This is a genomic window from Micromonospora sp. NPDC049107, from assembly GCF_040648595.1.
Lineage (GTDB): Bacteria > Actinomycetota > Actinomycetes > Mycobacteriales > Micromonosporaceae > Micromonospora.
In genome coordinates this window covers 1-115343 of the sequence record NZ_JBEZEC010000001.1, presented here as the reverse complement: position 1 = coordinate 115343, position 115343 = coordinate 1, and the positions used below count along the sequence as shown (strand labels likewise).

At 71.4% G+C, this 115343-nt stretch carries 85 protein-coding genes and 1 pseudogene (1 of these 86 running past the window's edge); 30 read left to right on the top strand and 56 right to left on the bottom strand.

All coding sequences use genetic code 11. From position 1 onward, the window contains the following. The 5 genes from AB0B55_RS00430 to larE all read right to left on the bottom strand — a co-directional run. Positions 1-184: the beginning of a lysophospholipid acyltransferase family protein gene (locus AB0B55_RS00430; RefSeq protein WP_357125290.1), read on the bottom strand. 743 nt of this gene lie to the left of the window's left edge; only the first 184 of its 927 coding nucleotides appear in the window; its start codon is at positions 182-184; the stop codon falls past the left edge of the window. A gap of 13 nt (positions 185-197) precedes the next feature. Then, complete coding sequence (locus AB0B55_RS00425; RefSeq protein WP_357125287.1) at positions 198-1775, bottom strand: lactate racemase domain-containing protein; 1578 nt, start codon at positions 1773-1775, stop codon at positions 198-200. 50 nt (positions 1776-1825) lie between these two features. Further along, positions 1826-3085, bottom strand: coding sequence for a zinc-binding dehydrogenase (locus AB0B55_RS00420; protein ID WP_357125284.1), 1260 nt, complete (start codon positions 3083-3085; stop codon positions 1826-1828). Next, positions 3082-5406, bottom strand: a complete 2325-nt coding sequence (locus tag AB0B55_RS00415; RefSeq protein WP_357125281.1) for an HAD-IB family hydrolase — start codon at positions 5404-5406, stop codon at positions 3082-3084. The genes AB0B55_RS00420 and AB0B55_RS00415 overlap by 4 nt, the downstream gene beginning before the upstream one ends. 67 nt (positions 5407-5473) lie before the next feature. Next, entirely contained in the window at positions 5474-6367 is an 894-nt protein-coding gene (larE, locus tag AB0B55_RS00410; RefSeq protein ID WP_357169071.1) for an ATP-dependent sacrificial sulfur transferase LarE, read from the bottom strand. A 19-nt stretch (positions 6368-6386) separates the two neighbouring features. Here larE and larB point away from each other — a divergent pair, with 19 nt between their 5' ends. From larB to AB0B55_RS00395, 3 genes are read left to right on the top strand one after another with little or no spacing between them, the layout of a single operon-like run. Further along, a complete protein-coding gene (gene larB, locus AB0B55_RS00405; RefSeq protein WP_357125274.1) occupies positions 6387-7043 on the top strand; it encodes a nickel pincer cofactor biosynthesis protein LarB in 657 nt (218 codons plus the stop codon). Then, positions 7036-8400 (top strand): nickel pincer cofactor biosynthesis protein LarC, encoded by a 1365-nt coding sequence (gene larC, locus AB0B55_RS00400; protein ID WP_357169068.1) that lies wholly within the window; start codon positions 7036-7038, stop codon positions 8398-8400. The genes larB and larC overlap by 8 nt, the downstream gene beginning before the upstream one ends. Then, positions 8397-9695, top strand: a complete 1299-nt coding sequence (locus tag AB0B55_RS00395) for a nucleotide disphospho-sugar-binding domain-containing protein (RefSeq protein ID WP_357125266.1) — start codon at positions 8397-8399, stop codon at positions 9693-9695. The genes larC and AB0B55_RS00395 overlap by 4 nt, the downstream gene beginning before the upstream one ends. 17 nt (positions 9696-9712) lie before the next feature. Here the strand turns inward: AB0B55_RS00395 and AB0B55_RS00390 are convergent, their stop codons facing one another. The 7 genes and pseudogenes from AB0B55_RS00390 to AB0B55_RS00360 form a co-directional block, all read right to left on the bottom strand. Beyond that, complete coding sequence (locus AB0B55_RS00390) at positions 9713-11065, bottom strand: cation:proton antiporter (protein WP_357125263.1); 1353 nt, start codon at positions 11063-11065, stop codon at positions 9713-9715. Then, positions 11062-12288: a PLP-dependent aminotransferase family protein gene (locus AB0B55_RS00385; protein ID WP_357125708.1), complete on the bottom strand. Its 1227-nt coding sequence runs from the start codon at positions 12286-12288 to the stop codon at positions 11062-11064. The genes AB0B55_RS00390 and AB0B55_RS00385 overlap by 4 nt, the downstream gene beginning before the upstream one ends. A 185-nt stretch (positions 12289-12473) precedes the next feature. Beyond that, a pseudogene (locus AB0B55_RS00380) lies at positions 12474-13514 on the bottom strand (alpha-hydroxy acid oxidase); the annotation flags it as partial. Positions 13515-13549: 35 nt separating this feature from the next. Continuing rightward, on the bottom strand, positions 13550-14629 hold the full coding sequence (gene hppD, locus AB0B55_RS00375; RefSeq protein ID WP_357125260.1) for a 4-hydroxyphenylpyruvate dioxygenase: 1080 nt from the start codon (positions 14627-14629) through the stop codon (positions 13550-13552). 45 nt (positions 14630-14674) lie between these two features. Then, a complete protein-coding gene (locus tag AB0B55_RS00370; protein ID WP_357125257.1) occupies positions 14675-16030 on the bottom strand; it encodes an NAD(P)/FAD-dependent oxidoreductase in 1356 nt (451 codons plus the stop codon). A 21-nt stretch (positions 16031-16051) separates the two neighbouring features. Next, positions 16052-16330 carry a phosphopantetheine-binding protein gene (locus AB0B55_RS00365; protein WP_355047938.1) on the bottom strand — a complete coding sequence of 93 codons (279 nt, stop codon included), beginning with the start codon at positions 16328-16330 and terminating at the stop codon, positions 16052-16054. A gap of 208 nt (positions 16331-16538) precedes the next feature. Continuing rightward, positions 16539-17093, bottom strand: a complete 555-nt coding sequence (locus AB0B55_RS00360; RefSeq protein ID WP_357125254.1) for a TetR family transcriptional regulator — start codon at positions 17091-17093, stop codon at positions 16539-16541. Between the two features lie 332 nt (positions 17094-17425). Here AB0B55_RS00360 and AB0B55_RS00355 point away from each other — a divergent pair, with 332 nt between their 5' ends. Beyond that, positions 17426-17848: an isoprenylcysteine carboxylmethyltransferase family protein gene (locus AB0B55_RS00355; protein ID WP_357125250.1), complete on the top strand. Its 423-nt coding sequence runs from the start codon at positions 17426-17428 to the stop codon at positions 17846-17848. A 125-nt stretch (positions 17849-17973) separates the two neighbouring features. Here AB0B55_RS00355 and AB0B55_RS00350 read toward each other — a convergent pair whose 3' ends face one another. From AB0B55_RS00350 to AB0B55_RS00330, 5 genes are all read right to left on the bottom strand, one after another. Further along, entirely contained in the window at positions 17974-18177 is a 204-nt protein-coding gene (locus AB0B55_RS00350) for a hypothetical protein (RefSeq protein ID WP_357125247.1), read from the bottom strand. 722 nt (positions 18178-18899) lie between these two features. Beyond that, positions 18900-20336 carry an MFS transporter gene (locus AB0B55_RS00345; protein WP_357125244.1) on the bottom strand — a complete coding sequence of 479 codons (1437 nt, stop codon included), beginning with the start codon at positions 20334-20336 and terminating at the stop codon, positions 18900-18902. A gap of 9 nt (positions 20337-20345) precedes the next feature. Next, entirely contained in the window at positions 20346-20891 is a 546-nt protein-coding gene (locus AB0B55_RS00340) for a flavin reductase family protein (RefSeq protein ID WP_357125241.1), read from the bottom strand. 5 nt (positions 20892-20896) lie between these two features. Next, a complete protein-coding gene (locus AB0B55_RS00335; protein ID WP_357169064.1) occupies positions 20897-22456 on the bottom strand; it encodes an amino acid adenylation domain-containing protein in 1560 nt (519 codons plus the stop codon). Between the two features lie 31 nt (positions 22457-22487). Further along, on the bottom strand, positions 22488-23624 hold the full coding sequence (locus AB0B55_RS00330; protein WP_357125234.1) for an acyl-CoA dehydrogenase family protein: 1137 nt from the start codon (positions 23622-23624) through the stop codon (positions 22488-22490). 151 nt (positions 23625-23775) lie between these two features. Between AB0B55_RS00330 and AB0B55_RS00325 the strand changes: the two genes are divergently transcribed. Beyond that, complete coding sequence (locus AB0B55_RS00325; RefSeq protein ID WP_357125231.1) at positions 23776-24366, top strand: TetR family transcriptional regulator; 591 nt, start codon at positions 23776-23778, stop codon at positions 24364-24366. On the opposite strand, the gene AB0B55_RS00320 is transcribed toward AB0B55_RS00325, so the two are convergent. Genes AB0B55_RS00320 through AB0B55_RS00295 form a run of 6 tightly spaced genes read right to left on the bottom strand, consistent with a single transcriptional unit; the run spans position 24344 to position 45986 of the window. Beyond that, complete coding sequence (locus AB0B55_RS00320) at positions 24344-26092, bottom strand: hypothetical protein (protein WP_357125228.1); 1749 nt, start codon at positions 26090-26092, stop codon at positions 24344-24346. The two genes, AB0B55_RS00325 and AB0B55_RS00320, sit on opposite strands and share 23 nt — an antisense overlap. A gap of 8 nt (positions 26093-26100) precedes the next feature. Further along, positions 26101-27768, bottom strand: coding sequence for an NAD(P)/FAD-dependent oxidoreductase (locus AB0B55_RS00315; protein ID WP_355047928.1), 1668 nt, complete (start codon positions 27766-27768; stop codon positions 26101-26103). 21 nt (positions 27769-27789) lie between these two features. Next, positions 27790-29550: a tryptophan 7-halogenase gene (locus AB0B55_RS00310; RefSeq protein ID WP_357125224.1), complete on the bottom strand. Its 1761-nt coding sequence runs from the start codon at positions 29548-29550 to the stop codon at positions 27790-27792. 23 nt (positions 29551-29573) lie between these two features. Continuing rightward, positions 29574-31313 carry an NAD(P)/FAD-dependent oxidoreductase gene (locus AB0B55_RS00305; RefSeq protein WP_357125221.1) on the bottom strand — a complete coding sequence of 580 codons (1740 nt, stop codon included), beginning with the start codon at positions 31311-31313 and terminating at the stop codon, positions 29574-29576. Positions 31314-31318: 5 nt separating this feature from the next. Then, positions 31319-37996 (bottom strand): thioester reductase domain-containing protein, encoded by a 6678-nt coding sequence (locus AB0B55_RS00300; RefSeq protein WP_357169061.1) that lies wholly within the window; start codon positions 37994-37996, stop codon positions 31319-31321. A gap of 1 nt (position 37997) precedes the next feature. Beyond that, a complete protein-coding gene (locus AB0B55_RS00295) occupies positions 37998-45986 on the bottom strand; it encodes a beta-ketoacyl synthase N-terminal-like domain-containing protein (protein WP_357169058.1) in 7989 nt (2662 codons plus the stop codon). Positions 45987-46165: 179 nt separating this feature from the next. On the opposite strand from AB0B55_RS00295, the gene AB0B55_RS00290 reads away from it, so the two are divergent. Then, the gene (locus AB0B55_RS00290; RefSeq protein ID WP_357169055.1) at positions 46166-46885 is read left to right on the top strand and encodes an alpha/beta fold hydrolase; all 720 of its coding nucleotides are present in this window, start codon (positions 46166-46168) and stop codon (positions 46883-46885) included. Here AB0B55_RS00290 and AB0B55_RS00285 read toward each other — a convergent pair. The 7 genes from AB0B55_RS00285 to AB0B55_RS00255 are packed head-to-tail and all read right to left on the bottom strand — an operon-like array spanning position 46818 to position 52275. Beyond that, positions 46818-47810: a phosphatase PAP2 family protein gene (locus tag AB0B55_RS00285; protein WP_357125207.1), complete on the bottom strand. Its 993-nt coding sequence runs from the start codon at positions 47808-47810 to the stop codon at positions 46818-46820. The genes AB0B55_RS00290 and AB0B55_RS00285 overlap by 68 nt on opposite strands. A gap of 20 nt (positions 47811-47830) precedes the next feature. After that, positions 47831-48760 carry a phytanoyl-CoA dioxygenase family protein gene (locus AB0B55_RS00280; RefSeq protein WP_357125204.1) on the bottom strand — a complete coding sequence of 310 codons (930 nt, stop codon included), beginning with the start codon at positions 48758-48760 and terminating at the stop codon, positions 47831-47833. A gap of 10 nt (positions 48761-48770) precedes the next feature. Further along, complete coding sequence (locus AB0B55_RS00275) at positions 48771-50075, bottom strand: beta-ketoacyl-[acyl-carrier-protein] synthase family protein (RefSeq protein ID WP_357125201.1); 1305 nt, start codon at positions 50073-50075, stop codon at positions 48771-48773. Between the two features lies 1 nt (position 50076). Next, positions 50077-50634, bottom strand: a complete 558-nt coding sequence (locus AB0B55_RS00270) for a beta-ketoacyl synthase chain length factor (protein WP_357169052.1) — start codon at positions 50632-50634, stop codon at positions 50077-50079. Next, on the bottom strand, positions 50631-51746 hold the full coding sequence (locus AB0B55_RS00265; protein WP_357125195.1) for a beta-ketoacyl synthase N-terminal-like domain-containing protein: 1116 nt from the start codon (positions 51744-51746) through the stop codon (positions 50631-50633). Before AB0B55_RS00265 ends, AB0B55_RS00270 begins: the two co-directional genes overlap by 4 nt. Further along, positions 51743-51985 (bottom strand): hypothetical protein, encoded by a 243-nt coding sequence (locus tag AB0B55_RS00260; protein WP_357125192.1) that lies wholly within the window; start codon positions 51983-51985, stop codon positions 51743-51745. Before AB0B55_RS00260 ends, AB0B55_RS00265 begins: the two co-directional genes overlap by 4 nt. A 2-nt stretch (positions 51986-51987) precedes the next feature. Beyond that, positions 51988-52275, bottom strand: a complete 288-nt coding sequence (locus tag AB0B55_RS00255; RefSeq protein ID WP_357125188.1) for an acyl carrier protein — start codon at positions 52273-52275, stop codon at positions 51988-51990. 15 nt (positions 52276-52290) lie between these two features. Between AB0B55_RS00255 and AB0B55_RS00250 the strand changes: the two genes are divergently transcribed. After that, positions 52291-52920, top strand: a complete 630-nt coding sequence (locus AB0B55_RS00250) for a 4'-phosphopantetheinyl transferase superfamily protein (RefSeq protein WP_357169048.1) — start codon at positions 52291-52293, stop codon at positions 52918-52920. 43 nt (positions 52921-52963) lie between these two features. Here AB0B55_RS00250 and AB0B55_RS00245 read toward each other — a convergent pair whose 3' ends face one another. Next, entirely contained in the window at positions 52964-54388 is a 1425-nt protein-coding gene (locus AB0B55_RS00245; RefSeq protein ID WP_357125706.1) for a class I adenylate-forming enzyme family protein, read from the bottom strand. A 164-nt stretch (positions 54389-54552) separates the two neighbouring features. On the opposite strand from AB0B55_RS00245, the gene AB0B55_RS00240 reads away from it, so the two are divergent. The 3 genes from AB0B55_RS00240 (at position 54553) to AB0B55_RS00230 (ending at position 58779) form a co-directional block, all read left to right on the top strand. After that, entirely contained in the window at positions 54553-55743 is a 1191-nt protein-coding gene (locus AB0B55_RS00240; protein WP_357125182.1) for an MFS transporter, read from the top strand. A 46-nt stretch (positions 55744-55789) separates the two neighbouring features. After that, entirely contained in the window at positions 55790-57082 is a 1293-nt protein-coding gene (locus tag AB0B55_RS00235) for an MFS transporter (protein ID WP_357169045.1), read from the top strand. An 83-nt stretch (positions 57083-57165) separates the two neighbouring features. After that, positions 57166-58779 carry an FAD-dependent oxidoreductase gene (locus AB0B55_RS00230; RefSeq protein ID WP_357125176.1) on the top strand — a complete coding sequence of 538 codons (1614 nt, stop codon included), beginning with the start codon at positions 57166-57168 and terminating at the stop codon, positions 58777-58779. A 74-nt stretch (positions 58780-58853) separates the two neighbouring features. Here the strand turns inward: AB0B55_RS00230 and AB0B55_RS00225 are convergent, their stop codons facing one another. The 11 genes from AB0B55_RS00225 to AB0B55_RS00175 form a co-directional block, all read right to left on the bottom strand. Beyond that, positions 58854-59546 carry a type 1 glutamine amidotransferase domain-containing protein gene (locus tag AB0B55_RS00225; RefSeq protein WP_357125173.1) on the bottom strand — a complete coding sequence of 231 codons (693 nt, stop codon included), beginning with the start codon at positions 59544-59546 and terminating at the stop codon, positions 58854-58856. 74 nt (positions 59547-59620) lie between these two features. Continuing rightward, positions 59621-60055, bottom strand: coding sequence for a VOC family protein (locus tag AB0B55_RS00220; RefSeq protein ID WP_357169042.1), 435 nt, complete (start codon positions 60053-60055; stop codon positions 59621-59623). Between the two features lie 116 nt (positions 60056-60171). Then, positions 60172-60636 carry a hypothetical protein gene (locus tag AB0B55_RS00215; RefSeq protein WP_357125167.1) on the bottom strand — a complete coding sequence of 155 codons (465 nt, stop codon included), beginning with the start codon at positions 60634-60636 and terminating at the stop codon, positions 60172-60174. A 138-nt stretch (positions 60637-60774) separates the two neighbouring features. Beyond that, entirely contained in the window at positions 60775-62292 is a 1518-nt protein-coding gene (locus tag AB0B55_RS00210) for an RICIN domain-containing protein (protein WP_357169039.1), read from the bottom strand. Positions 62293-62336: 44 nt separating this feature from the next. After that, positions 62337-63161: a 5-deoxy-glucuronate isomerase gene (gene iolB, locus AB0B55_RS00205; protein ID WP_357170542.1), complete on the bottom strand. Its 825-nt coding sequence runs from the start codon at positions 63159-63161 to the stop codon at positions 62337-62339. A 45-nt stretch (positions 63162-63206) separates the two neighbouring features. Beyond that, positions 63207-64391 (bottom strand): glycoside hydrolase family 88 protein, encoded by a 1185-nt coding sequence (locus tag AB0B55_RS00200; RefSeq protein WP_357169036.1) that lies wholly within the window; start codon positions 64389-64391, stop codon positions 63207-63209. An 85-nt stretch (positions 64392-64476) separates the two neighbouring features. After that, positions 64477-65154 (bottom strand): hypothetical protein, encoded by a 678-nt coding sequence (locus AB0B55_RS00195; protein WP_357169033.1) that lies wholly within the window; start codon positions 65152-65154, stop codon positions 64477-64479. Positions 65155-65159: 5 nt separating this feature from the next. Then, a complete protein-coding gene (locus AB0B55_RS00190; protein WP_357125155.1) occupies positions 65160-66056 on the bottom strand; it encodes a carbohydrate ABC transporter permease in 897 nt (298 codons plus the stop codon). Then, positions 66056-66919 carry a sugar ABC transporter permease gene (locus AB0B55_RS00185; protein ID WP_357125152.1) on the bottom strand — a complete coding sequence of 288 codons (864 nt, stop codon included), beginning with the start codon at positions 66917-66919 and terminating at the stop codon, positions 66056-66058. The genes AB0B55_RS00190 and AB0B55_RS00185 overlap by 1 nt, the downstream gene beginning before the upstream one ends. Before the next feature lie 116 nt (positions 66920-67035). Next, positions 67036-68340, bottom strand: a complete 1305-nt coding sequence (locus tag AB0B55_RS00180; RefSeq protein ID WP_357125149.1) for an extracellular solute-binding protein — start codon at positions 68338-68340, stop codon at positions 67036-67038. Next, complete coding sequence (locus AB0B55_RS00175) at positions 68337-70376, bottom strand: DUF2264 domain-containing protein (RefSeq protein ID WP_357169030.1); 2040 nt, start codon at positions 70374-70376, stop codon at positions 68337-68339. The genes AB0B55_RS00180 and AB0B55_RS00175 overlap by 4 nt, the downstream gene beginning before the upstream one ends. 457 nt (positions 70377-70833) lie before the next feature. Between AB0B55_RS00175 and AB0B55_RS00170 the strand changes: the two genes are divergently transcribed. From AB0B55_RS00170 to AB0B55_RS00160, 3 genes are all read left to right on the top strand, one after another. Further along, complete coding sequence (locus AB0B55_RS00170; protein ID WP_357125143.1) at positions 70834-71973, top strand: substrate-binding domain-containing protein; 1140 nt, start codon at positions 70834-70836, stop codon at positions 71971-71973. A 190-nt stretch (positions 71974-72163) separates the two neighbouring features. After that, positions 72164-72454 (top strand): hypothetical protein, encoded by a 291-nt coding sequence (locus tag AB0B55_RS00165; protein ID WP_357169027.1) that lies wholly within the window; start codon positions 72164-72166, stop codon positions 72452-72454. An 88-nt stretch (positions 72455-72542) separates the two neighbouring features. Beyond that, entirely contained in the window at positions 72543-73955 is a 1413-nt protein-coding gene (locus AB0B55_RS00160; RefSeq protein ID WP_357169024.1) for a ricin-type beta-trefoil lectin domain protein, read from the top strand. A 22-nt stretch (positions 73956-73977) separates the two neighbouring features. Here the strand turns inward: AB0B55_RS00160 and AB0B55_RS00155 are convergent, their stop codons facing one another. From AB0B55_RS00155 to AB0B55_RS00125, 7 genes are all read right to left on the bottom strand, one after another. After that, the gene (locus AB0B55_RS00155) at positions 73978-75003 is read right to left on the bottom strand and encodes a LacI family DNA-binding transcriptional regulator (RefSeq protein WP_357125136.1); all 1026 of its coding nucleotides are present in this window, start codon (positions 75001-75003) and stop codon (positions 73978-73980) included. A 66-nt stretch (positions 75004-75069) separates the two neighbouring features. After that, positions 75070-76797, bottom strand: a complete 1728-nt coding sequence (locus tag AB0B55_RS00150) for an IlvD/Edd family dehydratase (protein ID WP_357125133.1) — start codon at positions 76795-76797, stop codon at positions 75070-75072. A 42-nt stretch (positions 76798-76839) separates the two neighbouring features. Beyond that, complete coding sequence (locus tag AB0B55_RS00145; RefSeq protein ID WP_357125130.1) at positions 76840-77724, bottom strand: carbohydrate ABC transporter permease; 885 nt, start codon at positions 77722-77724, stop codon at positions 76840-76842. Next, the gene (locus AB0B55_RS00140; protein ID WP_357125127.1) at positions 77725-78666 is read right to left on the bottom strand and encodes a sugar ABC transporter permease; all 942 of its coding nucleotides are present in this window, start codon (positions 78664-78666) and stop codon (positions 77725-77727) included. Between the two features lie 80 nt (positions 78667-78746). Next, positions 78747-80087: an extracellular solute-binding protein gene (locus tag AB0B55_RS00135; RefSeq protein WP_357169021.1), complete on the bottom strand. Its 1341-nt coding sequence runs from the start codon at positions 80085-80087 to the stop codon at positions 78747-78749. A 105-nt stretch (positions 80088-80192) separates the two neighbouring features. Further along, entirely contained in the window at positions 80193-82367 is a 2175-nt protein-coding gene (locus tag AB0B55_RS00130) for an alpha/beta hydrolase-fold protein (RefSeq protein ID WP_357169017.1), read from the bottom strand. 83 nt (positions 82368-82450) lie between these two features. Continuing rightward, positions 82451-83473, bottom strand: coding sequence for a LacI family DNA-binding transcriptional regulator (locus AB0B55_RS00125; RefSeq protein WP_357125118.1), 1023 nt, complete (start codon positions 83471-83473; stop codon positions 82451-82453). A 486-nt stretch (positions 83474-83959) separates the two neighbouring features. Between AB0B55_RS00125 and AB0B55_RS00120 the strand changes: the two genes are divergently transcribed. Further along, positions 83960-85483, top strand: a complete 1524-nt coding sequence (locus AB0B55_RS00120; RefSeq protein WP_357169014.1) for an alpha-N-arabinofuranosidase — start codon at positions 83960-83962, stop codon at positions 85481-85483. A 242-nt stretch (positions 85484-85725) separates the two neighbouring features. Here the strand turns inward: AB0B55_RS00120 and AB0B55_RS00115 are convergent, their stop codons facing one another. Then, complete coding sequence (locus AB0B55_RS00115; protein ID WP_357169011.1) at positions 85726-87243, bottom strand: aldehyde dehydrogenase family protein; 1518 nt, start codon at positions 87241-87243, stop codon at positions 85726-85728. After that, positions 87240-88466, bottom strand: a complete 1227-nt coding sequence (locus AB0B55_RS00110; RefSeq protein WP_357125110.1) for a fumarylacetoacetate hydrolase family protein — start codon at positions 88464-88466, stop codon at positions 87240-87242. Before AB0B55_RS00110 ends, AB0B55_RS00115 begins: the two co-directional genes overlap by 4 nt. A gap of 119 nt (positions 88467-88585) precedes the next feature. On the opposite strand from AB0B55_RS00110, the gene AB0B55_RS00105 reads away from it, so the two are divergent. After that, a complete protein-coding gene (locus AB0B55_RS00105) occupies positions 88586-89431 on the top strand; it encodes an IclR family transcriptional regulator (RefSeq protein WP_357125107.1) in 846 nt (281 codons plus the stop codon). Positions 89432-89476: 45 nt separating this feature from the next. Here AB0B55_RS00105 and AB0B55_RS00100 read toward each other — a convergent pair whose 3' ends face one another. Beyond that, positions 89477-90100, bottom strand: coding sequence for a TetR/AcrR family transcriptional regulator (locus AB0B55_RS00100; RefSeq protein WP_357125104.1), 624 nt, complete (start codon positions 90098-90100; stop codon positions 89477-89479). Between the two features lie 89 nt (positions 90101-90189). On the opposite strand from AB0B55_RS00100, the gene AB0B55_RS00095 reads away from it, so the two are divergent. Next, a complete protein-coding gene (locus tag AB0B55_RS00095; RefSeq protein WP_357125101.1) occupies positions 90190-90753 on the top strand; it encodes an ester cyclase in 564 nt (187 codons plus the stop codon). A 71-nt stretch (positions 90754-90824) separates the two neighbouring features. On the opposite strand, the gene AB0B55_RS00090 is transcribed toward AB0B55_RS00095, so the two are convergent. Next, on the bottom strand, positions 90825-91364 hold the full coding sequence (locus tag AB0B55_RS00090) for a MarR family transcriptional regulator (RefSeq protein ID WP_357169009.1): 540 nt from the start codon (positions 91362-91364) through the stop codon (positions 90825-90827). A gap of 7 nt (positions 91365-91371) precedes the next feature. Beyond that, complete coding sequence (locus tag AB0B55_RS00085) at positions 91372-92619, bottom strand: FAD-dependent monooxygenase (RefSeq protein ID WP_357125094.1); 1248 nt, start codon at positions 92617-92619, stop codon at positions 91372-91374. A gap of 99 nt (positions 92620-92718) precedes the next feature. Between AB0B55_RS00085 and AB0B55_RS00080 the strand changes: the two genes are divergently transcribed. The 12 genes from AB0B55_RS00080 to AB0B55_RS00025 all read left to right on the top strand — a co-directional run bounded on the left by AB0B55_RS00080 (position 92719) and on the right by AB0B55_RS00025 (position 109826). Beyond that, positions 92719-95673 carry an AAA family ATPase gene (locus AB0B55_RS00080; protein WP_357169006.1) on the top strand — a complete coding sequence of 985 codons (2955 nt, stop codon included), beginning with the start codon at positions 92719-92721 and terminating at the stop codon, positions 95671-95673. Positions 95674-95771: 98 nt separating this feature from the next. Beyond that, positions 95772-95915 (top strand): hypothetical protein, encoded by a 144-nt coding sequence (locus tag AB0B55_RS00075; RefSeq protein ID WP_355236120.1) that lies wholly within the window; start codon positions 95772-95774, stop codon positions 95913-95915. 13 nt (positions 95916-95928) lie between these two features. After that, positions 95929-102120: a S8 family serine peptidase gene (locus AB0B55_RS00070; RefSeq protein WP_357169003.1), complete on the top strand. Its 6192-nt coding sequence runs from the start codon at positions 95929-95931 to the stop codon at positions 102118-102120. A gap of 119 nt (positions 102121-102239) precedes the next feature. Then, the gene (locus AB0B55_RS00065) at positions 102240-102857 is read left to right on the top strand and encodes a TetR/AcrR family transcriptional regulator (RefSeq protein ID WP_357169000.1); all 618 of its coding nucleotides are present in this window, start codon (positions 102240-102242) and stop codon (positions 102855-102857) included. Continuing rightward, positions 102854-103525, top strand: coding sequence for a VC0807 family protein (locus tag AB0B55_RS00060; protein WP_357168997.1), 672 nt, complete (start codon positions 102854-102856; stop codon positions 103523-103525). Before AB0B55_RS00065 ends, AB0B55_RS00060 begins: the two co-directional genes overlap by 4 nt. Continuing rightward, complete coding sequence (locus tag AB0B55_RS00055; RefSeq protein ID WP_357168994.1) at positions 103522-104736, top strand: nucleotide disphospho-sugar-binding domain-containing protein; 1215 nt, start codon at positions 103522-103524, stop codon at positions 104734-104736. Before AB0B55_RS00060 ends, AB0B55_RS00055 begins: the two co-directional genes overlap by 4 nt. Then, entirely contained in the window at positions 104733-105635 is a 903-nt protein-coding gene (locus tag AB0B55_RS00050; RefSeq protein ID WP_357168991.1) for a DUF6597 domain-containing transcriptional factor, read from the top strand. The genes AB0B55_RS00055 and AB0B55_RS00050 overlap by 4 nt, the downstream gene beginning before the upstream one ends. Before the next feature lie 59 nt (positions 105636-105694). Beyond that, on the top strand, positions 105695-106288 hold the full coding sequence (locus AB0B55_RS00045; protein ID WP_357125073.1) for a dihydrofolate reductase family protein: 594 nt from the start codon (positions 105695-105697) through the stop codon (positions 106286-106288). Continuing rightward, on the top strand, positions 106285-107205 hold the full coding sequence (locus AB0B55_RS00040; RefSeq protein ID WP_357168988.1) for an NAD(P)-dependent oxidoreductase: 921 nt from the start codon (positions 106285-106287) through the stop codon (positions 107203-107205). The genes AB0B55_RS00045 and AB0B55_RS00040 overlap by 4 nt, the downstream gene beginning before the upstream one ends. Next, positions 107186-107614, top strand: a complete 429-nt coding sequence (locus tag AB0B55_RS00035) for a PPOX class F420-dependent oxidoreductase (protein WP_357125067.1) — start codon at positions 107186-107188, stop codon at positions 107612-107614. Before AB0B55_RS00040 ends, AB0B55_RS00035 begins: the two co-directional genes overlap by 20 nt. Positions 107615-107970: 356 nt before the next feature. Beyond that, complete coding sequence (locus tag AB0B55_RS00030) at positions 107971-109323, top strand: RICIN domain-containing protein (protein ID WP_357125064.1); 1353 nt, start codon at positions 107971-107973, stop codon at positions 109321-109323. A 152-nt stretch (positions 109324-109475) separates the two neighbouring features. Next, a complete protein-coding gene (locus tag AB0B55_RS00025) occupies positions 109476-109826 on the top strand; it encodes a hypothetical protein (protein ID WP_357168985.1) in 351 nt (116 codons plus the stop codon). Between the two features lie 51 nt (positions 109827-109877). Here AB0B55_RS00025 and AB0B55_RS00020 read toward each other — a convergent pair whose 3' ends face one another. Next, positions 109878-110342, bottom strand: coding sequence for a helix-turn-helix transcriptional regulator (locus AB0B55_RS00020; RefSeq protein ID WP_357125058.1), 465 nt, complete (start codon positions 110340-110342; stop codon positions 109878-109880). 55 nt (positions 110343-110397) lie between these two features. After that, positions 110398-113265 (bottom strand): BTAD domain-containing putative transcriptional regulator, encoded by a 2868-nt coding sequence (locus AB0B55_RS00015; RefSeq protein WP_357170539.1) that lies wholly within the window; start codon positions 113263-113265, stop codon positions 110398-110400. A 215-nt stretch (positions 113266-113480) separates the two neighbouring features. Here AB0B55_RS00015 and AB0B55_RS00010 point away from each other — a divergent pair, with 215 nt between their 5' ends. Beyond that, entirely contained in the window at positions 113481-114314 is an 834-nt protein-coding gene (locus AB0B55_RS00010; RefSeq protein WP_357125055.1) for an alpha/beta hydrolase, read from the top strand. A gap of 9 nt (positions 114315-114323) precedes the next feature. Beyond that, complete coding sequence (locus AB0B55_RS00005) at positions 114324-115172, top strand: alpha/beta hydrolase (RefSeq protein ID WP_357125051.1); 849 nt, start codon at positions 114324-114326, stop codon at positions 115170-115172. Positions 115173-115343 lie beyond the last annotated feature (171 nt).

Here is a 115343-nt window from a genome sequence, read left to right as displayed (position 1 = left end):
ACTTGAGCACGCCCCGCTGCAGGCCGAAGCGGACCGCCCCCGCCGCCCGGGTGCGGGCCCAGGCGGTGGGGAACTCGGAGCGCTCGCGGCGGATCTCGTACGGCTCGGCGGAGCGAGGAGTCGTCGCCCGGCCACGCCAGTCGCGGCGGCCGCGCAGCAGCCTCACCTCGTCGATCAGGCGCACGTCGCCTCCCGGGTCATCGGACGTCCGCCAGGGTCACGGGCGGGGCGTGCAGGTAGGTGATGCTCGGGCTCGACCCGACCGTGTCACGCGCCATCTCCAGCGCGTCGGCGAGCGAAGAGGCCGCCCGGAAGCCCATCACCGCCGCCGTCTTCCGGTCGGCGCCGACGAAGATCACGTCGCCCAGGTGCTCCATCGCGTGCGCCCCCCAGTACCACATGTAGAACGGGTGCACGCCGTGGTACGCGTAGCTGGTCCGGTACAGGTGCCGGTACCAGGGGTCCTGCGCGTACTGCTGCTCGTACTTCGCCTCGATCGCCGCCGGGTCGGTGGTCTGCGGCAGGACCTCCTCGAAGAAGTCGATGTAGCTGGGGTGGTGCACCGGGTGGAACTCCTTGGGCATCGGGTGGTAGAAGATGCCGACCCCGCCGCGCCGCACGATGGGCTGGTTGCGGTAGAGGTTGAAGAAGTACCCCAGGCCCAGCGACATCACCAGGATCGGGTTCATGATCGAGTTGACGTTGTACGGGCAGATGAAGGGCAGGCCCCACACGCCGATGTCACTCTGACCCTGCACCTCGGTGAGCTGCTGACGGTGCACGTTGGCGAGCGTGAGCGGGTGGACCGAGTCGGGCCGGCCCGCGTTGACCCCGGTCACCCCGTACGGCGCGTCGTTGTTCTGCCAGACGCGTCGGCGCAGCTTGGGCGGCGTCAGGTCGTTGGCCCGCTTGGCGGCCAGGTAGGAGAGCTGGTCGCCGATCCCCCACTCCCATTCGCGCTTGTTGAGGAAGCCGACCTGGCTGGGGAACGAGTCGAGGTTGAGGGTGGTCTCGACCGTGAAGACCTTGACCGCCTCGCCCAGCACGTCGGCCATCCGGTCGTACGAGTGGTGCATGGCCGAGTTCGGCGGGTCGTTGAAGGAGCGCGAGTGGCGCAGCGTGTGGACGTTGTGGTGGTGGCGAAGACTCCGGTAGGAGCCGAGACCCACGGTCACCGACTTGCTGCCGCCGCTCATCGCGGTGAGGTTGATGTTGGCGTACACGATGAGATCGCTCTCGGCCGCCCGCCGGTTGATCTCCACGTCCTCGCCGTGCGGCGTGGTGCCGAGGTGGACCAGACCGTCCGGGTCCTCGGCGTCATGATTCTTCAGGTGCTTGGGGAAGAACGCCCGGAAGACCCGCTCGCCGACGATCCGCTTCAGCTCGGCCGGCGTCATCCGCCGGTGCAGCGAGTTCGCCGCGATCAGCTCGACGTCGTCCACACCCGCCTCGGCGGCGAGCTCCAGCACGTTCTCGATCACCCGCTGCCGGACGTCCGGTGGGCGCATCTGCGGCAACGGGAGGGACAGGTCGTCGAAGACGATCGTCAGTCGCATCCCGGGGCGGAGCAGGTCGGGCAGCGGCGGCGAGTCCACCGGGTGCAGCAGCGCGCGCTGGATGGCGGCGTCGACGTTGGCGATCGGCGGAAGCGAATCCGGCGGGTACACCACCCGTGTGCCGAGCGGGAACCGCTCGAGGAGGAAACCCTCCCCCTGGTGGACGAGCAGCGGCGGCGTACGCTCGTCGACCTCGAGCACGAAGCCAGGTCTGCTCATGAATTGTCCTTTCGTCGTTCCGGCTCGTGCGGGTGCGTCGGGCTGCTTGGTCAGTTGCGGCTGGGGTCGAAGGCGACCTTGACGGCGCCCAACTGCCCGGCCTTGGCGGCGTGGCCGAGCGCCTCGCGCCACCGCGACAGCGGGTAGATCGCGTCGACGTAACCGTCCAGGGGCGCTTCGGCGGCCAGCGCCATCGCCTCGGCGAACGTGCCCCCGACGGGCTCGTCGGCCTCCGGCGCGTCGGCCTCGGTCCCGGCGGTCGGGCTCGCCGCCGCGCTGCCGCTGGAGGCGTACGACCCGACGAGGTTCAGCTCCCGGAACCAGACGGGTGTCAGGTCCACCCCGCCGGAAGGCATCCCGGACAGCAGCACCGTGCCACCGGCCCGGACCAGCCGCAGCGCCATATCCAGGCCGGCCCCGGCACCGGTGCACTCGAAGGCCACGTCCGCCCCGCCGAGGAGGAAGTCGCCGCCGATCATGGGTTGCTCCAGCGTGCCGCCACAGGCCCGGCGTACCGCGCGAGCCGCACGGGACGGCTGGAAAACCTCGGTGGCCCCGAGCTCGCGGGCCCGGGCGTGCTGGTGCGCGTGCTTGGCCACCACGTAGATGGGGCCGGCCTTGGTCAGGGCACGCAGCGCCAGCAGGGTCAGCAGGCCGACCGTGCCGGCGCCGACGATCAACACGGCCGCCCCGGCCGGCACCTGCGCCCGATGGACCGAGTGCACCGCGCAGGCCAGCGGCTCGACGAGCACCGCCCGGCGGTCGTCCATCGTGTCGGGTACGGGATGCAGCTGGGCCGCGTGCGCGACCATCTGCCGACCCCAGCCGCCGCCGGTGTCGGTGCAGTAGCCGGTCTGCAGGCCGGCGGAGACACGACCGGCGGTGACCCGGTCGCACCGGCTGTGCTGCCCCGCGACACACCATCGGCAGGGCTCCCCGCCGCGTACGGCGCAGGACAGCACCGGGTCGACCACGACGCGGCTGCCCTTGGGCAGGTTGGGTAGGTCGTCCAGGGTCTCCGCGACCACCTCGTGCCCGGGCACGAAGGGCATCGACACGACCGCTCCGAAGTACGGCGACGAGCGACCCGTCAGCAGGCTGACGTCCGAGCCGCAGATGCCGGAGAGCAGCGGTCGCAGCCGGACCCAGTCGCCCGACGGCAGGCTGGGCTCGGCCCGGTGCACCAGGCGCAGGGGCGCCACGTTGCTGGCGAGCACGCCGGACATCCGGCCGCCGAGTTTGGTGGAGCTGGCGCCCCGGGCGGCGAGGAAGCGGGGAGTCGACTGGCGGTATTCCAGGGCCGGCATCATCGGGCCGCTCCCCGCGCGCCGGGGCCGGCGGCCGAGGTGGTCAGCTCGACCATGTTCTCGACCGCGCCGACCGTGTGCCCGCCCCACTCCTCGATGCGCCAGTTCTGGCGCTTCGCGTGGCGGTACAGCTTGGGATCGGGGTTGACGGCCACCGGGTTGCCCACCCCCTCGAGAAGTGATCGGTCGGAGAAGCTGTCGCCGTACGCGTACGAGCTGCGCAGGTCTGCGCCGATGTCGTCGGCGTGGTGGCGGAGCCAGGCCAGGCGGGCCTCGCCCACCAACGGCGGTGAGGCCAAAAAGCCGGTCAGGACGCCGTCGCGCACGTGCAACCGGCTCGCGACCACGTCGTCGAAGAGCGGGCGCAGCGATTCGATGAGGATGTCCGCGGTGCCGGTGATCAGGATGGTGCGGTGGCCGGCCGCACGGTGGGCGCGGATCTGCCGGATCGCCTCCGGCAGCGCCCGCCGCAGCAGCGCGTCACCCATCCGGTCACGGATCAGGTCGCGCAGCGCCTCCTCGGAGGCGCCGGCGTACCGCCGCATGAAGGTCCGGATGAACTCACCCCGGCTGCGCTGCTCGGCGCGCAGGTAGCGCGGCGCGGCTCCGGCGAGCGCGGCGAACTCCTTGGCCCAGCCGCCCTTCGGCCGGTCGGACAGGCGGGCCCACAGGAAGGTCTCGATGAGGTTGGACGCCACCACCGTGCCCTCCAGGTCGAAGACCGCCACCGTGTCGCGGCCCTCGGGCAGCGGCCCGCGCCCGCTGGAACGGGGACGCCGGGTCACCGACTGCCGCAGCAGCGCGGTGATGGCCGGGCAGTGCACCTCCTGGAGGTAGTGCGGCCAGTCCACCTCGGCGACGTCGAAGCTGCCCCGGCTGACCATCTCCTCGGGCACCTGGCGGTGCAGCGCCAGCACGTTGCCGTCGGTGTAGATGGCCTCGACCTCGGTGTAGACGCCGTACAGGTCGGACAGTCGACGCAGCGACTCGATCCGCTTGGTCTCCTTGTGCACCTTCGTCATCCAGTCGCGGGTGCGCGGCGAGGCCGGCAGCCGCAGCAGCGCCCGTTCGGCGAGCGACACGGCGCGCTCACCGGTGCGCAGCTTGCGCTCGATCTGGCTCGCGCCCGGAAAGCGCCAGGTCGGCACCGCGATGTGACCGCGACCGGCCTCGGGCAGCGGGTGACGGCGGAAGTAGTTGCGGATGTTCTCGTCGAGCTGGCGTTGGGTCAGCGGGTTCCGCGCGCCGGTGCCGACGTGGTAGTAGACCGGCGCGGCGGGCTCCGGCTCGACGGCCGCGACCGCCAGCAGGGCGTTGGTGACCAGGTCGATGGGGACGATGTCCACCACCGCGTCGGGCAGGCCGGGAAAGTCCGGAAGCGTGCCGCGCCCGTACGACAGGATGATCGGGTCCACCATCTTGAAGGAGTCGAACCACCCGGGGAACGGATGACGCAGCGCGCTCTGCACGATCGCCGGGCGCACCACGGAGAGGCGCAGCCCCTCGTCGCGGGCGTACTGCTCGGCGACCCGCTCCCCCAGCGCCTTGGTGAACGTGTAGACGTCCGGCCAGCCGACGCTGTGCGCGCGCAGCCGGCCGTAGTCGATGAGTCGCTCGGTCACCTTGCGACGCCGCGCCTCCTCGGCGGCCCGCGCCGTCGCCTGCGGGCCGGCCTTGCCGTGCTCGGCGCGGGCCTCGGCCAACAGCGCGCGCAGCGCCTCGGGGCGGCGGGAAGCGCGCTCCACCTCGGCGCGGGCGGCCCGCGCGGCGGTCAGCTCGGCCTGCCAGTCGACGTCGTGGTCCAGCGGGGCCTCGGGCACCACGCCCTTGCGGGCGCCGGCCACGTACGCCGTCGAGACGTGGACCACGTGCGGACGTCGCGGCAGCGCGACGACCGCATCGTAGAGGTTGACCAGACCGCCGACGTTGACCTCGAACGCCTCGTCGATCGGCGGGTCGAAGGACACGGTGGACGCGCAGTGCAGGACGGCGGTCAGGTCGTCCGGAAGCGCCGGGACCGAGCCGGTGAGGTCGCCCTCGAGGACGCTGACCCGCTCGGCCAGCAACTGCGTGAGGGCCGGCCCGCCGATCCTGCGGCGCAGCGTGCGGAACACCGGCTTGCGCCCCAGTCCGGCGACGCGGTCGGCGCCCGACGTCGCGCCGCGCCCGCGCACCAGCACCGTCACCCGGGTGTTGGGGTAGTCGGCGAGCAGCCGCTCCAGCGCTGCCTGCCCGAGGAACCCGGTCACCCCGGTGAGCAGGACGTGGGCACCATCGAGAGACCAGTTCGGCGTGGCGGGTCGGTCACCCGGGTTGTAATTCACCAGATGAGGATAGCGTCAAACGGGCCGCGCGTCAGCCACCGATTCGCGGAAAAAACGACGCCGACGGTCAGCGCCAGCGGTCCGGATCGTCGAGCAGTTCGTTCATCGATCCGGACCGGAACGCCTCCACGGTGAGCGGCAGGTCGGGGAATCCGGCCGCGCGGATGGCCGCGGCGACCCGCTGGTCGGCACGGGCCCGCTCCACGATGGGCGCGTCGACCTCGAGGCGGACGCCGTCGCCCAGGTCACGGACCCGCAGGTCGACCACCCCGTGCGGGGCCAGCAGGCGGCGGGCGGCCAGCTCGGCCAGCTCCACCCGGGCCAGCCGGGCCGGCGAGATGGGCACCCCGAACGCGATCCGGCTGGCCAGACAGGCGGCGGCCGGTTTGGCGGCCGTGTCGAGGCCCCAGAGCTCCGCTATCGCGCGTACCGCCGGCTTGTCGAGCCCGAGGTCCGCGAGCGGCGTGCGGGCCTCGCGCTCGGCCGCGGCGGCGATCCCCGGTCGGAAGCCGGCGGCCAGGTCCGAGGCGTTGGTGCCCGTCACCACTGTCGTGAAGCCGAGCCGGTCGGCCAGCTCACGCACGGTGTCGATGAGCGTGCTCTTGCAGAAGTAGCACCGGCGCGGGCCGTTCTCGCGGTAGCCCTCGACCTCCAGCTCGCGGGTGCCGAGCACGTGGTGCGCCACGCCGAGCCGGGCGCAGAAGTCGCGGGCGGCGGCGACCTCGGCGGCGGGGACAGCGGCCGAAACCGCCGTCACCGCGGCGACATCGGCCGGATCCAGAGCCCGCACCGCCGCCGCTACGGCGACGCTGGAGTCCACGCCACCGGAGAATGCGACGAGCGTTTTGCCGTATCGTGTGAATTCCGCGACGAGCTGATCCGCGGCCCCCCAGGCCCATCCATCAGGTCTCACAGCTCGACAGTACTGGAAGGAGCGTGAGGTGTCCGCACCGGAATTCATCGACCTAGGATTCGCACGGATGGACGTGGACCGTCTGTCGCGCACCGGCGACCCCGAAGTGGTGTACGGCGCGGGCAAAACTCCTGAACAGGTGACGGGAGCGATGCACGCGCTACGCGTCGCCCATCCGGACACTCCGATCCTCGCCACCCGGCTCACCGACGCCGCCATGGCCCGGTGCGCCGACGAGTTCGGCGCCGACGTGGTGGATCCGGTGTCCCGGACCGCGGTGGTGGGCCCCGAGCGCACGCCGGTGGGCACGGTCGCCATCGCCTGCGGCGGCACGAGCGACCTGCCGGTCGCCCGTGAGTGCGCGGCCACCGTGGCCGTCTTCGGGTCCCGGGCGGATCTCGTGGTGGACGTCGGGGTGGCCGGCCTGCACCGGTTGCTGGCCGAGCGGGACCGGATCGCCCGCGCCGACGTGGTGGTGGCCATCGCCGGGATGGAGGCCGCGCTGCCGTCGGTCCTCGGTGGACTGGTCGGCAGCCCGCTGATCGCGGTGCCCACCAGCGTCGGGTACGGCTGGCACCTGGACGGCCTGACGGCCTGGCTCGGCATGCTCAACTCGTGCGCCCCGGGCGTGCTCACCGTCAACGTGGACAACGGCTTCGGCGCGGGCGTCGCCGCCGCCAGGATCGCCCGCCGCACGCCGAGCTGCGCAGACGCGAATGGCTGAGCCGCGGACGATGACCGAGGACAGCGCGGCGGTCCCGTCGAGCACCGCCCTGTGGGTCGACCCCAGCAACGGCGCGGCCGGCGACATGCTGCTGGCGGCGTTGCTCGACGCGGGCGCGAGCCTGTCCGCCGTCGAGCAGGGCGTGGCGCGACTCGCGGTGGAGCCGGTGACGCTGAAGCTGGAGAGCGTACGCCGACACGGCCTGCGCGCCGCCCATCTCGTCGTCACGGCACCCGACAGCGGCACCCACCGCGACCTGGCCGCGGTGACCGCGATCATCGCGCGGGCGGCGCTCCCGTCGGCGGTGCACGACTTCGCGGTCGCCGCCTTCACCACCCTCGCGCGGGCCGAGGCGCGGGTGCACGGCGTACCCCTGGCGGACATCCACTTCCACGAGGTCGGCGCCCTCGACGCGGTGGTCGACCTGGTCGGATGTGCGCTCGCGCTCGCCGACCTGGGGCTGCTCGACGCGCCGATCCGGGTGGTCGGCCCGGTCGCGGTCGGCTCCGGCGTGGTCCGCACCGAGCACGGCCCGATGCCGGTACCCGTGCCCGCCGTTCTGGAGATCCTCTCCGGCGCGGGCGCACCGATCGCCGCCCATCCGGCCGCGATGGAGTTGTGCACGCCGTCGGGCGCCGCCCTGCTCGCCACCCTGGCCACCGGCTGGGGGCCGCCACCGGCGTTGGTGCCGCACGCGGTCGGGGTCGGCGCCGGCACCCGCGACCCGGCCGGCCACCCGAACATCCTGCGGGTGCTGGTGGGCGCCTCGGCGGCCCCGGACTCCGACGCCACACCCTGGCAGGGCGAACCGCTGCACCGGGTCGACACCACCATCGACGACCTGGACCCGCGAATCTGGCCGGATCTGCTGGAGCGGTTGCGGGCCGTGGGCGCGGCGGACGCCTGGTGCACGCCGGTGCTGATGCGCAAGGGCCGACCGGGGCAACTGCTCAGCGTGCTGGCCGCACCGGCGCAGCTCGACCTGGTCTGCCGGCTGGTCTTCACCTACACCGGCACGCTCGGCGTACGGGTGTCCACCGTGCAGCGCCGCCGGCTGCGCCGCGACCAGATCGCCATGCCGTACGGCGACACCGCCGTACGGGTCAAGCGCGGCTACCTGGGTGACCGTCTGGTCAGCGTGCAACCGGAGTACGACGACGCCCTGGCGGTCGCCCAGCGCGCCGACGTGCCGGTCGCCCGGGTGCTGGACGAGGTACGCGCGGTGGCCCGCGGCGTCGGCCCGTCACCGCAGGCCGAACCGCTCCCGGAGGCCGACTCGGTCCCGGAGGCCGACTCGGTCCCGGAGGCCGGTCCGCTCCCGGAGGCCGGTCCGCTCCCGGAGGCGACGACCGCGTGATCTGTCTGATGCCGCACTGCGGCTTCCTCTCCGCCACCTCGCGCATGTTGGAGATCTACCGCGCGCTGCGACAGCGCGGGGTGACCGCCCGCATCGCCACGCACGGCGGCACCTACGAGCACGTGCTCCGCGACGTCGGCGTCCCGTACGACATCGTCGGTGAACGGATGACGCCGCAGCGGTGCGAACGGTTCATCCGCGACGAGATCGGCATGGGCTACGTCGGTCAGAGCATGTACACCGACCGGGAGATGCGCGACTACGTCACCGCCGAGACCGAGTACTTCCGCCAGCACGACATCCGTACGGTGGTCACCGGCTTCACGCTGACCACCCTGCTGTCGACCCGGCTGGCCGGTGCCCGGCTGGTCACCGAGCACGCCGGCAGTTGGGTACCGCCGCTGTTCGAGCGCGGGATGCTGCCGGCGCCGAGTCAGGCGCACTTCGGCCTGCTGCCGTCGCCGCTGCTGCGGTGGTTGTCCAACTCCCTGCCGTCCCGGGTCGGCTTCTACTGCGGCGGGTTCAACCGGCTGGCGGCCGACCTGGGCGTACCGCGCGTACCCAGCCTCGCCGCGCTCGTCCTCGGCGACCTGGCGCTCATTCCGGAGGTGCCGGAGGTGCTGGGCGTGTCCGCCACGGAGGTGGCCGACTGGCGGCCGGACGGCCGGTCGGGCTATCGGGCGGGCACCCGGCTGCGCTGCGTCGGGCCGCTCTACGCCCGGCTCGACCTGCCGTTGCCCGAGCGGGTCGCCCGTTTCCTCGCCGAGCCGGGGCCGGTCGTCTACGTGGCGGTCAACTCGGCCGAGGTGGGCTTCGTGCGGCGCGTGGTGACGACCATCGCCACCCTCCCGGTGCGCGTACTGGTCGCCGGCACCCACCACGACCTGCACGACATGGCCGGCGACCGGGTCATGGTCGGCGGCGTGCTGCCGAGCCACCTGATCATGCCGGAGGTGGACCTGGCGATCACCGCGGGCGGACAGGGCAGCGTGCAGACGGCGATGGCCGGCGGCACGCCGGTGCTCGGTTTTCCGCTCCAACCGGAGCAGGACCTGAACCTCGCGCTGCTGGAACGGATCGGCGCGGCACGCCTGCTGGCGCCGAGACACGTGGGCGCGAGACTGGCCGCGCTCGCCGCGGAGATGCTGGCCGACCGGTCCTACCGCGAGGCGGCCGAGCGGGTCCAGCGCTGGTACGCGGCCACTGACGGACCCGCGAACGCGGCCGAGGCCATCCTCGCCCTGCACGATTCCGGGGAGGCCGACCCCATCGGCCCCGCCGGCGTCCTGGGTTGATCCGCTGGGTCGGCCCGCTACGCGGCCGGCGGGGCGCCCGTGCCCGCCGGTCGGACGACCGGTCCGGTCGCCCACTGCTCCTCGTGGTCGGCCTTGCGCAGGAGTTCGTCGGCGCTGTGCGCGACCCGGGACATCGCCAGGCGTAGCAGCGGGGGCGCCATCATCGACGTGACGATGGCGACGAGGGCGATGATCGTGAAGGTGGCGATGTCCAGGACGCCGAGCCGCAACCCCACCATGGCGACGACGATCTCGACGACGCCCCGGGCGTTCATGCCGGCGCCGACGGCCAGGGACTCCCAGTGGCCGAGCCGGCTGGATCGCGCACCGAGGTACGCGCCCGTGAACTTGCCGAGGATCGCCGCCGCGAGGACCACGAAGGCGGCGATCGCCACGTCGCGGTCGAGCAGCACGCCGAGGTCCATCCGTAGGCCGGCGGAGGCCAGGAAGATCGGTGCCAGCACGGTGAGCACGACGGTCCGCAGGGGGGCCAGCACCGCCCGCCGATCCCGGATCGCCTGGCCGACGAGAATGCCGGCGACGAACGCGCCGAACACCGCCTCCATGTGCAGCGACTGGGTGATCGCCGCGCCGACGAGGACGATGATCACGGCCGTGACGATGGTCGGCCCGCTCTCGGTGGACCGGCCGGCGAGCCGCAACGCTCCACTCACCAGCGGCCGGCCGACGACGATCGCGGCGACCACGAACGCCACCAGCAGCAGCAGGGACAGCGCGACCTGACCCGCGCGTACGCCGACGGTCGCCATGGCCGACACGACCGACAACAGGAACCAGCCCACGGCGTCGTCGACCATGCCGGAAGTCATGATCAACTGCCCGACGTCGCGGTGGATGAGCTTCATGTCCGCCAGCGTCTTGGCGATCACGGGGATCGCCGTCACGCACATGGCGACGGCGAGGAACAGCGCGAACACCGGGCGTTCCGTGGTGTCCGGCACGAGGACGGCCGGGGCCAGGTAACCGATCAGGATGCCGAAGCCGATCGGGATGAGCAGACCGCCCAGACTGATCCGGAGCGCCGAGGTGCCACGGCGGCGGACGATCCGGGTGTCCAACTCGATGCCGGCCACCCCCACCAGCAGCAGGACGCCGATCTGGGCGACCGCGTCCAGCAGGTGCATCTGCGCCGGGTCGGCGGGGAACAGCCAGTCGTGGACCGCCGGAGCGGCGTGGCCGAGCAGCGACGGCCCGAGCACCACGCCGGCCATCAGCTCGCCGACGATCTGGGGCAGGCCGAACCGCGCCGCCAACCGGCCCAGGCCGAGGCCGAGCAGGAGCAGGGACGCGATCTGGACGAGCAGGATCACGACCTGTCCGCCGGCCAGCGGCATGATGGGTGCGTTCATACCGGCCTCATCTCCCTGATCAGGGCCGCCAGTCGGTCGAGCCCCTGCTCGATCTGCGGTGGCTGCAGCAGGCTGACCGACAGACGGAGCTGGTGGCGTCCACCTCCGTCGGCGTAGAAGTGGTGCATCGGCGTCCACAACACACCGAAGTCGCGGGCGGAGCGCTCCAGCAGCGCGTCGTCCACCACGAACGGCACCGTCACCACGAGGAAGAAGCCCCCACCGGGGGTGTTCCAGGAAACGCCGGCACCCGGCCCGAAGCGCGCGGCCAGGCCGTCCAGCACGTGCCGCAGATTGCGCCGGTACGCGCCGGCCTCGCGCTCGTTGGCGCGGACGAGACTGCAGTCGTGCTCCAGCAACTTGCCGGCGATGATCGCCTGCGCCAGCGGTGAGGTGTTGACGGTCACCATGCTCTTGATCTTGGAAAGCTCGTCGGCCAGCAGGCCCGTTCCCCCGGGGCCGGCCACCGGCTGGTCAGCGACCACGTAACCCACCCGGGCGCCGGGCATCCCGGTCTTGGCGAACGAGCCGAGATAGACGACCCGACGGTCGTCGTCCATGGCCTTGAGCGTGGCCGGGCGGTCGCCACCGGCGTGGAACAGCCCGTACGGGTTGTCCTCGATGATCAGCAGATCGTGTTCGGCGGCCGCGCGCAGCACCGCCACCCGGGTCTCGGTGTCCAGGCTCGCCCCGGCCGGGTTGGCGAAGTCGGGCACGAGGTACAGCGCGCGGGGGCGCTGCCCCGCCGCCCGGGCGTCGCGCACCACCCGGGCGAGGTCGGCCAGGTCGATGCCGCGCGAGCCGTCCCGCACCGGCAGCGTGGTCATGTCCACGAGCGACGCGGCCCCGCGAATGCCCACGTAGTTCGGCGAGACGGCCAGCAGCACGTCGCGGGGGTCGGTCCGCAACGCCCGCAACACGAGGAACATGCCCTCCTGCGCGCCCACCGTCACCACGACCGACTCCGGGTCGACGTCCATCCCCTCGTCGACGGACAGGTTGCGGGCCACCAGGTCGTGCACGATGCCCTTGGTCCGCCCGTACTGCAACAGCGTGCGGTTGACCTGACGTTCGCTCAACCCGTGCTCGTCACGCAGATGGTCGCAGTAGCGGCGCAGGTACCGATGCACCGCCTCGACCTCGAAGAACTCCTCGTAGGGCCGGCCGGCGGCGAACGACACCGCGTCCGGGAAGCGACCGGCGATCTCGTTGAGGAAGGTCATCGAGTCGAGCACCGGGTCGGCCAGCGAACCGTGCAGGTCGGCCAGGGCGATCGGCGCGCGGGCGCCGACCGTGGTCGTCCCCGACCGGCCGGTCACGGGGACCATCCCGCGAGGGCGTCACCGGACGCCCGGCCCCGCCCCGTCGACACCGGCCCGCCACCGGCCACGGTGGTGCCGTGGCCCAGCGCCCGCAGGTCGGCGCAGCCCATCATCGCCATCGCATCCTCCAACTCGGCCCGCAGCAACGAGAGCACCCGGCGGGCCCCGGCCCGGCCACCCACCGCCAACCCCCAGAGAGCGGGCCGACCCACCAGCACCGCGGACGCGCCGAGGGCCAGCGCCCGCGCCACGTCCACGCCGCTACGGACGCCGCTGTCCAGGAGCACCGCGCACCGGTCGGCCACGGCCGCGACCACCGGCTCCAGCGCCGCGATGCTGGGCACCGCGCCGTCGAGCTGGCGGCCGCCGTGGTTGGACACCACGACCGCGTCCGCCCCGAGGTCCGTCGCGCGCACCGCGTCGTCCGCGTGCAGGACGCCCTTCACCACGATCGGCAGCCGCGTCCGTCGCCGCAGCCAGTCCAGATCCCGCCAGGACAGCCTCGGGTCGAAAGCGAGACCGGTGTGCACCATCAGCGCCGAACTGTGCAGACCGCCGGAGTGCGCTGCCGCGCCGACCTCCGGCGGCAGGTTGGCGGCCACCACGTCGTCGGGCAGTGTGAACCCGGACCGCATGTCCCGCAGGCGACGACCCATTCGGGGCACGTCGACCGTCAGCATGAGAGCCCGGCAGCCAGCGGCCTCGGCGCGGGCCACCAGATCGGCGACCAGCCCGCGGTCGCGCAGCCAGTAGAGCTGCATCCAGACCTCCGCCTGGGTGGCGGCGATCCGCTCGACCGGCTCGCTGCTGAGCATGCTGGCGACGAAGACCGCGCCCTCGTCCCGGGCCGCCTCGGCGAGCGCCACCTCGCCGTCCGGGTGCAGGAGCCGCTGGTAGGCCATCGGCGCCACCCCGACGGGCAGACCCATCGGCGTGCCCAGCAACTCCGTGCCGAGGTCGCAGGTGTCCGTACCCACCAGCACCCGGGGGACCAGGTGCACCCGGTCGAACGCGTCCCGGTTGTCGCGCAGCGTCGACTCGGTGCCGCTGCCCCCGGCCACGTAGTCCCAGACGGGCTCGGTCAGCACCCGCCGCGCCGCCAACGCCACGTCGTCGAGGCAGAGCAGGCCGGCGAGGTCGGTTCCCTGGGCCGCGATGGTGGTCACAGGACGTCGTGGGTCTTGGTCCGCTCCGCCTCGACCGCCTCGTACAGCGCCCGGATGTTCCCGCTGCCGAAGGTGCGCGCACCCAGCCGCTCGATGACCTCGAAGAAGAACGTCCGGCGCGGATGGGTGGACCTGGCGAAGATCTGGAACAGCTGGCCGTCGTGGTCCTCGTCGACGAGGATGTTGCGGGACCGCAGCTGGTTCACGTCGTACCGGGCGAGGTCGAGTCGCTGGCCGAGCAGGTCGTAGTAGGTCTCCGGCGTGCGCAGGAACTCCACGCCCCGATCGGTCAACGCCGAGATCGCCGACACGATGTCCGGTGAGCACAGCGCCACGTGCTGCACACCGGGGCCACCGTGCCCCTTGAGGAAGTCGTCGATCTGCCCGGCGGCGGCCGAGGCGTCCGGCTCGATGAGCGTGAGCGTGACCAACCGCGACGGGCTCTGCACCACCTTGGAGAACATCGCCTGGCTGCCGACGAGGATGTGCTCCTCGAACGTCATGTCGAAATCCAGCACCGTGCGGTAAAAGTCGACGGTCGGGTCGAGCGTGCCCGCCTCGAGACAGACGGCGAGGTGGTCGACCACCCCCAGCCCCAGAGCCGGCCCCGCCTCCGGCAGGTGCCCGTCCGGAAGACCGGGCGTCAGGCCGGGCAGCACCGGGCCGGCCGACCCCTCGGGTGGCTGGACGAAGGTGTGCGTCACGTCGCCGAAGCCGCCGACCGTGGCCGTGACGAACCCGTCGCGGACGGTGGGTTCCACCACCGTCCGCGCGCCGCGGGACACCGCGACCTCGAACGCCGCCGCCGCGTCCGCGGTACGCATCGCCAGGTCGGCCACGCCGTCGCCGTGCTGCTGCACGTACAGGCTGGCCGGGTGCGCGTCGGTGAGCCCCTCGGTGACCACGAGAACCGTCGAACCCTGCCGCAGTGCCACCGACACGTGGTCCTCGTCGCGGCGCGAACCGACGACGGCGAAGCCGTACTGTGCGGCGAGCTCGCGTGCGGCCCAGACCGCGTCGGTCACATGGAATTCGACGTGGTGCACAGCCAGGTCGCTGAACACACTGCTGCCCACGCTCACTGATGTCCCCCCTACCGGGGCCGCACGGCCCCCTTGTGGTCAGAAGATGGGAGCCGCCGTCGGAGCGGACAGCTCACCGAGATACGGATGCCAGAGGTGTTCGGGGTCCTGCTCAACGGCCCGGATGACGTTCCGCATCTCGACGAGCGCCTTGGGCTCGGCCTCGTCGTACATGTTGCCCTGCAACATCTTCAGCACGTCGAGGCGATACCGCGGGTCCTGGACGAACGCGGTGAACAGGATGTTGAGCCGGTAGTAGGCCGAGATGAACTCGTACCAGTTGCGGACGCCGCGCCGCAGCAGCATCTCGTAGGTGGCGAACCGCTCGCGCTTGAAGTCGCCCGCCTCGGCGGCGGCGATGATGTCGTTACAGGCCAGCCGGGCGCTGTTGAGCGCGATGCTGACGCCGGTGGAGAAGATGGGATCCACGAAGCGGGCGGCGTCCCCGATCATGACGAAGTTGTCGCCGCAGATCTGCTTCATCGCGTAGCTGTAGTCGCCCTCGGCCTTGAACGGCCGCACCTGCTTCGAGCTGCGCAGGGCTGCCTCCAGCTCGGGCCGGCTGCCCACGCACTCCCAGAAGAACCCTTCGAGATCCTCCCGGGCCGCCTCGGCGAACCGGCTTTTCTGGGTGACGACGCCGATCGACGTGACCGTCTCGGTGATGGGGATCTGCCACACCCAGCTGTCGGTCAGCGGCAGGAAGTGGATGAAGATGAAGTCCGACTTCGCCTGCTCGGCCGAGAGCGCCTGTCGATCGAAGCCGTCGAACCAGGTGTGGATCGCGTACTGGTTGAAGACCGAGTCGGCCACCTTCACCTTGAGCTGGCTGCCCAACGTGGTGTTCCGGCCACTGGCGTCGATCACCATGCGCACCGGCACCTCGCGTTGCCCGTCCGCGGACCGGGTGTGCAGCACGGGGTGTTCGCCCTCGAAGTCGACGCGGTTGACCCGCACGCCGTGGTGGACCTCCGCGCCGAGACTCGCCGCGTTCTCCAGCAGGATCTGGTCGAACTTGCCCCGGTCGACGTGGAACGTGTAATCGCGGTCGACGCCGGCCTGATCCCGCTCGTTGAACATGACCTCGGCGAGCCGGAAGTCGTGGGTGAGGTTGGAGAAGCCCATGTGGCTCACCGGCCGCGACTCGGCCGACGTCCACGCCGCGCCGAACTTGCGCGGGAAGCCGGCCGCCTCGACGGCTGCCATCGCCCCGGTCTCCAACAGCACCGGCGTGGTGGCCGGGACCAACGACTCGCCCACGTGCTCGCGGGGGAAGTGGGCGCTCTCGAAGACCACGACGGACAGCCCCGCCTTGGCCAGGTAGGCGGCGGCCGTGGACCCGGCGGGTCCGCCTCCGATGATGCCGATGTCCCACTCTGCTGGCTTGGTGTTCATGGCGCCTCCTCGGCAGGCCTGTCAGGCGCGGGGCAACGACAGGATCAGATCGGTGATGGTGTCGAGACTCCGGAAGTGCCGTCCCGTGATGTGCGAAGGCGGCACGTCGACGTCGAGCTCCGCCCGGACGAACGCGATGAGCCGAGCTGTGTTCAGTGAGTTCAGAACGCCCCACTCCAGCAGTGGCGAGTCGGGGCGCAGGTCAACCCCGGTGACCGCCTCGTCCTGGTCGCCAATCAGCTCGTGGCGCACGTACACCATCAGTTGGCCGAGTATCTCGTCGCGTTGGTCTGTCGGCACAAACCCCTCCCAGGTCGCCGGACGTGGTCTCCCCCGTGGGGCGTCACCCGGGAGGCCGGGAAACCCACCGGCGCTTCCCCCTCTGATGACATCCCTGTTCGATGAATTCTAGAAGCCCACGCGGGTTCGTCAAGGGGGATGCCGCGCAGGGATCGACGTCGGCCACTGGCGCGACGACGGTGGAGCCCGCCCACCGAGGGCGGACCGATCAGGCCAGGACGCCCGTGAGGTAGGTCTGGATGGCCTTGCCCGTGCCCGCGGCCAGAGCGGCGGCGGTGAGCTCGGCGATCGCCGGGACGCGGAAGACGTACCGGGTGGTGGCGAGACCGATCAGGTGCGAGCCGACCATGGCGGCGCGCAGCTCCGGCTGGGAGTGACCCAGGGCCCGGGCCAGCGGGAGGATCACCTGGTCGCCGAGGAAGTTACGGACGGCGTCCGCCGCCATGTCGTTGGCCGTCATCGACCGGAGGATGCCGCCGAGTCGCGCCGCCGTGTCGGGCTCGTCCCAGTGACTGAAGAACAGCTCGACAGCACGTCGGCCGACCTGGCCACGAGGGCCCTTCATCGCCCGCTCCACCAGATCCGGCGGCTGCAGGGCACCACGCACCGCCGCCTCGAACAGGCCTTCCTTGGTGAGGAAGAAGTGGTGCACCAGCGCGCTGTCGACGCCCGCCTCCTGGGCGATGGTGCGGACCGTGGTGCCCTCGTAGCCCCGCTCCGCGAACTGGCCACGAGCGATCTCGAGGATGAGCTGATGGCTCACCGTCGGCCCGACACGTCGCCCCGTCCGCCGTCGTGGAGCACCGTTCGGGGACACCTCCGCGCCCACAAGTTCACCTTTCCCAGTTCATCGCATGCCCTATTCATCGTATGGGGGCAAACGCCATAGTATCGCCTTCCTACGTGCGGAAATACGGAGGTTCTGCGGACAGGCAACGACAACAGTACGTAACGATGCCTTGACATGGTGCCCCGCACGCGCCGTAGCATGGCGCAGTGCTACGAACACGGGCCGTCGTCGGAAGTCTTGTCTTCTTTTGCGCCGCGCCGGGTGTGGTCGCCGGCTTCGGTCCATGGTGGATTTCCGACTGGGAGGTGGAAACACCGTTCGCCTACTACCAGCCGGTTCGAGTCCTCGGCGCGCTGATGCTGGTCGCCGCGGTGGCGTTTCTCCTACAGTCGTTCGTGCGCTTCGTCGTGGAGGGGCTGGGCACTCCGGCCCCGGTGGCGCCGACCGAACACCTGGTGATCGGCGGCCCCTACCGGTACGTCCGCAACCCGATGTACGTCGCGGTGGTGACGGCCATCCTCGGCCAGGCACTGATCTTCGGCCAGGCCTCGCTCCTGTGGTACGGGTTGGCCATCGCCCTCATCCAGGCCGCGTTCGTGCGGTTCTACGAGGAACCCGGTCTGCGCCGACGATACGGCGCCGCGTACGACACGTACCGCGCCGCGGTCCCGGCGTGGATTCCCCGCCTACGGCCGTGGCAGCAGGGGGCCAGCTCACCGCAGGCGTGATCCGATAGCCCGCCTCACCAGCCGTGCGGCCGATCTGACGAGCCGCTGACCCGCGAAGGGACTGCCATGTCGCCTACCCCCGAGGGCTGGCTGCCCTCCGCCCACGACGGAGGGCAGCCAGCCCGCTAGGCGACCCGCTGCCGGGTGGGCAGTTCCGCCTGCGTCACCGATGCCTGGCAACTGGCCGTCAACACCGGCAGCCGCCCGGAGACCTCGGCGATCAACTCCCCCCGCAACAGGTCCTCGCCGGCGGGTTCCCCCCAGATGACGAGCCGGCAGTTCACCTGCTCCGCGCGCACCGATGCCGAGGCCGTCCAGATAATGGGCATACGGTGTCGTGCCGCTCCCAGCAATTCCACCGTGACGAACTCGGGAGCCGTCTTGTCGGTGCCGTCGCACTGTTGGAAGCCGACGTGCGCCGTAATCTCACCAGTGCCCAGGTAACTTAATTGAAACATTACGCGGAACTCGTGCCCGCCTACGTCCGCCGGCAATAGTCCCGCTGTCAATAAAAGCCCTTCTGGCTCGTAGAAGAGTACCTGGACATCCGTAACCGCCAGTGCTGATGACTTCATATCCCTGGTGGCCCCATCCCCCATTAGCGTACCGCCAGTTCATCGATGGATGTTATCCTGCCGACGGCCGCGCTGTCCCCCCCTAAATGGGTGGGCGATCACGCGGCACCGGTCGGGTTGCAGACCGTTACGGCCCGAATAGGTCTCATCGGGCATCAGGCGCCGGGCAGAGATGTCGCACACGAATGCGAGCACGGCAATCGCCCGCCACCGGCCAACCCGGTTGACGTGCGCCAATGCCGATGTAGCCCGCCACGACCCTGCGGTCCGCGCCGTGACGTCCCGGACCGGGCACGTCGAGCCGGCGCCCGCCGCCTCCGCGACGCAACCAGCTCCCACCATCGCGCCTGCCGACATTGCGACACGAGCTACCGGTGGTCAGCCACCTCACCATCGATGGATTCGATCGCGCCAAGCCCCCCTGGCGCGATCGAGGCCCCGACCGCAGGGCCGGGGCCTCGATTCCCGTGGACCGCTCAGGTCGGGGCGCCCGCCGCGAGGACCTCCTCCTCGTCCTCCTCGACCGCGTGGCCGTGACCCTGGGTGCGCAGGTGCGGAATGAACAGCGCGATGACCGCGCCCGCGGCAAGCGCACAGGCGGCCACCAGGTGGGCCTCCTCCAGGCCGTTGACGAACGTGGTCACGGACTCGTAGCCGCCGTTCGCGCCGAGGATCGCGCCACCCACCGACACGCCCATCACGGTGCCGGTCTGGCGGATCGCGTTGGACACACCGGACGCCACGCCCTCCAGCTCGGCGGGCGCGAACCCGAAGGCCAGGCGGCCGATCGGCGCGAGGAAGATGCCCAGGCCGAGCCCGGTGATGACGAACGGCACCACCAGCTTCGAGTACGTCAGGTCGCCGACGACCGAGCCGATCCAGCCCACGCCGATGGCCTGCATCGTCAGGCCCAGGATCACCAGCGGCTTACCGCCGATCTTGTCGGTCAGGATGCCCGAGATCGGTGCCGCGATCATCGGCATGGCCGTCCACGGCAGCGTGCGAACGCCAGCCTCCAGTGGCGAGTAGCCGAGGACGCTCTGCAGGTACTGGGTGCCGAGGAAGACGGCGCCGAAGACGCCGAACGGCATGATGATGGTCGCCACCATGGTGAGACTGAAGCCACGGCTGCGGAACAACGACAGCGGCACCATCGGCGTGCGTGCCCGCGACTGCCAGAAGATGAACACGAGCACGAGGAGACCGCCGACGATGAACCCCGCCAGGATGGAGGGGCTGTCCCAGCCGGCGCTGTTGCCCCGCACGAGGCTGGACACGATGCCGAGCATGCCGGCGGTGACCAGGACGACGCCCACCGGGTCCAGGCGACCGTAGCCGCCACGGCTCTCGCGAACCCGCGTCATCACCGGCAGCAGCAGCAGACCGATGGGCACGTTGACCCAGAAGATCCACTGCCAGGACCAGGCTTCGGTCACCGCGCCGCCGATGACCGGCCCGAGGGCGATACCGAGACCCACCATCGCGCCCCACAACCCGAACGCGTGGCCGCGCTGACGTGCCGGCACCACACTGGCCAACAGCGTGAGGGTCAGCGGGAGAACGACCGCCGCGCCCAGGCCCTGCACCGCGCGTGCGGCGATCAGGAACTCGATGTTGTCGGCGAGGCCCGCCAGCCCGGACGCAATGGTGAAGACCAGCAGCGCGATGGTGAAGACCTTGCGCCGGCCGAAGCGGTCACCGAGCGCCGCGCCGGTCAACAGAAAGACGGCGAAGGTGAGCGTGTACGCGTTGACGATCCATTCAAGATCTTCAAGGCTCGCGCCGAGCTCGGTACGGATGACCGGTAGCGTCGTCGTGACGACGAGGGTGTCGATTGCGACCATGAACACCGCGACCAGGGCCGCGACCCATGTCCATGCGGCGCTGTGGGTCGCTGGTTGGTTCTTGTCCACTCTGTTTCCCTACTCGAGATGGATTGACTGGGAAGGATCGCTGGGACGCTGCCCGTTGCGCTCCTCTCGTCGGTAATGGGGGCGAGAGACCCGGACATATGTCCCGCGCCAATACCCCAGCGGGAATCGGTCCGGCGCCGTCGCCCCACCGACGAGACGGCCGAGCACGATGGCGTGATCACCAGCGGTGATCACGTCATGCAGCGCGCACTCGGTGAAGGCGACGGTCGGTTCCAGCCGTGGCATGCCGGCCACGTCGCCGGGACGCCAGGCCACATTGGCGAACTTGTCGCTGCTGTAGCTGGCGAACAGTTCGGAGACCTCGTGGCCGTCGGCGTCGAGGAAGTTGACGGCGAATCCGCCGGTCTCCCGGATGGCGTCCAGGGTCGAACTCACCTGCCGCACGCAGAACAGCAGCAGTGGCGGGTCCTTGGAGACGCTGCAGACCGACGACGAGGTCAGGCCGTGCGGCCGACCGGACGCGTCGATCGCGGTCACCACGCTGACGCCGCTGGCCAGCGAGCCCATGATCGCCAGGAACGCACTCGGTTCCACGTTGACTAGTTCGGTGCCAGTAATGGTCCACCTCCTTCGATCGCCGCCAGCAGCGCGGCTCGATCGGTCTTTCCGTTCGGGGTGAGCGGTAGGCTCGTGGCCGCCTGGACGGAGTCGACGATCATGTAGGTCGGCAGCTGTCCGGCGCACCAGCGCTTGATCTCCAGCAGGCCGGGCCGGCGGTCGCCCGCCGGCACCACGACCGCGTGCAGCCGCGCGGCGAGCCCGGCGCCGGCGACGACCACCGCGGCCGCCGCGACGTCCGGATGCGCGGCGAGGACGGCCTCGATCTCGCCGGGCTCCACCCGGTTGCCGCGCACCTTGGCCATGTCGTCGCGGCGGCCCAGGTATTCCAGCGTGCCGTCGGACGACATCCGCCCGAGATCACCCGTTCGGTACGGTCCACGCTGCGGCTCCCGCCCCCAGTAGCCGAGCATCACCGTGGGCCCGTCCGCCACGATCTCGCCCTCCGGGCAGTCGCCGCCACCAGCGGCACCTGCGCCGTCGAGGCTCGGCGGGACCAGGGTCAACACCGCGCCGCTGGCCGGTCGGCCGATCGGCAACGGGCGGTCGCGCCCCTCGTCGGCGTCGGTCACCTCGTACGACGCGCAGACGTTGGTCTCGGTGGGCCCGTACCAGTTGAGCAGCCGCACGCCCGGCCAGGCGGCACGGAGTTCGTGCACGTACCGGATCGGCATCACCTCGCCGGCGAAGACGCAGGCCCGCAGGGCCGGCGGCGGCGGGCCGTCCAGCAACCCGCCGTCCCGGATCATCAGGGTCAGCGCGGACGGCACGGAGTACCAGATGGTGATGCCCTCGTCGCGCACGAACCGCGCCAACTGCACCGGCGCGTAGGCCAGCTCGGCCGGGACCAGGTGCACCGACGCGCCCGCGCGGAACGCCGCGTAGAGGTCGAAGACCGACAGGTCGAAGTTGAACGGGGCGTGGTTGGCCAGCCGGTCCCGTGGCGACACGGCGAGCAGGTCACCGGCCCACTCGACGAACGCCGCCGCGTTGCGGTGGCTCAGGCTGACGCCCTTCGGGGCGCCCGTCGACCCGGAGGTGTAGAGGATGTACGCGGGCTGGTCCGGGGCCGGTCGGTGCACCGGCGGCAGGTCACTCTCGGCCCCCAACCGCTGCAACTCGTCCAGCGACACCAGCGGTGGCCCGTCCGGAACACCGCCTTCGCGGGCGACCCGGTCGGCGGCCGGACCGTCCGCCACGACGACGGTCGCCGCGCAGTCGGCCGCGATGCGCCACACCCGGGCGGGCGGGTTCGCCGCGGACACCGGAACGTACGGCGCCCCCAACGACAGCGCCGCCTGCATGACGGCCACCGCGTCGGCCCGTTTGTCGGACCACAGCACCACCCGGTCGCCCGGGGACACCCCCGCACGCGCCAGCCCCGCCGCCAGGCGCCGCGCGGCCGTCGTCAGCTCCGCGTACGTGAGCTGGCCGTCGTCCGCGATCACCGCCGGCGCGTCCGGTGTACGCCGGGCCCACTCGGCCACGTAGCCGTGGATTCCCGCGCCACCCGGCGTGTCGGACTGGTCCACGTCCCGCACGGTCGACACCTCCCTGGTCAAGCCGCGGCCCTCACAGGCCCAGTTCGCGGGCGATGAGCAGACGCTGGACGTCCGACGTGCCGGAGAAGATCGTGCTGGGGACGGCGTCGCGCAGCATGGTCTCGATCCCGGTGTCGCGCAGGTATCCGAGTCCACCGAACAGGCGCACCGCGTCGAGCGCCCCGGCGACCGCCGCCTCCGAGACGGCCAGCTTCGACAACGCCACGTTGAGTTCCGAGCCGCCGCCGTTGTCCATCTCCCAGCAGCAGCGATAGAGCAGCAGCCGCGCCGACTCCGTCCGCAGCTTCATCTCGACGATCCGGTTCGCGACCGCCTGGAAGTCGCTGATGCGCCGGCCGAACTGGCGGCGCGAGGTCACGTGCTCGACGCAGCGCTCCACCAGGCGGTCCAGCAGGCCGACGTATCCGGCGAACAGGCAGGCCCGCTCCCAGCGCATCGAGTGCTGGAAGATCGCGGCGCCCTGGCCCGGCTCGCCGAGCACCCGCTGCGCCGGCACGAGGCAGTCCTGAAAGGACACCCGGCCGGCCGGCGCCGACACGAGGCCCATCTTGTCGAACGGCTCGCTGACCGTCAGGCCGGGGGTGTCCCGGTCCAGCACGAACGCGGTGACACCGAGATGGGCGGCCGCCGGATCGGTGGTCGCGTAGGTCACCAGCACGTCGGCCACCGGTCCGTTGGTCACGAACGTCTTCTCGCCGTTGAGCAGGTAGCCGTCCGCCGTCTCCGTCGCGGTGACGGCGAGCCGCGAGACGTCGGAGCCCGCGCCCGCCTCGGTCATCGCGTTGCCGGCCACCACCTCGCCCGAGCAGATCCGCGGTAGGAGGCCCTTCTTCACCTCCGGTGTGCCGAACCCGGCGATCGGCACCGCGCACGCGAACTGGTGCGCGCTGGCCGCGAACACCAGACCGGTGTCCGCGCACCCCCGACCGAACGCCTCGACACGCAACGCGGTGTCCAGGGCGCCCAGCCCGCCGCCGCCGTACTCGGCGGGAATGCAGAGGCCGAGCAGCCCCAACCGACCGAGACGCCGCCAGGCCTCGCGGTCGTGCAGCCGGCTGGCGTCGGCGGTGGGCGGGAAAGCCCGCTCGGCGCTCGCGCGCACCTCGTCGTAAGCGTCCCGCTGTTCAGGCGTCCAGGCGAAGTCCACGGTGCCCCCTCGGCCGCGCGGTGAACCGGCGCGACGGAATGACCGGCTTGCAGGAGCAACCCGGACCGGACTGACATATCCTCAAAGGTCTAGACTCAGGCATTTGATCGGGCCGTGCGCTCGGGCGTACGGGAACTCGTAAGAGGTTGCCTTGACGACGCAGCAGGGATTCGACGGTGGCAGCGGCATCCGGCAGGCGATCCTCGACGTCACCCGGCGGGAGATCTCCGAGTGCGGCCTGACCGGGGTGAGCATCCGCAGCGTCGCCCGGCGCGTAGGTGTCGACCCGCGGCTCGTGCGGCACTACTACGGCTCCAAGGAGCAGCTCCTGCGGCACGCGGTGCAGGTCGACGGCAACCCCGTTGAGCTGGCCGAACAGCTGCTGGCCGGCAGCCGTCGCCGGCTGGGTCGGGCCACCGCGACGGCCCTGCTCACCCACTGGGACAGCCCTCGTACGACGATCTCCTACCGGGCCCGGCTGTCCGCCTCGCTGACCAGTGAGGAGATCGCCGAGCTGATGCGCGACGAGTTCGTACGGGCGTTCTTCGGCACGTTGGCCGAGGGCGTCAGCCCCGACCGACACGAGCTGCGGGCGGCGCTCGCCGCGTCCCAGGTGATCGGCCTGGCCCTGTGCCGCTACCTGATCGACGGCACCGAGCTGTCCCGGCACGACCGCGACGATCTGGCCCGGATGATGGGTCGCACAATCCAGCACTACCTCACCGCCGACCTGGCTGAGTGACGCCGGGCGCGTCGGCGGCCGAGCCGTCCGCGCGTTCGACGTCGTGGGCCGCCGCCCGCCCGTCGTCGACCGACGCCCGCCCCCGGGTCGGCGACGGCGCGTCATCCCGCCGGCCGGTCACGTTGTCCTTGGTGAGCAGCCGCTTGAAGTCCGCGGGCGCCACCGTCATGACCCAGGCCACCATGAGGAGCCGACGGGGCATCGTGAAGTGGTAGTACCGCGCGTTCGGGTCGCCGAACCGGTACAGCGGCGGCACGAACCGCGCCCGGCGCAGCTCGCGGAAGATCATGTCCGCCGCCTCGGACTGCCGCAGCCCACCGGCCCGGACCCGGGCGAACACCTCGAAGAACCAGTCCAACATCTGGCGCAGACCGTCCGGGGTGCGGAACCACAGCCCGCCGTCGGCGAACCGCTCGACCGGATCCCACGTCCCGGCGGCCAGGGCATCGTTGGTGGCCCGCTTCAACGACAGGTGGCCCAGGATCTGCCAGAGCAGCCAGACCCGGCTGTACGCGTTCCACAACGCGAAGCTGCCGGCGGCCGTGCGGGCAGCGGCCAGGATCTGGTCGTTGAACTCGATCAGGGCGTCCTGGAAGGCCGCCGCCTCGGCCAGCACGACGCCCGTCGCCGGCTCGTCGCGCAGCGCTCGCGGCAGCGCGGCCCCGAGCGCGTGGACCATCTCCGCCGTCATCGTCACGTCCCGGGACAGGAACTCGTCGGTACGGCAGGCCGACCGCTCCATGGCGAACCACCGTGGCCCGTGGGTCACCGCCGACCGGCGCTGCCAGTGGGGCGAGGTGGTCCAGCCGCCCTCTGCCGTGGCGGACGCGAACTGCTCCGCCAGGCTCGGGAAGGGCGCGACCAGTGCCCGGAACGCGGCGTCCGGATCCGCCGGCAGGTCGTCGAACCGGTCGTGGTCCAGCCCCACCGTCACGCTGCACAGGTCGCTGGCCGCGTCGTCGTGGTTGCGGAAGTCCACCACCTGGATCCAGCCGCCGTCGAAGAGGTGGTGCACGGTCCCCCGCGACCAGGTCGTCGCCCGGTGGTAGTCGGCGAGCCGGCTGCACTCCTCGAACGGCCGGACGCCGCGCAGGTGGGCGTGCATCATCTTCGACCGCAGCAACAGCGGTCTCGGATCACCCTCGGCGGTCGCCGCCCGCAGGGGCGACTCCTGGTCGCGGGCGTCCACCACGAACCGCGCGGTCACCGTCTGTCCGGAGCCGAAGGTCAGGTGTACGGCCTCCGGCGCCAGCCGGACCTCGGTGGTGGACGCCCGTTCCGGCAGCACCGACGCGCCGTACCGCACGGCCAGTTCCCGGGCGTACCCGTCGACGACCGGCCGGTAGAGGTGCCACTCGCTGTGCTCGCCCGGCACGTGGAACTGCACGGCGTGCGCCGGGTCGTGCCGGCGGCCCGCCGTGTGGTGCAGGAAGGCGAGGCTCTTCTTGATCCCGCTGGTCCGGCGCACCGCGTCCGGCAGGTCCTCGAAGTGCGCGAAGGAGGCGATCTCCGGCACGTCGAACCGCTCGGCCAGCAGGTGCAGCACAGCGGTCGTGTACGGCACGGTGCTGTCGCCGGACGGCAGCACCGTGTCGTCGGGCGAGCCGACGAGCAGGACCCGCAGGTCCTGCTTGGCCAGTACCGTGGCGAGCAGGCCGGTCGCCAGATGGCTGCCCAGGATCACGACGTCGTACGACACCGGGGCGTCGGGTTCGATGGTGGTCATCCGGTCTCCTAGAAGATCTTCCGGCCCATGAGCTGCTCCTTGCCGGCCTCGCGCAGGAAGCCGAGCATCAGCCGCCGCACGTCCGGCGGCGCCTTGGTCGCCGCCCAGAGCATCGTCCGGCCGATCTTGAGCGGGGTCGGGTTGATGAACCGCAGGTGGCGGTCCTTCCAGCCCCAGTGGTCCGGCACGAAGGGCGCCCGGTTGAGGTGGTCGTAGAGGGCATCCGCCGCCTCGTCGCCGGTGATCTTGCCGGCCTCGAAGTCACCGCACTGCTTGACCATGTCCTCGAACAGCTCGCCGTAGCCCTCGTGGTCGGACCAGTGCAGACCCGGGTTCTTCACCTCTTCCAGCTCGTTCAGATGCCGCTCGTCGCCGGTGGAGCGCCACCGGCGGTACGCCTCGTGGGCCCGGAACGTGCCGGCGTTCGAGCCCCACGCCCAGATCCGGAACACGGCCGTCCACAGCGAGTAGTGCTCGAACGAGGCGTACGCGGCGTTGACCAGCTTGTCGTTGCCGTCGAACAGCGCCTGCTGGCGGGTGTTCACCCCCTCGAACCGGTCGGCCGAGAAGTCGTCGTCACCCACCGCCCGCAGGATCCGCCAGGCCAGCACGTTGACCGCCTCGCAGGTGTTGGACAGACCACGGGAGAACAGCGGGTCGATGAACGCCGCGGCGTGGGCCAGCAGCACCCAGCGGTCGCCGACGGTGGTCTTGGACGAGTACTGCACCCGGTCCGTGCCCACCCACTCCCGCATCGGCCGGGCGCCCTCGAACTGCGCCGCCATGCCCGGGAACCGCTGCATGTGCTTCCAGAAGTCCTCCTCCGGCGACATGCCGGGAGTCTTCGGGTACATCCGCGGGTCCATCGTGAGGCCCACGCTGCACAGCGGGTTCTTCGAGTCCTTGTGGTTGTTGAACGCGATCACCCACGACCAGCCGCGCGGGAACAGGTGGTGGACGGTGCCCTCGTAGAACGGCACCGGCGGCTTGTCCGCGCCGGTGCGCTGGAACACCTCGTCGGTGGTCTTGAGGTCGATCATGTGGTTCCACACGGCCCGCGAGTGGTGCTTGTACCGGCAGGGGTCCTCGCGCAGCCCGAACTTCTCGGCCAGCGGCGAGCGGTAGCCGCTGGCGTCCACCACGTACCGGCTGCGGAACTGCTCGCCCCGGGTCGAACTGACCGTGACGCCGGAGTCGTCGAAGTCGACGTCGGCGATCGTGAAGTTCACCCGCGCCGTGCAGCCGTACTTGATCGCCGCGTGGAACAGGTACGCGTCGGTGTCCTGCCGGTACATGTGCGGCGTCTCGTGCAGCAGGCTCGGGAAGTTGAACATCGTGACCTGCTTCGGGTCCTGCGGCTTGCCCTCCTGGTGGTTGAGGAAGGCGAAGTGGTCCTTCTTGCCGTGCCAGGGCGAGATGATCTTCTGGCAGGCGGTCAGCGTCGCCAGGGTCATCAACTCCGGCACCTTGTACCGCTCGGACATGGTGCGCAGCGACACCAGCATGTTGGGGATGGTCGACTCACCGATGGCGAACTTCGGGTGCGCCTTGGCATCGACCAGCAGCACCTTCGCGCCGTTGCGGGCCAGGATCGCGCCGAGCATCGAGCCGGCGAAACCCGCGCCGAGAATGGCGACGTCATATGTGGCCTTCTCGGCCTCGATCAATTCACTCACCGTGCACTCCAATTCCTCGGGTTACTTCGGCTCGGGGACGCGCAGCCGGGAGCCGAGCACCGGCCAGCCAGCGAGTTTCTGTTTGATCTCCTCGACCGGCTCGAACTCGCCCCGGGCGAAGCGCTTGCGCATGAAGAGGGTCAGACCCTCGTAGGTGAGCTCACCGATCGCCGGCGGCGCGTCCCGCTTCGCCCAGCGCAGGGTGCCGAGCACCTTGGCCGCGGACGCGCCGGTGATCCGAATCGCCGGGTCGGCCAGGCCGAACGCCGGCGGCACGAAGCGCGCGCTGGCCAGCTGGTCGCGGATCTGCTTGGCGACGTCCTTCGGCTCCGCCTCCCCCGCGTCGACGGCGCGCATCATCCGGCTGACGCCGGCCAGGAACTCGAGCACCTCGGCGTGGTCCGGGTCGTCGACCTTGGACCGGTCGAACTCGCGCAGCTCCACCCGCCACCACGGCCGTTCCATCCGCCGCAGCACGGCGGGGTCGCGGGTCTTGGAGTAGAGCGCGTAGCCCCGGTTGATCTCGAAGGTGGAGAGGATCTGGGTCAGCGCCCACACCCGGAACCAGGCATCCCACAGGTCCCAGTCCCGGAACGCGATGTACGCGTTGTTGACCAGATCGTCGTTGAAGTCGAGCTGACCCTGCTCGAGCTCCTGCACGTACTCGAACCGCTCGACGGCGAAGTCGTCGTCCTTGAGCGCGTCCAGCAGCCGCTGGGTCAGCGCGTTGATGATCTCCATGGTGTTCGACAGGCCACGCGAGAACAGCGCGTCGACGAAGCCCGCCGCGTGCGACATGAGGCACCAGCGATAGCCCACCGTCTTCTTCGGCGAGTACTGCAGGCGGCCCGTGCGCACCCACTCGCGCACCGGGGTGGCGTTGGTGAACTGCTGCGCGATGCCCGGGTACCGGTCGAGGAACTGGCGGAACTCCTCCTCCGGCGAGCAGTCCGGCACCGGGTACCGGCGCGGGTCGAACTGCACGCCGACGCTGCACAGGTCATTGGTGGACCGGGGGTGGTTGTCGAACGGGATCACCCACATCCAGCCGCCCTCGAAGATGTGGTGCAGCGTTCCCTCGTGCCAGCGGGTCGGGTTGCCGTACGTCTCGCGCGGCGCGAAGTCGTCGTACGGCCGCACACCGACCATGTGCGTGAACAGCGAGCGGGAGTGGTGTTCGAGCCGGGTCGGCTCCTCCCGCAGGTCGAACTGCTCGGCCAGCGCCGAACGGAAGCCGCTGGCGTCCACCAGGTAGCGGGCCCGCACGGGCGCGCCGGGGCCGACGTCGAGCGTCACGCCGTCCTCGTCGACCTGCACACCCGCGATGCGCGTCTGCTGCCGGATCACGGCGCCGTACTTCGCCGCGACCGTGAGCATGAAGTTGTCGATGTCCTGCCGGAAGAAGTGGTTCTCGGTGTTCAGGATCTTCGGGATCTGGAACATGTTCGCTTCTTCGGGCCGCTGCTGCTCGCCCGGGCGCTGGTAGACGAAGCCGAAGTTCCTCTTCACCCCGCCGGTGGTGTTGATGTGCGCGTACACCGACTCGAAGGTGCTCAGGTACTTGATCTCCGGCACGCCGTACCGCTCGCTGATCAGCCGCATCGCCATCGACGTGTACGGGATCGTCGACTCGCCGACGGCGAAGCGGGGGTGCGTGCCGGCGTCGATCACCAGCGTGTACGCGCCGTTGGCGGCCAGGCACGCCGCCAGGGTGGAGCCCGCCAGCCCGGAGCCGATCACCACCACGTCGAACATCCCGTTGTGCGCGGCCGCACCTTCCATCATGGACTCCTTATCCATTGGATTCACTTCGGCGTCGGGACGCGGAGTCGCTTGCCGACCACCGGCCAGCGGGCGATGAGGTGCTTGAGTTCCTCGCCAACGGCGAACTCGCCGGGCGAGAAGCGCTTCTTCATGAAGAGCGTCAGGCCCTCGTACGTGAGGTCGCCGACGGCCTTCGGCGCCTTCTTGCGGGCCCAGCGCAGGGTCTTGCCGATCTCGAAGAAGTTGGCGTCGGTCCACTGGTTGTCCGGGTCGGCCAGGCCCCACGCGGGCGGCACGAAGTCCGCCTCACGCAGCAGCCGCAGCAGCTCGGCGGCCGTCTCCCCGGAGTCCGCCCGCCCCTCCTGCACGGCCCGGGTCATGTCGTTGACCTGCTGCAACAGGACCATGACCGCGCCGTACGGCGCGTCCTGCGGGATGACCCGTCCCCGCCACCACGGCCGCTCCAGCGGTGCCAGCACCGCCGGGTCGCGGGTGTCCAGGAAGCGGGCGTACGCCCGGTTCACCTCGAAGGTGGCGATGAACTGTCCGAGTGACCAGATGCGGAACCAGGCGTCCCACAGCCGCCAGTCGCCGAACGACGTGTACGCGTTGGCGACCAGGTCGTCGTTGAAGTCGAGCAGACCCTGCTCGAACTCCTGCATGTACTCGAACCGCTCGACCGAGAAGTCGTCGTCCTCGATCGCGGAGAGCAGCCGGTGCACCAGCGCGTGCATCGTCTCCAGCGAGTTCGACAGCCCCCGGGAGAACAGCGGGTCCAGGAAGCCGGCCGCGTGCGAGGTGAGGCACCAGCGGTAGCCGACCGTCTGCCGCGACGAGTACTGCAGCCGGCCGGTGCGGGTCCAGTCCCGCACCGAGCGGGCTTCGGCGAACTGCGGCTCGATGTCCGGGTACTGCGCGATGAACCGGCGGAACTCCTCCTCCGGGGAGCAGTCCGGCACCGGGTGGATCCGCGGGTCGAGCTGGAGGCCGACGCTGCACAGGTCGTTGGTGCCCCGCAGGTGGTTGTCGAACGGGATCACCCACATCCAGCCGCCACGGAACAGGTGGTGCAGCGTGCCGTCGTGCCAGGGGCTGGGATGCCCGTACCGGGACTTGGGGGCCAGCTCGTCGTACGGCCGGATGCCGACCATGTGGGTGAAGAGCGACCGCGACTGGTGTCGGAACCGGGTCGGCTCCTCGCGCAGGCCGAACTGCTCGGCCAGCACCGAGCGGAAGCCGCTGGCGTCGACCACGAACTTGGCCCGGAAGTGACCGCCGGTGTGCTTCAGCGTCGCACCGTCGTCGTCGATCTCCACGCCGGTGATCCGCACCTGCTGGCGCACGGTGGTGCCGTACTTGGCGGCGACCGTGAGCATCCAGTTGTCGATGTCCTGGCGGTAGAAGTGGCTCTCGGTGTGGGTGACCTTGGGAATCGGGAACATGTGGGTCTCGCGCGGGTCCTGGCGCTCGCCCGGCCGGTGGTAGACGAACCCGAAGTTGCGCTTGACCCCGGACGTCGTGTTGATCTTGGACTGGACGCCCTCGAAGGTGGACAGCCACTTGATCTCGGGAACCCCGTACCGCTCGCTGACCAGCCGCATCATCATCGACGTCGCCGGAATGGTCGACTCGCCGATGGCGAACCGCGGATGGGTCGTGCCGTCGACGATCAGCACTTTCGCGCCGTTGCGGGCCAGGCAGGCGGCCAGCATGGTGCCGGACAGGCCGGACCCGATGATCGCGACGTCGTACTCCGGCGTGCTGCGCGGATGATCAGTCATGTCGTTCAAGCTCCTTCATCAGCCGCTGTGGGAGCGGGCAGGTAGCCGGTCCGCACCATCCAGCGCAGGTAGATGTCGAGTAGGTCGTCGTCCAACGGCGGGCACCGGACGTCGGTGCCCCGCAGTTGTTCCTCGGTGTTGTCGACGCCGTAGTGGACGGCCTCCTCGCCGCCGACCACGAACTCCTGGACCACCGGCATGACCGGGTGCAGTTCGTTCGTGCCCACGGCGTAGGTCGCCTTGAGCGCCTGCCACCACTCCTCGACGGGTACGACCTCGACCGCGAAGCCGTGCCGACGCAGCGCGCGCACCACGTCCGCGAAGAGTGCCTTGTACGGGCTCACCAGGTGGTACGTGCCACCCAGGGCCGGGCCGTACCGGGAGATGTGCACCAGCGCGCTCGCCACGTAGTCGACGGGCGTCATCTCCACCTTGATGTCGATGTCCGGCGCCAACCCGAGCTGCACGCAGCCCTTCATGACCCGGGTGGTGAAGTGGGTGGTCAGGCTCGCGCCGGTGCGGGAGTCGCCCAGCACCCGACCCGGCCGGTAGATGTCGGCCGGCACGCCGCGCGCGCGGGCCAGCTCGACCAGCCGCTCCGCGGCCCACTTGGTCTGCACGTATCCGGTCACCAGTCGACCGGCCGAGGCGATGTCGTCGTCCTCGCCGACGACGTCGCGGCCGGGGGCCGGTAGGCCCCAGATGCCGTACGTCGAGACGTGGTGGACCGCGGTCGGCCGCCCACGCGCGGCCAACCGCAGCACCTCCTCGGTGCCCGTGATGTTGTCCGGTCGGAGCTGCTGGTAGTTGTAGCCGAAATGCACCCGGGCGCCGCAGTGGTAGATGCCGTCCAGCAGGTCGGCGAGTTCGTCGAACCGCTCGGCGGACAGGCCCAACCCGGGTCGGGCCAGGTCACCGGGCAGCACCGTGATCCGATCGACGGCGGTGGCCGGCAGGGGGAGGTAGCGCTCCATGTTGTCCAGCAGCCGCCGCAGGCCGGCCCCCTCGTCGGCGCACCGCACCAGGCACCACACCCGGGCCGTGGTCGATTCGAGCAGGGTGTGCAGCAGGTAGCCGCCCACGAAGCCGGTCGCGCCGGTCAGCAGAACGTGCCGGGGATCGCGCACCCGGGCCGGCGGATCACCGACCACCCGGATGTCCGGCGCGAGGGTCACCTCGCCGGCGATCCACGCCGGGTCACTGGCCGGGTCATCCGCCAGGTCTCCGCCGCCCTGGTCACCGGCGGGCGGCACGGCGTCGTCAGCGGACCCGTCGCCGGACCGGTCGGCCAGCAGCCCGGCGAACAGGTCGGCCCACTGTGCCGGGGTGGCGAGGGTGAGCAGGTCACCGGCGCGCACGGTGAGGCCGAGATCCCGCCGGCAACGCCGGACGGCGTCCATGACCATGAGCGAGTCCATGCCGCTGGCCAGCACGTCGCTCTCCTCGTCGAGCGCCCCCGAACCGGCGCCCAGGACGTCCGTCGCCAACTCGACCGCGTACGCGCCGAGCGTCGCCCGCACCCGGCGCGGGTCGCCCTCGGCGCGCAGGCCGGCCAGCAGCGGCGCCTCCGCGACATCGTCCGCGGCCGGTTCGTCGGCGGTGATGCCGCGCAGCATCGGCCGCTCCGTGCGGGCCTGCATGACCGGCTTGAACACCGACCAGTCCACCGCGCACACCACCCGCTGCGTGGCGTCGCCGGCCGCGAGCGCCGTCAGGATCCGGATGCTCTGCTCGGCCGGCAACGGCCGCAAGCCGGTGGCCTTCAGGAACGCCATCACCTCGTCGCCGAAGAGAGCGGACGGCAGGTCCCACGGGCCCCACGCGACGGACAGGGCCGGCAGGCCGGCGGCCTCGCGGTGCCCCGCCAGCGCGTCGAGGAACGCGTTGCCGGCCGCGTAGCTGGCCAGGTGCTGCGAGCCCCAGGTCGCGGCGATCGACGAGAAGCCGATGAAGAAATCCAGCTTCGCGCCGCGCGTGAGCTGGTGCAGCAGCCAGCCGCCGATCACCTTCGGTCGCCACACCCGCCGGTACGCGGCGTCGGTGGCCGTACGGGCGAACTCGGGCTCCGACACGCCGGCCGCGTGGACGACACCGCGCAGCGGCTGGGCGCCGTTCTCCAGCGCGGCGAACACGGCGGTCATCGCCGCCTCGTCGACCACGTCGGCGGCGACCACGTCGACGGTGGTCCCCAGCCGCTCCAGCCGCCGCACCGCGTCGATCCGCCGCGCGGCCTCCCCGGTCGCGTCGGCCCAACCGTCCCGCTCGGGCAACGCGGTGCGGGCGAGCAGCACCAGGCGGCCGGCGCCGGCGCGGGCCAGCCATTCCGCGACGGTCAGGCCGATCCCGCCGAACGCCCCAGTGATCAGGTACGTGGCCTCGCCGTGGACCGGCGGCCGACGGCGCAGCGCCTCGGCTGGCAGTGGGGGCGCGGGGGTCAGGCGCAGCGCGTACCGACGGTCCGCGCGCAGCGCCTGCTGGTCGTCGTAGCCGTCCTGTGCGTCGGCCGGGCCGACGCCGGACGGGTCGCCGGGGACCAACCCACCCGTGGTCAGCGCGGCCAGCAGCATCAGGTCCTCGCCGGGTCGGCGCCGCGGGTCCAGGTCGATCGCCCCTCCCCACCGGTCCGGGTGCTCCAGCGCCAGCACCCGGCCCAGGCCCCACAACGTGCCGGCGACCGGGGCGGCCGCGTCCGGGACGGCGGTCGCCGTGCTCACCCGCAGAGCGGCGCGGGTGACGAGGCTGAGCCGGGCGTCGGCGCACGCCGGGTCGTCGAGCATCGCGCGCAGGAGGGCGAGGGTCGTCAGGTCCGCGCGCCCGGCGTACTCCTGAAGGCTCGCGGCGTCGCAGTCCTTGGACCCCGGCGCGTCGAGCCCGGTCAGGACCACCGCGAGCCGGGGACGACCCGGGCCGGCGGACCAGGTGGCGACCAACTCCCGGACGGCGTCCGGGTCCGGACGGCAGTCCGACCCCTGGCCCACCACCGGCGGCGCCGCCACCGTGACGGCGGCGTCGCGCTCCCGCAGCAGCGCGGCCAGCCCGGTCACCAACGCGGCATCCGGACCCGTCGGGTCGGCCACCAGCAGGTAGCTCTGTCCGGCCAGGTCGGCCGGCGGCTGCGGGGACGGCCCGGGCAGGGGCACCCAGGTCTGCTCGTAGAGCAGGTCGGCCGGGACCTCCCAACGGGCCGGCGCGGGCACCGACGCGACTGTCACGTCCTGCGCGTACCCGATCGGGACGCCCCCGGCGTCGAGCAGGTCGACGGCCCCGGTCAGCACGTCGCCGACCGCCCGCACGGACCCGACGCGGACCCGCACCGCCCGTACGCCGCCCGGGGGCAGGACGTCACTCGACGTCGCGGCCGTGCCACCGAGCGCGCCGCAGCCGGCCAGCGTCGACCCGTTCTCCGACTCCGCCCCGCCCGCCACCGTGACCGCGACCCGCGCGGCGTCGAGCACCTCGGGCCAGCCCGCGCCGTCCGGCACCGGGACCTCCGGCGCGGTCTCGACGTCGTTGTCCCCGTCGGGGTACGGGCGGCCGGCCGGCCACCGGCGCCGCAGCACCCCGCTGGCGTGGCGGATCCACGGCGCGGCCAGCGCCTCCCGGGCCGCGGTGGCCCCGACCAGCTCCCAGTCGGCCGAGCCGTCGTCCCGCGCCGTGACCGTGAGCCGCAGGTGACCCCGCTCGCCGGTCGGGACCGACGTGTGGACGCTCAGATCCTCGGCGCACCGCCACCCGCCACCGAGGCAGTCCGTGGCGGCCCGGACCGCCACGTCCAACACCGCGCCGAGACCCGGCGACTCACCGGCCAGCGCCTCGGGCGTCACCTCGTACGCCGGCACGGGTCCGGGCAGGCGGCGGCCGACGCCCGGGATGTCGCCGGCCACGACGGCGGCCCCGGTCTCCTCGGCGGCGGCCGCGACCGGCGCGGCGACCGGCCCGACCTCGCGGAACCAGTAGTGCGCGCCGCGCCACGGTGTCGTCGGCAGCGGTACCGCGCGCACGTCCTCGCCCTCGTGGAAGGCCCGCCAGTCCGGACGTGCGCCCCGCAGGCTCACGTTGCCGACCGCGCCGAGCACCTCACGCAGGTCCTCACCGCCCCGCCGCAGGGTGGGCACGAACGCGCAATCCGGCTCGCCGGCGAGCGAGCGGGCCGCGAGGGCCGTCAGCACGGGCGCGGGCCCGAGCTCCACGAAGGTGCGCATGCCCGCGTCGTGCAACGCGCGCACCCCGTCGCGGAAGCGGACCGCGCCGGCCGCGTGCCGCAGCCAGTAGTCCGGGCCCAGGTCGTCGTCGCCGAACAGCCGACCGGTGACGTTGGACGCCAACGGAATGCGCGGCGGGCGGAACGACAGCCCGGCCAGCACCGACCGGAACGGCTCCAGCATGGGTCGGATCAGCGGCGAGTGGAACGCGTGCGACACGGCCAGCCGCCGGGTGCGGACGCCGTCGGTCGCCAGCCGCTCCAGGACGGTGGCCAGATGCGCGGCGTGACCCGAGATCGTGACGTCGCCCGGCCCGTTGACCGCGGCGACCGCGACCGTGCCCGCGTACCCGTCGATCGCCGCGACGGCGACCTCCTCCGCGCAGCCCGCGGCGGCCATCGCGCCGCCCGCCGGCAGCTCCGCCATCAACCGCGCCCGCGCGGCCACCAGCGTCGCGGCGGCGGGCAGGTCCAGCACACCGGCGACGCAGGCGGCGACCAGCTCGCCGACGCTGTGGCCGGCCACCGCGGACGGTCGCAGGCCCCAGGAGAGCCACATCTGGGCCAGGGCGTACTCGACCGCGAACAGCGCCGGCTGCGTGTACCGGGTGTCGTCGAGCGGCGTCGGACCGTCGGCCCACAGCACGTCCGCCAACCGGCGGGGCAGCTCGCTGTCGAAGAGCGCCGCGGCCTCCTCGAACGCGGCGCGGAAGGCGGCGTTCCCCAGCAGCCCGCGGGCCATGCCCGGGTACTGGGCGCCCTGGCCGGTGAACAGCCAGGCGACCTTGCGATCGCGGCGGCGGGGCAGGGCGGCGACCGTCAGCCCGCGCGGGTGGCGGCCCTGCGCGTACGCCGACAGGACGTCCGCCAGCTCGTCGGTGTCGGCGGCGGTGACCGCGAGGCCGTGCGTCTGGACCGCGCGGCCGACGTGCGTCGTGTAGCAGGCGTCGCCGAGGGACACCGCGTGCGGACCGCGGAGCCACCGCGCGTGCCGGTCGGCCAGCTCACGCAGCGCCTCCTCGGTACGCGCGGAGGCCAGGAACAACCCGTACGGCGGTTGGGCACCAGCCCGAGCGGCACCGGCCGGCGGCGCCGCCAGCACGACGTGCGCGTTCGTCCCGCTCGCCCCGAAGCTGCTCACTCCGCCGGTGCGCGGGTGGCCCCGATCCGGCCACGACGTACAGGTCACGGGCACCCGCACGTGCAAGGCGGACCAGTCCAGGTTCGGGTTGGGCTCGTTCAGGTGCAGGTGCGGTGGGATCTCGCCGTTCGACATGGCGAGCACGACCTTGAACAGGCCGGCCATGCCGGCGGCCGGCTCCAGGTGCCCGATGTTCGTCTTCACCGAGCCCACCAGCAGCGGGTCGTCGGGTCGGCGGTGCCGACCGATGACGGCTTCCAGCGAACGCAGCTCGATGGGATCGCCCAGCGAGGTGCCCGTCCCGTGCGCCTCGACGTAGTCCACGCCGTCCGGCCCGACGCCGGCCTGGCTCATGGCCGCGGCGACCACGTCCTGCTGCGCGAGCGGGTTCGGCACGGTGAGGCCGCTGGAGCGACCGTCGTGGTTGACCGCCGAGCCGCGGACGACCGCGACGATCGGGTCGTTGTCGGCCAGCGCGGCGGAGAGCCGCTTGAGCACCACGACACCGGCGCCCTCCCCGCGGGCGTAGCCGTCCGCCGACGCGTCGAAGGTCTTGCACCGCCCGTCGGCGGAGAGCCCGCGGAACTTGCTCATCATCACGAAGCCGTACGGGGACAGCAGCAGGTTCACCCCGCCGGCCAACGCCAGGTCGCACTCCCGCAGCCGCAGCGCCTGGCACGCCTCGTGCAGCGCGACCAGCGACGACGAGCAGGAGGTGTCGACGACCTTGCTCGGCCCCCGCAGTCCGAGCAGGTACGAGATGCGGCCGGCCAGGAAGCTGGGCTCGCCGGTGAGCTGGTAGAAGTCGACGTCGTCGATGTCGCCGACGCTCTGCCGGGCGCGTACGTAGTCGGTCGTGCTCAGTCCGAAGTAGACGCCGGTGCGCGAGCCGTCGAGCCGGTCGGGCGCGTAGCCGGCGCGCTCCAGCCCTTCCCAGCAGATCTCCAGCGCGATGCGGTGCTGCGGGTCCATGCCCAGCGCCTCGCGCGGGGAGATCCCGAACGCCTCCGGCTCGAACCGGTCGACCTGGTCGAGGAAGGCGCCCCGGATCGTGTACGCCTTGCCCGGCGCCTCCGGGTCCGGGTCGTGGTACGCGCCGGCGTCGGCGCGCTCCGCCGGGAACTCCGAGGTCGTGTCCACCCCGTTGCGCAGCAGGGTCCAGAACTCCTCCGGCGAGTGCGCGCCGCCGGGGAACCGGCAGGCCATCCCGACGATGGCGATCGGTTCGTCCAACCAACCGTCCCGACTGTCGGCAAGGCGGCGGCGCAGATCCTCGATGGTGCGCAGCGCGTCGGCCATGAGCCGGCGGCTGTCCGGTGTACGCGAAGCGGTCGTCGACATCTCAGCCCCCCTCCGCGAGCGCGGCCGACAGCCGCGCGATCAGCTCGTCCTCGGACATCGCCGCCAGGTCGTCGTCGGCGTCGTCGGGCACGCCGGTCGCCGTGGTGGCGGGCGTGGTGGCCGGCGTGCTCGACCGGGCCGGGTCGGCGGCCGGATCGAGCAGCGTCAGCAGGTGGTCGGTGAGCGCCGCCGCGTTGGGAAACTCGAACGTGAGCGTCGCCGGCAGGTCCACCCCCAGCCCGCGTTCCAACCAGCCGCGCAGGCTCAGCGACATCACCGAGTCCATGCCGAGGTCGAAGAAGCCCTGATGGGCCAGCACGTCCACCCCGGACGCCTCGCCCAACACCTCGGCCACCGCGTCGAGCACCGCCTCCAACAGACGCTCGGCCCGCTGCTCGGCCGGCAGCGCCAGCACGACGGCAGCCAGCGGTGCGACCGACCTGCCGGCCTCCTGCGATCGGCCGTCGCTCGCCACGGACTCGACGCCCACCTCGGCCAGGAACGCGCGGTCGGCCCGCTCCCGGCACACCCGCGCGTACCGGGGCGCGTCCACGTCCGCCACCGTGACCTGGGTCAGGCCCGCCCGGAGCGCCACCTCGAAGGCCTCGCCCAGCTCCGCGCCGGCCAGCGGCCGCAGGCCGCTGTCGACCATCACCATCCGGTCCCGGCGGGACAGCTCGGCCGGGTCGTCGACGGGCATGAACCGCACCACCTGGACGGGTAGACCGGCCCGCTCCCGCGCCGTGGTCACCGCGTCGACCGCGCCCTCGGCGGCGGCCCGCGCGGCCATCCCGGTGGCCCCCCAGACCGCGGCCGCCGCGCCGGTCACGCAGAACAGCGGCGGCGCGAGGTCCCGGGTCGCCAGGTCCAGCCGGTGTACGACCTCAGCCCAGCGCACGGCCGACGACACCGCGCCCTCGTCGAGGGTGTCGAGCGGGGCGGCCGGCGCGGGCTTGCCGACCAGCAGCACGCCACCGAGCGGGGCGCCCAACGCGTCCGGCGTCAGGTCGGCCGCGAGATCCGCCGCGCGGTCTGCCGCCGATCGTTCGTCCGCCCCACGGTCTGCCGCCGTGAGGTCGATCCGTCGCACCTCCACGCCGGCCGCTGTCAGCTCGGCGAGCCGTACGTGCCCCGGGGACGCACCGTCGGACGGCGTGACGTCGGGCGGGGTGGCGTGGGACGGCGCATCGTCGGGCGGGGTGGCTTCCCCGACGATCAGCCGACGCAGGCCACGGCGTACGAGCACGTCCACGAACGGTCGGCTGGCCGGGTGCAGCGCGTCGGTCACCAGGTACCAGGCGTCCGGATCACAGTCGAACTCGGGCAGCGCGGTCGGCAGCGGGTCCGCCGTGGACAACCGTCCGGCGTACCAGGCTCCTTCGCGCAGGAGCAGCTCGTCCTCGGCCGGGTCGGTAGCGGACCCACGCGGGGCCGTCAGCGCACCGGCGAGTCCGGCAGCGTCGCCGGGAGTCCAGCCGACGTCCTGCTGGCCCGGCTCGCCGCCCGCCTGGCCCGGCTCGCCGCCTGCCTGACGTGGCGCGGTGCCGAGCAGGCGCGGGTCGACGTCGACCAGACCGCCCCACCCGGGCGCGGCCTCCATGGCGAGCACCCGCCCGGCCGCCCACACCGCCGCCTGCGCCGGGTCCGCCTCGCCGGCACCGGTCGGCTGGTACGCCCCGGCGGTGACGACGCGCAACCGCCCGGACGGCACGTCGAGTCCGGCGCGAAGCTGACGGGCTGCCCGCACGACACCCGCTACCAGGACCTCGACCGGCACACTGCCGGGTGCGGCCGCCGCGACCAGCACGATCCCGTGGTCCGGCGGAACATCGGCCCACGGCGGCAGGTCGCCCTCCCCCACGCCGGCGGTCGGCCTACCGCCCCGGTCGTCGTCGGGGCCCGCGCCGACGGACGGTGGCCGCCAGGTCACCTCGACGCCGGCGAGCCGCAGACCATCGACCACCCGCTGACCCGCCTCAACGGACGCGCCCGTGAGCGGGACGACGAGCCACCGCCCGGCCGCCGCCTCCGGGGCGGGCGGCAGGACGCGACGCCACCGGACGGTGAACGTACGCGCGGCGCAGCGGTCCCGGACATCGTCGGGCAGGGTGGTGCCGGTGAGCGCCGGAGTGGTCGGGACAGCCGGCGTCGTGGTCACGGAGCCCGACCGCTGGGCGACGGCCGCCGAACCGGTCGCCGGGTCCGACGTATCCGCCCAGTGCCGGCGTCGCTGCCACGGGTAGCGCGGCAGCACCGCCCGGTACGGGCGGCGGCCGAACAGCCTCTCCCAGTGGATGCCGACACCGACCACGTGGAGCTGGGCGATGACGTCGAGGAATCCCTCCGGACGGCCCAGGTCCGCACCGACCGCCAGGAGGCTCGCCTCCCCACCCGCGGCGACAGCCGCGGCGTCCGACCCGCCGTCGACCGCGAGCCACACCCGCTCCCCCGCCGCCGCGAGCGACGCGGCCAGCGCGTCCCAGCCCGACGCCGGTGACCGGGCGGACACCGGGTGCGGACCGGACACCGGACCGCCCGCCGAGGCCAGCCACAGCACGGGCGTCGAGGAGGTGTCGGTGGGTGCCGCCACGGTGACGGTCGTGCCGTCGAGCGCCGCGCCGATCGCCCGCGCCCGGTCGAGCGCACCCGCCGCGCACGCCGCTGCCAACTCACCGACGCCACGTCCGACGACCGCGTCGGGCCGTACCCCGTATGCCTCCCAGACGGCGGTGAGCGCGAGTTGTACGGCCAGCACGGCGGCCGGCTCGCCCCGATCCGCGTCGCCGGCGGTAAGCGCCGTACGCAGCGCGCCGCTGTCGTCGAGCGCGTCCAACGTGGCCCGGAAGGCGGGCTCGTCGCGATCGAGGGCACGCCAGTCGACCGACGCGCGGTCCCCGTACACGAGGACCAGGCGCTCGGACTCGTCGGACACCGCGCCCTGGTGCGCGCCGTCGCCACCGGACAGCCCGGCGGCGAGGTCGGCGATCCCGCGACCGACCACCGCCAGCCGGTGCTCCAGGTGAGCGCGCCGGGTCGCCGCTGCGTGGCAGATGTCGGCGATGTCCGCGCCGCCCTGCGCGGACAGCACGTCCGCGAAGCTCTCCCGGGCGGCGGCCAGGGCGCCGTCCCCGGCGGCCGACAGAACCAGGAGGTGAGCCCGGCCGGAAATGATCGCGCCGGCCCTGGCGGACGCGGCGACGCCCGGTGTCCGGTGCCCGTTCGGCGACGCCGGGGTGGCCGGCCCGCTGAGCACCACGTGGGCGTTGGTCCCGGTGAATCCGAACGCGCTCACCCCGGCGACCCGGGGTCGCCCGCCGGTGGCCGGCCACGCCGTCGTGGACGTGGTGATCCGGACCGGCAGCCGCGCCCAGTCCACCTGGGAGGTGGGACGGGTGACGTGCAGGTGCGCGGGCAGCTCGCCGTGTCGCAGCGCCAGCGCGGTCTTGATCAGCCCGGCGATACCAGCGGCCGCCTCCAGGTGGCCGATGTTGGTCTTGACGGACCCGACCAGCAGCGGCCGGTCCGGCTGCCGCCCGCCGCCGAGCGCACGCGCGATCGCCCGCAGCTCCACGGCGTCCCCGAGTACCGTGCCGGTGCCGTGCGCCTCCAGGTAGTCCACGTCCGACGCGGCGACACCACCGGCGGCGAGCGCCGTGCGGATCAGCTCCTCCTGCGCCTCGCCGCCGGGCACGGTCAGGCCGCCGCTCGCGCCGTTGTGGTTGACCGCGCTGCCACGGATCACGGCGTAGACCCGGTCGCCGTCGCGCTCGGCCTGCGCGAGTGTCTTGAGCACCACCACCCCGGCACCCTCACCGCGCCCGTAGCCATCGGCGCTGGCGTCGAAGGTCTTGCAGCGACCGTCGGGCGACAGCGCGCCCGCGGCCGACATCGCCAGGTGCACGGTGGGCCTCACCATCACGTTCACCCCGCCGGCGAGCGCGACGTCGGCCTCCCCGGCGCGCAGGCTCTGCACGGCCAGGTGCACCGCGACCAGCGACGACGAGCAGGCCGTGTCGATCGCCAGACTGGGGCCGCGAACGTCCAGGAAGTACGACAACCGGCCGGCCGTGCCGCTGAAGGAGTTGCCCGTGCCGTAGTAGAGGTCGACGTCCCGGGCCCGCCGGGTGAGCAGTTGCTGGTAGTCGGTGGTGTTCATGCCGACGAAAACGCCGACCCGGGCGGATCGCCGGTGCTCCCGCGTGACCCCGGCGTCCTCGAGCGCTTCCCAGGCCACCTCCAGGAAGAGGCGCTGCTGCGGGTCCATGGCCCGGGCCTCCCGGGCCGAGATCCGGAAGAACGCGTTGTCGAACAGGTCGACCCGGTCCAGGAAACCACCACGGCGGGTGACCACGGTGCCGGGGGCGCCGGGACCGGCGCCGAGCAGCGCCTCGGCGTCCCACCGGTCCGCCGGCACGTCGCCGGTGGCGTCGACCCCGTCGGACAGCAGCCGCCAGAACTGCTCGGGACCGTCGGCCCGCGGCAGCCGGCAACCGATGCCCACGATGGCCACCGGCTCGGCCGGCCCGCGTACGACCGACGCGACCGGAACAGCCGCCGCCGCGGCGATCGGCGGTGACGCAGCCTGGCGGGGCGGCTCAACCGGGCGCGCCGGCTCTGTTGACTCGGCGGGAGGCGGCGGCCCGGCCGGGAGTGCCTCGGCGACAAGGTGGTCGGTGAGAGCGTCGATGGTCGGGTGCTCGATGCCGACGGCAGCCCCGAGGACAGCGCCCAGCTCGCGTTCGAGCCGGCTGACGAGCGCGACCAGGGCTAGCGAGTCCATGCCCAGCTCAAAGAAGCCGCGCCCGCGCGCCAGACGGCGGCCGGGCTCGTAGCCGAGGGCCTCGGCGACGGCATCGTTGACCAGGGCGGCGATCCGCTCCCGCTCCACCGGGGTGCGAGCGCGGGCGCCGGCCCCGTTGGTGCCGTCACGGCCGCCGATGCCGCTCCCGCCACCGCCGACACCCGCGCCCGCGGCATCCGTACCGCCGGCAGTCGCGCCGTTGGCAGTCGCGCCGTTGGCCGTCGCGCCGTTGGCCGTCGCGCCGCCGACACCGCCCCCGCCGGCGACACCGTTGACGGTCGTACCGCCGACACCGGCGCCGTTGGCGGCCGCACCGGTGCCGCGTCGCTCGCCGACACCCTCGCCACCCCGGCCACCGGCACCGTTGGGCGCGGCGGTCGTCGGCACACCGACACCGGCCAACGTCTGCACGACGGTGCCGTCCGGCGCGATGAGGCGCACCTCGGCCCGCAGCTCGCCCAGCGCCACGCCGGCGACGCCGTGCGCGGAGCCGACGGGATCCGTCCCCACCGCCTGCGGTGCGGGCAGGGCGACGGACTCGGGGGTCGGCAGCCAGTACCGCTCCTCGGAGAGCCGGACCGGCGGCAGCGGCCGGTACCGCCGACCCTCGCCGTACACCGCTGCCCAGTCCACCGCGACACCGGCGGTGTACGCCTCGGCGAGGGCTCGGGTCAGGGTCTCCACCGGCGGTCGGCCCCGCGCCAGGCTGCCGATCGCCGCGCCACGACGGGAGCGGGCCACGAGTGACGCCGCCAGCGGCCCGGTCAGGACCGGATGCGGACCCAGCTCCACGAAGACCGCCGGCCGCCGGGACAGCAGCCGGTCGATCGCCGGCCAGAACAGCACGGGCTCGCGCACGTTGCGGCCCCAGTAGGCCGGCCCGAACTCCGGTACGACGCCGCTCGGGTCGACGCTGGACAGCATCGGCACACGCGGCTCGGCCGGTGTCAGGCCGTCGAGCCGGCGCTCCAACTCGTCGCCGTACGCCGCGACCGCCGGACTGTGGAACGCGTAGTCGCCGGCCAGCGGCACGCACCGCACCCCGGCGGCGGTCAGGTCGGCCAGCAGCCGGTCCACGGCGACCGTCGGGCCGGCGACCACGACCGAGCGAGGCCCGTTGACCGCGGCGATCACCACCTCGGCGTACCGGCCGATGGTGGCGGTGACCTCGTCGGCGGAGAGCGCGATGGCGGCCATCCGTCCGCTGCCGGACGCCGGCTGCAACAGCTCTCCCCGCAGCACGATGACCCGCAGCGCGTCTTCCAGCGGCAGCGCGCCGGCCGCGCAGGCCGCGGCGACCTCCCCCATGCTGTGGCCGACGACCGAGTCCGGCGGAACACCCCACCGGGCCCAGAGCCGGGAGAGCCCGATCTGGATCGCGAAGATCGCCGGTTGGGCGAACCGGGTCTCGGACAACCGGCTGCCGGTGCGGCGACCCAGCTCCTCCAGCAGCGACCATCCGGCGATCCGCCGGGTCAACGCGTCGCATTCGTCGAGCGTGGCGCGCATCGTCGGGTCGGCGCGGTAGAGGTCGAGACCCATGCCGGGGTACTGCGAGCCCTGGCCGGAGAACACCTGCACCACGTACGCCGGACCGTCGTGCAGCAGTTCGCCGCTGACCGCGTTGGCGGACCTCTCGCCGGCCTGGTGACCGGCCAACGCGCCGCGCAGGTCGGCGGCGCTCCCGCCGGTCAGAGCGAGCCGGTGCGTGTGGTGGCTACGCCGGGCACCGATGCTGAACAACAGGTCGCCGAGCTGGTCCGGCTCCGCCGTCGCGGGGTCGTCGAGCAGTGCCGCGTGCCGGGTGACCTGGTCGGCCAGCGCCGACCCGGAGGGGCCGGACAGCACCAGCACCGGCCACGACACGGGCGCCGGCGGCTGCGCGGCGCGCTCCTTTGGGGGCGCGGCGAGCACGACGTGCACGTTGCTGCCGGACAGACCGAACGCGCTGACGCCGGTGAGGCGGTGGGGTGCGTGGGGCAACACCGTGCGGGTGGTGGGGACCGCCAACCCGGAACCGGACCAGCCGAACCGTGGCGTCGGCTGCGCCAGCTTGATCTGCGGCGGCACCACCCCGGTACGCGCGACCAGCAGGCCCTTGAGCAGGCCGAGGATGCCGGCGGCGGAGTCGAGGTGGCCGAAGTTGGCCTTGTGCGAGCCGACGAGCAGCGGGCGCTCCGGCGCACGTTCGGGACCGAAGACCGCTGCCAACGCGCTGAGCTCGATCGGGTCACCCAGCGGCGTGCCGGTGCTGTGCGCCTCGACGTACTCGATGTCGGCGGGCGACACGTCGGCGTCGCGGAGCGCGTTGCGCAGCAACTGCTCCTGGGCCAGGGCGTTGGGCGCGGTCAGGCCGGCGCTGCGGCCGTCGTGGTTCGTCGCGCTTCCCTTGATCACGCCCCAGATCTGGTCGCCGTCGGCGACGGCGTCCGCGTACCTCTTGAGGACGACGACCGCGCCGCCCTCGCCGCGCACCACGCCGTCGGCGTCCGCGTCGAACGGGCGGCAGAGCCCCTGCGGTGACAGCGCCTGGATACGTCGCATGTAGAGGGTCAGCTCCGGACCGACCATCAGGTTGACCCCACCGGCCAGCGCGGTGTCGCAGTCGCCCGCCGCCAGGGCACGCGCGGCGAGGTGCACCGCCAGCAGCGACGACGCGCAGGCGGCGGTCAGGGTCATGCACGGCCCGTTCAGACCGAACGTGTACGCCACCCGGCCTGACCCGAAGCTGAACTCCTTGCCGCTGGCGTAGTGCGCCCCCACGTGGTCGACGCCGAGGGTGCGGGCGTGCAGGACGGCGTAGTCCATCGCCAGGATGCCGAAGTAGACCCCGGTGTTGCTGCCCGCCCAGGCTGACAGCGGCACACCGCTGTGCTCCATGGCACGCCAGGCGAGCGTCAGCAGGAGCCGCTGCTGCGGGTCCATCTCGCGCGCCTCGTGGGGTGAGACGCCGAAGAACTCGGCGTCGAACAGGTCGATGTCGGGCAGGAACCCGCCGGTGCCGACCGTGTCGAGCGAGGCGGCGCCGGGTCGCCCGGCCGGGACGGGGCCGGTGACGTCACGCCCCTCGTCCAGGACGCGCCACAGCGAGTCGAGGTCGTCCACTCCGCCGGGGAACCGGCAACCGACGCCTACCACCGCGATGTCGGTGGCACCTGCCCTGGCGGCTGAGCGACGGTCGCGGCGCATCCCCACGGCACCCCCCACGCGCATCCGTTCGGTGAACTGTAGCGGCCATTCCCCGCCTGATGATTTCCCTGTACGTTGAAGTACATCGGACGAGAAGCGAGATGTCAATGCTGATAGATCACGTCCTGGTTGCCGAAGAAGCACGGAATAACGGGCGTTCAGGTCCACCGTCGTTGACGGTGTTCGGCTTCCCGGCCGCCGGTGGCTCAGCGTCGCATTTCACCAGGTGGAGGCGGTGGCTGCCGGCCGGAGTGGTCGTCGAGCCGGTGGAGCTGCCCGGCCACGGCACCCGCCGACAGGAGCCGGCGATCGACGACTGGCCCCGGCTGGTGACCGCCGCGTGCGACGCGGTGCGCGGCCGCCTGTCGGGTCCGTACGCCCTGGCCGGGCAGAGCTTCGGCGCGCTGCTGGCGTACGAGGTGGCGGCGACGCTGGCGCGCACCGGCCCGGGCCCCGAGCTGGTGATCGTCGCGGGGCGCAACGGGCCCGCCGCCGGTCTCGCCCACCGCCCTCTGCACGGGTTGGACGACGACCGGCTGATCGAATCGCTGGGACGTCTCGGCGGCACCCCGGCCGAGGTCCTCGCCGAACCGGCGCTGATACGGCTCGCCCTGCCGGTGCTGCGGACCGACCTGCGGCTGGCGGAGACCTACGCCCGCCCACCCCGGACGGCGTTGGGGTGTCCGATCGCCGCCCTGGTGGGCCGCCACGATCGGATGGCCGACGCGGCGGGCGCGCTGGCCTGGCAGCAGGAGACGGCGGAACGCTTCGACCTGACCGTCGTGGACGGCGGGCACTTCATCCTCGACCACCCGCAGGTCGTCGACGCCGTTACGGCGCGGATGACCGAGCTGCTTCGGCGGGTGGGTCGATCCGGGGCCGGTACCACCAGCGGTTGACCCGCCCGGCCACCACCACGGCCAGCACCGCGAGAACTGTCCCGGCCAGCAGGTCGACGGCGTAGTGCTTGCGTAGGTACAACGTGGACAGCAGCAACCCCAGGCCGATCGGCAGGTACCACCAGAACAGGCGACGGGCGTCGCGCCACAGATACACCATCAGCACCACCGTCATGGCGGTGTGCAGGCTGGGAAAGAGATCCCGCGCCGGACCCTGGACGGCGGTGATGGCGTCCAGCGCGCCGCCGATCGATCCCTCGTGACCGGGGAGCGGGTCGGCGTAGACGTCGGTCTGGTAGATGTGCGGACCCACCCCCGGCACCAGCACGTAGCCGGAGTAGCCGACCACCGCGGTGATGGAGATCGCGAGCGCGAAGTCGTGGTACTCGCGCACATGGCCCCGCACGTACGAAAAGATGGCGTACGCCCCCTGGGAGAGGCCGTAGCTCAGGTAGCAGATCGCCATGAACAGCGTCAACGCGGGTGAGCCGAGGGTGTCGTTGAGCCAACGGCTGACGTCGCCGCCGAAGACCGCGCGGTCGAACTCGATCAACGCGGGATCGACGAGCGGAAAGTCCAGCTCCGGGGTGATGTCGCGCAGACTTGAGTAGATCACCAGGCAGGACAGGAACGGCACCGCCGTCCGGGCGACCCCGCCGACGAACCTGGCCACCCTCGCCGGGCCGCCCACCCGCGCGTCGAGCACCGCCGGCCCCGACGCGGCGGCGCGGCGGCGCCGGGACAGCGCGAACCCGGCGATCAGCGCGCCGACCAGCACGGTCGACGCGGCGATCATCGCCCAGGAGACCGCGCCGGTGACGAGGGCGAGCGCGGCGACGAGGGTGAGGGCCACCGCGAAGAGGCACTCCTCCGGCCACAGCAGCGGATCGCGCCGGCTGTCGCCCCGGTCCCGTGCGACTGCCACGGGCCGGGGCGTGCCAACGGTCATGCCGTCTCGCTCTGCGGGTTCGAGGAGCGCCAGAGAACCGGGCAGAACTGCGGGTCGCTGTAGTCGGGCAGACCCGCCTCGTCACGGCGTACCAGGGAATCGTGGTTGTAGACGACGAGGTCGCCGTCGGAGCGGTGGAACCGCCGGTAGCGGTTGTCGCCGTCCTGCAGGTGCAGAGAGATGGCGCGCCGGGCGCGCGGACTCCGGTTGGCCCCACTGCCGTGGTACGTACGGCAGTGGTGGAAGCTCATGTGGCCCTTGGGGATGTGCATCGGGATCTTGTTGACCTGCGCGCCGTTGTACTCGGCGTTGTTGACGAGCAGATCCTCCAGCTCGGAACGGTCGCGCTCGGCGAAGTGCCGCGTGGTCTTGTCGTCGCCCCCGACCTCCTTCCAGGTGTGGCTGCCGTCGACCATCGTGATCGTGCCCATCTCCTCGGTGCACTCGTGCATCGGGATGAAGGCGGTCAGCATCCGCTCGGAGGTGCAGGTCTGCCAGTAGTGACGGTCGAAGTGCCAGGGCACGATGTTGGTCGGCTCGCCGGGGCTCGGCGGCTTGAGGATCAAGGTGCTCTGGAACACCCGGATCTCGGCCGCCTCCGCCAGCCGCGCCGCGACCGCGCCGATGATCGGCTTGCGCAGGATCGCGGCGACCTCGTCGCTCTCGTAGTGCACGTAGTCGTTGTGTCGCTGCACGTCGCCGTGTTCCGGCTCCCAGTAGGCCAGCTTCGCCGGCCGCCGGGGCAACCGCCGGTCGCGGTGACCCGCGTAGAACCGCTCGGTGGCCTCGACGAGCGTGTCCACCTCGTCGTCGGTGAGCAGCTTCTGGCTGAGGTACCAGCCCCGCTCGGCGTACGACCGGACGTCCTCGTCGGTGGGCAGCGCGGCCCGCTCCTCGTCGGTCAGCGTGAATTCCGTCGTTGTCATCGCGCTCCTCTCATCGTTGATCCGTGGTGGTGACCGCCGCCGCCGGGTCCGCCTCCCGGACCCGCGCCGTGGAGGGCGGACCGAACATCAGGCTGACGTTGTGTCCGCCGAACGCGAAGGAGTTGGACAGGACCGCGCGGGGCCGGACCGGACGCGCCTGACCCCGCACGTGGTCGAGGTCGCAGGCCGGGTCCGGATCGTCCAGGTTGTTGGTCGGCGGCAGCATCCCGTAGGTGACCGCCAGGGCCGTCGCCGCCGCCTCGACGGCTCCGGCGCTGCCCAGCAGGTGCCCGGTCACGCCCTTGGTGGAGCTGACCGCCGGGGCGTGCGTACCGAATGCGCTGTGGACGGCGCGGGTCTCGGCCAGGTCGCCCCGTTTGGTGCTCGTGCCGTGGGCGTTGATGTAGTCGACGTCGGTGGGCGCGACGCCGGCGTCGGCGACCGCCCGGCGCATGCTCTGCGCGGCGCCGGCGCCGTCCGCCCGCGGCGACGTGGGGTGGAAGGCGTCGGTGGTGGCGCCCCACCCGATGATGTCGGCGTAGCCGGCAACCCCGCGCGCGTCCGCGTGCTCGGCGCGCTCGACGACCAGGATCCCGGCGCCCTCGCCGAGCACGAAGCCGTTGCGTCGCCGGTCGAACGGGCGGCTCGCCTGCGTCGGGTCGGACCAGCCGGTGGCGAGCGCCCGCGCGTTGGCGAAACCGGCGGTGCCGGTCGGCCCGAGCGGTGACTCCGCCCCACCGCACACGACCACGTCCGCGTCGCCGGACCGGATGAGTCGCAGCGCCTCCGCCACGGCGTGCGCGCTGGCCGCGCAGGCGGTCGCGATGCACGAGCTGTAGCCCTGGATGCCGTACCTGATGGCAATGCGCGCGGCGGCCATGTTGGGGAGGAAACCCGGATAGAGGTACGCGCTCACGGCGGTGCGGCCGCGCTCCACGCGGGCCTTGGCCTGCGCCTCGTAGGTGGTGAGGCCACCCGCGCCACTGGAGACGACCACGGCGACCCGCAGTGGGTCGACGTCGCGGCCGACCTCCAGGCCGGCGTCACGCATCGCGTCGTCGGCGGCGGCCAGACCCATGATCAGGAACCGGTCGGCGGCCAGCACCTCGTTGGGCGGCAACACGGTGGTGGGGTCGATGTCCGGGGCGATCCCGACCACCTCCGTGGCGGCGGCCGCGCCGTGCCCCTCGGGCGGGCGCACCAGCCCGGAGCGCCCGTTGCAGATCGCCGCGAAGAAGTCCGTTACCCCCCGCCCGACGGGCGTCACCAGCCCCATACCGGTGATGGTGGCCGAGGGTCGGGTCGATCCGGTCATGTCAACCGCCTTGTCCGCCGCCGGTCGGCGGCCTGGTCATCTCGTGGTCCGGCGTGAGCAGCAGGGCCGTCGCGCCGGTGGGCTGGGCCGGGTCGGTGTCGTGCTCGACGACGATCACCAGCGCCTCCGCCGCGTCCCCGTCGGCGAACAGGCCCTCCGCCACCGCCCGGCCCTCGCCGAACGGATCGCCGCTCGGGCTGAGCGACACGACCGGTCCGGTCAGGGCCCACTCGGTGGCGACGTGGCCGAGGACCGAGTTCGGCACGGATTGGAAGAAGTACATCGGCGACACCCGCCGGCCACCGTCCACCTCCCCGGCGATGGCCGCCGCGGTGGCCTGGTCGGCGTACGCGCTGACCAGGACGACGGCGGTCGGCCCGTGGGCATCCGCGCCGGCGCGCCGTCGCAGGCAGCGGCTGGCGACGGCCACGACAAGCGGGGGGAACGGCGAGGCGACGAACCCGCGGACCGCGGGTGGCCGGCCGGCGTCGCCGGGCTCGGGCCACGCCGCGCGGGCCAGCTCACGGACCGCGCCTGAAGCGGTGTCGAGGCCGGTCACACCGCCCCCAGCACCAGAGCGGTGTTGGCGCCACCGAACGCGAAGTTGCAGCTCAGGGCGTACCGGCCGACCATCGGGCCGGGCTCGCGCACCACCCGTACCGGGCACTGCGGGTCCGCCTCGATGAAGCCGGCATTGACCGGCAACCGGCCGGCGTCGAGGGCCAGCGCGGTGACCGCGAACTCCAGCAGGCCGGACGCCTCCAGGGCATGCCCGTGCACGGACTTGGTCGAGCTCACCGCCACCGACTCGACCGCCGTGCCGAGGCCGACGCGCAACGCGCTGCTCTCGGCCGCGTCGGCACGTGTCGTGCCGGTGCCGTTGGCGTTAACGTACGCCAACTCCTGCGGCGTCACGCCGGCCCGGGCCAGGCCGGCGCGGATGGCCGAGCCCATCCCGGCGCCACCCGGATCGGGCTGGCAGACGTGGTAGGCGTCGCCGGCCCGGGCCCAGCCGGCCAGCCGGGACCGCACCCGACCGCCCCGTCCCTGGGCGGCGGCCGCCGACTCCAGCACCACGGCGACGACCGCGTCGCCCAGCAGCATGCCGCGCCGGCCGTTGCTGAACGGGCGGACGGCGCCGTCGTCGGCCAGGGCCCGGCCGGCGTCGAAGAGGGCCTGGTGGTCGGCGTCGACGAGGAAGCCCCCGGCGACCACGGCCCGCTCGCACCGACCCCGGGCGATCATCGAGGCGGCCTCGGCCAGCGCGGTGCTGCCCGCCACACACGCCGACGTGTAGACCCGCGCGACGCCGCCGAGGCCGGTTCGCCGGGCCACGGTGGCGGCCAACACGGCCGGCCCGTTGCCCGATCCTCCGGCGCGGACCACGCTGGTGCCCGTGCCGGTGGCGAAGTACAGCGCGCACTCGCCGCGCCGGTGTGCCAACCCGGCGTCGTCGCAGGCGTCCGCCACGACGGCGACCACCTCGGCGGCCAGGTCTTCGGTGTCGGCGAGGGTGGCCGCCGCTCGTACCCGGCTACGGCCCGGGTCGAAGCGACGGACCTCGCCGAACGCGGGCTTCCCGGCCAGCACCGCCGCCAGCAGCGGCGCGGGGCCGCGGCCGTGGGCCGTCAGGAGGCCCAGTCCGGTGACCACGACAGTCGAGCGGGTCACTCCGACTCCGCCGCCGTCAGGGTAAGACGACTGAGGATCTCCGCCGCACCGGTCACCGTGGACATCGCCGCCAGCTCGTCGTCGTCGAGGTCGAGGTCGAGGCCGTAGCGCCGCTCTATCTCGTAGACCAGCCGGGCGAGCTCCAGCGAGTCGATGCGCTCACGCGAGGCGTCGACACTCCGGTAGCCCACGTCGGCGAGGATCGACAGGATCTCGTCGCGGCGATCGCTGTCGCCCACCCTCACTCCGCCGAGGTGGCCGGTGCGACGGGGGCGCTCCGCGCTGGCTCCGCGCGCCCGGCCACCTCGGCGGCGAACCGGTCGAGCGTGTAGTCGGCCAGCTTCTCCAACTCCTCGTCGGTGAACTTGACGCCGAAGGTGTCCTCGACGCGGACCGCGAGTTCGGCGACGGCCAGCGACTCCAGGTCCAGCCCGGCGGGGCCGAGCACCGTGTCGCCGGTGACGTCGTCGACGTCGTAGTTCATCTGGGCCAGCGCATCGACGATGGACTGGCGAACCTCATCTGACATTGCTTGACTCCTCCCATGGAATGGGTCGTGGTGCGGATTGCGACGATCACCGGCGACCCCAGGGGCCGGGCGTCGGAGCATCTGGTCAGCACCGCTGCCGACCTGCTCGGCGTGCCGGCCGCCAACGTTGGCGTGGCACGGGACCAGACCGGCCGGCCGAGGCTCACCGGCGCGGCACGCGGGCTGCACGCGAGCATCAGCCACGGGCGCGGCGTGGTGGCGGTGGCCGTCTCCGCGGTGACTCCGGTCGGCGTGGACGTCGAGCGCGAACGCGCGCTGCCCGGCGCGGCGTTGGCTCGACGCTGGATGGCGCCGGCCGACGCCGACTGGCTGACCGACCAGCCGGAGGCGCTGCACACCAGCGCGTTCCTCTGGCTGTGGACCCAGAAGGAGGCCATCGGCAAGGCGCGCGGCACCGGCCTGCGCGGCGGCGGCCTGCGGCAGCCGCTGGTGCTGCCGCCAGTCTGGCCGGATCCGCCGGGGTCGCTGCCGCTGCGCCCCGTGCCCGGTAGCCGGGCCGGGGTGGCCTGCGGCACCCTCCCCGAGGGCCTGGTGCTGGCCGTCGCCGGACAGGACCGACCGGACCAGGGCGACACCGGTGGCATCCGGCTGCTCGTCGGCCCACCGGAGGCGCCCGCGTCGTGACGGCCGATCGGCGGCCGCGGCACCCACGTCCCGTCTCGGGGCATCATGACGACGTCGGCTCGGCCGACGCGCGGCGCAACACGGCCACGTCCCGCACCAGCTTGCCGCTGGACGTACGCGGCAGCCGTTCCAGGATCTGCCACCGCAGCGGTCGCTTGTACGGGGCCAGGACGTCCTCCAACGCGGCGTCCAGCTCACGGCCGGTCAACGGCTGGTCGACGGCCGTGTACGCCTCGATGGCGCCGCCGTCGAACGTCACGACCACCTCGGTGACGCCGGGCAGGTCGAGGATGGCCTGTTCGACTTCGGTGAGGTCGACCTTGAGGCCCCCGATGGACACCTGCGAGTCGAGGCGACCGCGGATCGTGACCAGCCCCGTGGCGGGGTCGAGCGTGGCGGCGTCACGGGTGCGTAGCCAGCCGTCGGACCAGCGACTCTCGTCGACGAGCCCCACGTACGGGGTGACCGGCCGACGGACCTGCAGCTCACCGTCGACGACCCGTACGTCGATCCCCGGCGCCGGGCGTACCCCGGGCCGGTGCGCGCCGAACAGGTCGGTGGCGATGACGCCGACCTCGGTCATCCCGTACATGTTGCCCAACACGGTGTCGTAGCACTCCGCGAAGCGCTCGGGAACGCCGGGCCGGACCAGCTCGCCCGCCGTGGTCATCCGTACGAACTGCGGCAACGGCCCGGCGGGACGGCCGGCCATCAGCATTTCGAGGTGGACGGGCACGCCGATCACCGTGGTCGGCGTGGAGTCCCCCGCGATGACGCCCAGCACGCCGCCCACCGTCATCCGCTCCGGCAGCGTGAGCGTGACGCGGGCGTGCAGGGCGTAGAGCAGGCCGCCGACCAGGCCGAGCACGTGCGCCATCGACGCGAGCAGCACGAGCCGCTCGCCGGGTCGGGGCACGCCGTCGGTGAGCGTGTAGCGCTCGATCTCGGCGACGAGGTCGTCGACGGTGCGGCCGATGACCTTCGACGGGCCGGTGGACCCGGAGCTCAGCTGGATGAGGGCGTGCGGCGTCGACGCCGGCCGACCGGCCGGGCGTGCGATGACCGTCTCGTCGACGGTCACGAAGCCGCGCAGGGGCGGGAGCACGGCGTCGACGGGTTGGACGAGGAACTGTGCGCCGACCCGTTCGAGTGCCCGCTCGACCTCGCCGCGCGACAGCCGGTGGTCGAGCAGCGTCACCTGGGCCCCGATCCGCCAGGCGGCGAGCAGGTTGGCCACGTACGCCAGCGAGGAGGGCAGTCGCAGCGCTATCGCGCCGCCCGGACGCAGCCCGGCGTCGGTGAGCCGGGCCTGCCGGGAGGCCACCTCGGCGCGCAGTTGCGCCCGCGTGATCGGCATGCCGAGGACGAGGCAGGTCTCGTTGCCCGGCCCGGCCAGCAGGACGTCGTCGACCCAGCCCGTGCCGTGCGCGGGCAGATCGTGCCGGACAGCCGCCAGCGGCGAATCTATAGTGGACACAAGGCCTCCACGCTGCTCGAACGGCGGGCCGGCTCGACTCGACGGGTATGTACGTGCCGAACGGAGGAGTTTCCTCATCTGATGACATCCCGGTTCGATGAATTATATCGGCGCGGTCTCCACCGTCAAGCGCCCACCGGACGGTGGCCCCGACGGTGACGCCCCAGGTGTCGCCGTCCAGGGCCAGGGCCGTCCTCGTCACGCTCTCCCTGGCCGCGTTCGCGTTCGTCACGACCGAGCTGCTGCCGGTCGGCCTGCTGACCCACATCGCGGTCGACCTCGACCGGTCCCACTCGCGGGTGGGTCTGCTGGTCAGCGGGTACGCCGTCGTGGTCGTGCTGGCGTCCGTCCCGCTGGCCCGGCTGACCCGGCGAATCCCCCGTCGACACCTGCTCGGCGTGACGATGTTCCTGTTCGCCGCCGCGAACGGCACCGCCGCGCTCGCGCACACGTACGCCATGCTGGCCGGCGCCCGGCTCGTGACCGCTGTGGCCCAGGCGCTGTTCTGGTCCATCGCCACGGCGACGGTGATCGGGCCCTTCCCCCTCGCGGTGCGGGGCCGGGTGGTGGCGCTGTTCGGGGCCGGAGTGACGCTCGCGCCGGTGCTCGGCGTACCCCTCGGCACCTGGATCGGTCAGCAGGCAGGTTGGCGCGCGTCGTTCGCGGCGCTGGCGGGGATCGGTCTGGTGATCGCCACCGCGGTGCTCGTCCTGGTGCCCACGTACCCGCCGGACGCTGGCGGCGCGGCCCGGGGCACCGCACCGGACGGGCGGCGCTTCGCCGTGCTGCTGACCGCCACCGCCCTCGGCGTCGGCGGCTTCCTGACCCTGCAGACCTACATCGCACCGTTCCTGCTGGACGTCAGCGGCTTCACCGACGCGGCCCTGACGCCGCTGCTGTTCACCGCCGGTGTCGCGGCCGTCGTCGGCACCCTGCTCTCGGCCCGGACCCTGGACGCCCGGCCGATCGCCTCGCTGCTGACGCCGCTGGGCATCGGTACGGCCGCGCTGTTCGGCATGTACGGACTCGGCGTGCTCCGACCCGGCGCGGTCGCGTTCCTCGCCGGGCTCGGCCTCGCCTACGCGGCGTTCGCGTCCGCCGTGCAGAACCGGATGCTGCACCTGGCTCCCGGCAGCACCGACATCGCGTCGGCCGGCGTCAGCACCGCCTTCAACGTCGGCATCGCCGGCGGATCGCTGCTCGGCGGCGCCCTCCTGCCCACGTCGGGGGCGCGCGTGCTCGCGCTCGTCGGTGGACTGCTGACGCTGGCCGCGCTCCTGCTGCTCGCCCAGGACGCGAGGACATCCGCCCGGTCCGACAAACGTCAGAAACTGTCAACTGGCTGACGTCAGGATGTCCCCGCACGACATCCCTGCGCGAGGACAAGGCTCCATGACCACGTCAGAGAACAGCACCCGGCTCCAGCCGGCGCATCCCGACGTCCACGGCGATCCGGACGAACCCCAGCAGAACGCTCCAGCGCAGCGGGCTACCGCCGCTCGGCCTGGTCCCCGCCCGGCACTGACCCTCCTCGCGCTGGCGCTGGGCACCTTCGCCATCGGCACCGGCGAGTTCGGCAGCAACGGGATCCTGCAACTCTTCGCCGCGGACCTGGGCGCGTCCATCCCGGTCGCGACGTACGCGATCAGCGCCTACGCCTTCGGCGTCATGATCGGCTCACCGGCGATCACGCTTCTCGCGGCGCGCGCCAACCGCCGTACCCTCCTGCTGGGTCTGATCACGTTGTTCCTGGTCGGCAACGTCCTGTCCGGCCTGGCCCCGAACATCGCGACCCTCGTCGTCTTCCGCTTCATCACGGGAAGCGTGCAGGGCGCGTTCTTCGGCGCGGGGGCGGTCGTCGCCGCGTACGTCTACGGTCCCGGCAAGGGTGGCCGGGCCTTCGCCACCGTGATGGGCGGCCTGACGGTGGCCACCATCCTCGGCTCGCCGCTCGGCACCCTCGTCGGCCAGCAGGCCGGGTGGCGGGCGACCTACTGGACCGTGGTCGGCCTGGGGCTGCTGGCCGGCGCGGCGCTCCTGGGGTGGCTGCCGCGCACCGACGACCTGCACGGCGGCGCGGTGGCGCACGAACTCGCCGCCCTCCGGCGACGCGAGGTCTGGCTCATGGTCGCGGTCGCGGCGCTCGGCATCTCCAGCATCTTCGCCGTCTACACCTTCATCGGGCCGTTCGTCACCGACGCGGCACGGGAGAGCACGTCGCTGATTCCGGTCGCCCTGGCCGTCTTCGGACTCGGCATGGCGTTCGGGAACTACTTCGGCGGTCGCGCCGCCGACCACGACGGCAGCCGACCGCTGATCTACGGGTTCAGCTACGTCCTCGTGCTGCTCGTGGCCATCGGGCTCGCCGGCCGGGAGATTCTGATCCTCATGCCGGCGCTGTTCGGCGTCGGCGCGACCATGATGTTCGCCATTCCCGCCATCCAGGTACGGCTGACCCAGTTCGCACCCGACGCGCCGACCCTGATGGGCGCGCTCAACCTGGCCGCCCTCAACCTCGCCAACTCGCTCGGCGCGATCGGCGGCGCCGTCGCCCTCGGCGTCGGCTGGGGAACCCTCTCCACGGTGTGGGCGGGATTCGTCCTCACCAGCGCCGGCCTGGTCCTCTACCTCACCACCGTCGGTCGGCCCCGGCGAACCGTCGCGGCCGCGACGCCCCGGCCATGAACACGGCCCGAGGTGAGTGACACGACGCGGCGAACTCAGTGCCGATCCACTCCTCGTCAACACGGGGCACCTACCGTTCGACTGTGAGCACCCGAGACGCCGACGGTCCTGTCCTCGACGCGGAGCAGTTCGACCGCCTCGCCAGCTACGGCGCCGAGGAGGAGGTGCGTCAGGGCCAACACCTGTACGCCGCCGGCGACAGCACCTACGACTTCTTCCTGCTGCGTACGGCGACCGCCGAGGCGGTCCGCAACGCGACGGCGCTGGAGCCCGAACGGCTGATCTACCGGCGTGGACCGGGCGAGTTCCTCGGCGAACTGAGCCTGCTGACCGGGCAGCAGGTGTTCCTCACGGTCCGCGTCGTGACGGCCGGGACGGTCGTCCGGATCACCGCCCCCGAGCTGCGCCGAGTGCTCGCCGACCAGGTCGACATCGCCGACGTGCTGATCGAGACCTTCCGGGCCCGGCGCGAGCTCATGCGCGGCGTGGCCGGCAACGCCCTGGAGATCGTCGGTCGGCCGCACGTGGCCGAGTCGCTGGAGCTGCGGACGTACGTGAACCAGATGCTCCTCCCGCACACCTGGCTCGACGCGGCGTCGCTGCCCGGGCGGGCGCTCCTGCGGGCGGAGGACGTCGGCGCGGACGACCTTCCGGTCGCGGTCACCAGCAACCGCGTACTGCGTCGCGCCACTCCCGGCACGGTCGCCGAGGCCCTCGGTCTGACCTACGTCGCCACGGCGCGCGACCCCGACCTGGTCGTGGTCGGCGCCGGACCGGCCGGGCTGGCCGCGGCGGTGTACGCCGCCTCCGAGGGTCTCGTCACGGTGCTGCTGGACGGCACCGGCCTGGGCGGCCAGGCGGCCAAGAGCGCGCGCATCGAGAACTACCTCGGCTTCCCCGAGGGGGTCAGCGGCGAGCAGTTGGCCCGGCTGGCGATGCTCCAGGCGCTGAAGTTCGGCGTTCAGATCTACGCGCCGTGCGCGGTGGTCGGCCTCGACGTCTCCGACCAGAGGCGTCCGGTCGTGGAATTGGCGGACGGCACCCGGATCGGGACGTCCGCGGTCATCGCGGCCACCGGAGCGCGGTACCGACGCCTCGACATCGAGCGGTGGGCGGAGTTCGAGCAGAGCGGCTGCGTCCGGTACGCGGCTACCGAACTGGACGTGCGTGGGTACGAGTCCCAGCCGGTCGCCGTGCTGGGCGGCGCCAATTCGGCCGGGCAGGCCGCGCTCTCCCTGGCCGCGCGCGGCTGCTCCGTACACCTGGTGGTGCGCGCGGCCGACCTCGGAGCCAAGATGTCGGCGTACCTGACCGACCGGATCCGGGCCGATCCCAGGATCACCGTCCACACCGGCAGCACCCTGCGGGAGCTGCACGGAGAGGACACCCTGACGGCGATCGTCGTGGCGAAGGAGGGTGATCCCACGCGGTTGGACTGTCGAGGGCTGTTCTGCTTCATCGGCGCCGAACCGGAGTCCGGATGGATGACGGGCATCGCGACGGACGACAGCGGTTTCGTGCTGACCGACAGCCGACTGCCTCCCGGCACGCACGACGCGCCGCTGCCGTTCCAGACCAGCTCCGCGCGCGTCTTCGCGGTGGGCGACATCCGCTCCGGCTCCACCAAGCGGGTGGCGACCGCCGTCGGGGAGGGGGCCGGTGCGGTCTCCGCGGTGCACACCGTGCGGTCCCGCTGACTTCGCCGACGGCGTTGCCACCCGACGACGCCGTCCGGCGGGCGGTGGCACCCGCCGGACGGAGGTCACGGCTGCTACCCGTCGCTACGGCCCACCAGGGACATCAACTGATCCGCCGCCGGCCCTGAGGACGCCGGGTTCTGGCCCGTGACGAGCAACCCGTCGCTCACCACGTACGGCTCGAAGTTGCCCGCCCCGGAGAAGTCGGCGCCCTTCGCGACCAGCTCGTCCTCGACGAGGAAGGGCACGACCTTCGTCAGGCCCATGTACTCCTCCTCGCTGTCGGTGAAGCCGGTGACCCGCCGGCCGGCCACCAGAGGCTCGCCGTCGGGCGTCACGCAGTGCCGCAACACCCCCGGGGCGTGGCACACCAGCGCGATCGGCTTGCCCGCCGCGACGACCTGCTCGATCAGCCTGATCGACGTGTCGTCCTCGGCGAGGTCCCACAGGGGTCCGTGGCCGCCCGGGTAGAAGACGGTGTCGTAGTCCGCGACGGCGACCGAGTCGAGCCGTACCGTCGCCCCCAGCTGGCGTTCCGCCTCGGCGTCCGCGGTGAACCGGCGGGTCTGGTCGGTCTGGAAGTCCGGCTCGTCGCTCTTCGGGTCCAGCGGCGCCCGTCCGCCCTGCGGCGAGGCGAGCGTCACCTCCCAGCCGGCGTCCCGGAAGCGGTAGTAGGGCGTGGCCAGCTCCTCCAGCCAGAACCCGGTCTTGCGGCCGGTGTCACCGAGCTGGTCGTGCGAGGTCAACACCATCAGAACCTTGGTCATGTTCCACTCCTTGAATCATCGGGCCGGCACCGCCCCGTCCGTCGCGTCGGCGGTCATACCCACGGTCCGGCGGCTCAGACGCCGAAGGCGACAACTTCGAGCTGGATGTTGTCGATGTCCCGGAAGACGACGGTCGAGTAGCGGAACGGCTCCCTCGCGGTCTGGATGCCGGAGTGCGCGACGCCCAGGCTGTCGAGCCAGGCGGACCAGGCCTCAAGCCCCTCGCGCGTCTCGACGTTGAGGGAGAAATGGTCGAGGCCGGTACGGACCTCGTTGAACTCCTCGCCCTGGTTGCCCTCGTTGTGGTGCAGACCGATGGAGAAGCCGGTGCGCGGATCGATGACCAGCTCGGCGTACCCGGTCCACTCCCGCCCGTAGTGCGGAAGCTTGCCGTCCGCGGGCGTGGCCTGGAAGACCTTCTGGTACCAGGCCACGCTGGCCTCGAGGTTTCGGACGGTGAAAGCGACGTGGTGCACGCCGCTGAACGACGGTGGGGTGACGTCGGCCATGAGGGCTCCTTTGTGCGGTGCGAAAAACGCTGCACCTGGAGTTGTAGGCAACGCCAGTTGAGGAGCACTTGACAGGAGCTGGACAACCGCCGGGCGAACCGCCGACCCGCACCGGCTCAGACGTCGGCCTGCGCGTCGCAGAGCACGTCGATGTGCACGATCCTGGACGTGCCGTCGCGCACCGCCTGCTGTTGGCTGCTGTTCAGGTCGTCATCGAGGTAGGCCACCGCCTTGGTCCGGTCCCGGATCTCGTACACCGTCACCCGACAGGCACCGGTGTCCGCGTCGCTGCCCTCGCCGGTGGCCAGGTAGTCGTAGAACAGGTACGACAGGTCCGTACCACCCGGGCTCAGGGTGAGGCCGGGCGCGGTGACCACCGGAACCTCGTCGCCGGCCGGCCCGAGATAGGACTGACCCTCGCCGTTCGAGTACGTGGTCTTGACCAGCGTGAATCCCTCGACCCGTATGTGGTCGGCGTATCGCTGCGTCTCATTGCCGTCGCCACAACCGGCAGCCGTGACGGCCACCAACGCGGCCGTCAGCGCGTACCGGGCCCGGCGGGACACCGACGTCAGGAACACGTGCACACTCCCGGGTGAGGACCGGCCGATCGGCCGTCCGATGATAGCGCCCGACGACCGTGGCGCAGGTCGTCGCGACGGCACGCACCCCCGGCTCCGGTCGACAGCTCGGAGCCGGGGGTGCTGCCGGGTGGGTTGTCAGACGGTCGTCCGCGTCCACTGTTGGTTGGTGCCGTTGTTGCAGGTGTATTGCTTGATGATGGTGCCGTCGGTGGTCGAGGCGGCGGGGACGTCGAGGCATTTGCCGCTGTGGCGGGCGCGGAGTTGGAAGTAGCTGCCGTTGGTGATCATCTGGAATTGTTGGTTGGTGCCGGTGCCGCAGGTGTACTGGATCAGGTCGGCGTTGTCGGCGGTGGAGGCGCCGACGATGTCGAGGCATTTACCGCTGTTTTTGCTGACGATGCGCCAGTAGCCGCTGCCGGCGTCCTGGAACTGCCACTGTTGCGCGGGGCTGCCCGTGTAGGGGTATTGGGCGATGCGGGTGCCGTTGTCGGCGGCCGGCGCTTGGACGGTCATCGTCTTGCCGCTGTGTCGGGCGTCGAGGCGGTAGGTGGTGCCGGTGCTCGGTGGTGGCGTGGTGGGATCGCCGCCGACGGTGTCGCCCCAGGCGTAGCGCAGCCGGTCGGCGCCGGAGGTGTTGCGAACGGTGAGGTTGAGGTCGGTGCCGCCGCCGCTGAGCGCGTACATCGAGTACCAGTCGTAGCCGATGCTGCCGGGTTTGCCGCCCAGGGCGGGCCAGTAGGTGCCGCCCATCTGGTTGTCCCGCATGACCTGGGCCATCGCGCGGATGTACCGCACGAAGTTGTCGGTGCTGTTCGGGTCGGCGTAGTTACGGCCGTCGTTCATGGGCGCGCCGAACTCGGTCGCGACCGCCCGCGCCGCGCAGGAGCCCAGGCGGGTCTGGATGTGGCTGCGGAACGCGTCGTAGGTCATCGCACCGTAGAAGAACGCGTAGTAGTGGAACGACAGCAGCGTGCCGCTGAACCGGCTGTCGGTACACAGATCCCGCAGATCCTGACTGAACCCGGTACCCCCGATCAGCACCCGCCCGGGCGGGGCCGCCGAGTGCGCGGTGAGCCAGTTCGCCGCCACGGTCCGCCACTCGGCCGAGGAGTAGCCGTGCGGCTCGTTCATCGGCTCGAAGTACACGTTCGGATTCGATGCGTACGCCGTGATCACCGTGGACCACATCGCGTTCCACGCCCCCAGGTTCGTGATCCGCCCGCCCGAGGCCGCCCCGTCCTCCCAATACGCCAGGATCACCTTGAACCCCCGAGCGGTCGCCGCGTCGATCGCCCCCCGGTACGCCTCCCACCACGCGGTGCCGACGGTGTGCGTGTTGACCGGCAACCGAACGGTGTTCACCCCCAACGTGGCGGCCATGTCGTCATACAACGAGGTGGCCTTGGCCCGCACCGTCGCGTTGCTGTCCGACATACTCAGACCCTGCACCACCAACGGACCGGTGCTGAAGTTGTCCCCCAACACCGCCCAGTTCATCCCCCGAAACTGACTCGTCGCGGCGGCGGCCGGCGCGGACACCACCACCACCCCACCCACCAGCGCCGTCAACGCGGCCACCAGCGCGACCAGGAGTCGGCGCGGCGACCGGGTGCTCCGCGATACGTGGCCGTGGAACAGTCTGCTCCGCTTCATGACGTGTCCAATCAACGTGGGAAGAGAATCGGCGTTTTCCATCGCTACAGGCCCAAGCTGCGCAGGGTCGGTACGGTCTGGCCCACCCAGGCGAGCGCGGCGTCTTCGCGGGCGCCCTGGGTGCGCTGGGTGCCGGCCAGGAACCACAGGAAATAGGTGGTGTAGCCGGGCGCGCTGACCACGGTGTGGTACCCCTCGGGCATCATCTGCATCACGTGCTCGCGGATGGTGACGTTCTCCTCGTACCCGTCGTCGGTATAGACCCGGCTGATACCGAACCCGTCCGCCGGGTTGACGCGGTAGTAGTACATCTCCTCGTGCGCGGCCTCGGCGGGCAGGTCGTCGATTCTGTGCCGGTGCGGCGGGTAGGTGCTCCAGTTGCCCGAGGGCGTGTAGGTCTCGCCGACGATGAGCCGGCGGGCGGGCAGGTCCGGCTGGGAGATCTCGGTGAGGATCTGGTGGTAGGTGCGGCCGAAGTTGGCCGCTCCCCAGCGTCCGCTGACGACCTGTTCCGGCGCGATGACATAGGGGTCGGTGCTCAGGTCGCTGGGGGCGCTGGGGAGGGCGATCTCCACGTCGGTGACCGCCTCGACTGTCACCGAGGAGCCGGCCGGGAGGTAGACCGAGTGCGGCTTGCCGGAGAAGACGTCCGGACGCCCACCGACCTGTGGGAAGTGGCGGCCGGCGACGGTGAAGCTGGCCGTGCCACCGAGGATGACGGCCAGGATCTCCCGGTCACCGGACTCGCCGGTCCAGGACTCGCCGGCCGACAGCCGCAGCAGGGTGAAGTCCAGCAGCCGGCAGGGATTGAAGGGCAGCGTGTTCCGGCCGTCGACGGCGGGGATGGCGCAGTGGTAGCGGTAGTCCATGGTCACCTTTCGAAGGATGCGGACGGTGCGGGTCGATCGCGGTGGTCACCAGGGGCTGGTCCAGCCAGGGATCGTGGCGCGGGTGAGGGCTTCCAGGTAGAAGTAGTCGCCCCACAGGGTTCCCTCGTCGACGCCGATGCCCTTGGGTTTGTCGTACACGCCGTGCAGGATCAGCGCGTTCGAGACCGGGTGGCCGCCGGTGGAGTAGCGGGCGATGAGCGAGCGCAGGATCTCCGCGGCGGCGGTCCGGTACCGGTCGGCGCTGGCCGTGTCGGTGACGCCGTCGGCGAGTTCGACCAGGCCGCAGGCGGCGATGGCCGCGGCCGAGCTGTCCCGCTCCTGGCCGCTGCCGTCGCCGAACTCCAGATCCCAGTATGCGACATGGTCGTCGGGCAGGTGGGCGAGGAAGCGGTCGGCGCAGGTCCTCGCGGCGGCAAGCAGCGCCGGGTCGCCGATGTGCCGGTGGTTGAGGCTGAACCCGTAGATGCCCCATGCCTGCCCACGCGCCCAGCAGGAGTGGTCGGAGTGGCCCTGTTCGGTTTCCCCGCGGAGCGGCACACCGCTGTCCGGGTCCCAGTAGAAGGTGTGGAAGGTGGTGCCGTCCGGACGCAGGATGTGCTGGCGCAGCTGGGCGGTGTGCCGGCGGGCCGCGGCGGCGTAGCGGTCGTCGCCGGTGGTCTGGCTGGCCCAGAAGAGCAGCGGCGTGTTCATGAGGCTGTCGATGATCGTGCGGCCACGTTGGCGGGGGTCGTTCAGGTCGCCCCAGGCCTGGATGATTCCGGCGGGTTCGAGGACGCGCGTCATCAGGTGGTCGGCGGCGGCGAGGGCCGCGCCTCGGGCCCGCGGGTCACCGGTACGGCGGGCCGGGGTGACGCAGGCGAGGGTGTAGAGGAACCCGAGGTCGTGGGTGTCCAGGTCGATGCCGCGGGTGATCCGGGCCGCGAAACTGTCCACGTGGGAGAGCGCGGCCCGCTGGTGGCGCTCCGCTCCGGTCAGGTCATGTGCCAGCCAGAGCATCCCGGGCCAGAAGCTGGTGGTCCAGCCGACGTTGGCGCCCTCGGGCTGGCCTCCGCTCGCTGGCCGCAGCGGGTAGCGGTTGGCGGCGGTGGTGTCGGCGGGGTACCGGTCGCCGAAGGCGGCGATGTTCGCGTCGACCGTGCGGATCGCGGCGGCCACCGCGGCCGCCGTGGCTTCTGCGTCGGAGTTGGGACGGACGTCGGTCGCCGTCATGGATGCTGTTCTCCCTCGTGGGTACGGTCCGGTGCCGGGCAGGTGCGGTTGTCGGCGTCCCGGCGCGGTGGCCGGAACGCGGTGCTCAGGTGCTCTGCGGTGCGGTCGCCGGTGGGTCGAGGGCGGCGCGCAGGGTGAAGCGGCTGTTGGCCCACACGACGTAGAGCAGTGGCGCGGCGGCGAGGCCGAGCGCGATCGCGGGGCGGGCGGCCAGGATCCGTGCGAGCAGCACGAGGACGAGCAGAGACACGGCGGTGAGGTACCACCGGCGCACCGCCAGATACCCGCAGGCGCGGGCCACCTCACGCAACCGCGCGGTGGGTCGCTCGGCGACGGTCACCAACCCCAGCAGCGTGGTGGCGACGGTGAGGACGATCAGGGTCGCCAGCACCGGCAGGGCGAGTGCCCCGACCCGGTGGCCCCAGGCGGCGCGGGCGTCGACGACGAGCACGACCAGGGCCGCCATGGCTGCCGCCGTCCAGAGCATCGCCGGCCGGGCGGTGGCCCGCCAGGCGCGGCCGTAGGTGCGCAGCACGCCGCCGGTGTCGCCAGCCGAATAGGCGGACATGACCGCGAAGACCGCACAAAGCCCGGGCGCGCAGAGCGGGGCGGTCAGCGCGTACAGCGGCCAGGAGCGCGCCGCCTCGGTGGTGAACGCGAGCGTCACCAGGGGCAGGCAACCGAGCACCAGCAGCAGGTTGCTGACGAGCGCGACGTAGACCCCGTCGAAGACGGCGGTGAGGGTGTGGTGGCGCGAACGCATGGGCCTCAACCCTTCAGTCCGGTCGTGGCGATGCCCTCGATGAAGTAGCGCTGGCCGAGCAGGAAGATGACCGCGACGGGCAACACGGACAGCACCGAGCCCGTCATGATCAGCGCGTACTCGGCGTTGTACTGGGAAATGAAGGTGTTCAGACCCAACTGGATGGTGCGCAGCTCCGGACTGCGCAGGTAGATCAGCGGGCCGAGGTAGTCGTTCCAGGTGGTCACGAACGTCAGCAGGGCCAGGCTGGCCAGCGCCGGTCGGGACAGCGGCAGCATGATCCGTCGGTAGATGCCGAACTCGCCGAGCCCGTCCACCCGCGCCGACTCGCTCAGCTCCTCGGGGATCGTCTCGTAGAACTGCTTCATCAGGAACACGCCGAACGCGCCGAACGCCTGTAACGCGACGATCGACCACAGCGTGTTCGACAACTGCAACTTCGACATGAGGATGAACTGCGGAATCATGTACGACTGCCAGGGCACCGCGATCGTCCCGACGTACGCCAGAAAGAGCGCATTGCGGCCGGGAAAGCGGACCCGGGCGAAGCCGTAGGCGGCGAAGCTGCCGGTCACCACCTGCAGGAGGCTGACGACCACCGACAGCAGCAGCGTGTTTCCCAACCAGGTCGTCATGTCCGAGCGCTGCCAGATGTCCAGGTAGTTTCGCCACACCACGGGATCGGGGAGCCAGGTGATCGGGATGGTGAAGACGTCGCTGTTGGTCTTCAACGACGCCACCACCATCCAGTAGAACGGAAGCAGCAGCGCGGCCGCCGCGAGCACGAGGGCGGCGTACCCGACGAGCCGCCAGCCCCGGGACCGGACCGGCCGGCCGGGCGCGCTGCGGTTGCCGGGCGCGGCGACGGCCGGGGTGGGCAGGGAGAGGTCGGTCGCGGTCATCAGCTGTTCCTCCGCTTGTTGACCATGAACTGGATGACCGTGATGCCGAAGCAGATGGCGAACAGGACGATGGAGACCGCCGAGGCGTAGCCGAACTGGTTCTCCTCGAAGCCCTTCTGGTAGATGTACTGCGAGAGCACCAGTGTCGACTGGCCCGGTCCGCCGCCGGTCATCACGAGGATGAGGTCGAAGACCTTGAAACTTTCGATGGTGAGCAGCACGGTGACGAAGAAGGTGGTGTGTCGTAACCCGGGGAGGGTCACGTGCACGAACCGCTGCCACGGTGTGGCGCCGTCGGTCTCGGCCGCCTCGTAGAGCTGGGCCGGGATGGTCTGCAGGCCGGCCAGGAACAGCAGCATGTAGTAACCCATGTACCGCCAGGTGCCGACGATGATGACCGCCGGCATCGACCAGGTCGACGACGTGGTCCAGCCCGGCGCACTGTCCACCCCGAGGGCGCCGAGCAGCGCGTTGATCGGGCCGTACTCCGGGCTGAACAGCTGGTTCCAGACGATCGCGATCGCCACGATCGAGGTGATGTAGGGGAAGAAGGCGACGGTGCGGAAGAACCGTACGCCGCGCAGTTTGCGGTTGAGCAGCAGCGCCAGCCCGAGTGCCGCCGCGAGGGTCAGCGGGATGTGGAAGACGGTGTAGTAGACGGTGTTGCGCAGCGCGGTCCAGAAGCTCGCGTCGCCCCACATTCGCCGGAAGTTGGCGGTGCCGGTCCACTCGGCCGCCCCGAAGACGTTCCAGCTGGTGAAGGCCACGTAGAACAGCACGACGACGGGTAGCAGGGTGAGCACGGCGAAGCCGACGAAGTTGGGCAGGATGAACGACCAGCCGGCGACCGTGTTGCGCGACACCAGCCGCCGGTTCCTGGGTCTCGTGCGCGGCAATGTTGCCATAGGGAGTCTCCGGAAGCGTTCGGCATGGTGGCGGGACCGGCGTACGACGCAGGCGCGCCGGGCCCGCCATCAGCTCACTGGTTGAGGACCTCGTTCTTGGCACGGGTCTGCGCCTTGCTCAGCTCCGCGTCGACGCCCTTGCCGTCGGAGAGGATCGCCGAGTGCGTCTCGTTGAGGAGGTTCTGCAGGCCGGCGGTGTGCTTCGACACCGGGTTCTCCGGCTTGACCGTGTGCTTCGCGTAGGCGAACTTCGACAGGTCGTCCTGCGGTACACCGTCCAGCCCGAACAGCGTCGCGGTGACCGCATCGGTGACCTGGGCCGGGGTGATGCCGATCCCGGCCAGCGCCTTGGCGGCATCCGGACCGGCCGCGTACTGGAGGAAGGCCTTGGCCGCGGCGGTCTTGGACTTGCTGATCTTCGGGTTGATCCCCAGGCCGGTCGGGTCACCGAAGGTGACCGGCGTGGCGGAGGTGCCGGTGGTGGACTTGTCGAACTGCGGCGCCGGGGCGATCCCCCACTGGAACGTGTCGGCGTCACCGCTCTTGCGCTGGTTGAGCAGCGTGGCCACGTACCAGGTGCCCATCAGCAGCATCGCCGACTGCTGCTTGCCGAACTGCGCCTGGTAGGTGAGCTTGTTGGTCTTCGCGGTGCCGAAGGTCGGCTGCGCGCCGGCCGCCTGCAGGTCCAGTGACCGCTCGTAGTACGGCTTCAGGTAGCCGAAGTTCCCGGAGAGCAGGTCCGCGTTGGGGGTCTGGGCGAGCGCGAATCCCTGCACCGTCGACTGGAAGGTGTGCTGGTACGCGCCGGTCGCGTTCGAGCCGGCCCCCTTCAGCCCGGTGTGCAGCCGCTTCGCCGCGTCGGTGTAGTCGTCCCAGGTCCAACTGCCGTCCGGCGGCGCCACCTTCGCCTTCGCGAACAGGTCCTTGTTGTAGAACAGCACCCACGCGTCCTGCCGGTACGGCATCGCGTACGCCTTGCCGTCCACCTGGTACGACGCGAGCGCCGGGCTCGAGCCGAGACCGGAGGTGGCGTCGGAGACGTCGAGCAGCTGACCACCGCTCTGGTATGTGTAGAAGTTCTTGAGGCTCTTCATGACGTAGACGTCCGGGGCGGTGCCGGCGGCCAGATCCGTGATCATCTGGGTGTCGTAGTCGTTGCCCGGGGCGTACTCCTTGAGCTCCACCGTCACGTTCGGGTGGGTCGCCTTGAAGCCGTCGGCGAGCGTCTTGAACTCGGGCGTGGACGACAGGGTCCAGCCGGCCAGGGTGATCGTCACCGGGGCGTTGGGGTCGACTGGCTCGTCTCCGCCGCCGCAACCGGCGAGAACAAGCGTCAGGGCCGCCGCGGCGCTGATGACGGCCGGTATCGCACGCTTCATCCCTTTCTCCTTAGGTTAAGGGGCCCGGACGGGCCCGCACTGCTACCAGGCACCCGGGCGGGCCCGGCATGCTCCGTGTCCAGACGGGTCGACGTGCTGATCCCGTCGGGCCAGTCGACCGCCAGGTGGAGGCCGTCGGCGTTCTCGTCGGCCACGACCCGGCCCGCCTGCCCGACAGTGGCTGCCGACACCCCGGACAGCTCGATGAAGGCGGCGACCCAGCAGCCGGGCCGGACGGGGTGGTCCAGCCAGGGCACCACCAGCCCGCCGGCCAGCGGTCCGCCGTGCGGAACGGCGCTGGCGCCGGCCGTTCCGTCCCCGCGAACGCTGTCGAGCCGGCTGGTCAGGCCGGCCCCGGTCACGGTCACCGCCCGCTCGCCGACGGTCGCCGTCGCGTCCCCGGCAATGGCCCAGCCGCCGATCCGCAGCCGCAGCGCGGCCGCCTCGACACCGTCGGCGAGGTCGTCGACGCGGGTCAGACGTAGCTCCCAGGGGCCACGGACCAGGGAGTACACCGTGAGGTGCCCGGCCGGTCGGGACGAGCCGAGATGGCCGCCGCCGTGATCGCGCTGACCTGGATCCGGGTCGACCCAGTGGGCGAGGGCACGTGATCCGGCCACCCCCACGCCGTCGCTGTCGACGTGCACGGTCAGCTGACGCATGCCGGCGCGGTGGGTGACCCGGCCGGCGTCGTCGACGAGAGTGACCGACTGGTCGAGCGGACTGGCCCAGCCGCTGTCGTCGAGGACGGGGCTGGTGGCGGTGGAGTAGCCCAGTCGCGCGTAGAGCGGGGAATCTCCGACGGTGGCGCCCTCGACGGCGTGGTCGGTGCCGTGGTTGACGACGCGGACGATGCCGTCGGCGCGGGTGCCGGAGACGAGCCAGCCCGGCGCGTGTATCGCCCGCACCGTATTCCGCTCCTCGACCGGCAGCGGCTCCTCAGAAGCGGTCCACACCGGATGGTCGGTGGGTAGCGCGATGCCGAGCAGGCCCTTGCTGGCCCAGTACGGCGAGCCCGGCCCGGAGTACGACTGGGCCAGTCGCGGCCACGGCCGGTGCCAGCCGAGGGTGAGCAGACCTCGTTCGTCCAGAGCCCCGTTAGCGACGAAGTGGCGCACGATGCGGGTGGCCGCGCCGCGCAGCTGGCCGAGGCTGACCGAGGGCACGCCGGCGATCGCGCCGACCCAGAACGGCGCCGCCGCGGCGAAGCGGTAGATCAGGCTTCGTCCCTGGATCAGCGGTGACCCGTCGGTGCCCACGAGCGCCACCGCGTCGCTCAGGAAGCGGTCGAGGCTGGCCAGGTCCCGATCGCGGCGCTGCTCGGCCAGGTCCGCGGCGCCGGCCATTCGGGCCCACAGCGTCGGATACAGGTGCAGGGCCCAGCCCACGTAGTGGTCGTACGCCCGGTGCGGCCCGTCGGACATCCAGCCGTCCGCGCGGGCGAAGCTGTCGTGCGTGCGCAGGTCCGCGGCCATCTCGTCGAGCGAGTGCGGCCCACCCACCGAACGCAGGAACGTCTGTACGACCAGCCGGAACCAGACCCAGTTGATCTGTGGATACGTGTCGTCGCCGACCGCCGGGCGCAGGTAGTCGACTACCCGCTCGTGCACCGCGGACGGCATCCGGTCCCAGATCCACGGGCGGGTCATGTCCAGGACCAGCGCGATGGAAGCGGCTTCCACCTTCGCCTGGGGGTGCTCGTCCAAGCGCACCCAGCGGTCCGGGGAGGTCGGGTCGGTGCCGGCGGCGATACCGGCCGCGTACCGGTCGGCCAGCTCGTCCAGGCCCACTCCCCTGGCCCCCGCGAGGCGGAAGCCGGCCAGCAGGAAGGTGCGGGCGAAACCCTCAAGGCCGTCGACGGCCCGCCCGTAACCGCCCTCGGCACCGGGAAGGTTGACGAGAGCGTGGCCGGGCGACGCGAACGGCCGGACCGCGGCGAGCATCCGGTCGGCGAGGGCCAGCCAGTCGTCCCGGCTCCAGGTCGCGGCATCCGAGGCCGTCCCCGGCGTTGACCGGCCGGCCGTCCCGGACGTCATCGCAGATCCTGTCGCATCGGTCCGTCTCCATGGAGGGTGGCGAGCGGGGCGTTGCCGGGAATGTGACGCTCCGGCTTCCGCAGGGTTTCCGAAGTAAAACGCTCACATCAGATCAAGTCAATGCTGTTCTCAAACCAGACGAACACATACGATCAAAAGGACACACGCTGTCACCCGGATCGACTGCGGCCGGAGCTGTCGATGCCCTGCCCCCAGCGCGCACATATGCCTCAATCCTGCAGTCTTCGATCGTTCCGCCGGCTTGCGGTCGCCGCCGTACAGCGACTCAACGGCGTCTTCAACGCCATAACTGATCTGATACGATCAGAACCGCTCACAGCCGCTCGGGCAGCCGAGGGCCATGGCCGTCGCGCGCCGCCGCGTTCAGCCCGGTTGGCAAGCTCGTCGTCACGGCGCGATACCTTTCGCCGCACGAAGCGTTCCTCGGAGGTCCCCAATGACCAAGGACAGTCCTGTCGTCGCCACGGCGGAGACTTCCCGCGCGCCGCTTCAGGTCGCCCGCCGCCAGCAACTGTTGGCAGCGCTGCAGCGCGACGGCTCGATGCGCATCTCCGACCTGTCGCACGTGCTGGGCGCCGCGCCGGTCACCATCCGGCGCGACATCGCGGAGCTCGCCGCCGAAGGGTTGGTTCGCCGGGTCCACGGTGGAGTCGCCCTGATCCTGCCGGACGACGTCCCGGCAACCGAGGAGCCGCCCGACGCGGGCCTGAACCCGCTCGTCGGGCGCGCGGTCGGCATGCTCGTGCCCTCGTTGGACTACTACTGGCCGGACGTGGCGCGCGGTGTCGAGGGCGCCGCCCGCGAGCTGGACATGCGCGTGGTGCTGCGCGGCTCCTCGTACGACACCGAGGACGACCAGCCACAACTGGCCCGCCTGGTGGGGCGGATGGACGTGGACGCGCTGATCATCGCGCCGAGCATGGACGCGCCGACCGCCGAACGCACCATCGAGTGGCTCGACCAGGTCGGCGTCCCGGTCGTCCTGCTGGAACGCACCGCCACGGTGGGCAGCCATCACGCTGTCATGGAGTCGGTGGTCACCGACCACGCGCTCGGTGCGGCCATGGCCGTACGCCACCTCACCTCGCTCGGGCACCGCAAGGTCGGCCTGGTGCTCGACGCCAACAGTCCCACCAGCCAGCACGTGCGGCGTGGCTGGCTCGACGCCACGACCGAGTGCGGCCTCGATCCGAATGCGACAGTGGTGGCCGTGGCACCCGATACCCGGTCACCGGAGCGGGACACGGTCCTCGACGACGTGCTCGACCGGTGCCGGGCGACCGGAACGACGGCGCTGCTGGTGCACGCCGACGCCGAGGCGATCGCTCTGGTGCAGCACTGCGAGGAGCGGCAGCTGTCCGTTCCCGGCGACCTCTCCATCGTGGCGTACGACGACGAGGTCGCCGGTCTCTTCAGCCCGCCGCTGACCGCGATCCGACCGCCGCGACGCTCGATCGGACGCGCTGCCGTGCGTCTCGTCGCCGACCGGCTCGCCGACCCCGACCGCCCCACCCACCGGGTCGTCATCAGTCCGTCGCTGCGGGTCCGGGGGTCGACCGCGCCGCCACCCGCGTAACGGGTCTTCCCGTCCCGCCCGGGGACCACGACCGACGGTCCACCTACGACCACCACGGCGACTGACCGGCGACGTGGCGCGGTGGGCGGTGGCCCCAGCACGGCGGCCACGCGCCGTTCGGGCGATCCGTAACAAGCCCGAAACTACCGGTTGAAAATGCTGGAACTTTCTGCGAGCCTGAGAGCCATCGATGGCTGTGAACGTTAACACGATCCACTCAGCTCCGGAGGCGCCGCACGCGACCGTCAGGCCTACCTGTCCGCCCGGCGGCCAGGTCCACCACCAGGAGAAACCACCGCACCGCCACCACCGGGCGGACCGACCGCGAACGTTCTCCAGTTCCGGAACTGTCGCGATAATTGTCGCCCTGGTGGTGTCGCTGCTGCCCGACCTGGCCCGGGTGGCCGAGGCGTTCGCCCAGCTTCGGCGGCGACTACGGCCTCCCGCCGTACCGGCCGGCAGGCTGACGCTGCAACGCTGACAATTCGGACACCGCCGGGGGCGATCGGGGCTCCGCACGGGAGGATCCCGCCCGCCCCTCACTCCCCCACCACCAGGAGGTACCGACAGTGCGAGGATCCGCAGACCACTCCCCGCCCGCGGGGAACACCCATGCCGACCGGAGGTCGCCCGGCCTCCGGGGACGTCTGTTCACAGTGGCCGCAGCCGGGATCGCCGCCGCGGTCGGGCTGCTCACCATCACCCTGGCGACCGGGTCGGCGTCAGCGGCCGACAACCCGTACCAGCGGGGCCCGGACCCGACCCGGACCAGCGTCACCGCCGTGAACGGCCCCTTCGCCAACACGTCGGTCGCCGTCCCGACCGGGTACGGCTTCAACGGCGGCCGGATCTACTACCCGACCGACACCAGCCAGGGCACCTTCGGGGCCATCGCGATCTCACCGGGTTACACGGCGTTGTTCTCCGCCGAACTTGCCTGGATGGGACCGTGGCTGGCCTCGCACGGCTTCGTCGTGATCGGCATCGAGACCAACAGCCGCAACGACTTCGACACGGCGCGCGGCACCCAACTCCTCGCCGCGCTGGACTACCTGACCCAGCAGAGCCCGGTACGCGACCGCGTCGACCCGAACCGGTTGGCCGTCGCGGGCCACTCGATGGGCGGCGGTGGGGCGCTCAGCGCCGCCATGCGGCGTCCGTCGCTCAAGGCGGTGGTCGGGATCGCGCCGTACTCGCCGTCGTCGAACCTGGCCACCGACCGGGTACCCACCATGATCTTCGCTGGCCAGGCGGACACGGTGGTCACCCCGTCCTACGCCACCGGTCTCTACAACAGCATCCCGAGCACCACCGAGAGCGTCTACCTGGAGGTCGCCGGCGCGGACCACGGCTTCATGGTCGGACGGTCGAACCCGGTGATGGTCCGGACCATGTTGCCGTTCGTCAAGATGTTCATCGACAACGACGCCCGGTACAGCCAGTTCCTCTGCCCGCTGCTGGACAACAGCGGTGTGGTGACCTACCGCAGCACCTGTCCGCTGCTGCCGTCGACGCCAACCACCCCGACGCCGACCACCACCCCGACGAGCAGCCCGACGCCGACGCCGACCACCTCACCCACCACTGGGCCGCCGAGCTCGGCGAGCCAGATCATCGGCGCGCAGTCGGGCCGATGCGTCGACGTACCGAACGCCTCGCGCACCAACGGCACCCGGGTCACCCTCTACGACTGCAACCGACAGATCAACCAGTCCTGGACCTACACCTCGGGCAAACAACTACAGGTGTACGGCAACATGTGTCTCGACGCCGCAGGCAGCGGCAACGGCGCGGCCGTGCAGATCTACAGCTGCCACGGTCAGACCAACCAGCAGTGGAACATCAACGCCAACGGCACCATCAGCAGCGTCCAGTCCGGACGCTGCCTCGACGTCTGGAGCACCGCCAACGGCGCCCAGATCCAGCTCTACGACTGCCACGGCCAGACCAACCAGCAGTTCCGGCTCGCTGCCCTGACGTGAGCGCACCCGGGCGGGCTCGGCATCACGCCGGGCCCGCCCCGCCGTGCGGCGGCGCCGTGCTCTCACGCACCACGAGCGAGGGTACGACCAACGGCAGGGGCCGCGGCACCGTGTCGTCGATGGCCTGGGTGACCGCCGTGATGGCCCGTCGACCGACCGCGTCGAAGTCCTGCTGGATCGTGGTCAACGGCGGAATCAGGTACGCCGCCTCGGGCACGTCGTCGAACCCGATGACCGAGACATCCTGCGGCACGCGCCGACCACGCTCGTGCAGCGCGCGCAGCACGCCGAGGGCCATCTGGTCGTTGGCGGCGAAGACCGCGGTGGTGCCGCGCAGCTCGCAGATCCGCAGCCCGGCGAGGTAGCCGCTGTGGGCCATCCAGTCACCCTCGACGGGCTCGGGTGGGCGTACGCCCGCGGCCACCATCGCCGTACGCCAGCCGTCGCGGCGGGCGCGCGCCTCGGCCCAGTTGAGCGGACCGGACACGTGCACGATCTCGGTGTGTCCGAGGCCGAGCAGATGTTCGGTCGCCATCCGGGCGCCGAGCACCTGGTCGACGCCGACGGTGACGCTCGCCCTGGACAGGTCGCCCTCCACCACCACGAAGGGCACCCCGGACCGGGTCATCCGCACCACTTCGAGAGCCTCGTCGTTGCCGGCGATCATCACGACGCCCTCCACGCCGACGCGCATGAGGTGTTCGGTGGCGTCGCTGAGCGCCCGTACCGTCACCTCCGAGAGGCTGACCGAGGTGGCGAAGTAGCCGGCGGCGCGGGCGGCGTCCTCGACGCTGCGGTGGATGCTCGTCGGACCGAACAGCGTCCGGGCCGTGCCGATGATGCCGATCATTCCGGAGCGTCCCCGGACCAGCGCCCGGGCGGCGGTGTTGGGGCGATAGTCGAGTCGCCGGATCGCCTCGAGGACCCGCTCCCGCGTCTCGCGCCGGATCGCGGGCGCTCCGTTGATCACCCGGGACACCGTCTGGTGGGACACGCCCGCCAGGCGGGCGACGTCCGCCATGACCGCTGGCCGGTGGGCGGTCGTCACCGCTTCCTCCGCGTGAACTCGCACTGGCGGGCCGTCCGTTCTTCCATGAGTCGGGTTCCTCGTCCGTCAGTGTGAGTGACGGGGCACGTCACTGCCGCTGCCACCGACCAGGAAGTCGAGGTCGGCCCCACTGTCGGCCTGGAGGACGTGTTCGCTGTACAGCCGTGCCCAACCCCGCTCGGCCACCGGCGGCGGCGGCTTCCAGGCGGAGCGACGCTCGGCGAGTTCCGCCTCGTCGACCAGGAGGTCGAGGCGGCGGGTGGCGACGTCGAGCTGGACCAGGTCGCCGGTTCGCACCAGCGCGAGAGGACCGCCCACGGACGCCTCCGGCGCCACATGCAGGACGCACGTGCCGTAGCCGGTGCCGCTCATGCGCGCGTCGGAGATCCGCACCATGTCCGTGATGCCGTCGGTGAGCAGTCGGCGGGGCATGGGCACGTTGCCCACCTCCGGGAAGCCGGGGTAGCCGCGCGGACCGGCGTTGCGAACGACGATCACCGTGTCCGGTGTGACGTCCAGGTCCGGGTCGTCGGCGGCGACGACGTACTCCTCGATCCGGTCGAAGACGAGCGCCGGGCCGGTGTGCGTGAGGAGGTGGGGGGTGGCGGCGGAGACCTTCAGCACCGCTCCGGACGGCGCCAGTGACCCGCGCAGCACCACGGTGCCGGAGCCGGCGGCCTGGAACGGCTCCTTCATGGTGGCGATGACCTCGGAGTTCCAGCACTGCGCGCCGTCGACGTTCTCGGCCACGCTCCGGCCGCTGACCGTGACGTGCTCGGTGTGCAGCAGCGGCGCGAGCTCCTTCATCACCACCGGGAGGCCGCCCGCGTAGGCGAAGTCCTCCATCAGGTACGCCCCGGACGGCATGAGGTTGACCAGCAGCGGAACGTCGGCGGTGAGGGTGTCGAAGTCCTCCAGTGACAGGGGCACGCCGAGGCGTCCGGCGATGGCGAGCAGGTGCACGACGGCGTTCGTGGAGCCACCGATCGCGGCGTTGACCCGGATGGCGTTCTCGAACGCCTCGCGGGTGAGCACCGAGGACAGCCGTTGGTCCTCGCCCACCATGGCGACGATCCGCCGTCCGGCGGCCTGCGCGAGCGCGTACCGCCGGGAGTCGACGGCGGGTACGGCGGCGGCCCCCGGTAGCTGCACGCCCAGCGCCTCGGTCACGCAGGCCATGGTGGAGGCGGTCCCCATGGTCATGCAGTGGCCCCGGCTGCGGGACATGCCGACCTCCGCCTCGGCGCAGTCGGCGGCGCTCATCCGGCCGGCCCGCATCTCCTCGGTGAAACGCCAGACGACCGTGCCCGAGCCGATGTCCTGGCCCCGGAACTTGCCGTTGAGCATCGGCCCGCCGGTCAGCATCAGCGTCGGCAGGTCCACGCTCGCCGCCCCCATCAGCAGGCCCGGGGTGGTCTTGTCACAGCCGGAGAGCAGGACCACCCCGTCGAGGGGATTGGCGCGGACCGACTCCTCCAGCTCCATCGCGAGCAGGTTGCGGTAGAGCATGGTCGTGGGACGCATGAGTGGCTCGCCCAGGCTCATGGCCGGGAACTCCAGCGGCAGGCCGCCGCTCTCCCACACGCCGCGCTTCACCGACTCGGCCAGGTCGCGCAGGTGGGCGTTGCAGGGGGTCAGCTCCGACCAGGTGGTGGCGATGCCGATCACCGGGCGACCGTCGAAGACGTCGTCCGCGAATCCCTGGTTGCGCATCCAGGACCGGTGGATGAACCCGTTGCGGCCCTCGGCGCCGAACCACTGCGCGCTGCGCAGCGGTCGATCTGTCGTCGACATCAGCACACCTCTCTGTCATGCCTCAAGGTCGCTCGGCGCGACCTAGCGAAGGCCTCCGACGGACAGGCCGCCGCGCCAGTGCCGTTGGAGGCTGAAGAACGCGATGACCAGTGGGATCACGGACACCAGTGAGCCCAGGATGATGAGGCTCCACAGCGAGGTGCCGCCCGAGTTGTTCGCCGAGGCGATCCCCTGCCAGAGGCCGAGACCGACGGTCACCGGGAAGAGCCGGTTGTCCGAGAGCATGGCCAGCGGCAGGAAGTAGTTGTTCCAGGACGCCACGGCGGACAGCAGCAGCACGGTGACCACCGCGGGACGCATCAGCGGAAGCGCGATCTGCAGGAACGTGCGCACCTCCCCCGCGCCGTCCACGCGCGCCGCGTCGAGCAGCTCGTCCGGCACCGCGTCGCGCGCGTACACGTGCATCAGGTAGACGCCGAACGGGTTGAGCAGCGACGGCAGGATCACCGCCCAGACGGTGTTCGTCAGGCCGAGCCGGGAGAACATGATGAAGGTCGGGATGACCAGGGCGGTGGCCGGCACCATGAGCGCGCCCAGCACGACGGCGAAGCTGAAGCGCCGCGCGGCGAACCGGTACTTGGCGAACCCGTAGCCGGCCATCACCGCCAGGACCGTGGCGCCGACTCCGCCGGCGATGGCGTACAGCGTGGAGTTGAGGATCCACCGCAGGTAGATGCCACCGTCGTAGGTGAAGAGCTGCCGGAGGTTGCCGACGTAGTCGATCTGGTCGGAGAACCACAGGGTGTTGCCGCCCCCGAACAGGCCCGGCGCGTCCTTGGAGCTGTTGACGATGACCCACCAGAACGGGACCAGGAAGTAGATCACCAGGAAGCCGAGGAGGATCTGCAGGGGAAGGTAGCGCTGCGGCCGGCGGACGCCGGCGCGGACGCTGGTGTGGTCGGCCATCTAGAGGAAGCTCCTCCGCTTGCGGGTGAAGAACAGGAAGGCGTACACGCAGATGAAGACGATGCCGCCGAGCGCGAACGAGATCGCCGACCCGTAGTTGAAGTTGGCCAGCGAGAACGCCTGCTGGTACGCGTACATGTTGGGGGTGAAGTCGGCCCCGATCGTGCCCGCGGCGAGGTAACGCAGGATCTGCGGCTCGTTGAAGAACTGCAGGGTGCCGATGAGCGAGAAGACCAGGATCAGGATCAGCGCGGGCGCGATCAGCGGGATCTTGATACGCGTCGCGATCTGCCACCGTCCGGCGCCGTCCATCCGGGCGGCCTCGTAGAGCGTCGGGTCGACGCCCTGCAACGCCGCGTACAGGATGATCATGTAGTAGCCGGCCCACTGCCAGGTGACGACGTTGAGCAGGCCGTAGAAGATCAGGTCGCTGCCCAGGAAGTCGGGCGCGGTGGCGCCGAACAGCCCGAAGATGTCGGTGAGCGGGCCGAAGCCCTTGCTGTAGAGGAACCCCCACATCACGGCCCCGATGACGGTGGGGATCGCGTACGGAAGAAAGATCATGAGGCGGGAGAAGCGCGCGAACAGCGTCGTCACGGCGTCCAGGATGAGAGCCATCACGAGCGCCAGGACGATCTGCAGCGGGATCGAGACGAGCGAGAAGCGGATGACGAACCAGGCTCCGGACAGGAAGCTCGGGTCGGTGAACGCCTTCACGTAGTTGTCGAAGAGGACGAAACTGGTGCCGCCGATCAGCTTCTTCTGAAAGAGGCTGAGGTACAGCGCGTACGCCAACGGCGCGATGAGGAACGCCAGGAAGACGATCGCGAAGGGCCCGACGAAGAGCCACCCCATCAGGTGCTCGCGGAGGTGCACCTTGCCACGGATCTTGCGCGTCTCGCTCGGCGGACGCGGTGTGCGCTTCTCGGTCAGGACTGTCATCTGTGGTCTCCGAAGGGCGTGGACGCGGGGGGTCGTGGGTGGGCCGGCCGGCCACCGCCGGCGCGACCCACCCGGAGCGGTCACTGAACGGTGAAGCCCTGCTCCTTGGCGTACTTCGCCACGTCGTCCTGGAGCTTGTCGGCAGCCTGGGAGCCGGTGGTCGAGCCCTTGATGACCTCGCTGATCTGCTTCGTCATGGCGTCCAGGTAGTACTGGCCGAAGGGCGCGTAGGACACCCCCTTGTAGGCCTCGGCGGCGGGCAGGTAGACCTCCTTGTTCGCCTGCTGGCCGCTGAAGAACGCCACCTTCAGGTCGACGAACGCGGGATCCTTCAGCGCGGTGAGGTTCAGCGGGAAGATGATCTGGTTGGTCCAGCCGTCGGTGAGCGACTCCTTGTCGGCGTAGAGCCCGTAGGCGACCTTCGCCGCCAGCTCCGGCTTCTTCGCCTGCTTGGTCACCGAGAAGGCCGACCCACCCCAGTTCACCTGCACCGGGTTGGCCGAATCCCACTGCGGCAGTGGCGCGACCGCGAACTTGCCGGTGTCCTGGCCCTTACCGACGCCCGCCCCGGTGAGGTAGCCCGGCGCCCACGCCGCCGAGATGTACGTCGCGTAGTTTCCGTTGATCACACCGGAGATGTACTCCGGGGTGAACTGGTCCTGCGTACCGACCAGGCCCTTCTTGGCGAGGCCACCCCAGTAGTCCAGCACGTCCTTGGACGCCTGGTCGTTGAGCTTCACCCCGATCGACTTCGGCTGGGCCGGATCGAAGGTGAAGGGCGACGCGCCCTTCTGGATCTGCAGCGCCATCATCACGGCCGGCACGTTCGCGCCGAGGTCCCCGAACAACGGGCCGCCGGCGTCCTTGACCTTCTGCGCGGCCTGCTCGTACTCGGCCCAGGTCTTCGGCGGGGTGATCTGGTACTTGTCGAAGATGTCCTTGCGGTAGATCATGCCCATCGGGCCACCGTCGACCGGGACGCCGTAGACCGCGTCGCCCACCGACACGTCCTTCCAGGCGCCCTCGCCGTAGTTGGCCTTGACCGCGTCGTAGCCGTACTGCTTGATGTCGACGAGCGCGCCCTGGATCTGGAAGGTCGGGATCCGGTCCGCCTCGACCATGATCACGTCGGGCGCCCCGGTGCCCGCCGAGATGGCCGTCTGGAACTTGTCGTACTCGTCGCCGCCCTGACCGACGTTGGTCCAGCAGACCTGCACGTCGTCGTGCAGCTTGTTGAAGTTGTCGACGACGAGCTGGGTGTTGGGGTACCAGCCCCACATCGTCACGACCGGCACGTTCTGCTTGGTGATGGTGTTCGTGCAGTTGCTCGCGTCGCTGCCGCCGTCGTCCGAGGAGCAGGCGACCAGGCCACTCCCGGCCGCGAGCATGGCCACCGTGGCGAGTATGTGTCTTCTCTTCATTGAGATGGTTCCCTTCGGAGGTGGCGGTGCACGGACATCCATGCGCCGGCGGCGCCACCGGAGGCGCTGGGGCCTCGCTCCCGGTGGCGTCGCCTGGGCAGGCTCCTAGCGCTTGAACAGACGGGGCGCCAGGTCGATGAGGTTCTTCTGCCACACGTCCCAGCCGTGCGGTCCGGGGGTGACCCCGTCGAACTCGTAGCGGATACCGAGGGCGTCCATCGTGGTCAGCGAGGCCATGAAGCTCGGGTACACGAAGTCGGTCTGGTCACCGACGTAGAGGCGCAGCATCCTGGTGCCGTTGTTGATGGCCGCGACGTCGACGCCGGTGCCGCTGCCGAAGCCGGCCGAGAACGCCGCGACGTAGGCGAACTGGCCCGGATAGGCCTTCAGCACACCGAACGCCTGCCCGCCGCCCATCGACAGCCCGGCGAGGGCCTGCTGGGAGGGGTCGCTGGAGACGTGGTACCGGGACCGGGCCGCCGGCACGATGTTCTCCAACAACTCCCGGTTGAAGTTCGACGAGTTGCCGTTGCCCATCACGACGACCATGGGTGTCAGGTCCCCGTCGAGGAACTGGTGGTCGAGGATCTGCTTGGCCCGGCCCATCTCGACCCAGTCCGTGTAGTTCTGCCCGCCACCGTGTTGGAGGTAGAGGACGGGATAGGGCTGTGCTCGCTGCGGGTCGTACCCGGGCGGGGTCCAGACCAGCGCGGTGCGGTCCTGGCCGGCCACCGTGCTGGTGTAGGTCATGCTCTCGACCGTGCCGCCCTGGCCCGCCGGCACGTCGGTCAGCAGTCGGGCCGCAGGACCCGGGACGAGGAAGGTGCTCCACATCGGCTCCGTGGTCACCCTCGTCGGGTTGGAGACGTCCTTGAACGGCACCCGGTCGACGATCAGGCGGTAGTAGTAGAACCAGGGCTTCAGCGGCCCCACGGTCGCCCGCCACCGGTCGCCGTCACGCGTCAGCGGCACGCGCAGCCAACTGCCGCCCGGCGCGATGTTGGCCCACACGGTGACGTGCTGGGCGTCCGCGAAGTCGGTGGTGGTCTCGAAGGTGACGAACCCGTCCGCGGTGACGAAGGGCGTCGGGGTGGTGCCGGCCGGCGGAGGCGAGAACTCGCCCGTGAACCGGCCGTGGCCCGGGCTCGGCCCGTGGTCCGCCACGTGCCGGAACAGCCGTGGCACGAAGTCGACGAGGTTCTCCTGCCAGGTGGTCCAGTTCCCGCCGCCGTCCGGGTTGACCCCGTCGAACTCGAACCGGACGTCGGCCCGGTCCAGCGCCTTCGTCAGCCGGTAGGTGGTGTTGTAGGCCGGGTCGGTCACGTTCCCGGTGTAGAGGCGCAGCAGCTTGAGGTGGTTGAGCGCCGTGGCGTCCCGGCGGTCGATCGTCGGGGTCGACGTGCCCGAGAACCAGCCGACAGAGCCGAACTGGCCGGGCTTGGCGAGGGCCGCGCGGACCGCCCGCGCCGCGCCGTCGGTGACACCGGCGATGGCCTGGTGGGCCGGATCGCGAAGGACCCGGTAGTTGTCGCCGACCGCCTTGCGGAGATCCTTCAACTCCCGGTCGTCCGTGCTGTCGGCGATCACCACGACCATCGGCTGCATCGCGCCCGCCGCCGAGAGGTTGTCGAGGATCTGCTTCGTGCGACCGAGGTCGAGCCAGTCGGTGGCGGCCACGCCGCCCCCCGACTCCAGGAAGAGCGTCGGATAGCCCTTCGGCTTCTTCGCCGCGTACCCGGGTGGCGTCCAGACCAGGGCCGAGCGCTGCTCGGCGCGAACCCGGTAGGTCAGCGTCCCGACCGTGCCGCCGCTGCCGGCGGGCGCGTCGGCCAGCCAGCGCGCCGACTCGCCGGCGACCAGGAAGGTGCTCAGGAGCGGGTCGGACGCCACTCCCGCGCTGTTGGTCGGATCCTTGATGGTCTTGTTGTCGTCGGCGGTCACCTGGTAGCGGTACAGCCCGGGCGTCAGCGCGCCGAGCACCCCGGACCACACGTCACCGCGGCGGGTCAGACCGAACTCCGCCCAGGTGGCGGACGGGCCGAAGTTGCCCTCGACGACCACCTGCGAGACGGTGCCGAGGCGCTCCTGGACGTACGCGGCCGGCACGCTGAACGAGGCGTAGCGGTCCGGGGAGACGTCCAGCCACGGCGTGTCCGCCGCCGCTGCCGGTTGCGGCGCGAGCAGGGCCGCCGCCAGGGCGACGACTCCGGCGCTGAACACCGCCGCGAGCCGGCGTACGCCGAGGCGGCGTCGGCGCCCGTGATAATGTTCGGTTGTCACGCTCCACTCCTTTCCTGTGCCGGCAGCGGATGCGACCCGCTGACCAGCTCAACCCATCGGTGGATCTCGCCGTGCGGTAGCGCTCACCTCCTTCGGTCCCTCGCCGGTGCTGCGGTCGAGCCACGGACCACGAGGTTGGTCGGCAGGACTATCTGGTGCGGCTCGTCCCACTCGCCGGTCACCAGTGACTTGAGCATTCGCGCGGCTTCGTACCCGAGCTGGTACATCGACTGGTCGACCGTGGTCAGACCCGGAACGGTCGACGCCGACTCGGGGATGTTGTCGAAGCCGACGACGGACAGGTCCTGCGGGACGGAGAGCCCCAGTTCCCTGGCGACCTCAAGGACCTTAAGCGCCATCCCGTCGCTCGCCGCGAAGATCGCCGACGGCCGGTCCGCCCGTTGCAACAGGGCGCGCGCCAACGGAACGGCCGACTCGGGATTGAAGTCCCCCCGGCCGATCAACGTCGGGTCGACCGGGATACCGGCGGCGACGAGCGCCGCCCGGTAGCCCTCCTCCCGGGACCATGCCGAGGCGAGGCTGTCGCGACCGGCGATGAAGCCGACGCGTCGGTGGCCCAGGTCGAGCAGATGCTCGACAGCGGTGGTGGCGCCGGCGAGGTTGTCGGCCATGACCGAGGGCGCCGTCGCGCCGCGCACCGGGTCGATGGCCACGACCGGCGTACGGCTGCGCATCTCACCCCAGGGCGTGACGACGATGCACCCGTCGGTGAGGGTGCCCGACAGGCGGGTCAGGTGCCGCTGCTCCCAACCCTCCGAGTAGGACCCGTAGAGGTCGCTGTTGGCGTAGATGATGAGGTCGAAGCCGGAGCGGCTGAGCGCCTTCATGACCCCCTTGAGCACCTCTGCCGTGTACGACTGGAAGCTGTGCGCCACGAGGCCGAGGACGTTGGTGCGGCTGCGCCGCAGGCTCGAGGCCACCAGGCTCGACTCGTAGCCGAGCTGTTCGATGGCGGTGCGGACCTGAGCGATCGTGCGGGCGCTGACGCCGTAGTGCCCGTTGACGACGCGCGAAACGGTGGCGGTGGAAACGCCGGCGATCCGGGCGACATCACTCATTGTTACCGGCGCATTGGCTTCGATCATGCCGCTCTCTCTGGACTGCAATCGTTATCGGTTACGTTTCCAGGATGTTGCCAACGTAACCGACCACGATTGCGAACACAAGACCTCTTCATCCCCGCGCGAGAGCCGGCCGGGGGTCCTAACGGGATTGTGCAAGGTGGACTTCCCGGGGTGCAAAGCCGCGCCATTTCGCGCACGGGACCTACCCGTTGACAACGGGACGGCACGCTCTGTCAGGCGCCATTCCGGAACGCGGTGTTCCCTCCGGGGAGCATGATCGGTAACGTTTACATCGATCGCGAACGTAATCGATGATCATGGCGATGTCCAGAGCTCGCACCGACCCACCACCCCGGGTCCCCGGCGCCGCGACACGGATCCCGACGTCGGAGGCCTCCTCCGAGAGGAGCCCGCCCTGAACACCCACCTCGACGCAGCGCCGCACCCACTCCCCCACCGCGCCGCCTCGCCCGTCCGGCCTCGTCCGGGCCAGCCGGGACGGCTGTCGTGAACACCGCACGCCTGCTCCTGGACCTGCGGCGACGTGTCGCACCGGTGCCGCGCCGGATCTTCGGCTCGTTCGTGGAGCACCTGGGCCGCTGTGTCTACGGCGGAATCTACGAGCCCGACCACCCCAGCGCCGACGCGGACGGCTTCCGGGGCGACGTCCTCGCGCTCGTCCGCGAGCTGGGCGTCACGACGGTCCGCTACCCGGGCGGCAACTTCGTCTCCTCCTACCGCTGGGAGGACGGCGTCGGCCCGGTCGAGAAACGACCGGCCCGGCTCGACCTCGCCTGGCACAGCCTGGAGACCAACGCCTTCGGGCTGGACGAGTTCATGCGCTGGGTCGGCAAGGCGGGCGTCGATCCCATCATGGCGGTGAACCTCGGCACCCGGGGCACCGCCGAGGCTGTCGACCTGCTGGAATACGCCAACCACCGGGCGGGGAGCCACCTCGCCGACCAGCGCCGCGACAACGGCGCCGCAGACCCGTACGGGATCCGGCTGTGGTGCCTGGGCAACGAGATGGACGGCCCGTGGCAGGTGGGCCAGCGAAGCGCGACCGAGTACGGGCGACTCGCGGCGCAGACCGCGAAGGCGATGCGCCGCTTCGATCCCGACCTCGAACTGGTCGCCTGCGGCTCGTCCCATCTCGGCATGCCGACCTTCGGGAGCTGGGAGCGCGACGTGCTGACCGAGGCGTACGACGACGTCGACCTGATCTCGCTGCACGCCTACTACCAGCCGGTCGACGATGACCTGCCCAGCTTCCTCGCCTCGGCCGAGGACATGGACAGGTACATCGACGCCGTCACGGCCATCGCGGACTCGGTGGGCGCGATCCGCCGATCCACCAGGAAGATCATGATCGCGTTCGACGAGTGGAACGTGTGGTACCAGTCGGCCGCGCCGTCCACCCCGCCCAGCGGCGAGGACTGGCCGGTCGCGCCGCCGCTGCTGGAGGACCACTACAGCGTGGCCGACGCCGTCGTCGTCGGTGGCCTGCTCATCAGCCTGCTGCGGCACAGCGACCGGGTGACCGCGGCGTGCCAGGCCCAACTGGTCAACGTCATCGCGCCGATCATGACCGAACCGGGAGGCTCGGCCTGGCGGCAGACCATCTTCCACCCGTTCGCCCGCACGGCCCGGCACGCCCGGGGGGTCGTGCTGGACGTACTGCGCGACGGCAGCACCACGACCACCGACCGCTACGGCGTCATCGACGCGGTCGACGCGGTCTCCACCTGGGACGACACCGCCGCCGAGATGACCGTGTTCCTCGTCAACCGGGTCGTCGACACCCCCGCCGAGGTGACCGTCGACCTCGCCGGCGCCCAGGTGGGCGAGATCATCGAATGCGTCACCGTGGGCGGCGCCGACCTCGATGCCAAGAACACGGCCGACGGCCCGGACCACGCCGAGCCGCGCCCCAACGACACGGTCCAGGCGAGCGACCTCGGCGTCCGCCTGACTCTCGCGCCCGCGTCGTGGACCATGCTGCGGCTGCACGTCACCGACGTGACCCCGTAGCACACCCCGGCCGCGCAGCCCCGGCTTTCACCAGGGGGTGCGCGGCCGGGGATTCCCCACCACAGGGAGTACGGAGAATCGCGTCGACGGTCCGGCCAGGACCGACACAATTGCGGCCGAGGAAAACGCGGTGAGCGCCTGTCGAATTGGCGCGCGGAATCTCGGTCCGCTCTATTTCGCGACGGAATCCACGCGTCAGCGGCGGGTGTCGTCAAAATGCACCCGAGAGACCGTCGACGCAATTATTCGACCGCTGGCGTCAACCTCCCGTCGATCCGCCGCACAATCGCGGTGTACTCGTCGCGCAACTCCTCGGGAAGCACCCAGGCCGGCGCGTCCTGCCATGCCAGCGGCCGGAGGAACCGTCGGATCGACGTCGCGCCCACCGACGTGTGCACGGCGTTCGTCGACGGCCAGGGCCCACCGTGGTGCTGGGCCCAGGACACCCGGACACCGGTGGGATAGCCGTCGAAGACGATGCGACCCGCGCGGGCGGAGAGCACGTCGACCAACCCACGGACCACGTCGGCGTCGTCCTGCGGGCCACGGTGGACGGAGCCGGTCAGCGACGGCGGGACGGCGTGCAGCGCGGCGTCGAGGTCGGCGGTGTCGTCGTACCGGATGACGATCATGAGCGGCCCGAAACACTCGTCGGCGATCTCGGCGGTCAGCCCCGGCAGGTCGACCTCCAGAAGCCTCGGCGCGACGGCGAAGCCCGCGCCGTTCTCGACCCGCGGCTGCGCCGAGACGCGGACGCCGGCCCGCTCGAACTCGGCCGCCCGGATCTCGTACGCGTCCCGGATGCGCTCGTTGAGCAGGATCGCGCCGCCGGAGCCGGCGACCCTCTCGCGCAGACCGTCGACGAGCTGGTCACCGCCCCCACCGGTCGGCACGAACGCCAGGCCCGGCTTGGTGCAGAGCTGGCCGCCGGAGGCGGTGAAGGAGGCGAACAGTCCCTCGGCGATCCCCTCGGCCCGGTCGGCGGCCGCGCCCGGCAGCACGACGATCGGGTTCACGCTGCTCAGTTCGGCGTACAGGGGAATGGGATCGGGTCGCTCGTCGATGGCCGCCTGGATGGCACGGGCGGCGTTGACCGAGCCCGTGAGGGCGGCCGCACGGATCGCGGGGTGCCGCACCAGCCAGCGGCCGGCCCGCTCCCCGTACACGACGCCGATGACGCCATCGGGCCCGCCGAGGTCGCGGACGGCCGCCTCGATCGCGGCGGCGGACGCGTGCGAGGTCAGCGGATGCGACGGATGGGCCTTCAGGACCGTGGGGCAGCCGGCGGCGAGCGCGGCGGCCGTGTCCCCGCCCGCGACCGAGAAGGCGAACGGGAAGTTGCTGGCGCCGAAGACGGCGACCGGCCCGAGGGGTACGAGCATCCGCCGCACGTCCGGACCGGGTCCGAGTGGGGTGTCGGCGGCGTGGTCGATGGCGGCCTCGACGTACGCGCCGTCGCGGAGCACGTCGCCGAACATCCGGAACTGGACCGCGGCCCGGGTGAGCTCGGAGTCCAGCCGCGCGTGGGCCAGCCCGGTCTCCGCCTCGGCGGCCGCGACCAGGTCCTTCCGACGGGATTCCAGGGACGCGGCGATGGCGTCCAGCAGCTCCGCCCGGCCGTGCCTTCCCAGGTCGGCCAACCAGCGCGTCGCCCGGGACGCCTGGCCGGCGACCACGTCCACCCCTGACTCGTCGGTCTCGGTGAGATCCGTCGCGCGGCGCTGGCCGTCGCGCGGATCAACCGTGCTGACCACGTTCACAGCAGTCCCCTCCTTGCCAGATTGCCCATGAGGTCGCGGATGCCGAAGTGCCAGGGCTCGCACTCCTGGGCGTGCCGCACCCGGTTGACCAGGGTGCCGAGCGCCGGGCAGCTGATCCGTACCACGTCGTCGACCTGGTGGGTGAAGCCCTCACCGGGGCTTCCCCGGTCCTGGATGGGCGCGAACATGGTGCCGAGCATCAGGGCCGCGCCGTCGGGATAGTGGTGGTGCGGGCCGATGAGCTGCCGCACCAGGTCCTCCGGGTCGCGCGACATCCGCGTCATCTCCGATACCGCCTCGAGCCGGAAGTCGTCCGCGCCGTGGACTTCCAGGCGGACCTCGAGTTCGCGCACCCGTTCCAGGCCGAACCGGTCGTCGAAGAGCCGGATCAGGGGACCCAGGGCGCAGGAGGCGTTGTTGTCCTTCGCCAGGGGAAGCAGCAGCGCCGAGCGGCCCTCGATGTCGCGCAGGTTCACGTCGTTGCCCAGGGTGGCGCCGACGATCCGGCCGCTGGACTGGACGATGAGCGTGATCTCGGGTTCCGGGTTGTTCCAGGTCGACGCGGCGAGCACGCCCACGTCGACGGCGGTGCCGACGGCGGAGAGGATCTGCCCCTTGGTGAAGATCTCGGCGTCCGGACCGATCCCCACCTCCAGGTACTGGCTCCACATGCCCTCGGCGACCAGCAGGCTCTTGAGTCGATCGGCCTCGGCCGAGCCCGGTTCCAGGTGGTGCAGGTCGACGCCGATGTCGGCGAACATCCGTTGCCGGATGTCCGCCGCGAGCGCCAGGTCGCCGCGGGCCCGCTCCTCGATGACGCGCTCGATCATCGAGATGGGAAAGGTCACGCCGGCGGCCTTGAGCGCGTGCAGGTCGACCGGGGTCAGCAGCCAGGGCCGGTCGCGGTCGCGGGTCGTGACCGCCGTGTTGGCCAGGATCTCCCCGAAGTCCCCCACCCGCGCCCCGTCGAGCCCGACCACGGTCGCGGCGGGGTCGGGCAGCTCGCAGATGTCCCGGACGGTCGCAAACCGGTGGCTCAGGTCGAGGACCTCACCGTCGCGGACGACCACGGGTGTGGGGCCGCTGACGGACGGATCCCAGATCCGGCCAATCAGGACGCTGCCCGCGTCGTCCGGCAACGCCTCGGCGGCGGTGCCGACCCAGTCCTCGCGTCGGGGTTCGTCGGCGGTCCCGGAACGCGAGGGCCTGTCGGTCGTCGTCAATTCGTCGCCCCGGCGAAGCCGATCCGAGCGCACCACTTACCCATCGTCGCTCCACCGTTACAAGTCGGAGTCAAGCTCATAAATTGCAACGATCGTAGCGACATGTGCAACGTTGTCAAGTGGCGGTTGCGCATCGCGTCATCTACATTGCACATGATGCAACGGAAGCGGCGACGCCGCGCCGTGCGAGGGGAGACACAGCCTTGGCGCAATCGATCCGCCGCGCGATCGACCTCATCCGTCGATCGGCCGAACGTCCGCTGTCCCTGACGGAGGCCGCGGACGTGCTCGGCGTGCACAAGTCGACCGCCCTACGGATTCTGCACACCCTGGAGTCCGCGCGCTTCGTGCGCCGTACCGGCGCGGGCGCCTACGTGCTCGGCAGCGGGCTGATCGAGCTGGCGGACCTCGCGCTCGGCTCGATGGACCTGCGCCAGCCGGCCGCCGCGCACCTGCGTGCGCTACAACGCGAGACCGGCCACACCGTGCACCTCGCACAGCAGACCGGCGACGAGATCATCTATATCGACAAGGTGGACAGCCCGGCGTTCGACGCCGTCAAGCTCCCCTCCCGGGTCGGGCGCGCGGTGTCGATCTACGCGAGCGCCGTCGGCAAGACCATCCTGGCGTACCTGCCCCCTGAGGATCGCGAACGGCTGCTCTCGCACGTCGTCTTCGAGAGGTTCACCGACACCACCTTCGCCGACCGCGGCGCGCTCGACGCCGAACTCGCCGCCATTCAGGAACGCGGCTGGGCCGTGGACAACGGTGAGCACGACACCTACGTGATGTGCGTGGCCGCACCGATCAGGGATTCCCGAGGGCAGGTCATCGCCGCCGTCTCGATCACCGCGATCGAGGTCATCGCGAGCCTCGACGAACTGCGGAGCAATCTGCCGCTGCTGCTGGAGACCGCCGACCAGATCTCGTACGAGATCGGCTACCCGCGGCCCTCCGCGACCTGACCGCGCCCCCGCCGTCCGGTGTCGCCACTGCGGAGGCGGCCCACCTCAGGGTAGGTCGCTGAGCGTGGACCGGACCTCGGCGGCGAAGAGGCCCGCCGGGTCGAACGGCATGCCGGTGAAGTGCCCGGCGACCTCCAGGCTGATCACCCCGTGCACTCGGGTCCAGAAGGTCAGCGACCGGCGCATCGACTGATCTTCACCCGCGTGCGCGAAGGCATCTCGCACCGGGGCGAAGATGCGGCGGGCGAGTTCGGTGGCCTCGGCCGGAGCGGCGTAGCCCGGCACCGGTGTCCCGTACAGCAGTAGGTAGCGGTGCGGATCGCTTCGGGCCCAGTCACGGATCACCGTGGCGATCGCGGTCAGCCGGTCGCGTGGGGTCGCGCCGGCGCCGGCCGCGGCCTCGACCACGTGTGCCAGGTCGCGGTAGGCGGCAAGGATCAACTCGGTGAGCAGGTCGTCGCGACTGGCGAAGTACCGGTAGAGAGCCGGTGCGGTCATCCCCATCTGCTTGGCGATGGCCTTGAGCGACAGCCCCGCCGCGCCGGCCTCGGCGAGTTGCTTCCACGCGTGTGCGCGTACCTCGGCCTGCACCTGCCGCCGATAGCGCTCGCGCGGCCCGACAAGCGACTCCGCCGACTGCTCACCGGCCGTACGGGTCTGGTCCGCCATGCCATACCTCCCCTTCGCGTTGACATCAGGTTACTGCAGTTATATGGTGTAACGGAAGCGAACGACTGTTACCCACCTGAGGAGTCACCGTGAAGCATCTCCCCGCAGCCACCATCGCCACCCTCCTGATCGGCGGCTCGGCGCTCGCCAGCGGCGCCGTACCCGCTCTGGCCGGCGGCACGGCCTTCGCCCACCAGCAGCCCGACGAGCACGGCACCGCCGGTCAGGCGCGGCAGGTGACCCGCGCCTGGGTTCAGCTCTGGAACGGCGACTACACACAGGCCGAGCGCATCATCTCCCCGGACGTCCGGGTGAGGGCCGCGCTGCTCGACGGCGGCGACGGCAGCGCCGTCAAGGGTCCGCACGGCATGGCCGACCTGGTCGGCCAGATCCGGTCCGCCTTCCCCGACCTGCGCTTCACCGTCGAGGTCGGCCCGATCATCGACGGTGACCACGTGGTCGTGCGATGGGTCGCCAACGGCACGTACGGCGGAGGCTTCCCCGGCGCGACCGCCGCGCCCGGCACCCGGGTCCGCTTCACCGGCACGGACACGCTGCGCATCAGGCGTGGCCTCATCACCGACTACTGGCTCAACGCCGACACTCTGCTGCTCGTCACGCAACTCAAGGTCACGGCGGCTCCCGAGCGGTAGGTCACCGGTCCGCATCCGTGCGGGCGGGACACCGACGGTGCGCGCTGCGATCGACCGCAGCGCGCACCCGGCTACCCGCGGCCGTCCGCGGACCCGGAGAGCGACGGCCGCTCACCGGCCTGACCGCGTGCCCGCTGCGCGGTGTCGCCACCACGGAGGCGGTCCAACTCGGCGAGGTACATCGCCTGCATGCGGTCGTAGTGCCGGACCAGCAGCGCGACCTCCTCGACGCTGTAGCCCTCGACGAGTCGTTCGGCCCCCTCGGCGAACCGCTCGTACGGCCGCGTCAACTCGGCCATCCGCTCCGGGCGCAGGGTGACGATCACCCGCCGCCGGTCCGCCGGGTCACGCTCGGCCGTCACGTACCCCGCCTGCTGAAGCCGGCGCAACATGCTGGTCACCGCTCCGGTGGTGAGGTTGGTCCGCTCGGCGACCTGCCCCGCGGTAGCGGACCCGACGTCCGCCAGGTAGTCCAGGCACTCCAGGTCACTCACGGTCAGGCCCAGCCGGTCGGCGATGGCGTACCGGAACACCATGGAGAGCCGGGACATCTCCCGCCCGGCGCGCATGAGGTCGGCGATCGCGGACGCGCGGGCCGGCACCTGGGACATGCCGCAATCATGCCTCCGGCACGGTCACCCGGTGCAGCCGAGGTAACAGGCGGGTCAGCACCCAGTGTGGTGCGGTCGCGCCCCCGGTGAGACGGCGCATCAGCCGGCCGGCGGTGTCGACGGCGCGGAAGGCGTAGGGCACCATCTCGTCCTGGTAGGCGGCGATCGCCTCCTCCACCGCCCGACCGGTCGCCCGAGCCTCGAGCAGCCGGCGGCCGAGCAGGGCCGCGTCGCGGAGCGCGGTGTTACCACCGTGGGCGCCGAACGGTGGCATGACGTGTACGGCGTCGCCCATCATCGTCGCCCGGGGCACCGCCCACCGCTGCGGGCGTCGGCCGGTGGCGAAGAGGTTGAGCACAGTGGCGTCCAACTCGGCCGTGGCGACCACCCGTCGGATGAGCGGGTGGAAGCCCGTGCTCATCCCGGCGGCCAGTCGCCAGAGCGCCAGCAGGTCGCCGCGGACGCCGATGGGCACCTCCTCCTGCGGTAGCAGCAGTCCCCACATCACGTAGTCGTCGCCGGTGGGCGCGTAGCTGCCCGGGGCCAGCCGCGCGAACGCCTCCCGTGGCCTCTCGCCGAACCGCATGGAGGTGAAGAAGAAGGCGAGGCCGGGTCGATCGGCGATGGCCAGGACGCCGCTGTCGCGCAGCGCGTCCGGGATCATGCTCTCCCCGTTGCGGCGCAGGGGCGACCGGCCGTAGATGCCCGCCATCGGCGCGCTCGCCGGGGCCGCGTCGGGCATGAGCTGCGCCCGCAGTGCCGAGCCCACGCCGTCCGCGCCCACGACGACGGTCGCCGCGACGGCCCCACCGTCGGAGAACCGCAGTCGCAGCCCGGCCGGGCCGCCGCTGTCCACCGCGACGGCCTCCTTGCCGTAGTGGATCCGCCCGTCGAGCCCGGTCTGCAGGATCGAGCGCAGCGTCAACCGATCGACCTGGCGGGTCGCGTACGGCTCGTCCTTGAAGGCGATGGTGAACGCGTCCCGGAGTCGGCTGTCGGTGAAGCGGAGGTGTCCGCCGGGCTCGTCGCCGGTGGCCAGCGCCAGGTTGTACAGCGGACGGGGCAGGCTCTCGCGCAACGCCGCCAACCCGTACCGGTCGAGGATGATCCGGTAGCCCTGCCGCCGGACGAAGGGGCCGGGGTCCCGCTCGTAGACGTGCGCGTCGATGCCGGCTCGCGTCAGGTACTGGGCGAGGCAGAGACCGGAGAGGCCGCCGCCGGCGATAGCCACCGAGAAGTCCGTCGATATGCCCATGCCGTTATCTTAATGACTAAGATGATTTTCGCAAGGTCGCCCGCGACCACCGGCGGCGATGGTCTTGTGTCCACGCGCCGAAAAGCGAGATCATCACGCATGCTCGACGCCTCAAACGAGGACGACGGGATCGCGCCAACCGTCGCCACCCCGCGCTTCGTGGGTCGTGACCGGGAGCTGGCGGCACTGCGGGGCGCCCTGGCCCGGCCACCGGCGATCGTGCTGGTGGAGGGCGAGGCGGGCATCGGCAAGAGCCGGCTGCTACGCGAGTGGCACTCCGCCCCGGCCCGGCGCACCGCCCTGGTGTCGGTGTGCCCACCGCTGCGCGAGTCGCTCACGTTGGGGCCGATCGTCGACGCGTTCCGGGGGATCGACAGTCCGGTGTCGCGGCTGCGGCTCACCGCGCTCGCGGGCGCGCTCCGGCCCCTGTTCCCCGAATGGTCCGCGAGCCTGCCGCCCGCGCTGCCGCCCCTGGACGACGCGAAGGCGGCCCGGCATCGACTGTTCCGCGCCCTGGAAGAGCTGCTGCGGGCGCTGCGGGTCGACGTCCTCGTCCTCGAGGACGCGCACTGGGCCGACGAGGTGACGCTGGAGTTCCTGCTGTTCGTCATCTCCCGACAGCACTCGGACGGTCCGAGCCTCGTCATCTCCTACCGGCCCGAGGAGGTCGACGACGGATCGCTGTTGCTACGGCTGACGTCCCGGCTGCCCGCTGGCGTGACGCAGCTGAGGATCGCCCTCGCGCCCATGCGACCCGACGACACGGCGGCGCTGGTCTCCTCCATGCTGGACGGCAATCCGATCTCGCAGGAGTTCACGGCGTTCATGCACGAACGGACCGGCGGCGTCCCGCTGGCCCTGGAAGAGTCGGTCCGTCTCATGTGCGATCGGGCCGATCTCGTCTTCCGCGACGGCCAGTGGGTCCGACTGAAGCTGCGCGAGCTACAGGTGCCGCCGACGGTGCGCGACTCCACCCGGGAGCGGGTGAGCCGCCTGTCGCCCACGGCGCAGCAGGCGTTGCGCGCCGCGGCGACGTTGGCGGAACGGTCCTCGGCGGCGACGATCGCGATGACCGCGGGCCTGTCGCCGGCCGCGTGCCGGGCCGCCATCGCGGAGGCGGCCAACGCCGGTGTCCTGGACGGAGACGACCGCGGCAGGTGGCGCTTCCGGCATGTGCTGGCCGCCACCGCGGTCTACGAGTCGATTCCGCTGACCGACCGCAGACACGTTCATCTGCTGGCCGGGCGCGCCCTGGAGCACCTCCACCCGCCGCCCGTGGCGCGCCTCGCCCACCACTTCCGAGAGGCCGGCGAGACCCCGTCCTGGGCGCGGTACGCCGAACAGGGCGCCGAGTTGGCCATCGCCTCGGGCGACCACACCAAGGCGGTCGACCTGCTTGTCGACCTGCTGTCGTGGGCCGTGCTGCCGCCGGTGGACCGGGCGCGGGTCGCCCGTATCGCCGGAGTCGCCGCCCTGGGCCGCCGGGAAGAGGTCGACCAGGTCCACCACCGGGTGATCCGTACCCTGCGCTCGGTGCTGGAGACCCCCGGCCTCTCCGCCCGGCAGCAGGCCGAGATCCGCAACCCCCTGGGTCGGCTTCTCATCACCGGGGGTGAGGCGCAGGCGGCCCTGCGCGAGCTGGAGCAGGCGGTCGCCAACCTCGACCACGACCCGGTCGAGGCGGCTCGGGCGATGACCTACCTCGGCTGGGCCTACGCGGGACCGTGGCCGGCGTCCACCCATCGGCGATGGCTCGATCGCGCCGCCGATCTCACCGCCCAGATCGACTCCCCCGCCGAGAGGCTGAACCTGGCCGGGAACCGCGCCGCGGCGTTGCTCATGCTGGGCGAGGAGGAGGCGTGGGAGGTCGTCGCCGACCTGCCCCTCGGTGGCTCGACCTCGGCAGAGCGTCTCGACGTGGCCCGCATCCACACGAATGTCGGTACCGGCGCGCTGATCTGGGGCCGGTACGCCGACGCCGAGCAACACCTCGACGTGGCCATGAGTCTCGCCGAGGTCGAGCAGGCGTCCCGGTTGCAGCACAACGTCCGACTCGAACAGGCCAACCTGGCGTGGCTCACCGGTCGGTGGGACGGCCTGGCGGAGACGAGCGCGGCACTCGCCGAGGCCGACCGGGACCGGCCGGCGCACTACCTGGGCAGCGTTCGCCTCGCCGCCCGCCTGGCGGCCGCAGCCGGACGGCGGCGGGTCGCCGAGGAGCAGTTCCGACTCGTCCTCGAGGAGTCCGCCCGTCTCGGCGCGGCCGACGACACGATGGAGGCCGCCGCGGCGCTGGCCAGGTTGTGGCTGACGGACGGCAACAGCGGCCGAGCCCTGCGAATCACGAACGAGCCGATGGAGACCGTCCGGCGAAAGGGCGTCTGGGTCTGGGCGACCGACCTCGTCCCCGCCCGGATCGAGGCGCACCTCGCCGCCGGTGACCTGACGGCCGCGACCCGCCTGACCGACCAGTTCGCCAGGGGACTGCGCGGTCGTACGGCGCCCGCGCCGCGCGCCGCGCTCACCGTGTGTCGTGCCCTGCTGCTCGCCGCGACCGGGGAGCACGCCCGCGCGGCGACGGCGTACGACCGCGCGGCGCGCGCCTGGAGCGCGTTGCCGCGTCCGTACGACGCGCTGCGCGCCCGCGAGCGCCAAGCCGAAGCGATCATCGCGCAGGGCCGGACCGAGCAGGGCGGCGAGCTGCTGGCGGCACAGTACGAGCGGCTGTTCCGGCTCGGCGCCCGCGGCGACGCGGACCGTGTCGCACAGCGGCTTCGCGAACACGGCGCCGAGGTCCCGCGACTGTGGCGCGGCGGCCGACGCGGGTACGGGGACCAGCTCTCACCCCGCGAGCTCGACGTGGTCCAACTGGTCGTCGCGGGCAAGACGAACCGGGAGATCAGCCGGATCCTGGCCAAGTCGCCGGCCACGGTGGACCAGCAGCTACGCGCGGCGATGCGCAAGCTGAAGGTGAGCAGCCGGACCGCGCTCGCGGTCAAGGCGGTGGAGGCCGGTGTGTTCGCCGAGGACGAATCCCTCGACAACGCATCGTGAATTTTGACGTATCCGCCGGATAGCTAAGGCCACCCGGCTCACCGAGCATGAGTCCATGATCCATAGCCCATGGGCGATGAATGCCTGAGCGTCCCGTCGTGCCTGACGACTCCGCCCTCGAACACCAGCCGCCACCCGAGCGGCTCGGCGAATCGCGCGTCACCCCGCGCGACGCCTCCGACGTACGCGACGCCGACGGTGCCGTCGACCACGAGAGCCACGACCCCTACCAACCCCTGTAGGCGAAGGACCCCGATGAGATTCAAAGCCCTCGCGGCAACGCTGGCCGCAGCGGTCGGCCTGAGCATGCTCCAGCCGATACCGGCGTCCGCCGCCGAGCCGGATCCCGGCACGGCGGCCAGGAAGATCGCGCCGACCCTGAAGGACCGCTTCCGCACGCAGCCGGCCTCCGACTTCTGGATCACGTTCGACACGAAGCCCGACCTCGGGCCGGCGAAGAAGATCGCCGACTGGACGGCCCGTGGTCAGTTCGTCTACGACGCACTGGCCACGGCGTCGAAGAGCTCCCTGGCCTCCGTCTCCACCGAACTCGACCGGGCCGGGGTCAAGTACACCCCCTACCCGATCGCCAACGCCGTACTCGTCAAGGGCGGCACCGAGAAGCTCGCTCTCGACGTGGCCGCGCGGGTGCAGGTCGCCGAGATCCACGCCACGCCGCAGGTCGCCCTGGTACAGCCCGTGGAGCAGAAGCTCCCCGCTGACCAGGCGGCCCGACCCGCGGCCCCGAAGGCCGGCGCGGACGACACCGTCACGTGGGGTCTCGAGGCCATCCACGCCCCGCAGGCGTGGGCCATGGGCGCCACCGGCGCGGGTATCACCGTCTCCAACCTCGACTCGGGCGTCCAGTTCGACCACCCCGCCCTGTCGCGTCAGTACCGTGGCGCGAAGCCGGACGGCACCGTCGACCACAACTACAACTGGATGGCCACCCGGGGATCGTGCTCGGCCGCGCCGTGCGACGACAACGGACACGGCACGCACACCATGGGCACCATGGTCGGCGTCGACGGCACCGACCACGTCGGCGTCGCCCCGGACGCGCAGTGGATCGCGACGAACGGCTGCTGCGAGAGGACCGGTGTCGAGTCGCTGCTGCGCTCCGGCTGGTGGCTGCTCGCCCCGACCGACCTTGAGGGCAACAACCCCGACCCGTCCAAGCGCCCGCACGTCGTCAACAACTCGTGGGGCCAGGACGTCGAACACAACTTCGACGACTTCTTCCAGGCCATCGACGAGGCCTGGACCGCCGCAGGCATCTTCAGCACCTGGTCGTCGGGCAACACCGTGCCGTACGCGGCCTGTGACACGGTCTCCTCGCCGGGCTCGGCGGCGACCGCCTACTCCGTCGGCGCCTACTCGGAGGACGGCACGCTCGCGGCGTTCTCCCGCAAGGGCGCGGGTGAGGGCGGTCGGATCAAGCCCGAGATCTCCGCGCCGGGTGTCAACGTCCGCTCGTCCTATCCGAACAACAGCTACGTCGAGATGGCCGGTACGTCGATGGCGGCACCGCACGTCGCCGGCGCGGTCGCGGCGCTCTGGAGCTACGACCCGACCCTGATCGGGCAGGTCGACGAGACCCGTCGCCTGCTCGCCGAGTCGGCGACCGACGTCGACGACACCGAGTGCGGCGGCACCGCCGAGCTCAACAACAAGTACGGCGAGGGCCGGCTCGACCTCGTCCGCCTACTCAAGCTCGCGCCCCGCAAGGGTGGCACCCTCACCGGTGTCGTGACCGCCAACGGCGCCCCGGTCCCCGCCGCCGAGGTGACGATCAGCGGGCCGTTCAGCCGGTCGATCGGCACCGACAAGGACGGCCGCTTCACGACGAACCTGCCGGTCGGCGACTACCAGCTCACCACCAGGGTGTTCGGGTACCTGACCGCGACCGCCACCGTCGCTGTCACCCTCGGCCAGGACACCTCCGTCACGCTGCCGCTCACGGCCGCCGCGAAGCACGACATCGGCGGCCGGGTCGTGGACGACAGGAAGCGGCCCGTGCCGAACGCGGACGTCGCGATCCGGGACACGCCGCTGAAGCCGGTACGCACGGACGCCAACGGCGCGTTCACGATCACCGGTGTCCCCGAGGGCGCGTACAAGCTGGCCGTCACGCCCAACTCCTGCTTCTCGCCGAAGACGCTCCCGCTGACCGTGGGAGCACAGAACGAGTCGCCCGAGATCCCGGTCGGGCTCGTCGTCGACAAGGGCGGCTACAGCTGCGCCGTCACCGAGGGCGAGTACCTGCGCGGCACCGAGCAGGTCACCTTCGGCAGCGGTGTGTGGGCGACGGTGAAGCTGCCGTTCCCGATCGCGCTGTACAACGGCAGCCACGACACCCTCGGCGTCGGCCTGCGTGGCGTGATCGCCCCGGACGGCAGCACCGGTCCCGGCTACGGCGGCGCGGGCGCCTTCCCGTTCTACATGGAGAGCCCCGCCGAGTTCGCCCCCGGCGGCGGTGTCTTCACGGCCGCCACCAAGGTCAACGGTGAGGACGCGTTCGTCGTCGAGTACCGCAACACCAAAATCTGGGCCTACCCGACCCGGTCGGAGTACACCGAACCGGTCAACTTCTCGGCCACCTTCACCCGCTCGGGCACGATGATCTTCGGGTACGGCGACGGCGTCGGAACCGACGACCCGGTGACCGCCGGCGCGAACGCCGTCACCGGCATCCAGGGCTGGGCCGGCGTCGACGGCATCCGGTTCTCCGATCACGCCCCGGTGCTGCGCGACGGGATGATCGTCACCTACGACCTGCCGGACTTCGGGTACCTCGACGCGACCGTCGTGGACAAGAACGACGGGTTGCCGGTGGCCGGCGCCAAGGTCTCCTTCAGCACCAAGGACGGGCTCGTCGAGGCCGTCACGACCAACGGAACCGGTCTCGTGCACCGCCAGCTTCCGCTGGGCGACTACACCATGACGGTCGAGGCGCCGAACTACACGACCGGGTCGTACCCGTTCTCGCTCGACAAGCTCTACGCGCAGGCCAAGATCGACGCGCGTCTGACCACGGGTGTCGCCGGTCTGAAGGCCGACGGCCTCGAGACGCTGTTGGGTACCGACCAGAACGGCGTCGGCTCGCTGACGCTGACCAACACCGGCTCCGCCCCGCTCACGTACGACCTGGGCGAGGCCGCGCGGCACCCCGAGCTCGACGCCACCGGCGCCACCGCGCGTACCGGCGTGGGCGCGGCAAGCACGATCGACCTCGCCGGCTGGAAGGCCGGTGCGAGCGGCATGAAGCCGTCAAACGTCGACGGCAAGCCCGCCACGCCGAGCCTCGCGGAGGCCCAGGCGGCAGCCAGGGTCGGCGCGACCTCCGGCGGAGACGTCATCACCCGGATCGCCATTCCCGGCACGATCGCCGAGAAGGAGCCCTCCGGCATCGGGTACGACGGCGACGTCTGGGTCCACGACTACAACGCGCGGACCAACACCGCCTACACGGTGACCGGCAAGAAGACGTCGAAGGTCTTCGACGCGTCGTGGAACCCCGCGTACCGGGCCTTCGACATGGCGCTCGACACCAAGACCGGTGACATGTGCCAGATGGAGGACAGCCCGGCCAGCTACATCCACTGCTTCAGCCGGGAGACCGGCAAGGAGACGCGGCAGATCAAGGGTGACTGGTCCACGCTCCAGCTCACCGGCCTCGCCTACAACCCGGCCCGGGACGTGTTCTACGTCGGTGGCCGGGCGAACGGCATGATCGGGACGGTCGCCGGCACCTCGCACGACAACCCGGGCGCGCTGCTGTCCTTCTGCACGCCGCCGCTGCCCGAGGTGATGGGCCTGGCCTACAACCAGGCGTCCGACACCATCTGGTACACCGACCTCACCTCGAACCGGCCCACCCGGCTGTTGCAGGTCGACCCCGACGACTGCTCGCTGGTGAACGCGTGGTGGTTCCCGGGCCAGAAGGTGGGCCAGGGCGGCGGCCTCGAGACCGACTCCACCGGCGCGCTGTGGGCGGCGGACCAGATCGCCGACGACGTCGTCCTCGTCGACGTCGAGGACGACCTGCTCACCGACCTGCCGTGGCTGTCGCTCTCCTCGACCGGCGGCACCCTCGCGCCGGGTCAGTCGACGACCGTCCAGGTCTCGATCTCGTCGAAGGACGCCAAGCCGGGTGTTCTCGGCGCGAACATCGTCGTGCGGTCCGACTCCGGACGCCAGTCCAAGACGTACGTGCCGGTGACGCTCACGACCACGAAGTACCAGGTCGGCGTCAACGCCGGCGGCGCGAAGCTCACCGACGGCACCGGCTACACGTGGTCCGCCGACCAGCCGGCGAGCAAGAAGTCGTGGGGCTACGAGGGCAAGACGAAGGTCACCTCCACGAAGGCCGGGATCGCCGGCACGACGGACGACCTCCTGTTCCAGTCGCAGCGCACCACGCCGGAGAAGCAGTTGTTCTACCGCTTCCCGGACGCGCCCAAGGGCACCTACGCGATCGACTTCGGCTTCGCCGAGATCGAGAAGGCGCCGAAGGGCAAGCGGGTGTTCGACGTCCTCGTGGACGGGACGCTGACGAACTACGCGTACGACCCGACCGCCGCCGTGGGACCGAACACCGCCGACTGGCGTACCGCGGTCGTGCAGCACGACGGCGGTCCGCTGACGGTGGAACTGCGGGGCTCGAAGGGCCTGAAGGCCCCGAGCATCGCCGCGCTGCGGGTGACGCTCGACCCGCGGGCGGACGCGGCGGAGCCGGATCCCCAGCCCGAACAGCCGGACCCCGGCCCGGTACCGGTGGCCCCCGCCGGTCGCTCGTACTCGATGAAGGTGACCGAGGGGCTCTACCGCCAGGGCACCCAGGAGTCCGGGTGGTTGGGCGACGACCTCTGTGGCCCGTTGTGGTTCAGCTCCGACTACCTGCAGCCGTTCTACGACACGGCCTGGGACGGCGTGTGCGTCACGACGAACGGCACGCTCGTCTTCGACCGCGCCGCCACGTCGGGCAGCAACACGGCGCTGCCGTCGCCGTACCCGATTGACGCGATCTACCCGTTCTGGGACGACCTCGTCGTCGACGACGAGGCGGGTATCTACTTCGGCACGACCGAGGTGGACGGAGTGGCGGCGCAGGTCATCGAATGGCGCAACGTCACCTTCTTCGCTGACCCGAGCGCCCGGGTGAGCTTCTCGGTCACCCTGATCGCCGACGGACGGATCCAGATCGGGTACGGCGAGGGCGTCGGCGGCGACAACCCCCTCACCAAGGGTTCGTCGGCGACGGTCGGTGTGGAGAGCCTGAACCGCAACCCCGCGGGCCAGTACTCCTTCAACGAGCCGGTCCTGAAGGCCGGCCTGGGGCTGGAGTACACGCTCCCGGCCGCGGGCACGATCGAGGGCACGGTCACCGACAGGAACGACGGCAAGCCGATCGAGGGCGCGGTCGTCACGCTCAAGGGGCCGGCCGGTGAACGGGTCATCACCACCGACGTGAAGGGCCGGTGGAAGGCCCAGGCGCTGGTCGGCGGAAACACGGTGCAGGTGGAGGCGCCGAACTACGTCACCGCCAGCCACCCCGTGACCATCGCCAAGAAGGACCAGGCCGAGGTGGTCGACACGGCGCTGACCACGGGCATCGCCACCGTCGCCGCAACTGACCTCGACTGGCTCCTCGACAAGGGCCAGCAGGCGACGGCCGACGTGACCGTCACCAACACCGGTTCCGCGCCGCTTCAGGTGCGGGTCAGCGAGCAGAAGCGCACCGACGACGGTGGGCACGAGGCCGCCGACCTGCCGTGGCTGACCCTCACGGGCCCGGCCGCGACCGGCCCGGTCACGCTCGCGGTCGGCACGTCGACCACGGTCACGGTGACGGCCGACAACGCCGGCATCAAGCCCGGCGTACTCGTCGGGGACGTGCTCGTGGCGTCCAACGCCGGCAAGGGTGAGAGCCAGCTCAAGCCGGTCCGCCTGGCGACGTCGGCCTACTGGAAGGGCGTCGACGCGGGCGGGTCCGGGTACGTCGACGCCTCGGGCTTCTTCTGGGCGCCCGACCAGGCGCTCGGCTCGCGGCAGTGGGGCTACGTGGGCGGTAAGGCGCACACCACCAAGGCCGACATCGCCGGTACGACGGACGACGCGCTGTTCCGCACCCAGCGGACCGGCGACACGTTCAGCTACGTGTTCAAGAACGCCCCCGCCGGCACGTACCGGATCGGCCTCGACTTCGCGGAGCTCGAGAAGGTCAAGGCCGGCAAGCGCGCCTTCGACGTGCTCGCCGACGGCAAGGTCGTGCTGTACGACCACGACGTGCAGGCGAAGGTGGGCGCGCTGACCGTCGATGCGAACACGGTCACGGTCGAGCACCCCGGTGGCGATCTGACGATCCAGTTCACCCGGGAGAAGGGCGAGGGCGATCCGATCCTCAACGCCCTGAAGGTGCAGGAGGATCCGCGCCTGAAGAGATAGCCGCGCACTGGTCAGAGCCTCCCCGGCGACGTCGCCGGGGAGGCTCTGCCGTTTCCGCACGCGCTGCGGCGATCCCTACGCCCTTGACGGGAAGCCGGCCTTCTGCTGAACTTTTATCTATGCAGATAACACCGGAGGTCGATCGAAAGACGCAGATTCTGGAGGCGTTCGTCGAGCTGCTGGCCGAGCACGGCTACGCGGGGGCGACGTTCGCGCGGATCGTCGAGACGGCGCGACTCAGCAGCACCCGGCTCATCACGTACCACTACGACACCAAGCAGGAGTTGGTCGCCGCGGCGTTGCGCCACATCGTCGACCGGGCGCAACAGGTCATGGTCCCGGCGATCGAGGCTGAGTCGACGGCACGTGGCAAGCTCGCCGCGTACCTACGCTCGAACTTCCGCTTTCTGGGCGAACGACCGGCGTACGCCCGCGCGGCCGTCGAGATCGTCCGCAACCTGCCCAGGGACACGGCGGATGCGGATGCTCGCGAGGACGTACCCGTGATGCTGCTGGCGCACCTCTTCGTCGCCGGCCAGGAGTCCGGGGAACTGCGCACGTTCGATCCGGTGGTGATGGCGGTGACGGTCCGCGCCGCCGTCGACGCCGCCGTCGAGCGGTTCGCCAGCGGTAGCGGATTGGACCTGGCCGCCTACGCGGAGGAGTTGTGCGCGCTCTTCGACCGCGCGATCGCCGCCGAGCCGGCCACGAGGGATCGCGGGGAGGTGCTTCGGTGAGGCCGGTCAGGAACGACACCCAGCCGACGCCGACTGCCGCCGGGCGTACGAGCGAGAGCGCGCGCCGCGCTCTGGTCGGACGAATCGTCGTCGACGTGGTCCTGCCCCTGCTCGTCTACTACGCGCTTCGCGCCCTGGGCGCCGGCGTGCTGGCGGCCACCCTGGCCGCGGGGGCGGTCCCCGCGGCGAACGCCGCCCTGGTCGCCGCCCGCAGCCGGCGGATCGACGTCGCGGGCCTCGTCGTCGTCAGCCTCTTCCTGGCGGGGGGCGCGCTGAGCGTGGTCACCGGGGACGCGCGGCTGCTGTACATCAAGGACGGCTGGCTCACCGGCCTGCTCGGCGCCTGGGTGCTGCTGTCGCTGGCCATGAAGCGGCCGTTCATGCTCCACCTCGGCACGGCCATCGCCACCGCGAAGGTCGGTGATGAGGGCGCTGCGGCGTGGCAGCGACGCTGGACCGACGATCCCGTCTTCCGGCGCCGCCTGCGCCTGGTGAGCGTGGTGGTCGGCGTCGTGCTGATGCTGGACGCCGTGGTCCGCGTCGCCATCGCGTCAGTGATCGACCTCGACGCGGTCGCGACGGTCACCAACGTGCAGTACGTCGTCATGCTCGCCGGCCTGCTGTCCTGGTTCTTCTGGTACACCGCCCGGCACGGGCTGCGCGCATGAGCACGAAGGCCAGTGCGCACGTCGCCGTCCTCGCCGTCGGGGCCACTGGTCACCTGCTGCCCGTCCTCGACGTCATCGAGGAGTTGCGGGCCCGCGGGCACCGGGTCACCTGTTTCGCCCCGGACGGCGCCGCACCCGCCGCGCGACGTGCCGGCGCGCACGTCGTGACGTACGAGTCCACGCTTGTCACGCGCCCGTCGTCGGCGGTGCCGCCGGCCGATTTCGCGGTCTGGCTCCCGTTCGTGCTCCTGGCGGAAGCAGCCGCCGTCGTCCCCCAGATCATCCCCGTGCTGCGCGGCGACGTCCCCGACGTCCTGCTCTACGATCGGGCCGCGCATCCGGCCGGCCGCGCGCTGGCGCAGTTGCTGAACCGGCCGGCGGTGGCGATGTTTCCGTCCTTCGCACAGGGGCCGGCGTGGTCCTTGGCCGCGGCCACCGGGCAGGCGAGCGTCCTGGACCCCGCACATCCCGCCTTCGCCCCGTTGCAGGACCAGCTCGACCAGTTCTCCGCGCGCTGGGGACTGGAGCGCGGCACCGTACGCGACCTGGCCGAGGCACGCGAGCGGCGATCGATCGCGTTCCTCCCGCGGTGGTTTCAGTGCAACGGAGAGGGCTTCGGCCCGGACCACCACTTCGTCGGACCGTGCCTGCGCTCGCGGCTCGGCACCGGACCGGCAGTGCGCGAGCGCCTCGTGTACGTGAGCGCGGGCACCGCGGCGGCCGAGCCCGAGGCGCTACGGCCACTGATCCGAGCGGCGGCCGCCGCGGCGCCCAACCGCCGGGTGCTCGTGTCCACCGGCGGGCTCCCGATCGCCGCTCTCGGGACGCTGCCCGACCGGGTCGAAGCCCACGAGCACGTCGACCAGCTCGCCGCGTTGGCGCAGGCCGACCTGTTCGTCACGCACGCCGGGATGGGCAGCGTCATGGAGTCCCTCTGGTTCGGCGTTCCGATGGTCTGCGCGCCGCGTACCAGCGAACAGCACGTCGTCGCGGCACGGGTCGAGGCTCTCGGTCTCGGGGTGAACCTGTCGAACGGTGCTGGTCCGAACAGCGACGTCGAGGCCCGCATCCGCGACCTCCCGCACGATCCGACGATCCGTGAGCGCCTGCGTACCGCATCCGCGACGGTGCGGGCGGCGGGCGGACGTCGAGCGGCCGCGGACGCGGTGCAGGGGGCCATCGCGTCCGACGGGGATCAGGTCCGCGCGTGAGCGCAGGCGAGTCCTACGTTGAGCTTGCCCCGCTGCCAGGGCTGGTCGACCACCTTCGGACCGTGTGGGTGCAGACCACCGGGACGGCGCCCTACCTGCAGCGGCACCTGCCCACCGGTGGCGCGGAGCTGCACTGGCCGCTCGGCGGAGAGCCACGCCTGCTCGGCCCGTTGACCGGACCCCGGGTCGAGGTGATCCCCGCGTCGACGATCCTGCTGGGCGTCCGATTCCATCCGGGGGCACCCGTTCTGATACCTGGTGGCGTCGGGGACCTGCTCGACCGGCAGGTCGCGCTGGACGAGCTCGGTCACCGGTGGGTGGACCGGCTCGGCGAGGCCATTGCCACCGCCGTCACACCTCGGGCGGGGCTGCTCGTCCTGCAGGAATTCCTGCTGCGCCGCACGCGGACCGCTGGCGGGGATCCCCTCGTTCGCGCGGCGGTGCGCATGCTCATGCCCTGGGCGCCGCGTGAGATCGGCGTCGTCGCCGACCACCTCGGACTGTCGGTCAGCCAGTTCCGTCGCCGCTCTGTGTGGGCGGTGGGAACGGGTCCGAAGTCGTTGCAGCGGACGCTGCGGTTCCAGGGTTTCCTGGCGTTGGCGCAGTCGGGCACCATGGCGGCCGGACGACGCGGGGCCGACGGAATGGTGGGACTCGCGGTCGATGCGGGGTACGCGGATCAGGCCCACCTGAGTCGAGAGGTGCGGCGTCTGAGCGGGCTGACGCCGGCCGGACTGCTCGGCGCACAGGTCGACCGGTGCTCGTGCGGGCACGACCACACCGCGTCGTACGCGCCGTTCCTCGCGGCTCGATCGCCCGAGAAAGTCCATGTCGGTGGAGACGCAGACCACGTGACGGTGCGCGATTCGTTCAAGACCGGTAAGCGCGTCGCTCGATAACGTCCCCCTCCGTGGCAGGCCGGCACCTACCCGGTCCCGCGACGAGTGAGAGGCGATACATGAGCAAGGTCCTCGCAGCCCTGTCGGTCTCGGTCGACGGATACATCACCGGTCGTGACCCGGGACCCCGACGCGGCCTCGGTGACGGCGGCATGCTGTTCGACTGGTATTTCGACGGCGACACACCGAGCGCGGTGTTCGACGGTTTCCGGCTGAGCGCTCCCAGCGCCCGCGTGTTCGACACGGCCGCGGCCAGGGTGGGAGCGAGCCTGGCCGGGCGCAACACCTACGACGACTCCGGCTGGGACAGCGGCGGCACCCCTCACCCCGACGCGCCGCTCGTGGTGCTCAGCCACCGATCGCTGCCCGCCGAGCATCCGCGCCAGATTCTGGTGACCAGTGGCATCGAGGAGGCCGTCGACACGGCCCGCCGCCTGGCCGGCGACAAGGACGTGGCCCTCATGGGGGGCGGAGTGACCACCGCCGCGCTGGCCGCGGGTCTGGTCGACGAGCTGATCCTGCACCAGCGGCCGGTGCTGCTGGGCGCCGGCCGGCCGTACTTCCAGGCCCTGTCCGCACCCGTCGAACTCCGCCTGATCGAGGCCGTCGCCGCGCCGGCCGTGACCCACCTGCACTACGAGGTGGTCCGGTGATCCTCGTGACGGGCGGCCTCGGCATGATCGGCGCCCAGACCGCGCGCGCCCTGACGGACCTCGGGCACACCGTCGTCGCGACCGCCCACCGGCGAACCGAGCGCCCGTCGTTCCTGCCCGACGACGTCATCGTCGAACAACTCGACGTCACCGACGCCGCCGCGGTGTCCACCCTCGGCGACCGGTACCGGATCACCGACATCGTCCACCTGGCCGGCAGCATCCCCGGCGAGGATCGAGTCGCGTACTTCCGGGCCGACACCGCCGGGCTGCTCACCATGCTCGACGCCGCACGCAGCTGGCGCGTGCGGCGTTTCGCCGTCGCCGGCAGTCTCGGCTCCTACCTGGGCAGCAGTGCGATCACTTGGCACGAAGACCTGCCCCTACCCGCGGTGGCCGTACCGCACCCGATCATCGCCTTCAAGAAGGCTGTCGAACCGCTCACCACGAATGCGCTGCGGGACACCGGGATTCAGGCGCTCGTGCTCCGCATCGGCAGCACCTGGGGACCGCTCATGGACCCGGCCACTCCCTTCAACGCGGTCCCGCCCTACATCAGCTCCGTGCTACGCGGGGAACGCCCCACCGCCCTGCACGCCCACGACGGGGGCGACTTCTGCTACGCCCCCGACGCTGGACGCGCAATCGCCCTGCTCATCACGGCAGACGCCCTCGGCCACGAGATCTACAACATCTCGAGCGGACAGCCCTTCACCAACGGGCAGCTGATCGACGCCGTACGCGCGGCCATTCCGGACGCGCGGCTCGACGTGCTCGACGGTCGCAGTGGCGGACCGGGGCGCGATCCCTACCTCGACATCTCCCGCCTCACCACCGACACCGGCTTCGAACCGGCGTTCGACCTCACGGCCGCCGTCGCCGACTACATCAGCTGGCGTGCCCATCACGCCCGATAACCACCACACCACCGGAGGGACCACCGTGCTGCGTCTCGACATCCGCCGTGTGCTCGACGGGTCACCGATCGCCCACCTTGCCACCGTCCTGCCGGACGGCGCACCGCACGCCACCCCTGTCTACGTCGGAACGCACGGCGAACACATCGTCATATTCACCGGGCCCGGCAAGCGCAAAGCGCGCAACCTGCGCCGCGACCCGCGCCTGGCGTTGTCCATCGCGCCGGCCGACGATCCGTTCACTCCGATTGTCGTACGCGGCCGTGTCGTCAACTGGCTCGACGGCGACGCCGCGTGGTCGATCATCGACCGCATCGTCGCCAAGTACACCGACGGGACGTACCCGCGCGACGACGAACGCGTCGTCGCCGTCATCGAACCCGAGCACCAGAGCATCGGCATCCGCTGACGCGCAGCCCGTCCCCGCACACTGGCAGCGGTCGCCCAGGTCTGTCTCGTCTCGGTCGTCGCCGCCCAAGACATTGACACCCCTAATTGCGTGATCTAGCGTCGAGTCGAATCGGTTCGACCCTCGGATCTGGTGCTCCGGCATCCTCCGACGGCCGGGCGCGTGGTGTTCGGGCGAACGTTGTGGGCCACCGACGATTCGACGACCATCCGGTCCCGCACGGGCCGCAGGACCGGTGGCGTCCAGCCGGCCCTCGTCATGGGCACGTCCCGCGCCGCGCGTGGATCACCTCGTACCGAACAGACGAGGCGTCGTGCGGCAGGCCGACGTTCCTTTTCGCACAAGGAGATTCAACTGTGCCACTTCGCAGACTGTCCGCCCCCTGGATCGGGGCAGCCATGGCGGTCCTGGTCCTGATCGCCGTCGGAACCTACATCGTCACCAGCGTCACTCCGGCAGCCGCGGCCAGCACCGCCGGCTGCGGCAAGGCGCCGGGCTTGAACAGCGGCACCCACACCATCCAGAGCGGCGGGAAGAGCCGGAGCTTCATCCTTCGGCTACCCGACAGCTACAACAACACCTACGCCCACCGGCTGGCCTTCGGTTTCCACTGGTTGGGCGGCACCGCCAGCCAGGTCGCGTCGGGCGGCACCGACGGCGCGCCGTGGGCCTACTACGGCATGCTCTCCCAGGCGAACAACACCACGATCTTCGTCGCCCCGCAGGGACTCAACAACGGCTGGGGCAACGCCAACGGTGAGGACGTCACCTTCACCGACGACATGGTCCGCGTGATCGAGAACGCCCTCTGCGTCGACACGACGCAACTCTTCTCCGTCGGGTTCAGCTACGGCGGAGCGATGAGCTACTCGCTGGCGTGTTCCCGGCCGACGGTGTTCCGCGCGGTCGCGGCCATCGCGGCCCCGGGAGCGATCAGCGGATGCAGCGGCGGCACCCAACCCGTGGCGTACCTGGGGATCCACGGCATCAACGACAACATCGCGAACGGCCGGGCGTTGCGTGACAGGTTCGTCCGCAACAACGGATGCGCCGCGCAGAACCCGCCCGAGCCCGCGGCCGGCAGCCGGACCCACATCACCACCGCCTACTCCTGCCAGCCCGGATATCCGGTGCTCTGGGCCGCGTTCGACGGCGGACACCAGCAGGGCCCGGTGGACGGGTGTGCGGGCTGCGAGAGCGGCGCGCGGAGCTGGGTCAAGCAGGAGGTGTGGAACTTCTTCGCGCAGTTCGGCGGCGGCGCGCCGCCCACCACTCCCCCGCCGACGACTCCCCCGCCGACGACCCCGCCACCCAGCCAGCAGAGCGTGCTGATCGTCGGCAGCCAGTCCGGCAGGTGCGTCGACGTCCCCAACTCCAGCACGGCCAACGGCGCGCGCCCGCAGCTCTGGGACTGCCACGGTGGCGCCAACCAGCGTTGGACCCGGACCGCCAACCGCACGCTGACCGTCTACGGCAACAAGTGCCTGGACGCCAGCGGCAGCGGCAGCAGCAACGGCACCGCGGTCATCATCTGGGACTGCAACGGCCAGTCGAACCAGCAGTGGAACGTCAACTCCAACGGCACCATCACCTCCGCGCAGTCGGGGCTCTGCCTGGACGCCGTCAGTTCCGGCACGGCCAACGGGACACAGCTGCACCTCTGGGCCTGCCACGGCGGCGCCAACCAGCAGTGGAGCACGCGCACCTAGGGCATCGCCCACCACCTGTCAGAGACGCGCCGCCCGGGTTCTGTCCCGGGCGGCGCGTGTCGTTCGGGTCCGATCGAACGGCCGAACGAGTAGCCGCCGGATGCTCGTACACCGGGTTCCGCGGTGCTGACGCCCGTTGCAGAATGCGCTGCATGGCGGACATCGACCCACGACGGCGCTGGCGCGAGCAGCGGCGGGCGGAGCTGCGCGGACGGTTCCACCCGGATGTCGCCCAGGGTGACCTCGAGGGATTCGCGTTGGTGCGTCCGGACGGCACGCTGACGGCCGAGGTCGTCCATGTGCAATGGCTGGACAACCACCCGGCCGGGCCCGACACCCACGTCACGGTCTCCTTCGCGGACGGCACCAGCGTGCAGTTCACCTTCGACACGCGGGTCGTCAAGGGGCGAGCGGCCGATCTGGGGGTGCTGAGTCGAGACGAGCTTCGTCTGGCAGCGCCGTCCGGATGGGGAGCGAACGTCGGACACTGGGACCAGCGCTGACTCGGGTCCCGCGACACGCGAACCGCGTGCCGACGCGCAGACCGGGGAGCGTCAGAGACGAGGGCGATCGGCCAGTTCTCGGCGTGAGGTGATGTCGAGTTTGCGAAAGATCTTGCGGAGGTGATAGTCCACCGTGCTCGGGCTGATGAACAGTTGTGCCGCCACCTCCCGGTTGGACGCGCCGTCCGAGACCCGGCGAGCGATGTCGCGCTCCTGACTGGTCAGGCGACGGCTCTGGGCGAAGCGATCGGTCGTGCGGTGGCTCAACCTCCCGCGCAGTTCGCGGCGGGATGCGACGTTCAGCCGGTGGAACACTCCGCGCAGATGGTGTTTGACGGTGTGGGGGCTGATGACCAGGTGTCTCGCGATCTCGATGTTGGTGGAGCCGGCCGCCACCAGCAGGGCGATCTGTTCCTGTCGGGGGGTCAGTGCCGCACCCGGATGAACGCGGGAAGAGTCGGCTGGGGGGCAGTGCATGGTGCTCCTCGGGCGCGGGTTCGGGGTCTCGACGACCATCCGAACGCACCGCTGTGCGCGACGAGTGCAAACTGAGTGCTCGCGCCCTAGCCGCTCACGACGCGTCGCTCATCAGACTCAGCCGGGCCCGGACGTACGCGACCATGGTTCGGTACGTCTCGGCGTCCTCGATGCCGGCGAACTCGATGAGTTCCCGGAAGCCGTTGTCGGCGATCAGGCCCTCGAACCGCTGGCAGCCCTGTTCCGCGCGCGCCTGGTCGCCCAGGTCGAACGCGGCACGCGCGAGGATCGCCGCGACGGCGCAGCGGGGACCGTTCGACTCACTGACGCCTTCGGCCAATCCCCACTCCGAGATCGTCACCGCTCGCTCAAGCTGACCGAGTTTCCAGGACGATTCCGCGAGGAGTTGCGCGTAGCGGACGTTCAGGTGATCAAGGTGCTGCACCATCGCGATGGCCAACCCCTCGTCCGCGATCCGTACGCCGTCGTCGAACCGACCCGAACCGAGCCGCGCTCTCGCGAGTGTCAGCAGCGAGACGGCGAGCGGTTCCTGACGCTCCGTCTGCCGAGCGAGAGCCACCGAGCGTTCGCCGTACGCGTTGGCGGCGTCGTGGTCGCCACGCGCCGACGAGAGCACGGCCAGGTTTCGCAGGACGTCGGCCTGCCCGGCGAGGTCGCCGGCGCCGGCGAAGATGGACAGGGCTCGACGGAGGTATTCGTCGGCCGGTGGCAGCGGGGCGAAGACCTCACCGATGGTACGAAGAAGCTCGGCCTCCATCAGTGGCTCGCCGAGCGCGCCGGCCAGGTCGAGGATCGCGAGGACGGTCGGTGTCCGGCCCGCGGGGATGGAGTTGCTGCCCGGCGCCGAGGCCGCGAGGACCATTGCCGCCGCATCGCGCGCCAGGCCGTGGGCGAGGGCCAGCTCGATTGTCGCCCACAGCGCTGGCCGTTCCCGTGCGTACCAGGCGGCAGCCTGGGACACGCTGTCGAACGACTCGGGCGTGACGTCCGGTGGCGTCCCGGTGGCGGTGCCGACCGGCTGCCGGTGGTGTCTCGCGTACGCGGCCCGGGCCGAGTGCAGGTAGTGCATGACGAGACGCCGCTCGTACTCCGGTCGCTCTCGATCCTCGTCGAGAAGCTCACCCGCGTAGGCCCGCAGCAGGTCATGCAGGAAGTACCGCCCGGACTGCGCCTCGTCGAGCAGGTTCGCGGTGACCAGTTCCGTGAGCAGCGTGCGCGCCCTCGTCCGACTGACCCCGGCGACGCTCGCCATCGACTCCAGCGAGACCCCCGGACCCGGGTGGACGGCGAGAGCGCGGAACACCTGCGCTGCCGATGGATCGAGAGCGCGGTACGACCACGAGAACACCGACCGGACATCGTCTGACGGGTCCGCGCTGGACAACGCGTCGAGTCTGGCTGACGGGGCCGAGACGGCGCTGACGACAGCGCTCAATGGCAGGGCCGGATTGAGCGCCACGCGGGCGGCGACGATCGCCAGTGCGAGCGGCAGCCCGGCACAGAGGCTGATGACCTTGTCGAGCGAGGCCGGGTCCATGGTGGCGCGGCGGGTGCCGAGACGGTTGATCAGAAGCTGCCGGGACTCGGCCCCGGTCAGCCGGTCGACCTGCAGGTAACGTGCCCCCTCCCGGGTGACCAGGCTCGTCATCCGGTGGCGGCTGGTCACGATGACCAGACAGCCTCGGGAGGCCGGCAGCAGCGGACGGACCTGATCGGAGTCGCGGGCGTTGTCGAGGAGGATCAGAACGCGACGACCGGCGAGGCGACTGCGATAACGAGCCGCCTGAGCGTCGACGTTCTCCTGCGGTGACGAGACCGCCGGCTCGCCCAGTGACGCGAGCAGCGTGGCGAGCGCCTCCTGCGGTGACATGACCCGTCCGTCCGGGTCCAGGCCCCTCAGGTCGAGGAACAACTGACCATCGGGAAACTCGTTGGCGATCTGGTGGGCCCAGTGCACGGCGAGGGCGGTCTTACCGATGCCACCCATACCGCCGAGTACGGTGATCACGATCGTCGCGTCGCTGAACGCGTCGGAGAGTAGGCCGTCGAGCACTGCGGCCAGGTCGTTCCGTCGGACGAAGCCCGCGACCGGCGGCGGCAGCTGCGCGGGCCGGGGAGCCTCCAGCGGACGCAGCTCGTCCGGCGAGCTTCCGCCGCTGGCGAGCAGCTCCCGGTACGCCTCCCGCAGTTCGGGCCCCGCATCCACCCCCAGTTCCTCGGCGAGACGTTGGCGCGTCCGCTCGAATACCTGCACCGCTTCCGCCCGGTGGCCGGTGGCCACGTACGCGCGCATCAGGCACGCCTGCAGCGCCTCGTCCAGCGGCGCCGCGGCGGCCACGCTCACCAGCGGGGTCAGGGCGGCGTCGGCCATGCCATGGGCCAGCGCGGCTTCGCTGGCCGCGAGCGCCACCGCGACGCGCTCCCGTTCGATGGCCACGAACTCCGGCGAACGCAACGCCCCGGTCGGCAGGTCGGTGAACGCGGGGCTGCGGCCGAGTTCCAGGGCGGTCAGGTAAGCCCGCACGCCGGACACGGCATCCCCGCCCGCCAGCGCCTCGCGGGCCCGCCGGACCAGCTCGCGATACATGGCCAGATCGGATGCCTCGGTCGCGAGGATCAGCCGGTAGCCCGTACCGGCCGGTAGGAGGTAACGACCGGTCTCGCGGACGTCCAGGTCCGGTTCCAGAATCCGGCGGAGGTTCCCGACGTGCCGGTGGATCTGGTTGGCGGCGCTGGCCGGAGGTCGGTCGTCCCACACGCTGTCGACGATGCTGTCGAGGCTGACCGCGTCACCGCCGGCCGCGAGGAGCTTGGCGAGGATGACCCGCTGGCGGACCGGGCCGAGATCGACGTCCGAGCCATCCCGCCGGCAGCCCATACCGCCGAAGACCTTGAACTCGCAGTGCGACGGCGGCCCGTCCGAGAGCCTGCGGTCGGGCATGGTCACGATTGACATCCTAGAGACGAAGGGGTGGCGGCTTCGCTTTTCGGCCCAAGCCTGCGACTCCTGCCGGGCCCGCCGCATCGCCCATCGCTCGTTGTCTTTCGGGCGGCCGACGACGCCGGGGACTACGTGATTCGGGTGATTCCGAAACGCCGCCACCTCCGTACCTTCGGCAGGGTTCCCAGCGTGGAACGCAAGCCCAAGGAGTACGCATGCCCCATGTCAGCGTTGGCTCAGAGGGAGCCAACCCGATCGACATCCACTACGAGGACCACGGCGCCGGCACGCCGGTCGTGCTCAGCCACGGCTACCCGCTCAGCGGGCAGGCCTGGGAGAAGCAGGTCGCCGCACTGCTCGCCGCCGGGTACCGCGTTATCACGTACGACCGGCGCGGTTGGGGCGATTCCAGCCAGCCCGCGGGTGGATACGACTACGACACGTTCGCCAGCGATCTGAACGTGCTCCTCACGACACTGGACGTACGCGACGCCATTCTCGTGGGCCACTCGATGGGGACCGGTGACGTCGCCCGGTACCTGGGTCGCTACGGCACCGAACGCGTCGCGAAGGCCGTGCTGATGTCGCCGATTCCGCCGTTCCTCCTGAAGACGGACGACAATCCCGAAGGCGCGCCGCAGGCGTTGTTCGATGGGTTCATCCAGGCCGCGCGGGCCGACCGGAACGGGTGGCTCAAGCAGTTCCTGGAGAACTTCTACAACCTCGACGTGTACGGCGGATCGCTGGTCGGCGACGAGGCGTTCCAGGCCAGTCTGGCCGTGGCCGAGGCCGGGTCCCCGGTCGCCGCGGTGGCGTGTATCCCCACCTGGCTCACCGACTTCCGCGAGGACCTGGCCAAGGTTGACGTGCCGGTGCTCGTGATCCAGGGCGACCAGGACCGTGTGCTGCCCATCGGGGTGACCGGCCAGCGGGTTGCCGCCTTCGTCGGGGATTCCCGGTTGCTCGTCATCGAGGGCGGGCCGCACGCCATTGCCTGGACCCACGCCGATCAGGTCAACGCCGCCCTGCTCGATTTCGTGCAGCAGTAAGGAGAAACCGTGAAATTGTCCTTCAAGCGCCGCCTCGTCTCGGTAGGCGTGGCCATCGGTGCCCTCACCCTGACCGGTGTCGGTGTCGGCACCGCGCAGGCCTCGGCGACTCACGTCACGCAGTCGCGCCCCGCCGCGACCAAGCCGACAGTCGTGCTCGTGCACGGCGCGTGGGCGGACGGGTCGAGTTGGGACAAGGTGACCGCCAAGCTCCAGCACGACGGCTACCGGGTGGTCACCCCGCCGAACCTGCTGTCGGGCGTGGCGAACGACGCCGCGAGTCTCCGCGCGTACCTGGACACCATCACCGGGCCGATCGTCCTCGTCGGGCACTCGTACGGCGGCATGGTGATCACGAACGCCGCCCTGGGCAACGAGCGGGTCAAGGCCCTGGTGTACGTCGACGCGTACATCCCGGACCAGCACGACACCGTCTTCTCGCTGACCTCGGCCGTGCCGGGCTCGGTCTTCGGGGGCGACACGTCCGCCGTCTTCGACCAGGTCGCGATCCCCGGTGAGACCGGCAACGTCAACCTGTACGTGAAGCCGTCGGTCTTCGGTACGGCGTTCGCCGGCAGGAGCATTCCCGCCAAGGACGTGGCGGTGCTGGCCGCCCGGCAGCGTCCGCTGGCCTTCAGCGCTCTGGTCGAGGAGTCCGGCGCGCCGGCGTGGAAGACGATCCCCTCGTGGTCGGTGATCGGCAAGCAGGACGCCGTCATCCCTGCCGCCGAGCAGGTCGTCATGTCCGAGCGGGCCAAGGCGCACAGCGTCCAGATCAACGCACCCCACCTGTCCATGGTCACCGACTCGGGTGCGGTCACCAACCAGATCGAGGCCGCCGCCAAGGCGACCAACTGACACGGCGGCCGGCCGTGGCACCGCACAGCGCGATGCCACGGCCGGTCGGGAGGTGGCCGCGTGGGCTGGTCCAGCCCACGCGGCCCCGGGGGCCGAGGTCAACGGGACGGGTCAGGGGGGGGGGCGGGGCGCCCCCAGAAAGTGCCCGGGGATGGGGAGAGCGGGGGGGTG

What these genes read in the sequence shown, in the direction of transcription:
- AB0B55_RS00025 (WP_357168985.1), top strand. Translation starts at nt 109,476, where the DNA reads ATGGCGGACATCGACCCACGACGGCGCTGGCGCGAGCAGCGGCGGGCG.
- AB0B55_RS00385 (WP_357125708.1), bottom strand. Translation starts at nt 12,288, where the DNA reads ATGACCTTCCTCAACGAGATCGCCGGTCGCTTCCCGGACGCGGTGTCG.
- AB0B55_RS00250 (WP_357169048.1), top strand. Translation starts at nt 52,291, where the DNA reads ATGGAATGGGTCGTGGTGCGGATTGCGACGATCACCGGCGACCCCAGG.
- AB0B55_RS00280 (WP_357125204.1), bottom strand. Translation starts at nt 48,760, where the DNA reads ATGACAACGACGGAATTCACGCTGACCGACGAGGAGCGGGCCGCGCTG.
- AB0B55_RS00165 (WP_357169027.1), top strand. Translation starts at nt 72,164, where the DNA reads ATGGCTGTGAACGTTAACACGATCCACTCAGCTCCGGAGGCGCCGCAC.
- AB0B55_RS00275 (WP_357125201.1), bottom strand. Translation starts at nt 50,075, where the DNA reads ATGACCGGATCGACCCGACCCTCGGCCACCATCACCGGTATGGGGCTG.
- AB0B55_RS00080 (WP_357169006.1), top strand. Translation starts at nt 92,719, where the DNA reads ATGCTCGACGCCTCAAACGAGGACGACGGGATCGCGCCAACCGTCGCC.
- AB0B55_RS00350 (WP_357125247.1), bottom strand. Translation starts at nt 18,177, where the DNA reads ATGCCCATTATCTGGACGGCCTCGGCATCGGTGCGCGCGGAGCAGGTG.
- AB0B55_RS00145 (WP_357125130.1), bottom strand. Translation starts at nt 77,724, where the DNA reads ATGGCCGACCACACCAGCGTCCGCGCCGGCGTCCGCCGGCCGCAGCGC.
- AB0B55_RS00010 (WP_357125055.1), top strand. Translation starts at nt 113,481, where the DNA reads ATGCCCCATGTCAGCGTTGGCTCAGAGGGAGCCAACCCGATCGACATC.
- AB0B55_RS00125 (WP_357125118.1), bottom strand. Translation starts at nt 83,473, where the DNA reads ATGATCGAAGCCAATGCGCCGGTAACAATGAGTGATGTCGCCCGGATC.
- AB0B55_RS00210 (WP_357169039.1), bottom strand. Translation starts at nt 62,292, where the DNA reads ATGAAGCGGAGCAGACTGTTCCACGGCCACGTATCGCGGAGCACCCGG.
- AB0B55_RS00135 (WP_357169021.1), bottom strand. Translation starts at nt 80,087, where the DNA reads ATGAAGAGAAGACACATACTCGCCACGGTGGCCATGCTCGCGGCCGGG.
- AB0B55_RS00300 (WP_357169061.1), bottom strand. Translation starts at nt 37,996, where the DNA reads ATGTCGACGACCGCTTCGCGTACACCGGACAGCCGCCGGCTCATGGCC.
- AB0B55_RS00200 (WP_357169036.1), bottom strand. Translation starts at nt 64,391, where the DNA reads ATGACGGCGACCGACGTCCGTCCCAACTCCGACGCAGAAGCCACGGCG.
- AB0B55_RS00235 (WP_357169045.1), top strand. Translation starts at nt 55,790, where the DNA reads ATGACCACGTCAGAGAACAGCACCCGGCTCCAGCCGGCGCATCCCGAC.
- AB0B55_RS00195 (WP_357169033.1), bottom strand. Translation starts at nt 65,154, where the DNA reads ATGCGTTCGCGCCACCACACCCTCACCGCCGTCTTCGACGGGGTCTAC.
- AB0B55_RS00190 (WP_357125155.1), bottom strand. Translation starts at nt 66,056, where the DNA reads ATGACCGCGACCGACCTCTCCCTGCCCACCCCGGCCGTCGCCGCGCCC.
- AB0B55_RS00065 (WP_357169000.1), top strand. Translation starts at nt 102,240, where the DNA reads ATGCAGATAACACCGGAGGTCGATCGAAAGACGCAGATTCTGGAGGCG.
- AB0B55_RS00320 (WP_357125228.1), bottom strand. Translation starts at nt 26,092, where the DNA reads ATGACCACCATCGAACCCGACGCCCCGGTGTCGTACGACGTCGTGATC.
- AB0B55_RS00225 (WP_357125173.1), bottom strand. Translation starts at nt 59,546, where the DNA reads ATGACCAAGGTTCTGATGGTGTTGACCTCGCACGACCAGCTCGGTGAC.
- AB0B55_RS00015 (WP_357170539.1), bottom strand. Translation starts at nt 113,265, where the DNA reads ATGCCCGACCGCAGGCTCTCGGACGGGCCGCCGTCGCACTGCGAGTTC.
- AB0B55_RS00090 (WP_357169009.1), bottom strand. Translation starts at nt 91,364, where the DNA reads ATGTCCCAGGTGCCGGCCCGCGCGTCCGCGATCGCCGACCTCATGCGC.
- AB0B55_RS00085 (WP_357125094.1), bottom strand. Translation starts at nt 92,619, where the DNA reads ATGGGCATATCGACGGACTTCTCGGTGGCTATCGCCGGCGGCGGCCTC.
- AB0B55_RS00425 (WP_357125287.1), bottom strand. Translation starts at nt 1,775, where the DNA reads ATGAGCAGACCTGGCTTCGTGCTCGAGGTCGACGAGCGTACGCCGCCG.
- AB0B55_RS00055 (WP_357168994.1), top strand. Translation starts at nt 103,522, where the DNA reads ATGAGCACGAAGGCCAGTGCGCACGTCGCCGTCCTCGCCGTCGGGGCC.
- AB0B55_RS00220 (WP_357169042.1), bottom strand. Translation starts at nt 60,055, where the DNA reads ATGGCCGACGTCACCCCACCGTCGTTCAGCGGCGTGCACCACGTCGCT.
- larB (WP_357125274.1), top strand. Translation starts at nt 6,387, where the DNA reads ATGGACGTGGACCGTCTGTCGCGCACCGGCGACCCCGAAGTGGTGTAC.
- AB0B55_RS00140 (WP_357125127.1), bottom strand. Translation starts at nt 78,666, where the DNA reads ATGACAGTCCTGACCGAGAAGCGCACACCGCGTCCGCCGAGCGAGACG.
- AB0B55_RS00420 (WP_357125284.1), bottom strand. Translation starts at nt 3,085, where the DNA reads ATGATGCCGGCCCTGGAATACCGCCAGTCGACTCCCCGCTTCCTCGCC.
- AB0B55_RS00295 (WP_357169058.1), bottom strand. Translation starts at nt 45,986, where the DNA reads ATGCGCCGCGACCGTCGCTCAGCCGCCAGGGCAGGTGCCACCGACATC.
- AB0B55_RS00175 (WP_357169030.1), bottom strand. Translation starts at nt 70,376, where the DNA reads ATGACGTCCGGGACGGCCGGCCGGTCAACGCCGGGGACGGCCTCGGAT.
- larE (WP_357169071.1), bottom strand. Translation starts at nt 6,367, where the DNA reads ATGAATTCCGGTGCGGACACCTCACGCTCCTTCCAGTACTGTCGAGCT.
- larC (WP_357169068.1), top strand. Translation starts at nt 7,036, where the DNA reads ATGGCTGAGCCGCGGACGATGACCGAGGACAGCGCGGCGGTCCCGTCG.
- AB0B55_RS00150 (WP_357125133.1), bottom strand. Translation starts at nt 76,797, where the DNA reads ATGTCGACGACAGATCGACCGCTGCGCAGCGCGCAGTGGTTCGGCGCC.
- AB0B55_RS00310 (WP_357125224.1), bottom strand. Translation starts at nt 29,550, where the DNA reads ATGGAAGGTGCGGCCGCGCACAACGGGATGTTCGACGTGGTGGTGATC.
- AB0B55_RS00020 (WP_357125058.1), bottom strand. Translation starts at nt 110,342, where the DNA reads ATGGTCGTCGAGACCCCGAACCCGCGCCCGAGGAGCACCATGCACTGC.
- AB0B55_RS00170 (WP_357125143.1), top strand. Translation starts at nt 70,834, where the DNA reads ATGACCAAGGACAGTCCTGTCGTCGCCACGGCGGAGACTTCCCGCGCG.
- AB0B55_RS00305 (WP_357125221.1), bottom strand. Translation starts at nt 31,313, where the DNA reads ATGACTGATCATCCGCGCAGCACGCCGGAGTACGACGTCGCGATCATC.
- iolB (WP_357170542.1), bottom strand. Translation starts at nt 63,161, where the DNA reads ATGGACTACCGCTACCACTGCGCCATCCCCGCCGTCGACGGCCGGAAC.
- AB0B55_RS00100 (WP_357125104.1), bottom strand. Translation starts at nt 90,100, where the DNA reads ATGGCGGACCAGACCCGTACGGCCGGTGAGCAGTCGGCGGAGTCGCTT.
- AB0B55_RS00255 (WP_357125188.1), bottom strand. Translation starts at nt 52,275, where the DNA reads ATGTCAGATGAGGTTCGCCAGTCCATCGTCGATGCGCTGGCCCAGATG.
- AB0B55_RS00180 (WP_357125149.1), bottom strand. Translation starts at nt 68,340, where the DNA reads ATGAAGCGTGCGATACCGGCCGTCATCAGCGCCGCGGCGGCCCTGACG.
- AB0B55_RS00390 (WP_357125263.1), bottom strand. Translation starts at nt 11,065, where the DNA reads ATGAACGCACCCATCATGCCGCTGGCCGGCGGACAGGTCGTGATCCTG.
- AB0B55_RS00370 (WP_357125257.1), bottom strand. Translation starts at nt 16,030, where the DNA reads ATGAACACCAAGCCAGCAGAGTGGGACATCGGCATCATCGGAGGCGGA.
- AB0B55_RS00045 (WP_357125073.1), top strand. Translation starts at nt 105,695, where the DNA reads ATGAGCAAGGTCCTCGCAGCCCTGTCGGTCTCGGTCGACGGATACATC.
- AB0B55_RS00070 (WP_357169003.1), top strand. Translation starts at nt 95,929, where the DNA reads ATGAGATTCAAAGCCCTCGCGGCAACGCTGGCCGCAGCGGTCGGCCTG.